Raw genomic sequence first — 110613 nt, forward strand, 5'->3', positions numbered from 1 at the left:
GCTGCACCCGCGCCACCTCGGGCCGCAGGCTGAGCTCCCGCTGCCAGGTCCGCGCAGCTCCGACATCCGCGAAGTAGCCGGTCAGGACGTAGTCGTAGCCGCCAGTCACCAGCGCCGCCGTCGCGACCGCGCCGTCCTCGTGGCAGTAGGCTTCGAAGCGTCGAAGGCCGGCCCGGGACGGATCGGCCAGCTTCACGTAGCTGATCGCTTCGACCGGGCGCCCGACCTTGGCGGGGACGAAGACCGCGCTCCACGTCGCCGTCCCATCGTGGCGCATCACCGACAGCCGCTTGCGAACAGCCCGGGCGTCTAGACCGCTCAGGTCCGGCAGGTCACGGATCCGTCCTTCCCGACGGCCGGCGAGCACCCGCCGCAACGCATCTTCTCCGCTGCCGGAAAGTCGTCGTGAGCCGGACTGTCGCATGGTCGCCTCCAACTCAAAGGCTGCGCGACGCGCTACGGAATTTCAATCCTGCCCAGGACATCAATGGTCCTGGTTAGAGAACGACTTTGCCCCCGGCCGCCGGGGTTCCGCGGCCGCCATTCTCCAGACTCCGGATCTGGCCCCCGCCGGTGTCGAAGGCTTCTGCACTGGCGGCAAACCCCTGCGCCGCTGTGCTGGCTCAGGCCAGTGTGCTGGGGTCAGGCCGCCGCGGTAAGCCGGTCGACTTCGGGATCCAGCCCCAGCGCCTGCATCATCTCGTCCCGCCGGGGTCCTGGCTTCGGCGGATAGGCGGCGGCGTTGCGCGCCTTGCCGCGGACCCAGTACTTGAACACGCGCGCCAGGTTGCCCGGCTTCTTCAGCCAGGCCTCCGGGTGCTCCAGCATGTGGAAGCCGCGCATGGCCTGGCGGAGCAGGTCGACGTCGTGCCGGATGGCGATGGCGACCCCGTCCTCGGCGAAACTCTTCATCAGCCGGCCGCGGAACGACGGACGATAGCCTGGCGTCAGCTCGGCCCGCGCCCGTCTCAGGGCTGCGCGATCCTGCTTCAGCATGAGCGTGAAGAACGGACGCAGCTCGCGCCAGATCGCCTCGTGATAGGCAAGCGCCCTCGCCTTCGGGTCACGCGTCGCATCCAGCACCTCGCGCAGGCTCCAGGCGGCCACTGCCGCGAACGAGCAGCCCCGGCCGTAGAGCGGATTGGTGCGGGCGATGTTGTCGCCGATGGCGAAATAGCCGAGCGCCGCGGGTTCGCCGTCCACGACCAGGTCGCGCCAACGGCAGATCAGGTCGCCCATGCCGAACACCTTGCTGGTGGGCTCGGCCTGCGCCTCGTTCACCCAGGGCCGGAGCCCGGGGAGCATCATGGCGATGCGGTGGAAGACCTCGGGGTTCACGATGGCCTTGCGCATCTCGTACTCGATCTCGGGCGTGCACATGGTGATCGAGAAGCAGCCGTTGTCACCCGGGAAAACCCCGAACTTCAGGAAGCCCAGGTCGCCCGTGGTCGGCGGATTTCCGATCCGCGGGGGCTCGGTCCTGCCGGGCCTCAGGCGGTAGTGGCGGGTGAAGTAGAGGATGCCCGCGGACTCGCTGAACTCGGGCACGTCGGCGCCGGCCGACCGGAGCTGCTCGACGAGATCGCCGCCCTTGCCCGAACCGTCGACGACGACGTCGGCGGTGATTTCCGCCGTCCGGCCGCCTTCGTCGCCCGCTAGGCCGGTGACGCGCAGTCGGCCGCTTGCGTCCCGATCGATCAGCAGCCGGCGCACGAAGAAGCCGGTGCGGATCTCGACGTTGGGCAGCCGCTCGACGTAACGCCGCATGACCAGTTCGAGCGTGGTGCGCCGGCTGGTGAGGATGGTGAGCTCCGCGTCCTCGGGCGTCGCCCGGTACGTTGGCCGCTGCAGCTCGGTGACCATGCCTTCGAACGGCAGCTCGCGGACGCCGTTCCGGGCGAGCTCCTCCAGGAGCCTCGGATGGTGCGCCTTGAGCAGGGTGCGCAGCCGGGCCAGGAAGGCATGGCTCTGCCGCAGATGGCCGACACCGGTTCGCTTCCAGTCGCGGAAGGCCTGGTCCGGGTCCTCCTCGGGCGGCGGGCCGTCCCGCTCCACGAGGATGAGTCGCCGCGCGTCGCCCGCAAGCGCGAGCGCGGCGCAAAGGCCGGCGATGCCGGCCCCGATCACGACGACTGTCTCGCGCATGGCTCTACGCGGCCGCCCCGCAGATGACGCCTGCCCGGGCCTCGGTGCAGGCGACGTCAGCATAGGCCACAACCTTTCAAGGATTCACACCGCAACTTCAGTTCACGCGGCGGTCCCGCCCGGCCCAGTAAGGCTCGCGCAGTTCGCGGCGCAGGATCTTCCCCGACGCATTGCGCGGGATGGCGTCCACCACGTCGACGCTCTTGGGGACCTTGAAGCCGGCGATGCGGGTGCGGGCGAAGGCGATCACGTCCTGCGGGTCGATCACGGCGCCGGGCTTGGCCACCACCACCGCCTTGACCGCCTCGCCCCACCTTTCGTCAGGCACGCCGATCACCGCCACCTCGGCCACCGAGGGATGGCCGTAGATCGCGCTCTCCACCTCGGCCGGATAGATGTTTTCGGCGCCTGAGATGATCATGTCCTTCACCCTGTCGTGGATGAAGAGGTACCCGTCGGCGTCGAGGTAGCCGGCGTCGCCGGTGCGCAGCCAGCCGTCGGCGTCGATGGTGTTGGCGGTGGCGTCGGGCTGTTTCCAGTAGCCGGCCATGTTGGCGATCGAGCGGGTCGCGACCTCCCCCACTTCCCCCGTCGGAACGCTGCGGCCCTCCGCGTCAATCACCTTGATCTCGACGCCGGGCATCGGGACGCCCGCCGCGCGCATGCGCGGATTACCGGCCGGATCGTGATCCTCCGGCGGCAGGTAGACGATCGTTCCGCAGGTCTCCGTCATGCCGTACTGCTGGACGAAGCCGCAGCCGAACACCTCCATGCATTCGCGGAGGAGATCGAGCGGGATCGGCGAGGCGCCGTAGAGGATGTATTTCAGGCGGCTGAAGTCGACGGTTCTGGCCCGCGGCTGGCGCACGACGATCTGCAGCGCCGCCGGCACCATGAACATCTTCGAGACGCGGTCGCGTTCGATGTAGTCGAGCACCTTCATCGGGTCGAACTCGCGGGCGACGACGCCTTTCGCCCCGTTCATCAGCCCGACCAGCCCCCAGCCCGTGCCGCCGATGTGCGCGACCGGCATGGCCACGAGGCTGATGTCATCGGGGCTCCAGGTGTTCCAGTCCATCTGGGCCTCGGCCGCGATGCGCCGCCCGCCCAGGATGTTCTCGTGGGCCAGCATCACGCCCTTCGGCCGTCCCGTCGTCCCGGAGGTGTAGAGCTGCACCGCCACGTCCTTCGGCGACACGGCGATGCCAGGATCGTTGTCGGGCGCGGCGTCGCGCCAGGCTTCGTAGAGTGGGTGCTCGCTGCCGGGCTCCATGGCGATCACCTGAGGCGCCCGCGTCAGCAGGTTCGCCACCTCCGATGCATGGCCCATCACCTCGGGTCCCACGAAGACGATCGGCGCCCCGCTGTCTTCGACGATGTAGGCGACTTCGGGCGGCGCCAGACGCCAGCCGATCGGCGTCATGACCACCCCGGCCTTCGCCGCGCCGACCAGCAGTTCGAAATAGTGGTCGCTGTTCTTGCCGACGTAGGCGATCCGCTGGCCCTTCTCGAGACCCGCTGCGATCAGTGCGTTGGCGACGCGGTTCGTCAGACGATCGAAGTCGGCGAAGGTCGTCTCGCGCCCTTCGAACTCAAGGGCGATCGCAGATCCTCGCAGGCGGCTCTGGTAGCGGGCGACGTCGCCCAGGGTCGGCATCTGTTCGAAGTCGTTCTGGTCCATAGGCGGGAGTTGACTTGCCCGCCGCCACGTCAGGCAAGGGGGCTGGACGCAGACCCACGGCGCGGCGAGCGGCCGCCCTGACCTGGGGGAAAAGCAAAACGCTTTATAACTTCGCCGCGCCGTCCAACCTTCGTTTCCGGAGGCCCCCAGATGCTGTCGCCGAGCGAATTCCAGACCGTCCGCTATGAAGTCCGCGACCACGTGGCGATCGTCACCCTGAGCCGACCCGAACGGCACAACGCCCTGAACCGCCGCGGCTACGAGGAGTTCGAGGCGGCCTTCCGCGCCGCCCAGGCCGATCCGGAGGTCCGCTGCGTGGTGATCACCGGCGCCGACCCCGCCTTCTGCGCCGGCGAGGACGTGAAGGAGATGATGGGCGCGGCGCCGCCGCCGCCGCCGCCGCTGACCACCGTCCGCCAGCCGCCGACGCCGGCCGCCATGGCCGCGCTGAACTGCGACCGGCCGGTGATCGCCGCCGTCAACGGCGCGGCGGTGGGCTGGGGCATGGAGATCATGCTCTTCGCAGACATCCGCATCGCCTCGGAGCGAGCGAAGTTCGCCGAGCTGTTCATCAAGCGCGGCCTGGTCTGCGACGTCGGCGGCTTCTACCGCCTGCCCGCGATCGTCGGCCCTGCCAAGGCCGCCGAGCTCCTGTTCACCGGCGATGTCATCGACGCCGCCGAAGCCCTCCGGATCGGTCTGGTCACGCAGGTCGTGCCGCATGAGCAGCTGATGGACGCCGCTTTGGCCTTGGCCGCCCGCATCGCCGCCAATCCTCCGGTGGCGCTGCGCTACATGAAGCTCGGCCTGAAGCGGGCAGCGTACGGGGATCCGGAGGAGATCGGCAGCTGGGCCATCGACACGATCCGCCGGCTGTTCCAGACCGAGGACCACAAGGAAGGCGTGGCCAGCTTCCTAGAGAAGCGACCCGCCGTGTTCACGGGGCGCTGATGACCACCGAACCGCCCGTCCAGGACGTTCGCCCGCAACATCGCTTCGACGAGGCGGCGCTCTACGCCTTCCTGAAGCCGCACCTCCCGGAGCTCGGCCCCAATCTGGAGGTCCGCCAGTTCCAGGGCGGCGCCTCGAACCCGACGTTCCTGCTCAGCACCGAGGGTCCAGATGGGCTCCGCCGCTTCGTCCTGCGCAAGAAGCCGCCGGGCGAGTTGCTGGCCAGCGCGCACCAGGTCGACCGCGAGCACCGGGTGATGAAGGCGCTGCGAGGTCATGTGCCGGTCCCCGTCATGCGCGTGCTGTGCGAGGACGCCGCGGTCATCGGCTCGGCGTTCTACGTCATGGACTATCTGGAGGGGCGGATCTTCCGGGACGCCACGCTGCCGGGTCTCGAGCCCGCCGAACGCGCAGCGATCTACGACCAGTTGAACGCGACGCTCGCGCGGCTGCACCAGATCGATCCCGGGGCTGTCGGCCTGGGTGACTACGGCCGGCCCGGGAACTACTTCCAGCGCCAGGTCGCCCGCTGGACGCGCCAGTACCGCGACGCGGAGACCGAGCACGTCCCGGCCATGGAGGCGCTGATCGAGCGGCTGCCCGCACGGATCCCCAAGGACGACAAGGTCGCGATCGCCCATGGCGACTACCGCCTGGAGAACGTCATGTTCCACCCCACCGAGCCGCAGCTGATCGCGGTTCTGGACTGGGAACTCTCGACGCTGGGGCATCCGCTGGCCGACCTCGGCTACAACGCCTTCCTGTGGCGGTCGCATGCGCCGGGCTGGGGCAGCCTGGACGGCGTCGACTTCGCCGCGAGCGGCATCCCGACCGAAGCTGAGTACGTCGCCGCCTACTGCGCCCGCACCGGGCGAGCCGAGATCGAGGACTGGAGCTTCTACGTGGCCTTCGCCGTGTTCCGGTTGGCGTCCATCTCGCAGGGCGTCTACCGGCGCGTGCTGGCGGGCAATGTGGCGAGCGACCGCCCGGCGGAAAATGGCGCCCCGGCTCTGGCCGAACAGGCCCTGGACATCCTGGAGACCGGCGCCGCCAGCTAGGGGCGCGGGGTGCGGCAGAGCACGCCCGGCGCCTCGGGCGCGGACGGCCGGGACACCGTCGCAGTCCTGGGATAGCACATCGCCTCGATCAGGCCCTCCTGACCGCCTGTGGAACACCCTGTGTAGAAGGCCCGCCGGGCGGGGGCGCCTTACGTCCGCGCGCTCACGGCGCCTCACGCCGGCTAGGTCGCCGTCCCACGAGACGTCCAGATCCTCGATCACGGCGCTGGCGTCTCTTGCACCCCGCCGCCACGTCGGATGACCTGCAGGTTCAGGCCCAAGACCTGGAGGACAGCTAAGACACGGTCGAGCTGTACGGAGGGTTTCCGCGTTCAAGTTCGACAATGAAGCGTAGCCCCACCCCGGCGGCCGCCGCGAGTTCGGGCTGGCGCAGCCCCATGGCGCGCCTGGCCTCGCGAACCGCAAGCCCAATCTCTGTTGAGGTGATCATGAGAGTTACCCGTTCGGGTAATTCGCGTCACCCCTGGCCCGCCAGTCAAAAGAATATCCCGAACGGGACATTTCGGGCGCACGACCGTCCAGCTGCCGAGACCATCCCGAGCGGGCAATTTCTCGACCAAGCCTGGTGAAAGATCTTACCAGCACACTGCCGCTCGACAGCAAATTCAACCCGGAGCTCGCCGATTTACCGACATCAGGCGCTGCAGCGCGTCTGGGAATGGAGACGACGCATGAAGCCGCCGCTATCACGAAAAAGGACCGGGCGCTTGCCGGGTCCTTTCCAGGTCTCGCGATGGTACCGCCCTCCCGGATCGAACGGGAGACCTCCAGAGCCACAATCTGGCGCTCTAACCAACTGAGCTAGGGCGGCCCGACGCGAGGGCGCTGTTCTAGTCGCGCCGGGCGGCCGGATCAAGGCTTCAGCAACGGCCGCCTGTAGCGGCGTGACCCGGCCAGTTCGCGACCGTCGGCCAGCCGCACCGTGAAGTCGCCCGACGACTTGGACTCCACCTGAGCTATGGCGTCGCGGCGCACGAGGCGTGAGCGGTGGATGCGTACAAAGCCCACGTCGGCGAGCTCCTGTTCGAGATCCGCCAGCGCCGCCCGGTGCAGCACCGCCTCCCCGGCCCTGTGCAACTCCACATAATTCCCCGCCGCCTCGACGAACGTGACCTCGGCAAGAGGCAGGAAGACCCGTTTTGCCCCGTCCCGGACCTCCAGCACCGACATTGGCCCCCCGGGTTGGCTGAGCCGCGGCCGCCAGCCGAAGCCACAGGGCGTAAAGCGCCACCATCGCGACATAGACGAGCACATCCTTGCGGAACTCGTAGAGGAACTCGGCGAGCGGGCCGAAGGGGGGATAAAACCTGCCGACCCCCGCGTAGATCGCCCAACGCAGCAGGCCCATCCCGGTAATGTGGGCAAGCGAGAAGGCCAGCGCCGCCAGCAGGTGGACTGGGACCACCACCTTCCAGGGAGCCCGCAGCGGCTCCGCCCTGCGGGTCAGCGCCTGCAGCGCCGGCGTCAGGGCGAGCAGCATCAAGACGCTGGTGGATTCCCAGACCAGCGGCTCCCAGAGCGGGATCGGACGCCCTGCCTCCGCGAGGTCGTGGGTGACGGAAAACGCGTCCACCACCACGATCGCCGCGCCGACCGCCAGGACGGCGCACAGGAACAGTGCGTCGCGCCGGCGCCCGCTCATCCCCGCCAGCCCACCGTTCGTCCCTGGCCTCTCGCCAGCCGTCACAGCCGCGCCGCCGGACGAACCACGGCGCTGGCGGCGCCCGCCCGCCCTCGCTGCATCAGCTTTCGGGTTCAAACCTGGAGCCCCCAAGATGTCCGCCTCGTCCCGCAGGCATGACCTCGACGCCTTGCGCGTCGGCGCCTTCCTCCTGCTGATCTTCTACCATCTCGGCATGTTCTACGTGCCCTGGGACTGGCACGTGAAGAGCGCCCATATCGTCCCGGCCCTGGAAACGCCGATGGGGCTGCTCAATCCCTGGCGCCTGACGCTGCTGTTCGTCATCTCGGGCGCCGCCACGCGGTTCATGCTCGGGAAGCTCACCGGCGGCCAGCTCGCGGCCCAGCGGTCGCAACGTCTGTTGATCCCGCTCGTCTTTGGCATGCTGGTGGTGGTGGCCCCGCAGAGTTGGGCGGAGGTGGTCGAGAAGAACGGTTACGCCGGCAGCTTCTTCGACTTCTGGCCCCGGTATCTGGCCTTCGATCAGAGCTTCGGGATCATCCTGCCGACCTACAACCACCTGTGGTTTGTAGCCTATCTGTGGGTCTACACCGTCGTTCTGGCCGCGGCGTCGCCGTGGCTGCCGCGCCTCGACCGCATTGCGGAGCGCCTGCTCGGCGGCTGGGGGCTCTTCGTGCTCCCCATCCTCGCGTTTGGCGCCTACCTCGCCTCGGCGGGCCGCACCTGGGGCGAGACGCACATCGTCTTCGCCGACGCCTACGGGCATCTGCAGTACGGGACCGCCTTCGTCCTCGGCGTGTTGCTGGCGCCTCAGCAGAGCGTGTGGGACCGCCTCGCTCGCGCCCGGCTTGGAACGCTCGCCGCGGCGGCGCTATGCGTCGCGATCGGCCTGCCGCTGGCGCGCCTTGGGGTGGAGAGCTCCCCCGGCTGGCCAGGCGCTGCGTTCTCGTTCCTGCGTGAAGCCTACGCCTGGATGGTCATCTGCACACTGTTCGGCTTCGCCCGCCGCTACATCCGCGCGGGATCGCCGACCCTGTCGACGCTCAATGAGGCGGTCTTCCCGTTCTACATCGCCCACCAGACGGCGATCGTGCTGGCGGGCCACCTTCTGAAGCCTCTCGGCCTCCCGCTTCTATCAGAGGCGTCGATCATCCTGGCGATCACCGTCGCCGCCTGCCTCGCCACCTACGGTTTGGCGCGGGCGACGCCTTGGCTACGCCTGCCGCTCGGGCTGAAGCCCCGGGCGACGACGTGGCGCGTGGCCCCCGCCCCGGCCGAATAGCGGGCAAAGAAAAAGCCCCGGTCGCTTTCGCGACCGGGGCTCTTGTCGGTCTTGGCTTCAAGCCTAGTCCGGAAGCGTGAAGCGGATCGGGATCCGCACCGTGCCACCGTCGACCGGCTGACCGTCCCGCGTCTGGGGCCGCATCTTGAAGAGGCGGCTCATACGCATCGCGGCGTCGCCGAAGCCCATGTCGGCCGGCGTTTCCGACACGACAGAGCAGCCTTCCAGCGTACCGCGAGCGTTCACGGTGCAGCTGATGGTCGCGCTGCCGGAGACCTCCATCCGCGAGGCGCGGTCCGGATAGTACCGGGCCAGGTCCTCGGCCGACGGGCGACGTTGCCAGTCGGGGTTGGTGATCACCGACGGACGCGGCGGCTCCGGCGGCGGGGCGCGCGGCGGCTCGGGCGTCTCGATCCGGCGCTCGACCGGCGGAACCGGCAGAGGCGGGATCGAAGGGATGTCCGGCACGGCGACCGGCGGCCTCGGCTGCAGCTTCGGCGGCGGCGGCGGCGGCGTGTTCGGCGGCGGCGGAGGCGGCGGCGGGGGGCGGCGGCGGCGGCACTGGCTTGATCAGCGCCACATCCGTGACCTCGTCCGAGTACTCCTTGTACTTCGGCTCGAAGCGCGTCTTCCAGAGGTAGACGCCCAGAGCCGCGTGCACCGCGACCGAAACCGCGATCGCGACCGTTACACCCTTGCTGCGCTTGGGCTTCGGATCATCGAACGGGTTGTGCCGGATGTGGGTGACTTCATGAGGTGATGTCTCAGCCATGGGTCACCACCTACTGATCTTCGCCGACGAGGGCCACGCTGTAGAACCCGTTGTCCTGCAGCATGTTCATCACGCCCATGAAGTCGCCGTAGAACACATCCTTGTCGGCTCGGATGAAGATCCGTTCCTTCGTCGGATTGCGCGTACCGCCCAGCTGCGTCCGCAGATCGTCGCCCAGGGTGGACAGGTCCGTCCGGAAGTCCTGGATGAAGATCCCGCCGTTGGGCTGGATCGAGATGTAAACCGGCTTCGGCGGGTTCGTGCCCGGCGGTGCGACGGCGGGCGGCAGGGCCACCTTGACCGTCACGGCCGCCATAGGCGCGGCCACCATGAAGATGATCAGAAGAACCAGCATCACATCCACGAAGGGCGTGACATTGATGTCGGCGTTCTGATCTTCCTGATAGCGGTCCGCCCCCGGAACTCGAGAGTTTGGCGGCCATCTAGGTTAGGCTCCCTTGTCGAGCTGACGCGAGATCGCGTTCATCAGTTCCGCGACGAAGCCTTCCGAACGAGCGCCGTAGGCCGAAATCCGCGTCTGGAAGTAGTTGTAGAAGATAACCGACGGGATGGCGGCGAAGAGGCCCAGACCGGTGGCGAGCAGCGCTTCGGCGATGCCGGGCGCCACGACGGCCAGGTTGGTCGTGTTGGTGTTCGCGATGCCGATGAACGAGTTCATGATGCCGTACACCGTACCGAACAGACCGATGAACGGACCGTTCGAACCGACCGAGGCCAGGAACTGCATGCCGCCCGAAAGGCGACGAGCCAGCGAGGCCTGAACGGCGCCGACCGCCGCTTGCGCACGGTAGATGGTGCTGTCGCGGTGCTCGCCCGTGATCTGCAGGCCGGCCTGACGCGACAGTTCGATTTCCTGGGCGGCGGCGGCGGCCATGTCGGCCAGCGGGTTGCCGTCGAATTCTTCCGACATCGCGATGCGGTTCATGTCGTTGATCGACTTCGCGCCGCGGAAGTTTTCGAGGAAGTTGTCGGTCACGCGGTTCAGCGCGCGGAACTCAAGCGACTTGGTCAGCAGCAGGGTCCAGGTGAACACCGAGGCCAGGGCCAGGCCGATCATGATGACCTTAACGACCGGGTCGGCGTCCATGAACATCGTGCCGACGTTCAGCTTGCCAGCGTGCTTCATGGTCGGCGGGTCGGCCGATTCCGGGCCAGCCGCGCCGTCGGCGGGAGCCGCGGCCGGGGCCGCAGTGGATTCGGCGGCGGCAGGCGCGGCCGGGGCGGCGTCCTGGGCGAACGCCGGCGCGCTCGCCATCAGCGCAACGGCGCCGACGAGAGCGATGAAAGGAGTCTTCAGTTTGTTGTCGAGCATCTGTCGCCAGTTCCTGGTTGGTCTAGCACGATTGGCCGGAGGGTCGTCGCGCGAGAGCGTCTCCACCCTAGTTGAACATGCCCGGCGCCCCCCGCCTGCCTTAAGCCGATTGGGACCCCAGAGCCGCTGTCGCTGCGCCCGACCCGAACGCGTACTCCCAACTCACGTGGGACTTGGCGTTTCGAAGGCGGGCGACTTCGAACTCCCCGCGAGGAAACCGAAGTCTTACCGCTTTGTTAGACGTGCGGCTTGGGTCCTTTGACAACCCCTTATCGAGGCGTCAAGGGGCAGAAGCTTGCGCCGGACCGCGAAATTATTGTGTCAGGCGCTACAATTGTGCGCTGCACACTAAGCAATCTCCGTCCGCCTGCGACTTCACCACCAAACAGCGCTCTGCGTTGCTGCAATGCAGCAAGTCGATGAACTAGGGTCTGGGAACGAGGTGCGCGGCGGCTTTCGGAGAAGTGGTGCCTGGGGGCGGATTCGAACCACCGACACGCGGATTTTCAATCCGCTGCTCTACCAACTGAGCTACCCAGGCACAGGGCCGCCGTCGCGGGAGCCGCGTCTATAGAAGAGCAGATCCGGGAAGTCCAGCGAGCCCGCGCAGACATTTCGCACCCGCGTCACTCGTCTCCGGATTCGTCGCCCGACCCGGCTTCATCGCCGTGCGCCGGGACCGCGTAGACGCCCGCCAGCCAGCGCTGCAGGTCGACGTCGGCGCAGCGCCTGGAGCAGAAGGGCCTGTAGGCGGGATCGGCGGGTTTGCCGCAGATCGGGCAACCGGGCCTGCTCATGCCGCCGCCACGTCGATGCGGTCCCTCGCACGGCCACCGTCTTCGGCCAGCGAGAAACGTGCGCCCATCCGCCCCACGAGCTGGCCGAGCAGCGGGGCCGCGGCCGCGGCGACGTCGGGAACACAGGTCGCGACCAGGCGTGCGCCCGGCTGAGCCTCGCCCTCAGCCTGCAGTCGGCGGATGAGGCGCTGAGCGAGCGTGCGATCCGACAACGCCCCGTCCGCTCGGCAAAGCTGCTCAAGCAAAGGGCGCCCGCGACGGGGCAGCGAGATCTCCATGGTGCCGAAACGACCCACTGGTCCGATCGACACCCCCGGATTGTCCGGGCCAAAGGCCGCCCGCGCCGCCGTCAGCAGCGCATTGCCGTCGTGGCCGCGCCCCACCAGATCCAGGACCACGATCCCACCCAGGCCCTTGAGGCGCAGCAGCCGGGCCGATTCCCTCAACGCGGCCATGTTCGCCTGGCGTGTCACGCGCTTGGCGTCGCCGCCCTTTCGCTCGCCCAGGTCGACGTCGATGGCCGTCAAGGCGCGGGTGGGTTCGATGGCGAGCGTGCCGCCGCCCGGAAGCGGATGGAGGATCTCGAGCGCCTCGGCCTCGGCCTCGTCGGCCATCTCACGGGCTTCACGGCCTTCGACAATAGCGGCGTCACGGGCGGCGGCGCGGAGCTGTTCGGGCGCGTCCGGCGCGGATTGCAGGATCCTGGGGGCCCCGTCCGCCTCACCGATCAAACGCGCCACCGCCAGCTTGCCGCGGCGCGGCTCGCTGCGCAGCTCGACCTCCACCAGGCTGCCGCGGATCGGGCGCGCATCGGATTTGAAGGGCAGAATGGCCTCGGCCCCGCCGCCGAGGTCCAGGAAGGCGGTGTTCAGCGCCGGTTCCACGGACTCGACGCGCGCCGCCAGCCGGGCCCCCAGCAAGAGGCGGGGGTCGTCGTCATCGCGGCGGAGGATCAGACGCTCCGGCTGACCGTCCAGGGTGACGACGCCGCGGATCTCGCCGACGCCGCGATCCAGATAAAGTCGACGGACGCTCATGGCAGACGGAATCCCTGGCCGGCGAGCAGGCAGCCGACTTCATAGAGCGGGAGCCCGACGACCCCCGAATAGGAGCCCTGGAGCGTCACCACGAAGGCGCCTGCGCGCCCTTGGATGGCATAGCCGCCCGCCTTGCCCAGGCCTTCACCAGACCGGACGTAGCTGTCGGCGTCGGATGGCGACAGCCGCTTGAAGCGCACGCGGCTTTCCACGAGGCGGGCCGCCAGGCGACCTTGCGGCGAGATCACCGCCACACCCGTCAGGACGCGATGCGCCCGCCCGGAGAGCAGGGTCAGGCAGGCGCGGACCTCTGCTTCGTTCTCGGCCTTAGGCAGCACGCGACGCCCGGACGGCCACGACGGTGTCAGCTGCGAGGACGAAAGCGCCGGAATGGCGGGCGGCGACAGCCGCGCCCTTGGCATGGGCGAGGCGCAGCGCCAGCCGCCGCGGCGTCTCGTCGGATCGGGGGGTTTCGTCGAGCTCGGCGGCGTCGATCGCGTCGGGCTCAAGGCCGATCTGGCGCAGGAGATCGAGCCGCCGGGGGCTCGCAGACGCGAGAACGAGGCGCTGCGGCGCGGGCGGCAAGGCGTCGTCTCCGGCGTTCGTCAGCGGACGCGGAAGGTGATGCGGCCCTTGGAAAGGTCGTAGGGCGTCATTTCCACCAGCACCTTGTCGCCCGCTGAAACACGGATGCGGTTCTTGCGCATCTTGCCGGCCGTGTGTGCAATGATTTCGTGGTCGTTCTCAAGCTTTACGCGGAACATCGCGTTGGGCAGCACCTCACTGACGGTGCCGGGGAACTCCAACAATTCTTCTTTCGCCATGCGGGCTCCTGACCGCGATAAAACGACGGCTCGCGCCTGAGGGCTGCGAGCCGGAATCTCCAAGCGATTATAACGCAGGTCGCCGCGCGAGGTCGATTCTCCGCACGCTCAGCTTCCGAAGCGTTGAGCGATGCGAATGGCGAGCGCGTCCCGGACGTGCCGATAGGCCTCCAGCCGGGCCTCGCGGGAGCCCTCATGCAGGGTGGGATCCTGGACCGGCCAGTACTCGATCTCGGCGGCGCGGCCGCGCGCCATCTCGACAGCGCGGTGCTGGGCTTCCGGCGTGAGTGAGATCACCAGATCGAAGGAATCGTCGTTGAGCGTGTCGAACGTCTTGGCGCTGTGACCCGACAGGTCGCAGCCAAGCTCGGCCATCACCGTCGCCGCGAGAGGGTCGACGCCCGCCCCCGCCTCGTCCGTCGGCGCACGCAGTCCGCAACTGTCGACGAACACCCGGTCTCCGACGAGGCGCTTCAGCAGGGCCTCCGCCATAGGCGATCGGACCCGGTTGAGATTGCAGGCGAAGAGCACGGCGTCCGGCAGCCGGCGGGTCTCGTCCGTCATGTCCGGCTCAACCCCGCCAGTGGAGGGCGCAGATCAGGGTGAAAAGCCGGCGCGCCGTGTCGAGATCGGTGTCGACCTTGCCGGCCAATCGGGTGCGAAGGAGCTCGGAAGCCTCGTTGTGGAGGCCACGCCGTCCCATGTCCAAGGCCTCGATCTGCTGGGGGGTCGAGTTGCGGATGGCCTGGTAGTAGCTCTCACAGATCATGAAATAGTCGCGGATCAGGCCGCGGAACGGCGACAGCGAGAGGATGTGGCGCCGCTCGTACGACGGACCGCGGACGTCCAGCACCAGCCGATTCTCCACCAGCCCCATACGCAGGTCGTAGGGCCCTCCTTCGGCGCCTTCGGGCGCGAAGTAGTTCTCCTCCAGCAGATCGAAGATCGCGATCTGGCGCTCCTGCTCCTGGTCGCGCGAAACCGCCGCGAGCGACTCTTCGTCGAGCTCCACGCTCTGCAGGCGGTGCTTGTTGCGCGCGTCGTCGGCCATGTGGTCCGGGCGGAGGATCGCGCGAGCTTTATTGCAAACCGGGGGGCCGCGTCATCCCCACCTGCACACAACGGCGAACCAGCTACAGAAAACGCCCGGCGCGCGGAGCGCCGGGCGTCGAATCGCTGGCGTGGAGCCCTAGTAGCCGCGAGCGTACCGGCGGCCCTCGGGGCGGACGAAGTCGTCCCGGACGTAGCCGACGCCGACGCCGCCCTGCCCCACCAGGATCCAGTCCGTCCCGCGGACGTGGGCCAGGGCCTCGAACCGCTCGCCGGCCCGCAGGCGGCCCACCCGCGCCGAACTGGTGGTGGGCGCCGCCCGGACGTTCACGCCGTCGGTCGCCACGAAGGTCTGGCCGATGCGGCTGTAGGCGGCCGGCGCGATGTCCGACGACAGGCGATAGCCGCCCCGGGTGTACGTCCCGCGGTTCTCGACGCGGTCCTTCTGCATCTCGCAACCGATGGCCGAGCCCGCGGCCGCCCCGACGCCGGCGCCGACCACGGTTTCCAGGCCGGGCTGGCGGCCGCCCACCTTGTTGCCGACCAGGCCGCCAACGACGGCGCCAAGCACCGCGCCGACCTCCTGCTTGCCGCCGGACGCTGAGCAACCGGTGACGCCGGCGCTCGCGGTCGTGGCGCCGCCCAGGGCCAGGACGCCCGCCAGCAGGGCCGCGGCCGCGCCGCCGCCGATCGAGGTCTTCATCACGTTACGCATAGGTCTTCTCCGTCCTTCGCGTTGATCGATGATGCGAAGTTACGAAGCTCTGCCTGAACGGCCTTCGAGCCGGTTAGACAGCCACTGTTCAGCTTTCCGAACGGCCGTTCAGCTTCGGGACGGGGTCAGGCGGATCGAGGCCGAGCGCGCATGCGCCGGCAGGCCTTCGGCCTCAGCCAAGGCGACGGTCGCGGGGGGCAAGCGCGGCGAACGACCGTGCGTCGCACTTCACGATCGAGGTGCGCTTGAGGAAGTCATAGAGCGAGAGTCCCGACGAGAAGCGGGCCGCGCGGCTGGTCGGCAGCACATGGTTGGAGCCGGCCACATAGTCGCCGATGGCCTCAGGCGCATAACGACCGAGGAAGATCGCGCCGGCGTGACGCACGCGATCGGCCAGGCGCTCGGGGGCCTCGACCGCGAACTCCACGTGCTCGGGGGCGATGAGGTCGACGAGGGCGGGCGCCTCTTCCAGCGGCGCGATCACCACCGCTCCATGGTCACGCCAGCTGGCGCGTGCATCTTCCCCCGTCGCCAGAGAGGCGAGCTGGGTCTCGATCGCCGCCGTCACCGCTTCGGCGAATGTGACATCGTCGGTGATGAGGATGGACTGGGCGGCCGGATCGTGCTCGGCCTGCGACAGCAGGTCAGCGGCGATCCACTGGGGATCGTTGGCGCCGTCGGCGACGACCACGATCTCGGACGGGCCGGCCAAGGCGTCGATGCCGACCACGCCGTAGACCCGACGCTTGGCGGCGGTGACGAAGGCGTTGCCGGGGCCCACGATCTTGTCGACCGGGCGGATCGGACCCGCGCCATAGGCCAGCGCAGCGACGGCCTGGGCGCCGCCGACACGCCAGATCTCGGTGACCCCCGCGGCCTGGGCGGCCGCGAGCACCGCCGGTTGCAGGCGCCCGGGCGGCGTCACCATGGCGATGCGGCCGACCCCCCGCCGCCGAGGCGGGCACGGCGTTCATCAGCACGGTCGAGGGGTAGGCGGCCCGGCCGCCGGGCACGTAAACGCCGACGGCGTCCAGGGGCGTCCAGCGCCAGCCGAGTTCGACGCCGGCGTCGTCGGTGAAGCGCTGGTTCGCCGGGCGTTGGCGCTCATGGTAGCTGCGGATGCGGGCGGCGGCGAAGGCGATGGCCTCGCGCACCTCCGGCGAGCAGGCCGCGGCGCCCTGGGCGATCTCATCGGCGCTGACCCGGAGGGTCGCCTCCGTGAGTTCGACCCGGTCGAAGTCGCGGGCGAAACGCAGCAACGCCGGCAAGCCCTCCGCGCGGACGGCGGCCAGCACATCGCGCACAACCGCATCAACCTCTTCCGGCGTCTCGCGGCGCTCGGCCACGAAGGCTGCGAAGACGGCCTGGAAATCCGGGTCTGTGAAGGTGAAACGGCGCATGGCGCGCTTCTTAGCGGCCTGCGCGCCGCGAGGCTACGGCGTCAGGCCTCGTGGCCGGGGGTGCGCGGCGTTGGCCAGGGCTCGGAGACGTCCGCCAGCACGGCGTCGACGCACTCCACCTCGGCCCGAAGGTCGCCGCCGCCCGCGAAACTCAGGGTCACGGCCCCGCCGGGCGCGTCGCCGGGCTCGAACGTCAGCGCAAGCAGCTCCACGACCGCATCGGGGCGGTCGCGGCGAACGTTGCGCGCCTGCACCTTGAGCACGCAGCCCAGCTGCAAGGCGGCGCGCACGCGCTGACGCGTCCCCGCTTCCCACCGGTAGCGGTTGAAGGCGACCGTCAACAGGCGAGCCTTCGGCTCGAAGCTGATGTCACCGATCTTGGCGACGGCGTCCTGCAGGGCCGCGGAGATGATGGCGAGGTCGTCGGCGTCTTGGGCGAGGAGCCGGAGCGGCGCGGCGTCGGCCATGGGCTACTCCTCCCCTTCCGCCTCGCCGCCGCCCTTCAGGCGTCGGATCTGGGCGCCGCAGGCGCCGAGCTTCTCTTCGAGGCGTTCGAAGCCGCGGTCGAGGTGGTAGACGCGGTTGACGACGGTTTCGCCGCGCGCCGCCAGGCCGGCGATGACGAGGCTGACGGACGCCCGAAGGTCTGTCGCCATGACCTGGGCGCCCTGGAGAGCCTCGACGCCACGCACCCTCGCCTCCCCGCCCTGGACGCTGATGTCGGCGCCGAGGCGACGCAGCTCCGGGACGTGCATGAAGCGGTTCTCGAAGATCGTTTCGCGGATCACGCTCTCGCCGTCCGCCAACGTCATCAGCGCCATGAACTGAGCCTGCAGGTCGGTCGCGAATCCCGGATAGGGATCGGTTTCCACCTCAACGGCCCGGAGGCGAGAGCCGTTGCGCTTGATGGTCATCCCGTCGTTGTGCGCCGTCACGTCGACGCCAGCCTCGACCATCTTGTCGATCAGGGCCTGGATGAAATCGCTCCGGGTGCGGGTCAGCCGGACCTCGCCGCCGGCCATGGCCGCGGCGAGCGCATAAGTCCCGGTCTCGATCCGGTCGGGCAGCACCGCGTGCGTCGCTCCGGACAGGCGGCTGACGCCTTGGATGTGGATCTCCGACGTGCCGGCGCCGGTGATCTTGGCGCCCATCTTGTTCAGGCAGTCGGCGAGATCTTCGATCTCAGGCTCGCAGGCCGCGTTGCGCACGACCGTCTCGCCCTCCGCTAACGCGGCCGCGAGCAGGGTGTGTTCGGTGGCGCCGACGGACACCATGGGAAAGTCGATCTCAGCGCCGCGCAAGCCACGCGGCGCCTGCGCATAGACGTAGCCCTCATGCAGGTCGATCCGCGCGCCGAGGGCCTCCAGCGCCTGCAGATGAAGATCCACGGGGCGGGCCCCGATGGTGCAGCCGCCCGGCAGCGAGACCTTCGCCTGGCCCGAGCGGGCCAGCAGCGGCCCAAGCACGTTGAACGAGGCGCGCATCTGGCGGACCAGGTCGTACGGCGCAAAGCCGCTCACGATCTCGCGCGTGGTGAGCACAGTCTCGGAGCCGTCCGGGCCGTCCCGCTCGACCAGCTCGGCGCCCAGCCGCTGCAGGAGCTTGCCAAGGAAACGGGTGTCCGCGAGACGCGGCATGTTGGTCAGGCGCAGCGGCTCGTCGGTGAGCAGGCTCGCCGCCATCAGCTTGATGGCCGAGTTCTTGGCGCCGCTGATCGGGATTTCGCCCTCCAGCCGCGCGCCGCCGGTGATGGCGATGCGGTCCAATCCAAATCCTTCGCAAGCGCAGGGCCGCGCGAAGCCGCGGTCGCCCTGCGCGATATCTAACGTGCGCGCCGAACCGCGCAATGGCCTCAGTCGGTGGTCGACGGCTTCGCCGGAGGCCCTACGGCCGATCGAGCCTTGGCCTTGCGGCGCCGGAGATTCGCGCGCAGCGCCGCCGCCAGCTTGGTTTCCCGCGCGTCGGGCGTCGCCTTCCCGTTGTGATCCTTGGGCTCCATGCACGAGGGGTGCGGCGCGACGTCAGGCCCGTCAAGCCGCGTGGCCTTCTTTTTTAGGGCTTCACGCGACCCGTTCGGCCCGGTATAGCGCCCGCCTTCGCCGCCGTAGCTCAGTGGTAGAGCGCATCCTTGGTAAGGCTGAGGTCGGCAGTTCAATCCTGCCCGGCGGCACCACGTTCCCCCAAGCCTTGCAAGGGCTTGGGGGAACATCATCATCCCCCGTGCACAATCGAAAATCGTTCGAAATCGCATAGCAAGCGCGCGAGCACGTCGAATCGCGCGCCCGTGCGGAGCACCATCGGACCGATGGTCTTGCGAATTCTTGGCGAATCTTGGGGACCGGCGCCCCCGTCCACGGCGCCGAACGGCGCGGCGCCTGGGGTTTGAAGCTCCGCAACCGCGCCAGCGAACGGGCCCGCCTAGACGCGCCCTCGTCAGGCCGAGGCAGGAACAACGGTCTTCGCCCCGCAAGCCTGAGGCCTGCGCGAACCACCGCGCGCTTACACCGTTCAGCTTGCCGTGAGCTCCACCGCAAAGCCCCGGCGCGCCTTGAAGCGCCCGTCCGCGCCGCGTCCCAGCCGGGGATGGGCGGTCCGAGCCTTAGTCGTGGCGGCGGCGGTCGCCCTCGCCGCCGCCCTCTGGTGGATCGGAGCGCTGGACGCCCTGAGCCTGGAGAAGCTGGCCGAGACCCGCGAGTGGGCGCACCTGCGCTACGAGGCCCACCCCACATGGATCCTCATGGGGTTCGTCGCCGCCTACGGAGTGCTGGCCGGGCTGGGCCTGCCCGTAGCGCTTGCGCTCACGTTGTTGGCGGGCGCCGTCTTCGGCGCGATGCTGGGCGGCGTCGCCGTCGTAGCCGCCTCGACCCTGGCTGCACTCCTGGGCCACGGCCTCGCGCGGTCGGTCCTCCTCGGCTTGGCGCCCAGCAGCGCACGAAAGCACCCGGGCGTGGCCCGGTTTGTCCGGGTCGCCGCCAGGCAGCCGTTCCTCATCGTGCTCAGCGCGCGCTTGACGCCGGTGCTACCGTTCAACGCCGTCAACGTGGCGGCCGGCATGGCGTCGGTCCCGCTTTGGCCCTACGCGGGTGCGACCTTGTTGGGGGCAATCCCGACGTCCCTCATATTCACAACCCTCGGCGCCGGTCTTGGGGAGATACTTGCAGACGAAACGTCAATCGCCGCAGCCGTCCGGAGTCCATCGGTCTGGGGTCCCGTTCTCGTCCTCGCCCTGCTATCGACGACCGCGACCATCGTGCGTCTCAGGCAAAGCCGGGCTTGATCCCGCCGCGCAGCGGGCGGTCGCTGGCCCTGTCGGGAAGGACCGGGACCTAAGGTGCTGCGTCGACGCTTGTCGCGCCTTGGGCAGGCGTCAGGCCGACGGGCGGCGGATATGGCCTTTCCGGCGACCTCGCTCTTGAACAGCAGCTTCGTTCCCCCACTAAACCAGCACCGACTATTCGGACGACCTCACCGCCCCGTCCTTCAGCCGAGGCCTGCTTCTGAACATGCTCGCCAAATTCTGACGGGCGCCGAGACTACCCGATTTGTGGGTCGGGCGGATCGGATGCTGAACAACCAACAAACGTCCCTGTTGCATTGCGCTCCACGAAGCCGCCCCAGGCTGGGTCCAGCCTGGGCTCGCGCCCCGACCCTTCCGAGCGGCCTCGCGCCCCCGGTGCGCGCCACAACCGGCTCAGGTTGCAGCCTCGGGCGTCGTCGCCTCCACCCGCGCCGCTAACGCTTGCAGGGTGAACACCCCGGCTGCGCCGACGATCGTCACCTTGCGCCAGCCGTCGGCCGCCAGTTCGCGGCCGCAGGCGAGGGTCTGGGCGGGAGACGCGCGGTGGGTGGCGAAGGCGATGGGGCCGCGTTGGGCGCTGATCGTGTAGCTCATGGGCGGGAGACATCGACCGTCGTCGCCAACGGAGCCTTACCGGCTCCTCAGATCGGGTAATCGGACCTGGGAGAACCCCGCAAACAGCGGTTCTACGGAGTTCCCCCAGCCGACTCGCCTGCCAGAAAACCCTTGCAGCCGCTGTTGGCCAACGGCGGACGCCTTCCTGCCAGTATGTCGCCGAGCCTGTCAGCCCCGGCGCCGCGCGGCGGGTGCCCCGGTCCCTAGCCCCCGCGCAGGACCGGGCCATCACCGGGTGCGGCCACGCCTCTAAAACCGATGCGACCTAACGGAGCGAAGCCTTGGCGCGTACGCGGGCGAGCACGGTGTTGGCGAGCAGGGTCCAGCCGAAAGCCTGCTCGAGCAGCGCCTCGCGCAGGGGGCCGTGGCCGTGCGCATAGCCCAGCTTCCGCAGGCTGGACGCCATGCCGAAATAGACGTGCGCCGTCTGGCGCGGCTCCCTCGAACCCGTCCTCATACGCGCAATCCGCTCCCCTCAACCCCGATAGCGGCGCCGCGCCTCGAGAGGAAGCGCCGCCCGCGAAGTCGCGGCCCGGAACAGGTGTCGGAAGGTCCAGTTTGTCCTGGCCCTGGCGGGGTGCGGGCGCCGTCTTGCAGACTAGCCACCCGGTCGTGGGGACGACGTGAGCCCGCTGGCGCCGAACTGGCCCCTCGGTCACCGCCGCTAAGTCTTCAAGCCAGGGATCCGACCGGCAAGGCCATCCAGCTTAAGCTCGTCAAAGGTCGCGTGACGGAATAGCGCCGCGGCCTCGCCCCGAGAGGCAGCTGACGCTTACCGTTGCTGTTCGGCGGTCGCCGCAGAGCCGCCCGGGACGCGGGTCGGTCTCCACGTTTGGCCGCCCCGCCCAGAGCCACGGCCGCGACCTTCGCGCCAATTCACTGTCGGCGCTCAAGGTGCTCGGCGGAAACGACATCGCGAGACCGCGAGGTCTCCTGCGAGTGACCATGCGGCCTGGAGGCCGGCTTCCCTCGCCAGCCGCCGTTGGAGCGGTCTGAGCCAGCACTTCGCCAGAGCATCGCTTCGGACGGCGCCCTGCACGCCCGCCGCCGCTGGGAGCCGAGGGCGCGTCCGGCGGACCTTCGAACGCTCCCGCCGAGGCAAACCGCCTCGCCGGCATCAGGATCTGCGGCCCTGCAGCGGGCACGGCGCAGCTCGATCCCCTCTGAGGGGCTGGGGCTGCGCGCCGGGTCGATCCTCGCTCCGCACGGCAGGAACCCTCAAGCGGGCGCCGCATTGGCGTTTGCACTCACCCGGAGCCCTGAATGGACCTGTTCGACCCTGATCTGCTGTGGCCTATCGCGGGCGCCATTCTCGCCGGCGGAATCATCGGCATCGAGCGCGAATACCGGTCGAGCCCGGCGGGTTTCCGGACGCACATCCTGGTCTGCCTGTCTTCGGCGCTACTCATGCTGGCGGCGGTCCACCAGGTGCGCTGGCTCACCGACACGCCGCACGACATCATCCGCATCGATCCGGTCCGGATGGCCCACGGCGTGCTGACCGGCATTGGCTTCCTCTGCGGCGGGGTCATCTTCCGCGAGGGCTTCACGGTGCGGGGCCTCACGACCGCGGCCTCGCTCTGGACCACATCGGCGCTGGGGGTCCTCTTTGGCGTCGGCTTCTACGCCCTGGCGATCGCCGGCGGCGCGGCGACTCTGCTCGTCCTGGCCGCGGTCGCGCTAACGGAGCGGCTGCTGCCGCAGCGCCGCTACGCCGACCTCAAGATCCGATACAGCCGGCAGGCGCCGGTCAGCCGGCGCGCCTTCTGCGATCTGCTGGCCGCGCACCGACTGAAGACGGCCGCCGTGAACCAGGCGATACAGGGCGACACCCTAGAATACAGCGCGACCGTCGAAGGGTTCAGCGACGCCGCCGAAGCGCTGCTCGAGGCGCTGCGCCGGGATCCGGAGGTGATCGGCTTCGAGTGTCAGCCCCACAAGGCATGACGGCGACCGTCGCCGCAGCAGCGCCAGCGCCGAGCCAGCCCGAGCCGCCGCGCCTTCCGCTGCGGCGGCCTGGACATCTGGTCGGCGGCCGAGCCACGGTTCGTCTCGCGGGGTTGCTAAGCGCCGACGTTGAAAGCCGCCAGCACCGCGTCACGGTACTTTCGCCCCACCGGCGTCTGCTGCCCCCCTTCGAGTTCGAGCACGGGCGCCGAGAAGCGCCCTCGCAGGACCGCGCGAACCTTGTCCTTGCGCACGATCACCGACCGGTGCACCCGCAGAAACGCCTCCCGGTCCAGGGCCTTCTCCATTTCGCCGAGCAGCGCGCTGACGAGATGCGTCTGGCTCGTCGTATGAACCCGCACGAAATCGCGTTCCGCCTCCAGCCAGCGGATCTCCGCAAGCGCCAGCCGGCGTTTGTCGCTGCCGATCTTCACCCAGACGCAAGGCTCCGCGGCCGAAAGCGCGCGGCTCTCGAGCCGCGCCAGCCGGGACTGCAGCTCCGCAAGCCGTTCGCCAGCCCGCCGGCCTTCGACGGTCTGGCGCGCCTGGTCCAGCGCGGCCGCGAGCCTCGCTCGAGCGACCGGCTTGACCACGAAGTCGGTCGCCCGCAGCTCGAAAGCCTTCACTGCGTGGTCCTGGAAGGCGGTCACGAAGACGATCGCCGGGGTGACGCCGGGAGGTAGCGCCTTGAGCACCGCGAAACCGTCGACGCCGGGCATCTCGACGTCGAGCAGCAGCACGTCCGGGCGTAACGTCTCCAGCAGACGAAGCGCCTCCCGGCCGCCATCGGCCTCGCCGGCGATCTCCACATCCGAACGACCGCCCAGCATCTGGACGATCCGACGGCGGGCCAGCGGCTCGTCGTCGACGATCAGCAGCCGCAGGGGGGGATTTTTCGGCGCCAGGCATCTAACGTTTGTCGATCAAGGCGCCACGCCTGTCCAATGCCGATCGCTTCGCCGCGCGCGAGCGATCAACTTGCGGCGGCGGGCTTCGCCCGACTTTCAGGGGGCTTCGTTGAACAGCATCGGCCACCGGCGCGGGACCGTCGCGACCGACCGCCTCCATCGGGGCGCGCTCATCCTCATCGTGGTGTTCTGCACGATCCACTTCGTGATCATGGTGGTCCGGGCCCATCTGAACCACGCCTCGGGCGAACCTGGCTTCCACGATCCGATGCAGGCGCTTCCGCGCCGCTTCCTGTTCGCGCTGTTCGGCGCCGCCATGTGCGGGGTGATCTACCTCGGACTGCGGCCGCTGCGGCGCAGCCCGTTCTCGCGTCAGGCGACGGTCGGCGCGACCCTCGCCCTCCTTGTGGCCTGCATCCAGGCGGCGGGGAACGCCATGCTCTTCAATCGGGGGAGCTGAACTGGCTGCCGAACTTCCTCTACGCAGCCATGTACTGGTTTTGGTTCTTCCTCTCCTGGACCACAGCCTACCTCGCGCTCTCGTACAGCATCACCGTCCAGGAGCAGGAACGGCATGCCGCCGCTCTGGCGGTCCAGGCGCAGGAAGCCCAGGTCCGCGCGCTGCGGTACCAGATCAACCCCCACTTCCTGTTCAACACCCTCAACGCCATCGCCGCCCTTGTCCGCGATGCGCCGGATCGCGCCGAGGAGATGGTGATCCAGCTTTCCGACTTCTTCCGGCGCAGCCTGGCGGTCGATCCCAGGGAGGACGTGACCCTCGCGGGAGAGGTCGACCTGCAGCGGCTGTATCTCGAGATCGAGCGCACGCGCTTCCCCGAGCGCCTGCGGTTCGAGGTGGCGCTGACGGACGGGAGCGCCGAGGCGCGCGTGCCCGCCTTGCTGCTCCAGCCGCTGGTGGAGAACGCAGTCAAGCACGGCGTGGCGAGGTCGGAAGCCCCGAGCTGCATCCGCATCCGCGCGCGCCTGGACGGCCCTGACGTTGAGATCGTGGTGGAGGACGACGCTCAGGCGACCGGCGGTCCCGCCAAGGGGGAGTCGGTCGGCCTGCGCAATGTCCGCCACCGGTTGCGTTCACGATCTGGGGACGCCGCCACGCTGGACACCGAGGATCTGCCGCAAGGGGGATTCCGCAACATCCTGCGCATTCCGCTCCGTCGTTGACGCTCGTCGGCCCGTAGAGACGTTCGTCGATCGGTTCGGCGCCTGATCGCGTCTGTCGCCAGTCTGGCGGCAGGAGGCGCGAATGAAGTCAGGACTGTTGATCGGCGCGGGCATAGCGGCGCTGCTGGCGAACCCGGGCGCGGCCTGGGCCCAGCGGGCTGGCGAGAACGCCGTGGCCTCGGCCCAGGACGCCTTCGGCACAAGCGTCGGCAGCGAGAAGGTTGGTCTCTATTCTCCCGGCATGGCGCGGGGCTTCAGCCCGGTCCAGGCCGGGAACGTTCGGATCAACGGCCTGTACTTCGACTACCAGACGAGTCTCAACGAACGTCTGGTGTCCGGCAGCAATGTGCGGGTCGGTCTCACGGCGCAAGGCTACCCTTTCCCCGCGCCGACGGGGGTCGCAGACTTCTCGCTGCGGCTGCCGGGACCAGAGCCGGTCACCAGCGTGGTGGTCGGGGTCGGGCCCTATCTGGGCGCCAATGCGGAGATCGATGCGCAACTGCCGATCCGCGAGGACCTGGGCGTCGCCGGCGGCGTGGGCGTGGCGTCAGAGGAGATCTACCACGGCGGCGATCGCCGCCTGGTCACCGCTGCCCTCACGGCGCGTTGGCGACCCAGCGAGGCGCTCGAACTCGTTCCCTTCTGGAGCGGCCAGGCCACCCGGGGCGAGGAGGCCCAACCGGTCATCTTCACCGCCGGCGCCTATCTGCCGCCGCGCATGGACCGCCGGCGCTACTTCGGCCCCTCGTGGGCGCGTAACGCCAACCAGGGCTTCAACTACGGCATGATCGGCGGCTACCGCTCTGGCGAGTGGACCGTGCGGGCGGGCGCCTTCCGGTCCGTTTCGGAGCAGCTGCGAGCCTACAGCCCGTTCTTTCTCGGCGCGTCTCCGGAAGGCGAGGCCCAGCGCGACGTCCTCCTGGAGACCGACCGGCAGTTCGCCTCCACCTCCGGTGAGCTGCGCGTCACCCGGGAGCTGGTCGACGGCGATCGCCTGCACCTCGTGCACCTGATGGCGCGCGGCCGCCTGCAGGACCGTCGCTACGGAGGCGGTCAGCGCTTCAGGTTCGGCGTCGGCCGGATTGACGCGCCGCTCGACCTTCCTGAGCCAGACTTCACGCCAGGGCCGCAGACGACCGACGAGGTGCGGCAACTGACGGCCGGCGTGGGCTACGAGGGCCGTTGGCGCAACGTCGGCGAGCTCAGCCTAGGCGTCCAGCGCACGACCTATGAGAAGGCGGTCGTCCGTCCGTCAGGCCCTCTGCCGGTCTCGCAGTCCAGCCCATGGTTGTTCAACGCCGCCCTGTCGGTCTACGCGCGGCCCAACGTTGTCGTCTATGCCGGCTACACCAAGGGCCTGGAGGAGAGCCCCGTGGCCCCGGACGTCGCCGTGAACCGGGGCGAGGCCCCGCCGGCCATCCTGACCGAGCAGATGGACGCGGGATTCCGGGCGACCCTCACGCCGTCGCTGCGACTGGTCACAGGGGTGTTCGACGTCCGGAAGTCCTACTTCGCCCTTGATCCGGCGTTCGTCTTCCGGGACCTCGGCGAGCGGCGCCATAGGGGCCTGGAGGTCTCGCTGGCAGGCCAGCTCCACCCACGCGTCAGCCTGGTGCTGGGCGCGGTGCTGATGGACGCGAAGGTGAGCGGGGACGCCGTCGAGCTCGGCCTGATCGGGCCGCGGCCGATCGGGTCGATCAATGTCAATGTGAACGGCGCGTTGAACTGGAACGTCCCCTGGACGGAGGGTCTCTCGCTGGATCTCGCCTACGAAGGCACGTCGGACCGCATCGCCAACGCCGCCAACACCTTCGTGATCCCCGCCCGCTACGCCGCGGCCCTGGGCGCGCGATATCGCTTCGACCTGTCCGGCCGACCGGCCACGTTCCGCGCCCAGCTGGCCTCGTTCAACAACGCCTACGGCTACAACAACATGGGCGAGGGCTTCTTCTACAACCTGCCTCGCCGTTTCCAGATGAGCCTGACGGTCGATCTGTGACCGCCGGCCCCTCCCCCAGCCTGATGGAAGGATCCTCCAGATGAAGATGATGCTCGCCGTGCTGATGGCCGCCGCCATCGTGACCCCGGCCGCCGCCGCCCCCGCTGTGGGCCAGCCCGCGCCCGACTTCCGCCTGACGGATGCGGCCGGCAAGGCCGTCTCCCTCTCCGACTTCCGGGGCAGGACCGTTGTGCTCGAGTGGCACAATCCCGGCTGCCCCTATGTCAAGAAGCACTACGACAGCGGCAACATGCAGAAGACCCAGGCCACCGTCGCCCGCGATGGCGTGGCCTGGCTGACGATCAACTCGGGGGCGCCGGGCAAACAGGGTCATATGAGCGGCGCCGAGGCCCGGGCTCAGGTGGCCCAGAGCGGCGCGCAGCCGGCGGCCTATCTGCTGGATCCGCGCGGCGAGGCCGGTCGGCGCTACGGCGCAAAGACGACGCCCCACATGTACGTCATCAATAAGGCCGGCGTGCTGGTCTACGCCGGCGGGATCGACGACAAGCCGACGGCCAACCCTGCGGACCTCGTGGGCGCCCGCAACCACGTGCTCGCGGCGCTGACGGAACTGAAGGCGGGAAAACCGGTCTCTGTGCCCACGAGCCGGCCCTACGGCTGCGCGGTCAAGTACGCCGATAGCTGATCGCCTGGCGCGCCGGTCCAGCACACAGCCCCGGTGCGGGGCCTCGACCATTCGCGAGGGTCACCCTGTATGCCGTTCCGGCGAAGATCGGACGAGCCTGCCGGGAACGCCCCTCGCGCTGCGGGGCCCGCGCCGCAGCGCCTTCGCCGCCGCGGTCTTGCCCGCCGAAGCGGTCGATGATGCGGTGTTCGAGCGTGGGGTAAGGGCCTTAGTTGCGGCCAGGACCCTCTCCGCCTCCCGCGTCTGTTGAGATCGGCGCTCGCCAACACGAACCGTCCGGGACGGTCCCTGGAGGCGGTCAGCGCTCACGCCCGCGCTCTCGTGTGCGCTGCTGTTCACGCCTCTCGCGCTCCCAGGCCCCTCGGAGTTCGCGCGCCATGGCCAGGCGACGGGACTCTGGCTGAGGCATCTTTCTGACCCAGGCCTTGACCGCATCCCCGAGCTCACGATCGCCCGGCGCATCGGAGGCTCTGAGCACTTCAGCCTGCGCGAGATATAGCGCCCGGATTCGTTGCTGCCGTCGCAGAAGCGAGATCTCCCACGGCCGAGGCACGTGATCGCCTCGGACGGCCGCCAGTCCGGCTTCGAGGTAGGCCGCACGGGTCGTCTCGGCGACAGGACCTCCGCCGGCTTCATACCGATCGCCCATCCGGCGAAGCGGCCCCTGTTCACGCCTGCGGGTGACGCCGCGGGCGCGGCGAGGCGTGGCTTCCGCCTCGATGCCCCGCTCCCGCAGCTGTTCGGCCAGCAACTCGCGCCAGACGGCCACATCGGCCTTGCTTGGGTTCAGCCGCTCGCCGTTGGACCCGAAGGGGCGCACGGTCAGATGAACGTGCGGATGGTCGGTGTCGCGGTGCAGAACGAAGACATACTCGAAGCGGCCTGAGAACGCGTCCGCCGCGAAACCCCGCGCCGCGTCGCGAAAGGCCTCCGGATCGGTTTGCGCGGGCATAGACAGCACGAACGATGTTGCGACGGGGAGTCGTGCCGGTGGCGACCATCGATCAGGGCGAGGTCACCCCACTCCTCGGCGAGGTCCTTGAGATCCTCGCGCGCCAGGACGGCGCCTCGATCATCCTCAACCTCCAGCTCGCCCTTGCGAGAGACATAGTCGAGGTGGGCGCGAAGGTGGGAGGTCGACCGCACCCGTCCCGTGATCTTCACCACGACTTCCGGCGCGCCGTTCACAAGCCGCGCAAGCCGCGCCCTCGTGCTGGCGTTCAGGCGACGCGGCCGCAGCAAGGCCTCAGGCGCGACGCGCCTCTGCCGAGCTGGCGCGCGCCAGACGTCCTCGAAGCCGGGAATGGCCCTCATGTCATCCATCAACGGGATCCCAGTAGTCGAGATTGCCATGGAAGGCTTGGCCAAGCCCCGCCCAGATGTCGTGAAGCTCACGCTGCAGCCGTCCGATGGCCGCGAGCTCGGATTCCAGGGACTGCTGACCCGCCACCGCGGCTTGGACCGAGGCAGTCATCTGCTTCAGAGCGAGGCCCATACGTCGAAGCTCTGAGCGGATCGCCATCAGGGATAAGACGTCGGGCCGGGCGAAGGTCGGTCTGCCGAGCAGCCGCCGGCGCACGAGGGCCGCCACCCAGGCCGATCGCGCGAACCCGATCGAAGCGGCCAGCTGGTCGACGGCTTCGGTCTCCTCGGCCGTCAGGCGGACCATGACGCGCTGCGCGCGACCGCGCGTCTCCGTGAGCGGACGCCGCTCTTCGGCGAGCGTCACGTCCGCAAGGATCAGTCGGCGAAGCCTCGCCTCGCGCTCCGCGCGGTCCCCGCAGAGGGCGGTGAAGCGCCGCGCCACGTCATTCGGGACCTGTATGGTGAAAGTCGCCACGCCAGCAGGATGACGACCCACGCCCGGACTGGGGAGACGTAAGTCTACCCCCCGCCGCCGACGCGCTCCGGCTAAGCCGCGCCGCCGCGATGGGCCAGCCTCAGCCCCCCGGAGGCGCGCCGGCCCACCGCGGCTCAGGGGAAATTGAACTCACTCTTGGATCGTGTCGTCGGCCGCCAGTCTCGGCTCGCAAGCCCTTCGGACACGATACTGCAGGTCCGCGCTCACTCAGCCACGCGAGCTCTTCCGCAGTGATTTTGTAGTGGGGCGAGTAGCGGGGATCCACATAGGCGCGCCGGAGCAGCTCGGATCACCTCTGCTCGAACTTGCTCGTCCGAGGCCAGATGTCAATCAGTCGGGCGCCAGGCGCTCGGCCTGGGCCCGCAAGAAGCTGAGCGTGTGCGACTTCAGGCTGTAGAGCGTCAGTGTCAGCAGCAGGCAGTGGTGGAGCCGCTCCGTGGCTTGGTGAAGATCGAAGGCAGCCACCTCTGGCACCCCATCAGCGACGGCGCGCTCGAACTGGCGGTAGAACTGCCCAGCCGTCTCGAACCCGTCTTCATAGTAGCCCCGCGCTACCTCGCCTCCTCCGGCGACAGCCAACACGGCTTCGAGAACGGCTCGTCCTGCGACTGGTAGAGGAGCACCCTGTCTCGGACGATGTCCACGTAGAAAGGTCTGCCGGTGCCGAGGTGCCGGTTCACATCGGCGGGGGAATGGACGATGAAGTTGACCGGTGCCGACAGCGTCTTGGTAGTCTCGTGCTCTCGCAGGAGGTGCTCGTCGCCGCCGGCCCAATACTCGACGACGTCTGTCCGCTCCTCGTGGTTGATCACCACGAGCAGGTCGTAGTCGGAGCGGTAGCCGCTCGCCCATTCCTCCCAGTCGCCGCGGGCGCAGGAACCGAACCGCACCACCTTCACGATGCGGCCCGTGTTGCGGGTGGCGATGTGCCGTCTCCCGACGACGTCATCGGATTCGAAGGAGAGGATGGACCAAGCGCGATAGTCCGCGACGTTACTCGCCGGAGGGTAATCCAATCGGTCACAGGGCGAGGCCTCCCCCTGTTCGCGCAAGCGTTGCAAGACTGCGGGCCTGTCCGGTGTCGCGGCCAATTCGATTCCGGGCTTGCGCGTTCCTAAACGTGCAGCCGTTCAGACGAAATCCAGGTGCCCGCAAATCACGAGCCGCTGGCGGGACGCCGGCCCATAGCAGGAGCACACGTCCCAGTGACGCGCCTGGAAGAAGCGTTCCGCAACTCGGATCGTGTCGCCAGGTGCCGCAGGCGTCTTGCTGTTGAGCGGGAAGCCCTGCTCAGCATTGCTATCCGCTCGCTTGATGAACACCCGCCGTGTGTTCGCACGTTACCTGAAACCCTCGGCCGTCGCCACCGCGTTCATGACGGTCAGCCCGGTTTTGTAGGGGGCACTCGCCCGGCTTGTTAACTTCGCCTAGGATCAGAAGCGACAATGACTGAGGACATCCACTGAGACCCGAGGATCGCGCAGATAGCCGACCAAAAGAGCGGTCCCGAACTCTTTCGGGAACTCGCGAATAGTCATTCTGGCGGCTTGCAGATCGCCGATGAGCGGCAACGAAACCTTGCCCAGCCGCCCATCTTCAACTCACCGGTCAGGGCGTCCTCTCCGACGGTGATCGAACGGATCTTGTCGCCCGAGCCCAGCTCGTAGGCGACGATCTCGCAGACCGTGGTCGCCTTGAGGGTCTCAGCTGAAGCCGCGACCGCGAAACCGAAGAGACTCACGGAGGCGACCACAATTGCGGCCAACCAGTTTATCCGACGCACCCTAAAGAGCTCTAACGCGCATCGGCTCGCAGCCCACTATACCTTTGGGGCGGGGCAGCGCTCGGAATAGCGACCGGCGATCGGTCGCACCAGCAGTTGTGCGCCGCACGGCGCCTAGACTTGGGATAGAACGACCTCGCGCCCCGTCGCCCGGGCCTCTCGGAAACTGACGAGCCGTTGGCGCGCCTCGTCCCAGAGGCCCAGCCGCAGGGACAGGATCGCGTCGCGGAGGCTGAGCTCGGGGGGCCTCGGACGGCTGGCTCCCGCCGCACGACCTCCGGCAGCCGGTAGAAGGGAATCCGGGGGGCGGCGTGGTGAACGTGATGCGCCCCGATGTGGGCGGTCCACCAGGCTAGCGGCTGCGGCAGTCTTAGATGCGAGCTGCCGGCCAGCGCGGCCTTCTCGCGATCCCACGCGACGTTCGGCGCCCAATAGGTCGTCTCGTACTGGTGCTGCACATAGAAGAGCCAGACACCGATCGTAGCCGCCAGGATGACCACCGAAAGGTGCGCCACCAGGAAGGCGCGGACGCCGAAGGTCGCGATCAGGCCTGCCGCCAGCACAGCGATCCCGAGGCTGTTGCCGAGAACGCTCGCCCAGGCCCACCGCTCGCGCATCAGACCGATCGGCAGCCGGTGCTGCAGGACGAACATGTAGGCGGGCCCAAGGCCAAGCAGGGTCAGCGGGTGCCGGTAGGCGCGATACGCCACGCGCCGCCACCAGGGCAGCGCCCGGTATTCGGCGACGGTGAGGAGTTCGATCGCGCCGAGGCCTCGGCGATCCAGATCCCCCGACGTGGCGTGGTGCACCGCATGGGTCCGCCGCCAGTACTCATAGGGCGTCATAGTCAGCACGCCAGCCAATCGGCCAATCCAGGTATTGATGCAAGGGCTACGGAATAGCGCGCGATGACCGCAATCGTGCTGGATCATGAACAGACGCAAGAGGAACAGCGCCGTCGGCAGCGCCAGCGGCAACCCCCACCACCAGCCGCGAGCCACGCACAGGTAAAGCGCAGCCCAGAGAAGAACGAGCGGCGCCCCCGTCGCGGCGACCTCCGCCACACTCCGCCGCGTATCGGGCGCTTGATAGGGTGCGAGGCTGGCCGAGAAGCTTCGGCGGTCGTCTGGAGGCATGGTGGTCCTGGCAGATAAGCAGGGTCGGGTAACGCACTCGCGCGCGGTGTGTTCAGTACGGCCGAGCTGAAGATAGCGTCGACACGGCTAATCCCCGGAAGTCAGCCTTACCCTGAATAAACGAAGAGCCCCAGCAATGAACTATTTAGATAGATACAACAGCAGTTGCCTGGCCGATGGTGTCATATTTTCGGGGCATGCTCAGGGTGTGCGCGAGTCCATGCACGGTGCAACAGTGCAGATGTGCTTTTTTCGGCAGCTCGCGCCGAAGGCCTGCCAAACAGCATGATCGAGGCTCTTGCGAGAGGCCTGCCTTGTTCCCTTCCGGACATCCGGCCACGCATGAGGATGCGCGTCAAACGATCACCTACGCGGGCCCTCTCGCTCATCCCACGGCTTGCTTCCGCCGGGATGCACGGAGAGCTTACGCGGTTACCTGGCGCGCCCTGGGAGGAACTCGACCTTTGGTTAGAGGCTCTCCATCACAAGATCGGGATCAGCAGCCTGCCTGACCTAGGGACCGATTTACTGCCGACGAGGGCTTTCCCGAAGAGTAGGAGCGTGCAGAACCGCAGGAGTCAGGGTCTTTGCAGAGGCCGTACCCGCATACACGCGAGTGAGCTGGCGGAACCTGGCTCCGCTTGCTCGCCTCAGCACCCGGCTTCTCCCATCCGGTTGACACACCTCATATACCGATCAGGCCTTCGAGCGCGGTTCTGAACACACGAGCAAGTTCACACGGTCGGTGATATCGTTCTATCGCATGTTGCCCGGGCTTCAGGGGCGGGGGCTTGGTACGAGCCGCATGGCAACGCCTTCACGAAGGTGACAGTCGGTAAGATGCCCGTGGCTGCCGACCCCATCATCTATTCTATGGCTCAGTGATCGTGGCCGGCACGTGAGTCGAGACAGCGCCTCCCTCGCACCACCTCGGGCCGCTGTTCCGCCGCCACCGGAGCTGGCTCCTCGCCTTTCTCCGGCTCCGGTACGGTCGGCATCTCACCGAGCGCCTGCCGCAGGTGACCTTCCTCAAGACCGCCCAGCAGAACCCCGACCCGCGGCCCCGCCATCCCAGGGGCTGCTGGCCACCATTCCCCGCAACGCCGCCCTTGATCTCCACCTCGGCAGCGTGGTCCGCGACGACCTCCCGGCCATCGACCCGACCTTCAACTTGAAAGGCGGCGCGGCCGCGGACCAGGAGGAAACCCTCACCCTCAAGCAGATCGTTCCTGCCCTGCGGTCGCACCTACGCTGGGTCGCAGTCCTCTGCCGCTTCGCGGGCCTCACCTTTTTCCGAGACCGCCGAGCGGCTCGGGATCGCCCAGGACATGGCTGATGGCGCGGCCCTGTCCGCGATCACCCACCAGCTAGCGGTTAGCGCTGATTAACAGCCGCCTTAGACGTATCGGAGGTTCCCCGCGCCCAGATCCCCGCCCCTTATCTAGCCGATCCGTCGGAACATGCGCAAAGCTTGAGCGTTGGAGCGGAACGCGCGCGCGGGGGCCGGCCGATCCTTAGTCGCCGGATCGCTGCTGAGCCGCGCCGCGCCGGGGGAAGAGTTCAGATCGCGCCGATGCATTCCGCGCACCATTCAATCCTCATGGTCCTGTCGCTGGTCGTGGCCGTACTCGGCTCCTGGACGGCCCTCGACCTCTTCCGGCGGGTCCACGCCCACGTCGGCGCGAGCCGTCGCGTCTGGCTGGCGGCGGCGGCGATCGCCATGGGCGCCAGCATCTGGTCGATGCACTTCATCGCCATGCTGGGTTTCGATCCCGGCAGCCCAGTCAGCTACGACGTCCCGCTGACGGTCCTCTCCCTGGCCCTGGCGGTGGGCGCCACCTGCGCCGCCTTCTTCGCCGCCGCCCGCGCCGGCGCCCCGCACGAGCCGCCTGCTGTTGGCCGGGGCGCTGATGGGGCTCGGCATCTGCCTGATGCATTACGTCGGCATGGCGGCGCTGCGCACCGCCGTCTCGCTCGGCTACCGGCCGGGCTATGTGGCCGCATCGCTCGTGATCGCCGTGACGGCCGCCACCGCCGCGCTCTTCGCCGTCCGCCGCGAGCGGTCGCTCCCCTGGCGGACAGCCGCCTCGGTGATCCTCGGCCTGGCGATCGTCGGCATGCACTACACCGCCATGGCCGGTCTCACCCTCACCGTCCTGCCGGACAGCGGCCAGCCCCTCCCCGGCGCCCCCGCCCGTCGTCCTCGGCGTCGGCGTCGCCGGCGCCACCATCCTGATCCTCGCCCTGGCCCTCCTCGCCTCGCTCTATGACCAGCGCCTCAATGTGATGAGCGCCCTCGACGCCGGCGGCGTCGGCTATTGGGAGCTGACGCTGCCGGAGATGTCGCTGCAGACCTCGCCACGGGCGCGGGCGATCTTCGGGCGCAGACCCGACGCGACGTTCAGCTATGCCGACCTGCTGGCGAGCCTGTCGGAGGAGGACCGCCTTCGCCGACCGGAGCTCCTGGCCGCGGCCGCCGCCCCCGGCGCCATCCACGACGTCGAGCACGCCATCCGCCTGCCCGACGGCCTGACGCGCTGGGTGAACATCCGGGGCCGCGTGGTGCAGCGTCGCGGCGAGGCGCCCCGCCGCATGGTGGGGGTGGTGCTCGACATCACGGACCGGCGCCGGGCCTTCGAAGGTCTGGCCGACGCCGAACGCCGCCAGCGCCTGCTCATCGACGAGCTGAACCACCGGGTGAAGAACACGCTCGCCGCCGTGCAATCGATCGCCCGCCAGTCGGCGCGCGGCGCCGTATCGGTGCCGGACTTCCGCGCCGCCTTCGAAAGCCGGCTGATGGCGCTGTCTCAGACCCACAACGCCCTGACCCGGAGCAGCTGGGAGCATGCCGGCCTGCAAGAGCTCCTGCAGGAAGAGCTCAGCCCCTATGCGGCGGGGCAGTGCCATCTCGACGGGCCGCAAGTGCTGCTGCGGCCCCGGGAGGCTCTGGCGCTCGGTATGACATTCCACGAGCTGGCCACCAATGCCGCCAAGTACGGGGCCCTGAGCACGCCTGAGGGTCGTCTGGAGGTCGTGTGGGGGGTCAACGCGGCGGGGCGGCTGGCTTTGCTCTGGCGCGAGCGGGGCGGCCCGCCTGCGAAGTCCCCGGCGCGCGAAGGCTTCGGGACGCGCCTGCTGCGGGCGGCGGTGGACGGCGAACTCGGCGGCCGGTCACAGATGTCCTACGCGCCCGAGGGACTGACCGTGACCCTCACGGTGCAGCTGATAGAGCCGATCGCAGCCGCGGCGGCGAGCTCGGCGACCCACCCCGCCCACGCGCCAGCAGCGACCGGCTAGGCCGAAGGCGGGGCGACGGCCCCGGCGAGACAACGCCGCCCGCCGCCGCTAGCCTGGGAAGCTCACGCGCCGCGCCAGCGTCGCCTCCCGTTCGTGGCCATCCCCAGGAGCCCGCATGACCCGCCTTATCCTCAGCGTCACTGGCAGCGACCGGCCGGGACTTACCGAGGCCCTCGCGAGCGCGGTCCTGAGCGCCGGCGGCAACTGGCTCGAGAGCCACCTCAGCCGACTGGGCGGGCTCTATGTCGGCTCGGTGCTCGTGGATCTGGCGGCGGATCGGGAGGATGCGCTGCGTTCGGCGGTGCAGGCGGTGGACGACCAGGGCCTGGAGGTGCGGATCGCGCCAGCGCCGTCCGCCCCCTACGTCACCGGAGAGATGCTGGACCTCGAACTGGTCGGCCAGGACCAGCCGGGGATCGTGCACCACGTCACCAAGGTGCTGAGCGGGCTCGGGGTCAACATCGAGAGCTTCGACACCCGGCTCAGCCTCGAGGCCCATTCCGGCGCCCAGCTGTTCCACCTGGAGGCCCGGGTGCGGCTGCCCGCCGGCCGCGCGCTGGGCGACGTGCAGGCTGCGCTGGAAGCCATCTCTGCCGAGATCATGGTTGACCTCGCCCTGACGCCGACCCGCGCCGACTGACCGCGCGAGAGGCGGCCGGCGCGGGTGCCTGCGAGGGCGACCGCGCCGGCCCCGGCGCCCCGCTCGGTCGCGGCCGGTTGATCACAGCCCCTCGCCGCCACCTGAAGGTCTATCGGCGTCGTCCACCCCGCGACATCAGCGCCCGACGGGCTCAACATTGACCCCCATCGCCCAAGCCCCAGGTGCTCGCTTGGCGGACAACCGGGCCCGGCCCCGTTGTTAGGACGGCGCCTTGGCCGAACCAGCGCAATCGATCGGCTTAGGCGATCCCCCACGTGCGCAGATACGGTTGGGTCTTGCCGGCGTAGAGCGCGTGCGGTCGCGCTCGAGGATCAGGACGGCCTCACGGCCGGACACGCCGTCTCAGGAGTCGCCGGCTGAGGGTCGGCCTGGCGACGCTGAGTCCATCGCAACGGTCCGGCGCCGCGGAAAGGATGGCCGGGGGCGCCCGAAGGCGTCCCGGCAAGTTGCACGTCCGGATCTCGCCGGCGTGGGGGAAGAACTACCAGCGCTTGCGCACGCCGAAACGGATTGTGCGGCCCAGCGGGCTGGCCACGCCGGCGTCGTAGCCCAGCACATCGCGCGTGAAGTTCGGGTCTTCGCCGAGCAGGTTCTGGACGGTGACGGTGACCGTCGTGTCCTCGCGCACGGCTAGCTGGTAGCTGACGTCGGTGACGAACGCGGCGGGGATCTTCCTGCCGGTCAGCACGGCGACGTTCTGGCCGGCGCAGTAGCCCACGACGGCGCCCGAGTTGGCCCCGTGCGAGCCGCTGCCGGCGCCGGACGGGACCGGCGGACTGTTCGGCAGGTCGACACAGGCCGCCCCCGAGGGCACGACACCGTTGGCGGCGCCGACGTTGGCGTTGGTGGCGCCGCTCTCGAGATAGTCCGCCGTATCGTCGTTGGTCAGCGACGAGGCGAACCGCGTCGTGATGTTGAGGTTGTGGATGCCGCGGCGGTAGTTCAGGCCCAACGAGGCGCGGTCCTCGAACACGCGCTGGCTGTTGCGGCCCGTCAGCTCGTTCACGGTTCCAAGGCCGGAATAACCCTCCGCCACCACAACGCCGCCCACGACGTAGTCGCTGGCGTCGTAGGTGAGGATGTGGGTCCAGTCGAAGTTGACGGTCAGGTCGCCGCCCCACACGTCTTCCAGCCGATACGACGCGCTGACGTCGATGCCTGAGGTCTTCAGCTCACCCCCCGTTCACCAGGAACGTCTGGGTGCCCTGCTGGCCGAAGAAGTTCACCGTGCCGCCGGCCAGGCCGCCGCCGCCGGCGGGGCTGTTCAGCGCCGAAGCCGCCGTGCAGGGCCCATTGAGCTGCACGAACGGGCGGCCGCCCAGCAGCGCCTGCGGCTCGGTCAGAAGCGGGCTCGCGCAGTTGATCAGCGCCCCCGGTCCGGTCTGGCCCGGCTGCACGATCGCATTGACGAGCTGGGCGGCGGTCTGCGCCCGGCTGATGTCCCTGATCTTGATGCTGTAGTAGTCGACGTTCGCCCGGAAGCCGCCCAGCCTGACGATCGCGCCGACGTTGTAGTTGAAGCCCCGCTCGGGCTTGACCTCGAGGTTCGGGAAGTTGGCGGTGCCGAAGGTCACCGCGGTCCCGCCAAACTGGGCCGGAGCCGCCGTATTGCCGGTCGTGGTGGGCGCGCGCGGCGCCGGCGGGTTCACCTGGCTGAACGACTCGCTGGCAGTGCCGCGGAGCGCCAGCCAGTCATTGACCTGCCAGCGGATGGATCCGGACGGCACGAAGACCGAGGTGTCGACGGGGCTGACGTCCGAGAAGAACTTCTCGTAACGGCCGGCGAAGTTCGCCACGAGGGAATCGAAGATCGGCGCCCGAACCTCGAAGAACGCCGAGGCGACCGGGTAACGGCGGTCGTAGTCGAAGCCCAGGCCGCTGACGCCAGAGCCCCGGCTGAACAGGCCCGGACCCGACGCGCTGGCGCAGGTCATGACGCCCGGCGTGGCGCAGGGGTTGAGCGCCCGGTCCGCCAGGTCGCTGAGGTCGGATTCCTCACGGTAGTAGCGGTACTGGCCACCGACGGCGAAGGCGACGCCGTCCTGCGCCCAGAGACGGATCGGCGTCACCCCGCTCAGAAGCGCGTCGTAGATGGAGTATTCGCCGGTCCGGTGCATCCACATCGGCGCGTAGAGCCAGCGGACCAGCTCCTCGCTGTTCTGCAGGCCCTGCCCCGGCGCATAGCCGGCGAAGCTGCCGCTGCCGACGAAGCCGGGATTGGCCTGTCCGGTATAGACGTTGCCGGCGATCGCGGAGGCGAAGGGGTTGTAATAGAGGCAGCCGTTGGCTCCCGGCGTGGTCCCGGAGCAGTTGGGGCCGCCCAGCCCGTTCAGCGCCGCCTGCATCCGTGTGGCGAGGATATCGTTGAAGTCGAGATCGTAGGCGATGCGGTTGTAGGTGCCGGCCGCCGACCACTTCAGCTCCGTGCCCCAGATTTCCGGCAGGTCGCCTGAGAACTGGACTGTCCCCCCGCATCACGACGCTGGTGTTGTGCTGCTGTTCCAGTTCCGGAATCGGAGCTCCGCCGACGCCGAAGGGCCGCCAGGTGGCGCTGGGCAGGCCCACGCGGCCGCCGTTGACGATCTGGTAGGCCTGCGTTCCCGGCGTGTCGGGGTCGCCGAACGCCAGCGTTCCGTTCGAGTTGCGTGTGCTGAGCAGCAGGTGGCGGACCGCCGGGTTGCTACCCGCCACGGCATAGGCCGCGCTGCCGCCGATCGTCTGGGAGCTGCCCGTCGACGTCAGCGGGAAGACCAGCGGCACCGCCACGAAGGTGTCCAGCGGGATGTGTGGAACGTCGAGCTGGTAGTAGAGGCCCTCGAGGTGGACCCTGAAGTACCTGTTCACCTCGTAGTTGGCCTCGGCATAGGCCTGCCAGGTGTCCTGCTGCTCGACCAGGTTCGTGATCTGTCCGGACTGGAAGTAGCAGACCGGCGACGGCGTGGCGCTGAAGCCGGCGAAGCCGCCGAGGTCCGCGCAGAACGGATCGCGCAGGATGCCCGTCGGTCCCATCTGGACATCGCCCGCGAAGCGATTGCCGCTCGCCGCCGTCGCGCTGGGGGTGATCGCGGCCAGCTGTCCGGCCCGCTGGAAGAGATAGGAGCCGGGCTGACCGTAGGTCGTCCAGCCGGACGGGTTCATCAGGTAGGGCTGGAGCGCGAAATCCCGGTCTGTCGTGTCGAGTTCGCTGCGGTGCTGGTAGCCGACCACGAGCATGGCGTTCCAACGCTCGCCCACCTTGCCGAAGCTGATGTCGGCGTCCCAGTCCCCGTCGGAATCGTCGATGTAGCGGTAGTTGGCGTTCGTCTCGACGCCATCGAGGTTTCGCCGGGTGATGTAGTTCACGACCCCGCCGACCGCGTCCGCACCGTAGGTGACGCCGCCGCCATCCTTCAGTGTCTCGATCCGGCCGATGGCGGCGTTGGGGATGATGGCGACGTTGTTGAAGCGTCCGACAGAGCTGGAGAACTGCTCGGGGATCCGGCGGCCGTTGAACACCACCACCGTGCGCGAGGCGCTGACCGACCGCAGATTGATCGACTGGGCGCCGACGGCGAAGAGGTTCGAGCGGTTGGCCTCGCCGGCGACGCTGCCCACCTCGCTGAGGCTCTTCACCAGGTCGAGGTTCGAGGGCGAGCCGGTCTGGCGCAGCTCTTCCAGGGTCAGCGCCTCCACCGGAATGGCGGCGTCCTCGGAAGTGCCCGCGATGAAGGTGCCGGTGACGACCACCTCATCGACGGTGTTTGCAGGCCCGGCGGCGGACCGCCCCGCGTCCTGGGCGTTGGCGGCGCCGGCCGCAAGGAGCGCGAGCGCGGAGACGGCGCAGAAGTGGCGTGAGCTGACCATGGTTCCCCCCTGGGATGCGCGGGCCGTCTCACGCGGCTCCGTCGCGTTTGCAGTCAAAGAGGACTGCTAAACGACCATGTTCGTCAACCCGTGTTCGCACATGATCATTCCGAGCTTTCGAAAAATCTTGCGGGGAGGACTTGATCAGGCCCGTGAGTGGGGGAACACTTCGGGGCGCTGGAGACAAATCCAGCGCGCTCGTACCGCCGACAGGTGCGGACGGCACGAACGCCGTTTGCCGTCGGGTCGGACTGCAACGCGCACAACAACGGCTGTACGGCCGAACGAGGGGTGGAGACATGAGGGCCGCGTCCATCGCGCTGGCGTTGCTGGCGATCGCTTCGACCGCGTCGGCCGAGCCGGTGCGTCTGAAGACCGACTCGGGCGCGCTCGTCGGCGCCTCCGAAGGCGGCGTGAACAGCTTCAAGGGCTTCCCGTATGCGAAGCCCCCCATCGGTGAGCTCCGCTGGCGTCCGCCGCAACGCACCTCCTGGGATGGCGAGCGTCAGGCGACCCAGTTCGCCCTGCCCTGCCCGCAGCCGACGAACGAAGACGGCCGCCCCAACGGCGGCGGGGTCAGCGGCCCGACCAGCGAGGACTGCCTCTACATGAACGTCTGGGCGCCAAAGGACGCCCGCAATGCCCCGGTGATGGTCTGGCTGTACGGCGGCGCAGGCTACCTCGGGGCGGGCCACCTGGGGTCATATGACGGCAGCGCCTTCGCCAAACAGGGCGTGATCGTCGTGACCCTCAACTATCGGCTCGGCATGCTGGGCAACTATGCCCATCCGGCCCTGACCAAGGCGGCCGGAAGCGAGCCGGTCGCCAACTATGCGCTGATGGACGCCATCGCCGGACTGGAGTGGGTCCAGCGCAACGGCCGGGCGCTGGGCGCCGACACGAACAACGTGACCCTCTTCGGCCAGTCGGCCGGCGGCCTGATGGTCTCATCTCTGCTGGCTTCGCCGCCCGCCAGGGGCCTCTTCCACAAGGCGATCATCCACTCCGGGGCGTTCTTGGGCGGCGGCCGCAGCCTGCCGGAAGCCGAAGCAGCCGGGGTGAAGATCGCCTCCGCCCTCGGCCTTCCGGGCGAGGCCGCGACGCTCGAACAGCTCCGCGCCCTTTCGCCTGAGGCGATGACCTCGAACGCCGCGTCGCGCAGCGGGGTCTACATGGTCATTGACGGCAAGATCCGCACGATGGCCGCCCGCGACGGCTTCGCCAGCGGCGCGACCGTGGACGTGCCGCTGATCGTGGGGAGCAACAACGGCGAGCGCGGAGCCGGGGCCGCCCAGGAGGCCGTCCAGCTCGCCTCGACGCATGGCAAGGCGGCTGCCTGGCAATACTACTTCACCTATGTGCCGGACTGGCGCACGGCCGAGCAGCCCAAGGGCGCGCCGCACTCGGCCGAACTGCCCTATGCATTCGACGCGCTCTCGACCTCGACCACCGGGGGCGGGGCTCGGGTGACCGACGCCGACCGCGCCATGGCCCGCCGGATGAACGCCTGTTGGGTGGCCTTCGCCAAGGCTCCGGTGACGGCGACGTCCCTGACCTGCGCCGACGGTTTCGTGTGGCCGGCGCGAACGGCGCAGAACGACGCCATCGCGGTGTTCGGCGAGACGTCGCGCGTGGCGACGGCGACGCCGATCGTGGCCGAGAACGCGGCGGCCTTCCCGCCGACGGCCCCGCGCTGACGTCCCTCAGTCGATCGCCGTCACGAGTTCGCCGGTGAGCATCCGCTTGTAGCGCTCGAGCAGGCGCATGCTGGCCTCGGCCGCCGCGCGGTCGCCGGTCAGGCTGAGCTCGATGGCCAGGCCGCGCATGGCCGCCCGGTGCAGGCGGACCATGGTGTCCACCTGCTCGCGATCCCGTATGCCTATGCGCTGGGCCAGCCGCCAGACGTCCTCCCGCTGGCGGGCCTCGAACGCGGTCACCACTGCGGGAAGCCGCTCGGCCAGGGCGGCGTCCGCACGCGTCGCCATCATCACCTCGATCAGCGCCATGGCCGGAGGCTGGATGACGATTTCCCACGTAGCGTACGTCAGCGCCAGGTAGAGCGACATGCCGGCGGGCGTGTCCGCGAGACGCTCGCGAATGACGCGGTTCTGGTACAGGGCCGCGTACTCGGCCACCGCCACCATCAGATCCACCTTGGTCGGGAAGTGATGGAGGATGGCCCCCCGGCTCACCTCGGCCCGGTCCGTGACGACCTGGAAGGTCGTCGCCGCGTAGCCCAATTCGTAAAGGCAGGCGATCGCCGCCTCGATCAGCCGCTGGCGCATGGCCGCGGTGCGCTCGGCGTGCGGACCGCGCACGCCTCTGGTGCTCGGTTTGCTCTGCTTGGCCGCCATCGTCATGACCCAGGACTGACAGAGCGGAAGGCGGAAATCGACGGGAAAAATTCGAGGCCCCGTGTATCGGCCGGCGGTTCTATTCCTCGTCGCGGCTGGTGGGGCCGGGCGGCGCGCCGTTTGGCGGCGACCGCAATTCTGCCGCTCGCCCCAGCCGCGGCCTCTCTGCGAAGATCGCCACGGCCCGGCCGTTGGCTTCGGTTCGCGCCGGCCAGTGGAAGCCCTCGGCGCAGGTCAGGCCGGTGGCGTCCTTCGCCGCCTTGGCGAAGGCGACCCAGCAGGAATGCACCCGGGCGGCGACGGCGTGGTCCGCGGGCGTCATTCGCGCGCCGGCCCGGTCGGCGGCCAGGGTGTCGAAGACATAGGGAATCTCACCGGCGTGCGGGACGCCGTTGGGCTGGTCGGGGCGGCGCCAATCCGGGACGTAGTCGAAGAAGTACTGCCAGACAGGCGCACCGGTCATGGCGTGGGTGGCGACGCGCTGGGTGCCCGACAACCGACCCTCGTCGCTGGTCGTGCCGATGATGAGCGGAACGTCGATCGCCGCGCCTCCGGCGAAGCTGTCCATGATCGACTGGGTCTTCACACGCCCGTCCAGGACTGTGCGCAGCCCTGCGCCCAGCACACGGTCCTTGAGGACGACGTCGGCGGCGCTCGCGCCCCGGAGCTGCTCGAGACTTGCGCTCGCGCCGGGCAGACCCATCGCCGTCGCCAGCTGGGCGCCGCGCGCCTCCGCCCGTTCCATGGGCGTGGCGGGAGTCGGCAGGGACCCCGTGCTCTGGATGATCGCCTTGTCGAACAGGCCCTTGGCCATAGGCGAGGTCACCAGGTTGGCGACCATGGTCGCGCCCGCCGACTGGCCGAACAGGGTGACGTTGCGGGGATCGCCGCCGAAGGCCTCCGCATTGTCGCGCACCCACCTCAGCGCCGCCATGGCGTCGAGCAGGTGATAGTTGCCCAGGCCCTCTTCCGGGCCGGCGGCCGCGCTGAGCGCCGGATGGGCGAAGCCGCCCAGGGCGCCCAGGCGATAGTTGATCGTCACCAGGACCACGCCGTCGCGGGCGAAGGCGTCGCCGTGGTAGGCGCGCACATGGCCCGACCCCATCGTGCCGCCGCCGCCGTAAAGCCAGACCATCACCGGCGCCTTGCGCGCCTTGGCCGGCGCCCAGACGTTCAGATAGAGGCAGTCCTCACTGGACGGGCCGCTGACCCCGCCGCCGTTCGGGGCTCCGCCAGGATCGGTGCGCTGGAGGCACGGCATGCCGAAGGCCTCGGCCCGCCGCTCGCCGGTCCAGGACATGGGCTGTGGCGGCGCCCAGCGCAGCCGTCCCAGCGGCGGCTGCGCATAGGGCACGCCCTTGAAGACCTGGGCGGCGGGCGTCGAGGTCCCGACCAGATCACCGGAGGTCGTGCGGACGCGGACATCGGCAGCGTGGGCGGTCGCGGCCGAGAGCCACGCCGCGGCCATCAGGGCGAGCCTCACGCCGTCCTCGCGCGGTGGCGCGGCCACAGTTCGCGAACGACCGCGCGGCGGCCGGCGTTGAAGGTCGTCATCCGAACGCTCCTAGGTGGCGATCAGCCGGGCGAGCTCGCCGGCGTTGGGCAGGGTGTCGAGGGTCCAGACCCGGGCGATCAGCCTGTCCGCACGGGCCCGCCCGAGCACGGGCTCGAGCAGGCCCCCTGGCCTTGGCTTCGACTTCAGCCTTGGACATGGGGTGCGAGGGGAAGCCCACGACGTAGGGGATGTAGGTCTCGCGGCGCCGACCGGACGTCTCGGTGACGATCACCCGGGCGCTCTCTGTGCGCGGCTGCCCCGGCCCGGCTTCCTGCGCTGGGTCATGGACCACGTCGACCTTTTCCATCAACGCCTTGACCGCAGGATCTCCGTGCATGCGCGGCAGCGACTGAGCCGACACGAAGTCGAGGCGGCCGTCGATCAGGATGATTGCGCTCAGGTAGCGGAGGTTCAGGGCCGGCATGGCGGCGTCGCGGAAGGCGTCCCAGCGGCCCGGCATCTCGATGCGCACGGCGGCGACCTTGGTCCGGTCGATCTGCGGCAGGAGCTGCAACAGGCCTTCGACCGCGGGCTGGGTCGGGCCGCCCGTGGGATACTTCTTATAGGCGGTGAGCGGCATCTCCCACCGCGTTCCCAGGTCCTCGATGAGGTAACGGCGGTTCAGGTCGCCGCCGGCCGCCGAGAACATCCCCTGGTTCAGGAAGCCGGTCGGCTGATCGAGGTTCTCGCGAACGCCGCGAAAGCCGTGCTCGACCATCAGCGCCGCCTGCAGCCCGGCGCGCGCGCCCATGCCGGCGAAGACGAACGACTTCTCGACGTGCTCGACGTCCAGCATCCACTGCCAAGAGCCCGACGCCTGTTGCGAGCAATAGGTCAGGACGTCGCCGATGCGCGCCTCTTCGATGCCCATGAGCGAGGCCGCCGCGGCGGCGACGCCGAACGTTGGGCCCACGCCGTGGTTCGCCATTCCGCTCCGGCTGAGGTTGCGCAGCCCGAGCGCCTTGGGCATGCGGCCCGCCATCTCGTAGCCCACGATGACGGCCTTCAGGACCTGCAGGCCGGAGAGCTTCCGCTGTTCGGCGAGCGCGATGGCCGCACTGACGATCGCCGGCCCGGGCTGGACCAGCGCCGAGGGGATGAAGTCATTGATCTCGGCGCCATGCGCGGTCATGGCCGAGGCGAACACGGCGTCGATCAGGGCCGCACGCTCGCGGGTGGCGAGAATGATGACCGCACTCTTCCGCGCGTCACCCGACTGGGCCAGGGCGAAGCGGCGCGCCAGCACTGACGGCTCCAGATCGCGGCACGCCACCGCAGAGGCCAGGGTGTCGAGGATGTGCCGCCGGCCAAGGTCGAGGGTTTCCTCGTCGATGGCAAGGTCCTGGCTGCCGGCGATGAAGCGGCTGAGCGGGCCGGTGACCGCGGGTTCCGGCCGCGTGACCGGGGTCGTCTGGGCGACGACAGACGTGCCGGCGAGCGGGGCGGCGACGGCGAAGATCCCGGCGCCAAGCGCCTGTCTGCGGCTGGCTCGCATGGCTAACCCTCCCTGCTGGCGGTGGCGCGGACGGGCGAGTAGCGCTCCATGAACAGGCGCTCGTTCCGGTATGGATCGTTGGCGAGCCGCGGCGGCGCGTCGAACTGCATGACCGGCCGGTCCTTCAGGTCGTAGGCCGGCCAGGGTGGGATGCCGGGATGGTTCGGATCCCCTCGGTGCGCGAAGGCCAGCCAGGCGCCGGCCATGCTGTCGGCCATCACCTGCGTCGCCGGGCTTGGCGGCCCCGTGAAGCGCGAACCGCGCGCCACATTGTCGAACATGAAGGGCAGGTCCGACGAGTGTTGGGCAAAGCGCCGGCCGCCTTCCACGGGAGAGCGCCAAGTCACCTGGTACATCCAGGTCGGATTGTCCGGTCCGTTCAGCTGCGCGCGCTTCTCCGCCATGAGCGTGGCGTTGCGGATGTAGGACCGCCAGGAGGTGATCTTGAAGAACATCTCCGGCGCCGAGCCCGAAGGCGTCGAGGCCTTGAACACCCGGATCGCCTCATCGACGTCGGAGGCCGGCATGGAGGCGGCGAGCCGCCGCCGCAGGCCGGCCTCGTCCATCTCATGGACGCCGGGCGTCGAGCCGAGTTGGGCGGCAAGCTCGTGCTGCGCCGTGCCGACCACCATCGGGACCTTGGCGGTATGAGCCGGCGCATTCGGGATAAACGGGTGGGCGGTGAAGGACACGCCGTCGAGGTTCGGCTCGAACCGGTATCCGGCGGCGCCGATCACCTCGCGCTGGGCGGCTGAGAGCTGCTCCTGCGGGACCTGCTGCAGCGCCCGCGCGTTTCGCGGGTCGATGGAGAGGCGTCGGAGCAGCGCCTCGGTCAACGCCCGCGACTGTTCCTTGGTCTGGACGATGAGGTGCGATCCGGACTGGACGACGCCCTTGTGAAAGAGGCCGTTGGCCTCTCTGCCCGCGAAGCAGACGGTCACCTTCCGACCGCCGCCAGACTGGCCGTAGATCATGATGTTGTTGGGATCCCCGCCGAACCCCGCGATGTTCTCGCGCACCCATTGCATGGCGCGCACCAGATCGAGGTAGCCGACGTTGCCGGACTGGGCGAATTCGGGTCCGAGGAAGCCCGAAAGGTCGCAGAAGCCGAACACGTTGAGGCGGCTGTTGATGGTGCAGAGCACGACGTCGCCGCGCTTGACCATGTTGGTTCCGTCGTACAGCGGGCTGGCGCCCGAACCCGCTTCGAAGCCGCCGCCGTGGAACCACAACATCACGGGCCGTCGGCGCCCGTCGCCCGAACTCGGCGTCCACACGTTGATGCGAAGGCAGTCCTCGCTCATCGGCTGGGGACCAGCCAGCCCGCCGCGCGCCTGGGGCGTCTGATCGCCGAACTCGAACGCGTCGCGGACGCCGGCGAAGGGCTCGGGCGGCTTCGGCGGCATGAACCGGCCGGCCCCGGCCGTGGAGGCGCCGTAGCGCATGCCCTTGAAGACCTGGACCCCGTCGATCACCTGGCCGCGGTAGCGTCCGTGGGCCGTCTCAACGACCGGACCCGCGGCACCCTGCGCCCGCGCCGCTCCGGCCGCCAGCATCGCCGCCGCCGCGCCGAGCACGGCGCGCCGGGGCATTCCCCTCTCCAGCATTTCCTCGCTCCGCCTTCACCGCTGCATGGCGGTGTCATCCGGGATCATTTGCCGTTTGCTCGTACCGTATATTCGAAGATCTGCAAAGGTGAGGCAGGCGATTGTTCCGGTCTAGGGCCGCCTTAGCCATCTCATTGGACTGCCGATCCGGGCCGCACGGTCGCTGCCTGAGGGCTTGCGACTGCACGACCATCTCCGCCCGGTCCTGGGGCCGGTCACCGCCCTGCCCCCTGCAGGCGCCCAAGTCCGGCCTGGCGAACTCGCGACGGTTCGCCCGCAGCTTCACACCGGCATGACGGCGGAGGCGGCTGGGGCCAGTACGCGCGAGCCCCGCCACAGAGGTCCTCGGGCGGCAGACGCATACCCTGCAGCGCCTCTCCGGTGGGGGGCCGCGCAAAGCCGGGCCTGAAAGGTGGGGTGAACCTGGCGTCCCCAGGCCGCCAGCATAGGGCTGGGCCAACGCCGTCCGTAAGCGACACGGCGCCCAACCGGTTGAAGGCGTTCATGGCCGCACTTGAGATCGTCAGGTCCACCAGGTCTCTCGGTTCGGACGCCTCCGACACCGCGGCCTAGGCTCCGTCTGATGCTGGCGCAAAGCTGCCAGCACCTGGGATCTTCCGATGGGACTTGCGGACAGCAAACGAACCGCCGCAGCGGCGCCGAGGAGCACGATCAGCAATGCCCCGAGCTCCTACTAAGGCCACGCCGCGAGCTTTCGAATGCGCTGAGGCGCAGGCCGTGACACGCTGGAATAGGCCAGGGAGAGAGACATGGTTGGGAACCTGATCGGAGGCATGATCGCGGCCGCGTGCGCGACTGGCGCGGCGCTGGCGCAGGACACTTGGCATCCATCGAAGTACGGCGCGGCCGACACCCTGGGCGCGGTCAACAACCTTTCACCCGAAGGCGTGAAGCGGGCTGCCGCCCTAGTGAGGACCGGAAAGGTCTATGCCTTGGGCATCCCCACCGGGCCCGACGCACCGGTGTACGGCGAGCGCAAGTACAACGCCGAGGCGCTCTGGACTCCGCCCGCCGGCCAGCCGCCGCTGGGCGAGAATAAGGTCACCGCGTTCGACGAGAAGGTCACCACCAGCATGGGCATCGGCACCCAGATGGACGGGCTGGCGCACCTGGGCATCGACCGTCGCCACTATAACGGCCTCACGGCCGATGACCTGGCGAAGGAGAACTTCAAGCAGCTGGACATCGCGGCCATTCCGCCGATCGTCACCCGTGGTGTGCTGATCGACATGAGGAAGCACTTCGGCAAGCCGTTAGCAGCCGGTCACGCCTTCACGAAGGGCGACATCCAAGCGGCGCTGAAGGCCCGGAAGCTCACCGTCGGCAAAGGCGACGTGGTGCTGCTTCACACAGGCTGGATGGCCGACAAGCTCGCGAGTGACAAGAAAACCTTCCAGGAATCCGAGCCAGGCCTGGGCCTGGAGGCGGCGATCTGGCTCGCCGACCAGGGCGTTGTGGCCATCGGCGCCGACACCATCGCGCTGGAAGCCATACCGTTCGAGAACCCCAACCGCCCCTTCGTGGTCCATCAGACCCTGCTGGCGAAGAAGGGCGTGTACATACTGGAGAACATCAATGTCGGTCCGCTTGCCGCCGACGGCGTCACCGAGTTCCTGTTCGTGCTGGGCCAGCCGCGCTTCCAAGGGACGGTCCAGGTGGTGATCAACCCGGTCGCGATCCGCTAGTGGACAAGAGCTCATCGAGCAGCGCGGACCCGCCCGCGAGGTATCGGTCTCTCGGCGACGGCGCTCTTGGGAGAAAGGGACGCCCGTGATCGCGCCGAATCGGCGGTGGCGTTCGGCCTCTGAGCAGACGTCCAGACGGCCCGGCGCGGGCATGTCTGGTTCAGGGACCGGAGCTGTTTGACGTCTCCCCTGACGCCGCCCCCGCACCCTGACGGCCGCTGGCGCCGCCCTTGGAGAGGCGAAATTGCGCCAGCAGCTTGCTCAGGACGAGGAGCCGAGGCCAGGCGACGAAGACCGGCAAAGACCGGGGTGCTCGGGAGCGCAGGCCCTGGGCCCGGACCCGCGTAGAGAACGCCTGCTCAGGTACGACGTCCTGATCCCCGGGGGCTGTCGGGGTCAGGGCGCGTAGCCGCCAACCAGACGCGGCGCGCGTTCGCGGCGGCTGGTTCAGTGCATCTGGTGCTTGAGCCGGCTGACTTCATCGTGATCGGCCTTGATGGCGTTGTAGGCCTCCTGGACCAAGGCGCGGGCGCTCGGGGGAAGATCGTCGTCGCGCAGGGCCTGCTCGTACTTGGCCTTGATGACGTCCTCTCCGCGCTCGACCTCGTCCACGACCGCCTTGTCGCTACCGCCCGTGACCGCGTTCTTCAGCTCTACGAACTTGTTGTGGGCCTTGCCGGCGAATGACTGATCCGTCTCAGGCTCCTCGCCGAAGGCGCGAACCTCGTCCTGCAACCGACGCACGAGACCTTGCCGCTGAGCGGCGCGCTCGGCGAACAGCGTCTTGCAGTCGCTCCGATCCACGTTCTCCGCGGCGTCGCGGTAGCCGTTGGCGCTGTCGAGGGTGGTTTCGATGAGGCTGTTGAGAACGTTCGCCGCAGGGTTTTGCGATGGCATGGGACCTCCGTTGCATCTGTGATGGCGCCGGCGCCCGCGGGCGGCACCCCGCGGGGGCTCCGCCCTGCCGGCCAGCGACCTCGCAACCGCCCGAGGGGGGCTATCGTTCCGCGCTTTCCGACTCTGCACGGCCTGTCCCGCGGTCATCGCCAGCGCGGGTGCAGAGCTCAGCGGGCGCCGGCGCGGGGTCGGAACCCGCCGCCCGCAGGTAGAGCATCGGGCGCGCGACATCGATGACGGCGCGGTGCTCGCGCATGACGTCCTGGCCGAGGATGCCGTGGATCGGCTGCCGGGAGAGTCGGCCGAGGACGTTCTCCACCTGAGAGAGGTCCGCGATCATGACATGTGACTGGCGGATCTCCTGGTCGTCGACCCGGAGGCTCTCGACCGAGGCCCGCGACGCCTGCAGCGTGCCGCCAAGTCCGGCCGCAGTCCCGAACACGCCGCGCTGGGGCACAAGCCCGAACGTCTCGGCGTGGCCCCGATGTATCACCGTCGCGTTCGCGCCGGTGTCGAGGAGGAAGGTCGCTCGCTTCCCGTTCACCTGGCCCTCCACGAGCTGGTGTCCGGTGACCAGGCGTTGCAGCGGCGTCGCGCTGAACCCGAGCAGGCAAAGGGCGTGGTCGACTGTCCCCGACTGTTCCGGACGGTAATCGACCTGATCGCCGGAACCGGCCGGCGGCGCGAAGCCGTCGCAGCCGGCCAGGCCGATCGCCCCCGCCACGAGGGCCGCAATCGAGACGGGGTTCATGCGAAGGCAATCCGATGCGGAGACGCCGGTTCCATCGCCGCTCGAGCGTGAGGCGCTTTCTCTTCATAGGCTGATGGTCGCGACCTCCCGGCCGGAGGGCCGGGGGCCAGTGAGGATCAGTTCGCCAGAACCTGTCGGCTCCCTCGGGGTTCTCCTGCGGGACAACCCAAGAGAGTGGAGAGGATGATGCACCAGATGGCGACCTTTGCGGCCCTTGCGGCGGGCGGCCTCGTCCTGGCGTCTTGCGGCACGACGATGACCGAGCGCGCCGCGACCGGCGGCCTGGCGGGCGCGGCCGTTGGCGCGGCGGTGGACAGCTCCGTGACCGGCGCGATCGTCGGCGGCGCGGCAGGCGCAGCGCTGGGCGCGGCCACGACGCCCCGCGACGGGGATGCGAACCGGCGCCAGTACTACGACGAGCGCGCCGGCCGGTACTACTTCTATGACGCGCGGAACGGCCGCTACTACTGGGAAGATGGTCGGCCGCGCTACTGATCGGAAATAGCCGCCGGCCCGGCGCGGGGCGGGGCCCCTCGCCGCCTCATCTGCCGGCCGATGCGCCTGGCTGCGCACCGCGACACGACGGCGAGCCAGGACCTTGGCCGTCGCTCGGCATCTTCGCCGCCGGTCGGGCGTTCACGTCCTAGGGACGGGAGGTTCTTGCATGGCGGAGACGTCCATTCCGCGAGTGCGGCGGTTCGTCGTGCTCGCCATCGCTGTCATCGTCGCTTTGCTGGGCGCCCTTCTCGCCGCCGGCGGCCTATCTCCTCGTGCTCGGGGGCTCGGCCTACTACGTGCTGGCGGGCCTCGGCCTGCTCGCCTCCGGCGTTCTGCTGATGCGGCGGCGGCTGCTCGGCGTCTGGCTCTACGTCGCCGTCTACATCCTCACCCTCGCCTGGGCGGCATGGGAGGTCGGCCTCGACGGCTGGGGCCTCGTCCCCTGGGTCGTGGCGCCGGGCGTCCTTCTCGTCGCCCTGGCGTTCTGCGTCCCGGCGCTGCGGAGCGGCGGCCGGGCGCGCGTGGCGCCGCTGGCCGCCGGCGGCGTCTTCATCGCCTCGCTCGCTCTTCTTGGGCTCCTCATCACCGCGCAGGGCGCGCCCGTAGGACCGGGCGCGCGCGAGGTCTCCCGACCCCTGACCGGCGCCGGCGAGCCCGCCGCGGATTGGCCGGCCTACGGCGGGGGCTATGACGCCCGCCGCTTCTCGACGCTCGCCCAGATCACGCCGGAGAACGTTGCGCGACTGGAACGCGTATGGACCTACCGCACCCGCGATCTGCCGAGCGATGCGGCCGAGGGGAAGTACGCCGCCGAGACCACGCCGCTGAAGGTGGGCGACAGCCTCTACCTCTGCTCGGCGAAGAATGTCCTCATCGCCCTGGACGCGGCGAACGGCCGAGAGCGCTGGCGTTACGACCCCAAGGTGCCGGACGACGCAATCCCCTACAGCGCCTCGTGCCGGGGGGTCAGCTACTACCGCGCCCCCGCCCTCGACTGGAGCGCCGCCTGCGCCGCCCGCATCATCCAAGGGACCCTCGACGCACGGCTGATCGCCGTCGACGCCCGAACCGGCCAGCCTTGCCCCGACTTCGGGACAAACGGTCAGGTGAGCCTTCTGACAGGCATCGGGCGCACCACGCCCGGCTACGTGGCCGTGACCTCGCCGCCGACGATCGTCCGCGGCGTGGCGGTCATCGGTCATCAGGTGCTGGACGGACAACGTCGCGACGCGCCGTCCGGCGTGGTCCGGGGGTACGACGCCGTCACGGGCGAGTTGCTGTGGGCCTGGGACCTCGCCCGCCCGGACCGGAAGGGCCTCCCGCCAGAGGGCGAGAGCTACACGCGCGGAACGCCCAACATGTGGACCATCGCCTCCGGCGACGAAGCGCTCGGTCTCGTCTACCTGCCGATGGGCAATTCCGCGGTCGACTACTACGGCGGGACCCGCAGCGCCGCCGAGAATGCGTACGCCACCTCGCTGGTGGCCCTCGACGTCACCACGGGCTCCGTCGCGTGGCGGTTCCAGACCGTCCGCTACGACGTCTGGGATTATGATCTCGGCTCCCAGGCGACGCTGGTCGATTTCCCGACGGCGGCTGGGGTCACGCCAGCCCTGGTGCTGCCGAGCAAGCAGGGCGACATCTACATCCTGGACCGCCGGACCGGACGTCCGCTGACGCCGGTCGAGGAGCGTCCTGTCCCGCGCGGGGGCGTCGAGCCGCAGCGCCTGTCGCCGACGCAACCGTTCTCGAGGTTCCACACCCTCCGCCAGCCCGACCTGACGGAACGGGACATGTGGGGCATGTCTCCCCTCGATCAGCTCTGGTGCCGCATCCAGTTCCGGCGCGCGGCCTATGAGGGGATCTACACGCCGCCGACCCTGGACCGCCGCTGGATCCAGTATCCGGGCTACAACGGCGGATCCGACTGGGGAGGCGTGGCGGTCGACCCCAGCCGCGGGATCATCGTGGCCAACTACAACGACACCCCGAACTACAACCGGCTCATCACCCGCCAGGAGGCGGAGAAGCGGAAGCTCCAGCCCCTGGACGTGCCCGGCGCCGAGGGCGGCGAGGCCAGCTCGAGCGTTCCGCAGGCAGGCGTCCCCTACGCCATCGACCTGAACGCCGGCTGGCGCGTGCCTTTCACCAAGCTGCTCTGCAAGCGGCCGCCCTATGGCGGGATCCGTGCGATCGAGCTGGCCACCGGCCGCACCCTTTGGGACCGGCCGCTCGGCACAGCGCGCAAGAACGGGCCTTTCGGCCTGCCGAGCTGGTTGCCCCTGGCGATCGGCACGCCGAACAACGGGGGGCGGTGGTCACCGCCTCGGGGCTGACCTTCATCGCCGCGGCGACGGACGATCTCATCCGCGCGATCGACACCCGCACCGGTCGGACGCTTTGGCAGGCCCCGCTTCCCGCGGGCGGCCAGGCCAACCCCATGACCTATGAGATCGAGGGTCGTCAGTTCCTCGTCATCATGGCGGGCGGCCACCATTTCATGGAGACGCCCATCGGCGATCATGTCGTTGCTTTCGCCCTGCCCGATAAGGTGAGCGGCGGGGGAAACACGAGCCGAACGCAGTAGCGCCGGCCATCGAAGCTGAAGGTTCGAACCGCAAGGCGGACGTCGTGTCAGCGATCGGCCTAGCGTGTCGGCCCACGGAAAGCAGGGGAGCGCCACGACCGCTTGGGCGCCCTACAGCGGCGCGGCGCCCTCTCCCGCAGAGCTGTTCGCCCGGTGGACTTGGACCCCCATCCTGCAGATCGCTCTCATCGCGCTGGGCCCAGTCTTCGTTCGAGCATCGGCGCCTAGCGCTCGGCGCTCTTCACCGCGCGCCAGCCACCAGTTGCTCGCCTTCACGGCCGCCACGCCGTTCCTTGCCGGGGGCCTCCCCAGATGTGGCGGTCGCAGGCTCGCCCTCGCCGGCGGAGCGCAGGCGGTCGTGATCTGGCTCTGGCACGCCGGCCAGCCTATTCCCCGCACCATTGCCAAGCGCTTATGGCCACGTGGCAGCGGGCGCGGGCGTGAGATCGCGCCGCCGTTTGAATTCTGAGGCGCTGAAGGGACTGCTTAGCCGTGCACGAGGCGCAGGTCGGGCGGTCCGTTGGGCTGCGGAGACGGAGACGCCGACGGCGGGGCCTCACGCAGGTCCCAGCGGCAGATGCGATTTCGACCTGACGTCTTGGCCTCGTAGGCGGCCGCATCGGCCCGCCGCAATAAGCCGGCAAGGCCCTCCCCGCGCGACAACTGGGCTACGCCACCGCTGGTCGTCATTGGCGGCAAGCCGCGCCCAAGGCCCGCCGCAGTCGCTGTCCGCACCGCCTCGGCCACGAGGGCTGCGCCCGGCAGATCGCCGCCCTCCAGAAGCAGCACGAACTCTTCGCCGCCCGTGCGGGCGACGACGCCGTTGGCGGGACAGGCCTGACGCAGCACCCGAGCGAACGCGCAGATCACCTCGTCCCCGGCGGCGTGCCCCAGGGTGTCGTTCACCCGCTTGAAGTGGTCGAGGTCGAACACCGCCGCGGACACCGGAAGCCCTTGGCGGACGGCGCGGGCGATCGCCGCCTCGGCGGCGCGCTCGAAGCCGCGCCGATTGGCGAGGCCCGAGAGGGGGGTCGGTTTCGGACGCGGCCACTGAGAGCCCGATGGCCTCCTCGGTTACAATCAGCAGGAGGATGAGGCCTGCGGCCAGAAGCAGGACGCCCGAGCTTGCCTGGGAGACCAGCGCATAGGCCGTGTCGGTATAGTCGCGCAGCGACTTGCCCACACCGAACGCCAGCGCCCAGAAGGGCTTGGTCAGGAAGTTCAACGCCAGCGCGCCGAACACGGCGGCCAGCGCCAGATGCATAGGGCTGCGCCGATTGATGATCATCACCGTGCGCATCGCCAGAACGGCGGCCAGGGCGAAGGGCGCCTGGTAAATCGCGCCGTAGGCCAGCGTGTCACGCGGCCAGTTCCAGATCGCAGCGCGCCCGGCGAGACCGACCGCCAGCACCAGCGCCAGAAGGACCCACGGGGGCCGCCGGCCGCGATAGAGGTTGAGGGCGCCCGAGATCGACAGCGTCGCCACAAGGAAGCTGGAGTAGCTGAGCCATTCCAAGGCTTCCGACGCCTCGGACATGCCCAGCAGCAGGTCGCTGGCGGGGGCGAGCATGCCGATCATGTAGCTGACGGTGAAGGCGAGCGCGACGCGCTGCGATGGGTTCGTCAACGCGATGACGGCGTAGGCCGCCGCGAACAGGCTGGCGACCGCGATGTTCAGCACCAGGACGCCTTCTGCGCCGCTCATCTCGCGCCCCGTTCCTGGGAACCAAGTTCGCTAGGCTAGGCCCGACGGGTGAAGGAGCCGGAAAGCGACGTGGTTAGCGCAGTTTCAGCTCCCGCGTACTGGCCGGCGCCAGCACGCGCGCCGAGGAATTGCTGGTCCAACGACCGCACCGCGCGAGTGGAGGACATCCGGCGCCGAAGCCGCAGCTCACGCGGGCCGACGGACCCTAGGGGGACCTTCGTCAGTCCTCCTCTGCGGCCTCTGCGTTGAGCACGCGTTCAGAACCGCCCGCTGAACCTCAGCGTCGTGAACACCCCGCGCGCGCTCTCCCGCTCGTCCGTCCCCACCACCTGGCCCGCGCGATCCGGCGCATAGAAGGTCCGGAGGCGGTAGTGCCGCTCGGTGGCGGCGTTGCGGATGGTCAGCCGCGTGCGCACGCCAGGGAGCGCCGTCGTCTCGACGAAGCCGCCGAGGGTTGGGCGGTACCGGGCGAAGTCGATCTGATCGACCAGGTAGAGCGCGCCTTCCACACCGTCGTAGCTGGCGAAATTGACGCCCCAGCTCCAGGCGCTGCCAAGCGGCGCATGGAGGAGCTCCAGCTTGAACTTGGGGCTTCGAAGATTGCTCAGGTCGCGGGCGCGGCCAATCAACGGATCGTCGAAACTCGACTCGCGCACCTCGCCTTCTGCCTTGACGCTCAAGCCGGAGAGCAGCGCATCCATCGGGATCGAAGCATTGCCCTTCAGACCCGAGACGCGCGCGTCGCCGGCGTTGGCGAGGCCTGGCGCGCCGCTGGGTAGGCGGACCAGCTCCAGCACATCCTGGCGCCACTCGTGATAGGCCTCCACGTAGAGGGCGAGCCCTCCGCCCCCGCGAAAGTCGATGGACGTGGACAGGCGGGTGGTCTTGTCGGGCTGCAGGTCCGGGTTGCCGGCGACAGTTTCATCGTCCTGCAGCTCGGCGGAGGCCGCGAAGTCTGAGAAGTCCAGTTGGCCGACGGTGCGCGCGGCGCCGAGGCGGAACTGCGCCTGAGGGGATAGCCGCCACACGACGGCCGCGGCGGGCTTGGCATAGAGGAAGCTCTGCTCGTTGTCGGCATCGCCCGAGACGGTGATCCGGGAGGCCTCGCCGGCCATCGAGCCTTCAAGCGTCAGGCGTTCGGACAGCTGCCAGGTGACGTTCGCGAAGGCCTCGCCCCGCCACTCCTCCACCAGCACATCTGCGGCCGGCAGCGGCACGGGCCTGGGCCCCGATCCGTCGTCGGCCGTCAGGGTGAATTGGCTCTCGAGCCGATTGTACGCGATTTCCGCTCCGAACTCCGGCCGTATCCCCCCGGTCGTCGACCGCACGACGGTGCTGCGCACGAGCGCCTCGACCGGCATCTGGTTCAGCCGGGCGTCAGAGCGTGAAACGAGGCGACGATCGGCGCTGCGACGCACGTCCGCCTGCTCCTGGCCGTAGGTCTTGGCGTTGGCGAGCGCGAGGGTCTTCCAGGTCCAGCCACGGACCTCGCGGGCGTAGTCGCCGCCGAGTTCCAGCGTCCAGTCCTCCCGGTCGTATTCGAAGAGGTTCGCCTGGTCCGGCGAGCCATCCGGCTCGCGGCCCAGGAAGATGTCGCTCTCCTGGTCGTAGTAGAACCGCTGCCAGCCGAAGCGGCCATTGAGCCGCAGGACGCCACCGCCAAGCGTGCGGCTGGCGTCACCCGACAAAAAGCCCTCGGTCAGCGTCGTCGGCCGATCATCGATCCAGCTGGAGGTGAGCCGGCCCGCCGCGTCGCGGTTGAAGCGCAGAGTGCGGTACGGATACTGCTCCCAGAAGGTGTTCGCCTTCACGGTCGCATCCCAGTCCCCCAGCTGGCGGGTCATGGCGGCCTCGAGCCGGGGATAGATGAGACCCGAGCCGTTCCGCTCCACCTCCGCTGACCAGGTTCCGCCGGACCGGTCAGGCCTGCGCACGATGTTGAGCACGGTCGCCTGGCCCTGCGCCTCGGACATCTGGGCGCCGCGGATCACCTCCACCCGCTCCACATGGGTTGCGGGAATGCGGCGCAGCGCATCCTCGAGCCCGCCCGACTTCGACGAGGGTCGCGCGCCATCGATCAGGACGTTCCCGGCCGCGCCGCCAAAACCGCGCAGCTGCTGTCCCTCGTCCAGCACGAACCCGGGCGTGCGCAGCACGATGTCGAGCGCCGTCTGAGGATTGAACGGTGCGTAGAACGTCGCCGGGTAGGAGGCCGCATCCGAAGGGGGCTGGGATGCGGCCTCCTCCGCCAGCGCCTGGCCGGAGGTCAGGGCCAGGGCGGCGGTGGCGAACAGCAGGCGGAGCAAGGGCTCACCAGCGCCGGGTGAAGGTCACCCGCGCGGTGCGCGGCGCCTGCGGGTAGATCTGGGAGAAGCCACCCGTGATGTAGATCTTCTCGTCCGTGACGTTATCGACGTTGACCCGGATCTCGTAGCCTTCGCCGAAGGCGTAGGCGGCGTTGAGGTCAAGGCGCGTGTAGCCGGGCAGGAAGAAGTTGTTCGCGGTCGTCGCCGCCTGCTTGGAGGCGTGGAACACCCCGCCGCCGACCGTGAGACCATCCAACGGCCCGGCGTCGAAGCGCCAGGACGTCCAGAGGCTCGCCTGGCGCCGCGGCACGCCGGCCAGCCAGTTGCCCAGGATCGAGGTGTTGCTGTGCTCCTCGATCTCGGTCTTGGTGAAGGCGTAGGAGGCGACGAGGGTCCAGGGTTCGAGCGGACGGGCGGAGACCTCCGCTTCCACGCCCTGCGCTGTCAGTTCGCCGATCTGGATCACCCGGTTGAAGTCCACCGGGTCGCTCACGACGACGTTGGTCTTCGACAGATCGAAAACCGCGACCGTGGCTTCCGCCCGCCCGTCCAGGAGGATCGCCTTGGCTCCGACCTCGAACTGTTCGCCGCGGGTGGGCTTTGGCGTCACCCCCTCGCGGATCAGGCCGCCGTCGGCCTCGTTGCGGAAGGACCTCGCCCAACTGGCGTAGAACGACAGATCAGGCGTCGCCAGGAACGTGAGGCCGGCCCGCGGAGAGAACGGCGCGTCGTCGCGCGTGACCCCTGGCTCCACGTAGCCCGCCGAGAAGGCGTACGTCTCCACCCACTCCTGCCGTCCCCCCCAGAAGCAGGCGCCAGCGGTCCCAGGCGATCTCGTCCTGCACGTAAAGCGCCGTGCTCTCGTAGTCGTAGTGGCTGTCGCCTTCATAGATGTAGGCGGCGGGCCTCCCGGTTCGGACCGGGTTCAGGAGGTCGATGCGCTGGCCGAAGGCGACCTGGCCGTCGAGATAGGCCAGGGCGTCCCGGCTCCACTCGGCGCCGAAAAGCACACGGTGACGCAACGGGCCCGTGTCGAAGCGCCCATAAAGCTCCGCCTGGACGGTGCTGTCCTCCTGGCGTTCTCGGTAGCTGGAGAAGCTGCGGTTCACGGTCGTGCCGCTCAGCGCCGGGAAACCGTAGTTGAAGAACTCCTCCTCCGGAACCTTCACGTCCGAGGCATAGGCCCCCAGGCGCAGGCGCCAGGCGTCGTTGAGCTCCCGATTGACCTCGACGGCGCCGGACCACTGCTCCTTGCGGATCCGCATGAAGGCCTCGCCGTAGTTCCGACTCATCGGGACCGTCAGGAAGATCGGATGGTTGCCGAGGCCGCGGTCGAAGGCGGCGTCCCGCTCCAGGTACTCGGCCCGGACCAGCACGCTGGTGCGATCGTCAGGCCGGAACTCCAGCACCGGCGAGACGAACAGCTGCTCGTTGTCGATCAGCTCCCGGAAGCTGTTGGCGTTCTCGTAGCCGATGTTCAGGCGGCCCAGGACCGTGCCAGAGCCGGACAGCGGTCCGCCGACGTCGACGCCAGCCCGCAGGTAGTCGTACGATCCCCCGGTCACGCTGACCTCGGCCTGGAACCCAGGCGTCGGTCGCTTGCTGACGAAGTTGATCACGCCGCCCGGCTCGAAGCGGCCGTAGAGGGCCGATGCGGGGCCTTTCAGCACCTCGATGCTGTCAATGCCCTGGAGGTCGATATCGGGCTGCGACGTGCTCTGGCGGAAGCCGTCGCGAAGCGTGCTGACGACGGAGAACCCCCGTATGCGGAAGCGCTGGTTACCAGCGAACCCGATGGTGCGGGTGACGCCGCTGACCGTCTCGGCGGCCTCCCCGATGTTCGACACGCCGCGGAGATCGAGCAGCTCCCGCGGCACGACGTTGACGGTCGCCGGGATCTCGATCAGCGGCGCCCCAGTCTTGGTGGCCGTCTCGCCCGGAACCCGACCGAGCGGCCGGCCGTAGACCGTCACCGCCTCCACCTCCCCGGCAGCTTCGGCAAAGGCGTCCTCGGCCTGCGCGGCGGCCGCCGAGAAGAGCGCCGTCGAAGCCACGGCGGCGAACAACAGATAGCGCATATGAATATCCCCTTGGGCGGCGCGTCAGGCGCGCAGCCGGAAGCGCCCGAGGTCGGGCGCGAACATGATCTCGGACGTGTCGAAGGCGGCGCCGACGTGGCCGGCGGCGATCAGCTCGCTGGGCGGCCCGACGTGGAGCGCGCCCTTCCCGTCCAGCAGCCACACCGCATCAGCCAGCTGCAGCGACAGGTCGAGGTCGTGGCTGGAGAGCAGGACAATGGCTCCGCTCTCGCGGGCGTGGCGGCGCAACAGCGACATCACCTCGACCCGCCCCGGCAAGTCGAGGAAGGCGGTGATCTCGTCGAGCACCATCAGCCTCGGCGTCTGGGCGATGGCGCGGGCGATCATCACCCGCTGCCGCTCTCCGTCGCTGAGATGGTCGAAGTAGCGGCCGCGAAAGGCGAGCGCGCCCGAGCGCCGCAAAGCGTCCTCCGCGAGCTGGAGATCTTCGACCGATAGGCGCCCGGCCCAGCCCGTGAACGGTTGGCGGCCGAGGGTGACGACGTCATCGACCCGAAGCGCAGGGCTGGTCGGCCGCTCGGTGAGCACCACAGCGATCCGCCGGGCGCGCGCCGCGGGCCGCATGCTTGCGATGTCCTCGCCATCGAGGCTCGCTTCTCCCGCGAGTGGCGGCTGCAGGCCGGCGATCGTGCGCATGAGCGTCGACTTGCCGGCGCCGTTCCGGCCCAGGATGCACACGAACGCTCCCGGCGCTGTCTCCAGTGTCACGCCCCGCAGCACCGACCCGCGTGCGTTGGCGTAGCCCACGTCGAGATCTCTTTAGGCTCAGCATCAGCGCCACCCCCGCAGAGCTGGCGAGAACACCAGCAGTAGGATCACCACGGGCGCGCCGACGATCGCGAGGATCGCGTTGAGATGCAGGAAGTGCTGCTCCCACGGCGCATGGACGATGGCGTCGCCGGCCAAGGCCAGCAGCGCCCCACCGAGCGCGGCGATGGGGATCAGCGGCAGGATGCGTGCGCTGCCCGCCAGCGCCCGGGCGAAGTGCGGCACGATCAAGCCGATGAACGACACAGGCCCGCAGAACGCCACCACAGGGGCGACCAGCAGGACCGTGGCCGTGAGCGCCAGCCGCCGAAGCGCGCCGACGCGCACGCCTAGGCTCTGGGCGTAGTTCTCGCCCAGTAGCAGAGAGGACAGCGGCTTGGCGGTCGCAACCGCCAGGACAAGGCCGAGCACGATGGGGACCGCCAGCCACGGCAGGTTCTGCGGCTGGACGCCTGCGAAGCTGGCATCGCTCCAGCCCCCGTAGATCCGGCCGCCGGCCCGCGCCGCGAAGTGCAGCAGCACACTGGTGAGGCCCTGAGCGGTGAAGCCCAGCATGAGGCCCACGACCAGCAGGGTGATGGCGCCCAGCCTGCGGCCGAGCATCAGCATGGTCGCCGCCGCCAGAGCGACGCCGCCGGCCGCCGCAAGGGTTATGCTGGGGCCGGCGAAGACAGTCAGGAACGACACGGCGGCGGGTCCAGCGAAAGCGGCGGCGGTGACGGTGAGCGCCACGCCCAACTGGCCGCCCGCGAGCAGTCCCAGAGACCAGCCGTCGGCCACCGGGTTGCGGAACAGCGCCTGCATCAGCACGCCGCCCACGCCGAGCGCGCCGCCCGCCAGCACGGCGGCCATAACCCGCGGCAGGCGGATTTCGCGAACGATCTGGGCGGAGAGCGCGTCCGAGCCGGAGCCTGTCAGGGCCGCGACCGCTTCCCCCAGGGGGATGGCGATCTGCCCGTAGGCCAGGACGTAGAGCGACAGCGCCGCAAGTGCGGCGAACAGCAGGAGACTGCTAGTGGTGACCCGCACCGGCATGGCCGCCCTCCCAGGTCTCGAGGGCGTGGTAGCGCATCGTCCCGTCGCGGAGCGGGGGTGGACCATCTTGGCCACGTCGGCCAGCACCCAATCCGGGCGTATCGAGCCCATTTCCCAGATCTCCCAGCAGTCGGCGTTGGGGTTCTTGAGCCCGTGCTGCCAGTAGACGGCGCCCTCGCGGTACGCCTTGAAGCGCTCCAGCACGGTGCGGTTCGTGAAGGGGTTGGAGAGCGGATCGCGGATCATCCAACAGTCCGCGTCCGTGCCGCCCTGAAGCAGCTGCTCGGTGGACAACCGCGAGAAGGCGTCGAGTTCCGGGTCGTCGGGCGCGCCCATCACCACCTCGGCGTTCGCGTCCCGGATCAGTGCCGCGTCGCCGTTGCGCTGGGTGACCGACCAGCGGTCGCCGGCGCTCAGGTACCAGGCCCAGAGCATCGAGCGCTTCGGCTGGGCCGCGGCGAGCGCCTTCCAGCGGTCGACTTCCCGGGTCACCTCCGCGACGAAGGCGTCGGCTTCCCGCTCGCGGCCCGTCATCAGGCCGACGAGCCGCACCCAGTCGACGCGACCCATGTAGTGCGGCTCGGCGTCGATGAAGGTCGGCACGACCGGGATGCCGAGCGCCTTCACCCGCTCCATGTGCTGGGTGTGCGTGAGGTCGGCCATGCGAGCGATGAAGACGTCGGGCCGGGCGGCGACCAGCGCATCCAGGGTGGGCGGCTGATGCCAGCCGTAGCCCACCTGCTGGAGCTGGCCCGACTTCACCCTGGCGCGGATGCCGTCGTCGTAGCTGTTGTGGCCGCCGACCGCGACCAGCTGGCTCGTCACGCCGAGGGCGCGGATGATCGCCTCCTGCGGCTGGTCGTTGACGGCGATGCGCGCGACCGGCGTCCGGATCAGCGTGGCGCCGGCCAGATCGCCGGTGAGCGGCGGCGCCGTCATCGTTTTCGGCACGAGGACGAGACGGGCGCGCTGCGGTGGGCCACCCGCTGAGCCGCCCCAGGCCACGACCGAGGCCTCGACATCCACGATGCGATAGCCGTCACGCTCGCGGACCTTGAAGGTCTTGGCGTGCGCCATCGGGATCTCGCGGCCGCCTGCAACCTCGGCTGGCGCCCCGGCTGTCCGGCCGCAGGCGGCCAACGCCAGCGTGCCGGCGAGGACGGAGCGTCTGTGGAGGCCCAACATCAGAACGTCGCCCGCAGGGTGGCGCGGACCTGGCGGGGCGTTCCTGGCGTTGCGTAGGTCGGGTTCGTGCGACCGCCGAAGTAGAAGTGGTAGTCTTCGTCCAGGGCGTTGTTGACCGTCAGGTCGAGGGTCAGGTTCGGCGTCTGCGGCGGCGAGATCCGAACGTTGAGCGTGAGCAGTTCGTAGGCGCCGGCTTCGATCCGGTTGTCCTCGGTCACGGCGTAGTCGTCGTAGACCTCAAGCGTCGCCTGGCCCCTGATCCAGTCGCTGAACTGTTGCTCGGCCGCCAGATAGACGACGTTCTTCGCGACGCCCCGCGGGGTCCTCCCGGAAAGATCGACCGGGCCGGCGAAGGTCTCGACGACGTAGTCCTTCCACTCCGGATCGAGCCAGCTGTACTGCGCCGTCAGTCGCGTTGCGTCCGTCGGCCGCCAGGTGAGCGCCAGCTCGGCGCCGCGGCTGCGGTACTTCGAGCCGAAGACGATCAGCGTGCCCGGCGCGGTGAAGTCGACTTCCGCCGCCGGGTTGGGCATGCCGGCGCGGCGGTTCGTCTGCTCGGTGTAGAAGGCGGCCGCCTCGTATTGCAGAGCGCCGTCGAGCAGCCGGCCCTTAAGGCCGATCTCATAGCTGTCGAGCTTGGACGGCTTGTTGTCGGGCCGGGCGTATTGCACCGCGTCCCACTCGAACGTGGGACCGAAGTTGGAGCTGAAGCCCCGGCCGTAGGCGATGTAGGCTTGGCCGCCGTCATACCGGTAGGACAGCGACGCCTTTGGTGAAAAAGCGTCGGCGTCGCCTTCCAGCGGAGCCTCGACGGCCGTCGGCGGAGAAGCCACGACGGCCCGGCGCTTGAAGGAGTCGTAGCGAAGGCCGAGCGTCAGCCGCCAGCGCTCGCCGAGGGCGATCTCGTCCTGGACGAAGGCGCCGACGAAGGTGTCCTCGAAGCGGTCGCGCGTGAGCGGGTCGTCTGTCACGAAGCACGGATGGTCGGCGTTGAGGACGGCGCCCGTCGTGTAGTCCACCTCGACGAGATAGAAGGCGAAGCCGCATTCCGGCGTGAAGCCGTTCTGGCCGGACCAGGAATCAAGGCTGCGCGACTTCGAGCGCTCGGCGCTGACGCCGGCGATCAACGTATGGGCGCCGCCGCGCCATTCCGCCGTCGCCTCGCCGAACAGCACCTTGTGTACGCTTTGGCCGCGGAAGCCGTTGAAGCCGGCCACGTTGCGCGTGAGGTCCGTGCCGAACGGATCGAAGAAGTTCAGGCGCAGATCCTGCTCAAACCGGCGGCCCTGTACGGTCGCCGCCAGGGTCAGCGCCTCAGTGGCCTTGTGGGTGAGGCGTAGCTGGCCGATCAGGCCTTCAGTCTGGTTCCTTGGCTCGCCGAACCCGATGAAGGTTTCTTCGCCGCCGATCACGTCGACGACGCGGCCATTTCGGTCGACTGGAATAGCGTTGGGGACCTCGGAGTCGCGGTCGCTGTAGTTCAGCGAGGCGGTCAGCGCGGTCCTCGGCGAGAGATCGACATCCGCCCTGCCGAACAGGTTTAGAAGCTGCTTGCGGCTGTTCTCGCGCCAGCCGCCGTAGTCCTCGTACGACAGGGCGGCCAGCACGCCGCCGTCGCCGGAGCGGCGCGAAAGCTGCGCCTCCCCCGATAGTAGTCATCGCTGCCGACCGAAGCCGCGACCGTCGTGTTGTCTGCCCGCGGCGAGCGGGTGATGTAGTTGACCGTCCCGTAGAGGCCCCCACGCCCGTAGAGCGCCGAAGTCGGGCCCTTGACGATCTCGACCCGGTCGAGCGCGGCGTAGGGGACTTGGGCGAGCAGCGGCTCCTCGTCGGGCCCCATGAACGGTGCGCCATCGAGCATGGCGAGATAGCCTTCGACGCCGCTGGAGCCGCGGATCGAGACGAACGGGAATTCGTCGCCGTCGCCCTCTCCTCGTCGGAAGAAGATCCCGGGCACACCGCGGAACTCGTCCGTCCCGTAGGTGAAGCCGAGCGCCTGAAGCTCCTCAAGGCTCTGCGACGCGACGGCCGCTGGGACGTCGAGCAGCGGGCGCTCCGATCGCGTCGCCGTGACGACCACCTCCTCCAGGTTCGCCGGAGCAACTTCCGCGTGGGCGGCGCCGCCCAGGATCGTGCCCGCAAGAAGGCCAGCCTTCGCCCAGCGGTATGTCCTCACCCCAAGCCCCCCAAGATGTTATTGTGTAACAGCTGAGGAGCGTTATGATATAACATCACAGCGATTGGCAAGGCGGAGGTTCGAATGAGGCAAGCAGCTTCGGTTCTGGATGGAGCCGCCCTGGGCCTCTCGAGCCTTTGCCTCGCCCACTGTCTCGCGTTGCCCGTGTTGGCGACCGCGCTGCCGCTCCTTGGCGCTTGGGCGGAAGCAGAGTGGGTGCACGCGCTATTCGTGATGATCGCCGCTCCGCTTGCGGCGACCGCCCTGTTACGGCCGGGGCACGGCCTGAAGCCATCAGCCGGCTTGCTGGCGATGGGCTTCCTCGGGCTGGCGCTGCTCGCATTCGGCGCGCTTGGGCCCGCCGCTCATGAGCGGACCGCGACGTTGCTCGGCGCCCTGCTGGTCGCCGCTGCGCACGTGCTGAATTGGCGCCGTCGGCTGCTGCATGCCGCTAGCCAGCCCACTTGCGCTGCGGACTAAACTCGGATGTTATATCATTACACCCACGAGGATGTCCACGATGCGCGCTCTGCTGATTGGCCTGGGCTTGAGCTCCGTGATCGCCGCGCCCTCGCTCGCTTGCGACTTCCACGGCGGCGGCTACTACCGGGAGTATTCCGGCTACGAGAACTACGCGACTTACGAGGAAATGAAGGCCCGCGAGGCTGCGATGCTCGCCGAACGCGAGCGGGCGATGGCCGAAGCGCGGCAGTCCTTCCTCGCGCGGTTCGACATCAAGGCCGAGGACGCTCCACAACAGTTCGCGGCGGCGTCCGTCAGCCCGCCTGCGCCGGTCCCGACCGATGCTGATCGAAGCGCGCAACCTGACGCACAGGATCGCTGACCGGCAGATCCTCGACCTGCCGCTGCTGCAGGTCGCCGCCGGCGATCACCACCTGCTGCTCGGGCCGTCCGGCAGCGGGAAGACGACCTTGATCAACATCCTTGCTGGACTGCTCACGCCGACAACGGGCGACGTCCTGATCGACGGCGCGTCCATGGCGCGCATTTCGCCGACGGCGCGGGACGCCCTTCGGCGTGAGAAGATCGGTTTGGTCTTCCAGACCCTGCGGCTGATTTCGTCCCTCACGGTGCGCCAGAACCTCGCCTTGGCCCAACGGCTGGGTCCAGGCCCGGTCCATCGCGAACTCATCGACAGGCTGATCTCGCAGGTCGGGCTGGCGCATCGGGCCGATGCTAGACCGCGTGAGCTCAGCCAAGGGGAAACCCAGCGCGCGGCGATCGCCAGAGCGCTTTGCACCCAGCCGCCGATCCTGATCGCCGACGAACCGACGTCCGCGCTGGATGACGTCAATGCCCAGGCCATGGTCGACTTGATGCTGTCGGCGGCGCGGACCACCGGGGCGACCCTGATCATCGCCACCCATGATCGGCGCATCCGCGGCCGCTTCCCGCAGGCCATCGAACTGAAGCCGACGGCGCTGGCGGCATGACCCTGACTGGTCTGACCTTCGCTTATCTCCGGGACCGCGCGCTGAACACCGCGCTCAATGTCCTGATCCTCAGCCTGGCCGTTGCGACGTTGGTGGTGCTGGTCCTGTTCTCGGCCCAGCTCGGCGAGCGTTTCACCCGGGATGCGCAGGGGGTGGACCTGGTAGTCGGCGCGAAGGGATCGCCGCTGCAGCTCATCCTCTCGAGCGTCTACCACGTGGATGTTCCGACCGGTAACATCCCGCTGGAGACGGTTGAGACCCTCCGCGCCGATCCCACCGTCGCCAAGGCGATTCCTCTGGCGCTCGGCGACAACTTTCGCAGCTTCCGGATCGTCGGCACGGAGCCTGCCTATCTCGACCACTACGGCGCGGCCGTGGCGCAGGGCCGTCTCTGGAGCGGGCCCGGCGAGGCCGTAATGGGGGCGGAGGTCGCCCGGCGAACCGGCGCCGGTCTGGGTCAGCAGTTCGTGGGCTCTCACGGCCTCGGCGGCGACGATGGCCAGGGTCACGATGAGCGTCCGTTCGTCGTCGTTGGCGTCATGGCGCCTACCGGAAGCGTTTTGGACCGCCTGATCCTGACCTCCGTCGAGAGCGTCTGGGCTGTGCACGGGATCGCGCACGCGGCGGAGGCGGCGCACGAGGACCACGCCGGGGAAGCCCACGACGAGCACGCGGGGCATGCCGGGGAGGACGCTGCCCACGCGCACGAAGAGCCCGCGCCGGCGAACGCGAGTCAGGCGGCGCACGCCGGGGAGCCGGAGGTGACAGCGGTGCTCGTCAGCTACCGCTCCGCTCTGGCGGCCGTGCGGCTGCCAGCCTTCATCAATCGCCAGACCGCGCTGCAGGCCGCCGTCCCAGCGGTCGAGACGACCCGGCTTCTGTCCCTCGTCGGCGTCGGCGTGGACGCCGCGCGGGCGCTCGCCGGCCTTCTGATGCTGACCGGCGGCCTTTCTATCTTTGTGGCGCTCTACACGGCGCTACGGCAGCGCGAAGCCGACATGGCGATGCTTCGGGTCATGGGCGCCAAGCCCCCCAGATCTTCATCCAGGTGATCTCCGAGGGCCTGATCCTGGCGGCCGCCGGCGCCATTCTCGGGGTCGCGCTCGGGCACGGAGTCGTCGCAGCCGCCGTCGCAAGCTTCGACAGGCTGCAGGAGATCGGGCTTACCGCGTGGCGCTTCGAGCCGGCCGAGGCCTGGATCGTGCTCGCCGCCCTGATCGCTGGAGCCCTCGCCGCCCTCATTCCCGCTCTTCGGGTGTTCGGCGTCGACATCAGTCGCACCCTCGCCCGCGCTGCCTGAGGACTCTCGATGCTCGACCGACGCGCTCTCCTCGTCTCCTCGCTTGGCCTGGTCGCCGCACCGGCGCATGCGCTGCAGCGGCAGCAGCGACCCGCAGCGCCCACGGAAGCCGTCTGGAAGCCCGCAGACACCCCGCCCGGCGGCATCGCCTGGTCGCTCCTGGAGTCGACAAAGGAGATCACCCGTACCGACGCCAAGGGCTACATCCGCTCGAAGCCGGTGTTCCCGCCGAAGGTGAAGGCGCTGGACGGAAAGCCGGTGAAGGTCGCGGGCTATATGATGCCCCTGCAGAATGGGACGCTGCAGAAGCATTTCGTGCTGCTGGCCTATCCGCCGGACTGCCCGTTCCACCTCAACCCGAACCCGATGCAGTTCATCGAGATCAAGTCGACAGTCGGCTTCGGCTTCGACTACCGCGTAAAGGTGCTCAAGGGCACGCTGAAGCTCGGCGGGCACAACGAAGAGGGCATCTTCTACCGCATCTGGGACGCGCAGCCCGCATGACGTCCGGCGTCTCCATCGAGGCGGATCAGGGAGCTCAGCATTTCCTGAACACCTTCACCGATCCCGCTGCTGTGGCGCGCTATCTGGAGGGGCCCCGCCGGTTCACGCCCGGGCTCGACGCGCTGCACCGCATGACAGGCCTGCTCCTCGCGGAACACGCGCCTGAAGACGCGCGGGTGCTGGTGCTGGGGGCCGGGGGGCGGTTTGGAGCTGCGGTCGCTTTCGGAGTCGCACCCCGGCTGGACTTTCGTCGGGGTTGATCCGTCGGCGGAGATGTTGCGCCTCGCCCGCCAAACCGCCGCAGCGGCTGCAGATCGCATCGAACTCGTGCAAGGCTACATCGACGCCGCGCCGGACGGCCCATTCGACGCCGCCACATGTCTGCTGACGCTGCATTTCCTCGATCGCAGCGCCCGCGTGGACACGGCTCGCGAACTGCGCCGCCGCATGCGTCCGGGCGGTGCTTGCGTCGTCGCCCATAGCAGCTTCCCGCAGGAACCGGCGGTGCGGGATCGGTGGCTGTCGCGCTACGCCGCATTCGCGGTTTCGTCCGGGGTGGAGCCGGAGCAGGCGGAGACCGCGCGCGCCGCCGTCGCAGCAAACCTCGAGCTTCTGACTCCGGAGGACGATGCGGCCGTTCTTCGCGAGGCCGGCTTCCATGATGTCGAACTGTTCTACGCGGCGTTCACCTGGCGTGGCTGGGCCTGCAGGGCTTGACCTAGCTCCGCGCCCTTGAGCCGAGCGGAGCTAGGGCGCGCCGCCCTGCCGATCGGCCACGATGACGTAGTCGAAACCGTGGCGGAGACCGTCTTCGGCATCTGCAAGGTTCAGTGCACGCGCCCTCAGCGCTTCACCATGGTCGACGAGCGAGGCGGCAAGCTTCGTGTTGGGAAGACGCGCCACCCGCATGAGCGCCATGTCGATCTGAGCGTTCACGAACCGAGCCTTGTAGCGGATGGGGAAGCGTCGCGCTTCAGATACGGTGAAGCCTGCGTGCTGAAGCTGCCCGACAACCCATTCCGCGGGATATTCCCGATAGGGCTGCTCTCCGGCCAGCAACAGACAAGCATCCCGATAGCGCCCGATCTCCCACACCAGCCGGCCGCTCTCGACCTCCGGCTCCTGGACCACGTAAGGGTCCAGGCCAACGAGGTAGAGCCGGCCTGCTGTCAGCTTCGCCAACCGGTCGAAGAGCGCCTCTTGGAAGTAGGGCGCAAAACCCTCGATGGCGCCGACCAGATAGTCCGCCACCACGGTGTCGAACCGCTCGCCGACCAGGAACCCCCCATCCGCCCAGTTCCCCACAAGCAACCGATCTGACGGCCGGAGCTTCACACGCTCGAGCACCTGGCGCGCGTGCCGCTCCGAGCCGGTGACGAGCGTGAGGCTCTCGGTCGGCAGCCCCGCCAGCCAGGTGGCCGAGTTGACCCCGGTGCCCGCGTCGAGAACGCGCCCCCATGGCCCTTGGTGCTGGCGGGTGAGGAAGTCGAACAACTGCGACGGCAAGGCGAGATCTCCCTCTAGGGCGCCAGAGCGGTCCCACGGCAGCGGGCGCAAACCCCGACCACTTCGCAGATCCAGCCCTCGACGCCGAAGGCGTGCCGGCGGGCCGCCGCACGGGCCGCGCCTTCGATGCGGATGTGAACAGGGGTGACGTCTTCACAGGCCCGGCAGACGAGGACCGCGGGGCCCGCCTCGCCCGGAGCGCGAGCGACGAAGGCGTTCAGGGTCTCGATCCGGCCAACGAGCCCCGCCGCCTGCAGCGCCCGCAGCGCCTGATAGGCGGACGCAGGGTTGCTCGGGCGGCCCGCGGCTTGCAGGCGCGGCAGCAACTCGTAGGCCTTCATCGGCCGTCCGGCTTCCAACAGCTGCTGCAGCATGAACCGGCGGTTTGGGGTCAGCGCCACCTGCTGGCCCCGACAATGCTCTTCAGCCGCCGCCAGAGCCGCTGCGACGTCCAGGTTGGGGGCCACCACCGGTGCGACCTCTTCAGGCCCGCGCCGGTTGCACCTCCTGAGGCGCAGCCGGCGCGGTGCGCCCTAGAAGGCGGCTCGCAGCCCCAGCACCACGGTGCGCCCCGGCAGGGGCGCCGAGCTCCGCAGGAAGGACGCGTGGTTCAGCGCCAGTTCGTCGAGGAGGTTCGTACCGCGCAAATAGACCTGAAGGTCGGCCCCGGCCGTTGGCAGCTTGTAGGCGATGGTGGCGTTGACCATGTCGTAGCCAGGCGTCTCCTCCTCGAAAGCGGCGATCTTGCCCTGCTCAAAGACGTGGTAGTACTCGAGCTCTCCGCTAAAGGCGCCCCAGTCGCCGCTGGCGCGGGCCCCGAGCCGGCCGCCCGGGATGCGTGGCAGGTTCCCACCGGCGTCCGTCAGCTTGGCCCGCACGTAGTCGCCGAACACCGAAGCGGATAGCTCCGGTGTGAAGCGATGGGTTATCTCCCCGTCCAGGCCCGTGAAGCGGGCATCCTGTTGCGCATAGCGGATCAGACGGAACTCCTCGAACTGGTCGAGGGTCTCGGCGAAGATGTAGTCCTCCATGCGATGGTGGAAGGCGCCCACCGTGAAGGTCGTGGCTCCCGTGGTCTTGCGGAAGGTCAGGTCGAGCGTGTTGGCGGTCTCCTCGTCGAGGGTCCGGTCACCGATCTCGTAGGTGTTCGTCGCCAGGTGCACGCCGCGCGCGTAGAGCTCCTGGGCCGTCGGCGCACGCTGGGGAGCGCGAAACCGCCAGCGCCACCGAATAGCCCGGCGTGAAGGTCCATAGGGCCGAGGCGGACAGCGAAAGCGGCTTGTGCTCGGTGGAGACGACCGTCGCGCCTTCAATTTCCTGCCAGTCCTGACGAGCCGCGACTTCGAAGTGCCAGTCGTTCCAGTCGAGCTCCTCAAACAGGAACACGCCCGTCGTCTTGGTGTCGGTGCCCGGAAGGAAGGCTTCCGAGCCCAACGCGCTGAAGTCGCTCTTGGCGGTCTGCACGCCGAACACGCCGCGGAACCCGCCGATCGGCTTGTGCTCCAGCTCGACACGGACATCGTGGCCCTTGTTGCGGAAGGTGGTGGCGACAGCCCCCTCGTCCACTTCATCGTGACGGTAGTTGGTGACGCCGGCCCTCAGCCGGACGCGCTCCACGCCGGCGATCGGTTCACGGTACTCGCCGCGGATATCCCAGCGGTCGCTGCGAAGGCGCACGAAGGGCGCTTCTTCTTCGTGCTCGTGGTCATGGTCATGATCGTGATCATCCTCGTCGTGATCATGACCGCCGCAATGCAGCGAGCTGCCATGCGGGTGGCAGGACTCGTATTCGTGGCTGTGGCCCGGCAGCCCGTACTCGCTCTTCTGGCGGGTGAACGCCGCCCCCAGGAAGCCGCGTTCCCCGATCCAGGACCCGCCGAAAGAAGCTGTGGACGTTTCATTCCAGGTCCCGTGGACCCGATCCTCGGACCAGTCCGGGACCTCGTAGTCGTCAGATTTGCGCATGACGCCTTCGGCATGCAGCGCAAGGCCATGGCCGCCGACCGTCAAGCCGAAGACGCCTGCCCGCTCCTTGGCGTTCGTCCCGCCGCGCAGTTCTGCAACGCCCTCGACGCCTCGCTCAGGGATTTCCGAGGGCACCTTCATGTCGATCAGGTTCACCGCGCCGGAGATGGCGCCGCCGCCGTAGAGGAGCGCGCTGGGGCCGCGCAGAACCTCAATCTCGCGGAGCAGCAGCGGCTCGGTGGTGATAGCATGATCGGGCGACACCGCTGAGGCGTCCATCAACTCCGAGCTGTCCGACAGCACCTTCACCCGAGGGGCCGTATGGCCGCGGATCACCGGCCGGCTCGCGCCGCCGCCGAATGTGTCGGAGTTCACGCCAGGCAGCCCCATAAGCGTCTCGCCGAGCGTCGCCTGGCGGCGGCGCACCAGCTCGTCGCCCGCAAGCTGAGCCACGGGCGTCGCGACTTCCTCCAGCGCGTGGCCGAGCGGCGTCGCTTGGACGACCACCTCCGCAACAACGTTGCCTTCGGCGCGCGGCTGCGCGGCCGCGGATCCCGCAAAAAGCGCAGCGGCGCTGGCCGCGGCCATCATCATTTTGCGAGACGTCATGACTGTACTCCCCAGAAAGCTGCGGCGGACAGTTATGTTATAATGTATCGCGTCCGCAAGGGGGTTGTTGGACAGCTCGCCGCGGGCCAGGCGGAACCGGCCGCGTAGGCAGAGCCGGCCCGGCGGACTACATTGGGCCGATGAGCGACAAGCATGAGGCCGCCGCGTGCCGCCACGCTGCAAAGGCGCCGATCACAGACGCCGCATTGCGATCCGCCGCTGGCGAGGCTCGAGAACGGGCTGCAAAGGCGGGCATGCGCTGGACGCCGCAGCGCGAACGGGCGCTAGAACTGCTGCTAAGAGCCGGCGGCCCGGTGAAGGCGTACGACCTGGTCGCCACATTCCAGCCCGGTGGCCAAACGGCGCCACCCACGGTCTACCGAGCTCTGGATGCGCTCGTCGAGCTAGGCCTCGCGCATCGCATCGCCAGCCGGAACGCCTATGTCGCTTGCCATCGTCATGACGGCGAGGCCCACGCAGCGTCTTTCCTCTTCTGTGACTGCTGCGACGCGGTGGAAGAGTTCGAGGCGCCAGTCGGGGAGGTTATGGCGGCGATCAAGGCGCGTGGCGGCTTTCAGCTCCGCGCCATGACCTTGGAGGCTCACGGGCGGTGCAGCCGCTGCCAGGACTGAGGCTCTCTCCTTCGAAGTTCAGCCTCTGAGGTCGAGAGGGTCTGGTCGAGATGGCCTACTTCAGAACTTCCGCTTTCCGGTGGGAAGCCAACGTCCGCAATCGACCGAGGCCGTGTAAAAACTCGCTGCCGGCGCTGAGCCGCTGATGGCAGGCGGGCTAGACGCGCCGCTCCCTCAGGTCCGGATCGCCGCGATCAGCGGCCCCGTTCCGAGCATCTGCATCACCCGCTTCATGTTGTAGGCGAGGATGTGGAGACTGATCTCCGTCTTCACGTTCGGGAGCCGCTTCATTAGGAAGTGGGTGTGGCCCATCCAGGCTTTGATCGTCCCGAAGGGGTGTTCGACGATCCGCCGGCGGGCCCGCATGGCGTAGGGCGCGAGATCCATCCGCCGCTGCAGCGCCTCGATCGTGGCTTCATGCTCCCAGCGGGTGATCCGGCGCTCGACGCTGGGCGTGCACTGGGGCTTCAGCGCGCAGGCCTGGCAGCTCGCCCGATCCCAGTAGCGATGCAGGGTGAGCCCCTTCTCGACGGTCGTCATGCGCCGCCGGAGCAGGCTCCCGCCGGGACAGCGATAGGCGTCCTGCTCGGGCACGTAAGCAAAGTCCTGCTTGCCGAAGCGTCCATCGGCCTTGGCACCTGAGGTGAGCGGCTTGGGCACGTACGGCGTCACGCCGATCTGCTCGCAGGCCAGGATCTCCTCGCCGGAGAAGTAGCCTCGGTCGGCCAGCATCTCGAGCCGCTCCACGCCCATGGCGTCCTTGGCCTTGCCGCTCATCTCGGCGAGCTGCTGGCGATCGCTGCCCGTGGTGATCACGTCATGGGCGACGATCAGGTGGTGCTCGGCGTCGACGACGCTCTGGACGTTGTAGCCGACGATGCCGCTGCCGCGGCCGCTCGTGGCCATGGATCGCGCGTCCGGATCGGTCAGCGATACCTGGCCGTCAGGGGACGCCTCCACCTGCGCCTCCATCGCCTTCAGCGCCTGCATCTGCGCCCGCAGCGTGGCGATCTTGTCCTTGAGCTTCACGGTGCGGGCTTCGACCGCCTCGCCCTCGAGACGGTCGGCGGTGTCCAGCTCCTGGAGATAGCCGGCGATGTGCTCCGCGACCTGCTCGATCCGCTTCTTCAGCTTGGCCGGCGTGAAGTTCTTGTCGCGGGTGTTCACCGCCTTGAATTTGCTGCCGTCCACCGCAGCCACCGCCTGAGTGAACAGGCCGATCTGACGGCACAGCACAATGAAGTGGGCGCAGGCCGCCTGGATCGCTGCGCCGTTGTCCTTCCGGAAGTTGGCGATGGTCTTGTGGTCCGGCGCGAGCTTCCCCGTCAGCCACATCAGCTCGACGTTGCGCTGTGCTTCGCGCTCCAGCCGCCGGCTCGACTGCACCCGGTTGAGGTAGCCATAGATGTATAGCTTCAGCAGCATCGCCGGGTGATACGCCGGCCGGCCCGTCGCAGCCGGGACGATCTCGAAACCCAGGCCGCCGAGATCCAGCTCATCAACGAAGACGTCGATCAGCCGAGCCGGGTTCTCGTCGCTGACGTAGTCGTCCAGACAGCTGGGAAGCAGCACCGGCTGACGGCGATCTTCACCCTCGACGAAGCGGCTCATCAGCGCCTCCCGACCCGTGTGTCAGGAGTCTGCCCTGCTTCGCGTTTTTACACAGCCTCGACCCTTAGCGGAACCTGGAAAGCCCGCTTGCCCGATGAGCCTTCCAGGAGGAACCTTCGCCGGTGGATGCGCGCACAGAGCTCATCGGAGTGTTGGAATTAGCGAGGAGCGCGCTGGCGCATCCTGAGAATGACTTTGCTTGGTCCAGCTGGTCTGACGCAAACGCAGCTTTGGCAGAGCTCGACGGTCACATCGCGGCTATCAAAGGTGGCGGAAGCGCTTCCCGCGTGGATCTCGACGTCTTGTTCGCTGCGACCGGGCCCATCTGCGAAGTGGCGTTAAGTAGCGGATGGTCTGAGAGCTATTTGCGTCTAGCGGACAGGTTCGATGCGGCTCACAGCCGGTTTCAGACGGCGTCGACGTAGGTCCGCTAACCATCTGTGGACGCCCCCTTCAGCGCAAGTCTGACGTGATGGGGTTCTGACGCTTCGTCGGATGCTGCTGCCATCTGTCCGGCCTGTGATGCGCCGCCATGACGGCGCTGGCCCGTATGGGAGTTCGCGGACCGGGTCCAAATTCCCCGTAGCGTGCTCGTGAAGCACGGTGGAAAGCCCTGGTTTTCCCGATCCCGTCTCGCCGACTGTGCGCCATACCCTCCATCGTCCGACTTACGCCTCGACGCCTCTGGAGCTGACGGCGGTCAGACCGCCAGCGCCGGAGCTCTGTAAATTCCGCCTCTCGCCAGCAGCGCCCACACGATCCGGGCGGTCTTGTTGGCCAGGGCGACCGCCACCAGCATCCGCGGCTTGCGAGCCAGCATCTGCGCCAGCCATGAGCCCGCCGGCGCGCCTCGGATCAGCGCCTGCTTGATCACCGCGCTGGCGCCGATCACCAGGAGTCGCCGCAACGTTCGCTCGCCGGCCTTAGTGATCGAGCCGAGCTTCTGCTTGCCGCCGGTAGATCGTTGCACGGGCGTGAGGCCGACCCAGGCGGCGAAATCGCGGCCACACCGGAAGGTCTCTGGCGCCGGGGCCAGCGCGACCAAGGCTGCAGCCGTGACCGGGCCGATGCCGGGGATCGTCATCAGCCGGCGGGCGACGACGTCCTCCTTCGCCCGCTGCGCGATCTGCGCATCGAGGACCGAGATCTCGGCGGCCAACTGATCGAGCATGCGGACCATGGCCTTCAGGCTCGTCCGAGCCGCCTCGGGAATCTCGCTATCCGGGTTCTCGATCTGCGCCACCAGCCGCTCGATGTGCATCACGCCCTTCGGCGCGACGTGGCCGTACTCGGCCAGGTGACCCCGCAAGGCGTTCATCAGCTGCGTGCGCTGATGCACCAAGAGGTCCCTGGCACGGAAGACCACGCCCGAAGCCTGCTGCTCGACGCTCTTCACTGCAACGAACCGCATCGTCGGCCGCTGGGCCGCCTCGCAGATCGCCTCGGCATCCGCCTGGTCGTTCTTCTGCCGCTTCACGAAGGGCTTCACGTAGGCCGGCGGGATCAGTCGGACGGTGTGCCCCAACTTGGCGAGCTCGCGGCCCCAGTGATGGGCACCGGCGCGGGCCTCCATCGCCACCACGCACGGCGGCTGGCTGCCGAAGAAGCTCAGCAGGCGGCTGCGCGGCAGCTTCTTGCGGAAGATGACGGAGCCGGATGCATCAGCTCCGTGCGCCTGGAAAACCGACTTCGCGATGTCAAGGCCAATGGTGGTAATCTCGCCCACGGGCGCCTCCCTCCAGTGAAGCTTAACACCTCACTCTGGCACGCAGATGCCGTCGGGGGGCGTCCACCCCATCACCCCTAGCAGACGTCCGGCATGTCTGCTGTCGGGGCGGTCCGCGCGAATGTCTGCTTCCAGCCTTGGAGCGAAGTTCTGCTCGCGACCCAACGCGGACCTTGGCGCATGGCGATGAGCGGCGAAGCTCTCAAGCGAAGCACGATCCGTCCAGCACCATCCGCGGCCGGTAAAATGGTCCGTCTCCACGGCAAGCCCTAGACGGTTCATATCGTTGTTGTTGTCCGGGACATGCCCAAGCGTCAGCTGGCTCATGGACACAGCTAAGCCGTGAAGCTCAAGGGCCGCAACGGTGGAGAGCGGGCCTAGTTCAGCGCCCACGCTGCGAGTGCGGCGATGACGATCACACCGACGACCATGAGCCAGGGCGTACCCTTTCCCAGCCACATGGTGTCTCGACGAGCGTCGTGCCGAAGAGAGTCAAACGGGCGCATGTGTGCTTCTCCAGGTACAGCGAACCTGTTCAGCGAGAGTTGGTCACGAGCACGCGAATTCTGCAACGGGCGGGAAGCAGAAGCTAGATCCACGCCTTGAAGCGGAACTCCGAAATCTCCAAGGAAATCCATCTCGTGGTCGTCAGACGCACGGGTTCGTCACTGGTTTCCGGGGAGTAGACAGCATGTCCTGCGTCGCGCGACGCAGGTCGCCGGGCGAGCCTTTCATGTCCCGGTATAGTTCGACCGCGTCAGAGCGGCAGAGTTCGTCACGTCCCATACGCTCAATGTCAGCGACGCCATAAGTCTTCTGCGAGAGCAGTTCTTGGGCCGCTGGTCGCCCCCACTGGTTCTTCCGTATGAAGCCCTCGATCCGACCGATCGACGTTGCCAGTTCGCGCTGAAAGGCCGCGTCTTGCCCGGGGAAACAGCGAGCACCGACTTCCTGGACCGTTACATAGAGGCGCCAGGCGCAGAGAACCGGCGTCTTGCCGCTGTGGTCGGACTCTACAACCGACCCATCCGGCAAGGTCATGCTGCGAATACCACCGGGGTAGGTACGAACGACCGAGCCATCGGCTTGTGTCGTCACGTCTGTTGCGTCTGGGCCGACGGTACTCACAGATGTCGCACACGCCGCTGCCGTAAACGCAAGGAGAGCCAGCGCGATTTTGATCATCTTGGCTCCTGAGTCAGAAATTCGGCGAACGCTCGCATACATTCGCCTGTGCCGGGAGCATGATCGTGCGGCCAGAGCCCGCCCGACGAGCCTCCTTTGCTGAGCTGAATGTAGTCTTCTGGCGTTTGGCCGACCTCCCTATCCCACGGATCCAGGCAGGGATGTCCACAAAAGGGAAAAGCAAAGGCGGCCTTTCGGCACTTGAGCGGACCTTCGGAACGTCGGCTAACGACCCAACGCGGACTTTGGCGCGCAACGTCGCACTATGGCGTAGGCGCCGCGGCACGACCTCGAATTTCTGCGACGGCTACGTGGTCTGACGGCGGCGATCTTCCCTATCGTGGAGAGGCTGGACTCACTGAGACTTGAGTGCAGCGCCGATTAGGCCGCCAATGCACTGGGGCTCGCGCGGCGCCCCAGGAGCGTGCTCATCGCTCCACGGATCATGGCAAGCGGGGAAGCTTGCCGTCGCGAGGAAGTGGAACCTTGCTTCGGCCGATTGCCCTCACCTCTGCGGCGGTCAGCGACGTCTCTGCCGCAAGCCCCTCGTAGTAGGCACGCAAATCGCCAGCGAACGGCCAGTCCGACGCCGTAACGAACCGCTCCGGACCTATTCTCCGGAGCAGCGCCGAGAAGGCCGCCCGGTCGGCCGGCGTCGCCTCGGGACGATACACCTGCGCCAGATCAAACCAGAGATTCTTGGCGATCATCGGATCGTGCGCGATCACGTCGGCGAAAGCGCCCAGCGCGGCCAGCGTCGGGGCGTCGATCCCGCCCCACCCCGCCGAATGGGCGATGATCAGCGGCACGCCGCGCGCCTCGGGCAGAACCTCCCGGATGAAGGTCTGGGCGTCCTCGCGCCCGTAGTCCGGCGAGCTGGTGCGCATGTGGATCATGATGGCGAACCGCGCCTCCGCGGCGGCGCGCACGACCGCCTTCAATCGCGCCACGTCGGCCGGGGAGCGCAGATCCACACCCGAGTTGGTCAGGTGCAGCTTGATCCCCGAGGCGGTGCGGTCCGCCCGCCAAGCGGCGATCTCTGCGAGCGCCGTCTCCGTCAGCGGATTGAGCCCGATGAAAGCGACAAGCCGGTCAGGATGGGCCCGCGCCTGCCCGACCGTGAAGGCGTTGGCGGCATGGAGGCGCTGCGGGGCGTCGGCCGGAACCGGCCCCATCAGCGCGCTCTCCGCCAGGTAGCCGGTGGACATCAACCAGCCCCGTCGAACGCCGGCCGCATCCAGGGCCGCAAGGGCGTCGGCCACGGACAGGGGATTCACGAACGCCGGGTCGCAGGGCCGCTTCCGCAGCGGGCTCTCGCAATAGGCCGGAAGCATCGCCAGGATCTCGGGCGAATGCACATGCATGTGGTGGTCGGTCGCCACATCCATCGGCTGGGCGGCGACAACCTTGGCCGAAGCGAACAGGACCAGGGCGGCGGCGACGCTCGTGAGCCGGCGCATCAGCGGCTTCCTTCCCGGGGGCGGCCGGCTATTCGACCGCCTCCCCCAGCAGGTTCTTTCGCCAGAACTGGAGGACCGTCCAGAAGTGGTAGTCGGCGTTTTCCTTCTTCTGGAAGATGTGCCCCTCGTTCTTCGCAAGCAGGTGCCCGACCGACCCGCCGCGAGCGCGGATCGCCGCGATCACCTGGTCCGCCTCCGACGGCGGCACGCGGGGGTCGTTGCCTCCCGTCGCGACAATCATGGGGATCTTGATCTTGTCGACGGAGCTAAGCGGCGAGATTTCCTGCAGCTTGGCGCGCTGCCTGGGATCGCGCTCGTCGCCGTATTCCACCCGGCGAAGGTCGCGCCGGTAGGACTGGGTGTTCTCCAGGAACGTGACGAAGTTGGAGATCGCGACCGTGCAGCTCGCGCCTTTCAGGCGGTCGCCGTAGCGGATCGCGACCGCGTAGCACATGTAGCCGCCGTACGAGAGGCCCGAGACGCCGAACCGACTGGCGTCGAGCGCCGGGTCCTGGGCGAGCGCGTCGTAGAACGGGCCGATGTCCTTGACCGAGTCCTCGCGCTTGAACGGGCCGTTGTCGAGGTTGACGAAGCGTTTTCCGAAGCCCGACGAACCGCGGACGTTCGGCATGAAGACCGCGACGCCCAGCTCGTTGATCAGGTAGTTCCACGAGCCGATGAAGTCGGGGCGGACCTGGCCTTCAGGCCCTCCGTGAATGTCCATCACCAGCGGCCGCTTCCCGGGAAATTTCGCCGGGTCGGGACTGTAGAGGAAGCCGGAGACCGGCTCGCCGTCGAAGCTCTTGACCTCGATCAGCTTGGGCTCGACGTTGGCTTCGGGGTCGAGGCCGCCGCTTTCGCTCCGGGTCCAGCGGGTCACCGCCAGGGTCTTGGGATCGATCGAGAAGGCGTCGCCCGGCACGCGCGCCGACGAGAGGCTCAGGCCGATGTCGCCCCAGGGCGCAATATGGATAGGGTCGCCGATGCTCCAGTTGAGGACCCCCGCCGGCAGCCCGTCGACGTTGCGGGTCACCCCGGTGGCGATGTCCATTACGCGGAGCCGCGTGACGCCGGCGTCGTTGATCGCATAGGCCAGGAAGCTGCCGTCAGGCGAGATCGCGAAATCGCTCACATCCCACTTCGGCTCCCGGCTCACGGGCGTGAACCGGCCGCTTTTCCGATCGAGCTTGCCCAGCCGGAGGAAGTCGGAATCCTTGTCCGAAGTCGTCCAGATCGTGCCGTCCGGCGCGTAGCGGGCCCCGGGATAGGAGACCTGAGCCTTGGGGTCGGTGACGCGGGTGAGCTTCCCGCTGGCGAGATCCAGCTCGTAGATGACGGTCTGGTTGATGGATGTGCGGTTGGCGACCAGGGCGGTGCGGCCGTCCTCGGAGAAGTCGGCGATGTTCCAGCCGCCGCCGGTCACCTGCGCGACGAGGCGCTCGCTGCCCGGTGTCGTGGGATCGGCGACGTAGAGGTCCATGTCCGCGCCGTTCCGGCGGCTGGAGGCGTAGCCGATCAGCTTGCCGTCCGGACCCAGGCGCCGAACCAATTGCGGCTTTCGCCGTCGGTGATCCGCGACAGGCGGCCGTCCTTCAGGGTGTAGAGCTGGTAGAACTCGCCGCCGCCCACGTCCTTCTGCACCACGGTCGTCGCACCGTCGGGCGACAAGGCCGCGAACATGATGGGTTCGTCCTCGAAGCTCACCTGGCGGCGGTCGCCATAGGGCGTTTGCACGACGTGGAGCTGCTCCGTTGCGCCGAACCGGGTCTTGATCAGCATCGAGCGGTCGGCGGGGTTCCAGCCCAGGAAGGCGGCGCGACGCGACTGCAGGTAAGGCCGGGTGGCGTCCACCAGCGTTTCCGGCACCGCCGGGAGCTCGTCGGCGACGACGGCGGCGGGCGGCGGGACGGCGGCCACGGCGGGCGCGGCGATGGCGAGGGTCATGCCCATCGCCGCGGAAAGGCGGGTCAGCATTGGGATACTCTCGTAGGCAAGGGCGGCGGGCCGGGCGCAGGGGCGCGGCCCGCCCATGCGCATCAGAAGGCGACGCGGGCGCCGACCGTGAAGTAGCGGCCGATCACGTCGTAGTAGGGCGAGTAGAGCGAGCCGGGCGGCGGATCCTTGTCGAACAGATTGGTCACCGCGCCGTAGAGCTCGACATTGTGGTCATCGACCGACAGTCGAGCGTTCAAACCCACATCGAAGTAGGTGTAGGCGTCGATCTTGTTGTTCACGATGTTGATGGTCGAGTTGTACTTGCCCTTCGAGATGTAGCGGGCGCGGGCGAAGCCGCCGAAGACGTCGCCCTTCCAGTCGGCGCTGGCCATCACGCGTAGCTTGGGCACGCCCAGGCCGAACGAGTACCCTTGCGACCGCACGTATTCGATCACGCTGATGCCGTCGTCGGTGGTCAGGCTGTTCACCCAGGTGCCGACCAGGCGCAGGGTCAGCTTGCCCGACGCGCTGGCGAACAGGTCTTCCATTGCGGCGCGGTAGGACACTTCAGCGTCGACCCCGTCCGTCTCGTACTTCGAGAGGTTCACGAACGTCGAGCGGGTGCGGACGAGATTGCCATCGGCGTCCCGGTCCACCTTGGCGCAGAGGTCGGTGTTCCCGTTGAAGCAGCGGGTGACCAGGTCCTGCGGGGCGATGGTGGTGATGACGTCGTCGATCTTGATCTTGAAGTAGTCGATAGAGAGGTTGAGGCCCGGGATCGACGGTGGCTGGTAGGTGACGCCGGCCGTGAACGTGTCCGCTGTCTCAGGCGTCAGCTCCGGGTTCCCGCCGCCGTTGTTCAGCACATAAACCGTCTGGCCTTTCACCGGGTCGTTGATGTTGTTGTACCCGGTGGTCGTCGTGGTGAAGAGCTCGGAGAGATTGGCCGAGCGGATGTCGCGCGACAGGGTGACCCGGCCGCGGAAGCCGCCGAAGAACTCGTTCGTGGCGCCGACCTTCCACGACCAGATCGAGCCGGTCGTGTCGTAGTCCGAGATGCGGGCGGCGGCGTTCAGGTCCAGCTTCTTGAAGCCGGGGACATCGGCCAGCACCGGGATCAGGATCTCTCCGAAGGCTTCCTTCACCGTGAACTCGCCGGCCATGGCCGAGAAGCTGAACGACGTGAAGGCCTTCGCCGCGTCCAGCTCGCCGACGGTCTGCTTGATCTGCTCCTTGCGGGCCTCGATGCCGACGGCGATCGAGACGTCGCCGGCCGGCAGTGCGAAGGGCTCGCCGCGCAGGCTGACGCCGCCGACGTCCAGCTTGGTCGTCGCGCGCTGCCGCGGCGTACCGGTGACGTAGTCGATGGCCGCCTGCGACGGCGCGCCGAGGCCGAATAGATTCAGCGGCACGCAGTTGGTCGAGGGGTTGGTGAGCGCGATCCGGCAGATCGGCTGGCCGGTCGTCGGGCTGATCACCGAGTCCACCGCCCAAGCGAACTCCTGGCGAAGCTGGAAGCCGGGCGTATCGATGTTGTTCTGGTACTCGCCGTGGCTGTAGAAGGCGCTCCAGCGCCACGCGTCGTCGGCGAAGGAGCCGTCCAGGGCGACCGACACCTGCGTGTTGACCCGCTCGAAGTCGATCGTGCCGTACGACAGGTCGGAGTTGAACCGGCCCATGGTGAAGGTCGTCTGGCCCGCCGCCAGCATGGCGTTGCGGACCTCCGGCGAGAGGAAGGCGTTGTCGCGGCTGATCGTCAGGTTGCCGCGGTTATGGTCGCCGAACCAGATGTAGTTGTTCCACATCCGCGACCGCAGGACGTCGGCGGTCAGTTTGAGGTTGTCCGTCAGATCGTAGGTCGCGCCGAACATCAGGGCGTAGCGGCGTTGCGGCGTGACCAGCGGGCTGAGGTCGTCGTTCGAGGGGCCCTCGCCGCCGATCATCGACGTGCCGACCACCGTGCCCCCGCGCGAAGTCGCGCAGCGAGCCGTCGGGGTTGAAGGCCTTGCCGGCGAGCACGCCCGACAGGATCAGGCCGCCATAGGCCGCGTTCGAGAAGCCGACATCGCCCACGTTGATGAAGGTGCCAGGGATGGCGCTGTTGGCCACCTGCGACCAGCGGCCGACGTTCTTGCGAGAGATCTTCGGGACCACGCCGTCGTTGTCGAGGTACTCGCCACCCACCACGAAGTGGCCGCGCCCGCCGGCGAACTCGGCCCCATAGGCCCCTTCCACGCGGATCTCGGCGGCGTCGTCACGGGAGGAGATACCGTACTGAGCGCCAAACTTGGCGCCGTCCAGCTCGCGGTCGATGCTGATGTTCACGACGCCCGCCACGGCGCCGGAGCCCCAGGCGGCCGAAGCGCCACCGGTGACGATATCCACCCCGCCAATCAGGACGGTGGGGATCGTGTTGAGATCGTTCTCGCTGGTGAAGCGACGGCCGCCGAGCAGCACCAGCGTGCGGCTGATCCCGAGCCCGCGCAGGTCGAGCGGCGCGTTGCCGGCGCCCGTGTTGGTGCCGGTGGTCTGTGGCGACGTCGTCGCCCGGAACTGCGGCATGTCGTTCAGCGCGGCGGCGACATTGGGCCGGGCGCCGACCAGCAGCTCCTCCGGAGTCACGTGCACAGTGGGCGTCGGGGCTTCGAATCCGGCCACGTCGATCCGCGAGGCGGTGACCACGACGGCCTCGACCTCGCCGGACGCGGCCGGAGCCTGGGCGAATGCGCCCGAAGCGTAGGCGGCGGCAAAAAGCGCGGGCGCAAGGCTGCAGCCCATCAGCAGGCGCGAGCGCCTACGGCGAGAATTCGACATTGGTAGATCCCCTTTTTCGTCGCGAGCGACAGCTGTTGTGGCCGGGCTCCGCAGGCGCGGTCTGCGCCGCGCTCCCCAGAGACGACGCGTCCGGCACGCGGGTCCCCGCGCCTGTCCACGCCTCCGGCCTTGCTTGCCCCCGCTGTCCCCGTGCCTGAGAGATTCAGGCGCCAAGCGCCCTTGCTCCTTCGGCGAGGTTGGCGCGCCAACCTGCTTTCCAGCGTCAGTCCGTGCCCTGCGGTCCTTTTGCCTGAGCGTTTCCGGGGCGGTTGCGCCTTCGGCGTCGGGGGAGGTCCGATCTCTCCCGCAAGAGCAGGAATGAGTAGATTGAGCCTCGATCAACCTGTCAAAAGGCTGTTTCCTGCAATCAAATTCCACCCACCGTCATTTGACTGCACATTTTTGCCGGCGAACATCTCGCAGCAGGTCGTCCTGGTTGCATTGCCGATGGCCGAGGTCTGCGGCTGACAGGTCGGTGACAGCTTTCGGCCCGCACCCCCACCCGGGGATTTTTGAACCGAGCCGTCGCTTGCCTGCAGTCTGTGCTTACGGCGCCACAGTTTTAGGCAGGCTGGAACACCAGCTGCACCGCCAACCCTCGTCGCGGGCGGTTCCGGACGGTGAGTTCGGCGCCGAAGGCGTCAGCCAGGGTCTGTACGACCGCCATCCCAAGCCCCGCGCCCAACGTGCCTTCGGCCCCGGCGCCGCGATAGAAGCGCTCGGCGAGGCGCTCGAGTTCGGCCGGCGGCATGCCGGGGCCGCGGTCCCAGATGGTCACCGCCACGCGCCCGTCCGGCATCGGACGCAGCCAGGCGAAGATCATCCCGCCGCCGTAGACGGCGGCGTTCGACAGCAGGTTGCGGAACATTTCCGCCACCAGCACGGGATCCCCACGCACCCGAGCGGCGGCCGCGTCGTCTCGCACGCGGACCTCCGACCGCGGATGGGCGCCCATGACCTCCACAGCCGCCTGCCGCACCGCCGGCGCTACGTCGGCCGAGCCGGCGACGGCGGTCGATTCCGCCCGGGCCAAGGCCAACAGCTGACTGAGCACCACATGCAGCCGGGCAGAGGCGTCGCGGGAGTCCCGGACCAGGGCGGCGGCCTCGCCTTGCCTGAGACGTCCTCCGGAGAGCAGCGCGAGGTTGGCGGTGATCACCGACAGGGGCGTGCGGAGTTGGTGAGATGCGTCGGCCGCGAACCGCGCCAGACCCGTGGCGGAACGTTCCAGGGTGGCCAGCAGGCCATTGTAGGCGCCGACGACCGGCGCGACCTCGACGGGGACGCCGACCACGGACGCAGGCGCATAGTTGGCGCGCAGCTCCTGAGACCTGCGGGTAAGCTCGGCCGCCAGCTGCTGTAGGGGGCGAAGGCTCCACACCGTCGCTGGCCAGATCAGCAGGGCCGCCCCGCCGACGAGACATACCGGAAGGGCGATCAGGCCGAGCAGGAGTTCCCGCACGCTGGCGCGGCGGGAATCGAGGCTTTGCGCCACGACCACGGAGACCGGAGCCTGGAGGCCGGGCACTTCGACCATCGTCTCGGCGAGCCGCACCGGCATGCCGAACATCCGGCCGTTGCCGAACACCACGGCGTCGACACGCGCCTTCGGCAACTGCGGCAGCTCGCCGTAACCCGTGACGAGTCGCCCCTCCTGGCGGACGCCGTAGAAGACCGCGTCCCGCTCCGGACCGTCAAGCAGGCCGAGCGACCAGGGCGAGAGCCGCACCGTCGCGCGCCCGTCGCGGGCGCTGACCTGCTCGGCGATGGCCATCACGGAGGCGGCCAGCAGGCGGTCCGATGTCCGCTCCACCACCCGCTGCGCCAGCATCGCTCCGCCCCCGGCCAGGGCCGCGGCGAGAAGCGCGAGGGGGGAGCACTTGGGCGAGCAGCAGCCGAACCGCCAGGCTGGAGGGCAACCTCAAGGGTCGAGCCTGTAGCCGACGCCGCGCAGCGTTCGGATGCCTGGCCCGTCCGGCTTCAGCTTTCGACGGAGGCGTCCGACATGGACGTCCAGGACGTTCGGCGACACCGCCGCCTCGTCGGGGAACATCTCCGCGACCAGTTGCTCCCGGCTCACCACGCGCGCTGGTCGGCTGGCGAGAACCTTCAGCGCGGTCCACTCCCTCGGGCGCAGGTCGAGCGGCCGACCGCCAACCGCCGCAGCGCCTGACTCAAGGTCGCAGGTCAGGGCGCCGACCACCAGGAGATTGGCCGCCGCCCCGCGCTTGCGCCGGACGACTGCGCGGACGCGCGCCGCGAGTTCCTCTGGCTCGAACGGCTTCAACACGTAGTCATCGGCCCCCATGTCGAGGCCCGCCACGCGGTCCGGAACGGCGTCGCGGGCCGTCAGCACGACGATCGGCAAGTCAGAGCCCGCCCGCCGAAGCCGGGCGAGAATCTCGAAACCGTCGATGTCGGGCAGGCCGATGTCGAGGACCATGGCGTCGAAAGCACGCGCCTCCAGCTCCCCGAGCGCAGCGGCGCCGCTGGCGACAGTGTGGGGCTCGTGGCCCGCGGCGGCGAAGGACGCGGCGAGGGATCGCGACAGCGGCGCGTCATCCTCGACAACTAGGATCTTCATGGCGATGCTTGGACGAGACGCAGAACGGCGGGAGGATCTTGATTATCGGAGCGCAGCCGCCCTCGGGGGTCAAGCCGAGCCGCCGCGCCATGCTGGCGGCTGCCCCGGCGCTCTGCCTCGGCGGCTGCCGCCTTCCAGGCGAAGCCCAGGACCCATGGGTCGCGCGGGCCGCGAAGCGCGAGGGCGAGGTCGTCATCTACGCCAATAACGACGTGGCGGGCGCGGTCGCGGAGGGCTTCGAACGCCGCAACCCCGGGCTGAAGGTCCGCTTCCGCGAACTCAGTTCGGTCGGCATCCGCGATGCCATCGTCTCGGAGGACCGCGGGAGCCGCCCGATCGCGGACATCGCCTGGAGCACGGCGATGGACCTGCAGGTGAAGCTGGTCAACGACGGCTACGCCCAGCGCCTGCGCCTCCGCGAGGCGCAGGACCTTCCGCCCTGGGCCGTCTGGCGCGATCGCGGCTTCGCCGTCACTGCCGAGCCGGTGGGCTTCGCCTACAACGCCCGTGTCCTGGCGGAGGCCCCGCAGAGCCACGCCGCCCTCCTCCGCGCCCTGCACGAGGACCCCAAGGCCTGGCGCGGCCAGATCGCGCTCTACGATCCGGAGAAAAGCGCTGTCGGCTTCATGTACCTTTCGGCAGACACGCAAATCTATCCCCAGGCGTGGGAGCTCCTGGAGGCTATCGCGCGCTCAGGCCCTGGCCTCTATGTTCCTGGCGGAGCGATCATGCGGCGGCTGTCCAGCGGCGAGCACCGCCTGGCCTACAATATGACGCTGACCTACGCCGACTGGTGGGCGCGCAACCGAGATCCGAACATCCGGTTCCTAGAGCCCAACGACTACCACTTCGCGATTTCGAGCGTCGCGTTCGTCACGCGGGCGGCCCCGCATCCGAACGCCGCGCGCCTGTTCCTGGGCTACCTGCTTTCCGACGAAGGGCAGCGGCTGCTCACGGCTGGGCGCCTTCGCCCGCTTCGCAACCATACCGAGGATGGCTCACCCGGGGCGCGACACATACGTGTGGGTCCCGCCCTCCTCGCCAACCTCGACCAAGCCAGACGCGCCGACATGCTGGCGCGCTGGCGCCACGCCCTCGCCGCGGGCCCGGCCTGACAGAGGTTGAACCGCTCGCCGCGCCGGTTCAGCCCCACCACACTGGGCACGGGCTGTCCTGTGGGCGATGAAGAGTTGGCGGGCCCCACAGCGCCGCGGGGCGACGGCGCCGCCGCGGGGGGCGCGGCCTATCAGGTCCGGGCGGGTATTGGAGGGGATCTCGACCAGAGATCATGGTCGACGTCACCTTGCGGCTCCGAGGGCCGAAGTCCCCGACGGCTAAGCCTCGGCCGCGCAGCTGCGCAGCATGCGCTCGAGACGCTGCTGGAGCACGTCCGGCTCGAACGGCTTCATGAGGTAGTCCCGCGCGCCGAGGCCGACCGCGCGGGCGACATCGGCCGGATGGCGGCGCCCGGAAAGCATGAGGGTCGGCAGGCGGGCGAGTTTCGCAGGTCCGAGGCGCTGGAGGACGGCGAAGCCATCGAGGTACGGCATGTCGATGTCCAGGATCATGGCGTCCGGCCGGAAGGCCAGCACCTTCTCCAGCGCCTGGATCCCATGCCGCGCGAAGTCCGCGTCATGGCCCATCATCATCATGCGGAGCATCAAGATCTCGACGATCAGCGGGTCGTCGTCGACCACGAGGACGCGCCGGCCGCTCATGGGGCGCGCCGCCGGGCCAGGGCCTCGCGGTCTTCCGGGCGCCGGCGCCATGCCAGGCGGTGTGGGGCCGGCGTGCGGGGCGACGGCCGCGGTTCGCGGGGGTATGCGATCTTCGGGCCGCAGAGGCTCGTCATCGGTGGCGGCGATGGCATGTCCGCGCTCTCCGAGCCGCGTATCGCCCGACATGGGTTCGCGGCGGCTCGGCAGCCGTTATCGACCGGTGCGGCCGGTCCGCTGAATACTGTAAAACTCCTAAGGGGCGCGGCGGGACTAACCCGCCGCCCGCGTCTCCCCCGCCTCGTCCCCAGCGGCTGCTTCCGCCTGGAGCACCTCCACCAGGGCCTGGTACAAAGCCGCGACCCACCGGCTTGGCCACGAAGCCGTCCATGCCGGCGGCGCGGTAGGCCTCGACCTGATGGGCCATGGCGTTGGCGGTGAGCGCGATGATCGGGGTTCGCGGCCGGCCTTCCGCCGCTTCGGCCGCCCGGATCGCTGCCGTCGCGGCGAGGCCGTCCATTTCCGGCATCTGCACGTCCATCAGGATGGCGTCCCAATGCCCGGTGCGCCACGCGTCAAGGGCCGCGCGACCGTCCTCGACAATGTGCGGGTCGATGCCCAGCTGGTGCAGCAGGGTCCTCAGCACCAACTGGTTCACGGCGTTGTCCTCAGCCGCCAGGATGCGCAGCGCCATGGCCGCGGGCTCGGGGGTTGGCGGCGGCGCCGGGGTCGGGGCCTGTTCATCCCCCAGTCGCTCCAGCGGGATGCGCAGGGTGAAGCGGGAACCCCGGCCGAGCTCGCTTTCGACCGTGACCATGCCGCCCATCAGCTGGGCGAGCTCCCGGCAGATGGCCAGGCCCAGGCCCGTTCCGCCGAACCGGCGCGTGGTGGAACTGTCCAGCTGGTCGAACTTGGAGAACAGCTTGGGAAGCGCCTCGGGAGCGATGCCCTGGCCGGTGTCCGTCACCGTCAGCGTCAGCGTGCCGTACTTGTGCTCAGCGACGACGCGGACCTCGCCCTGGTCGGTGAACTTCAGGGCGTTGGAGATCAGGTTGTAGAGCACCTGGCGAATCCGGCTCGGATCGCCGCGGTAGCGCCCGGCCGCGGCCCGAGTATCCAGGGCGAAGGACAGGCCCTTCTTGTTGGCGACGGCCGTAAAGGCGGAATAGGCGCCTCGCGCCAGGTCCGTGAGATCGAAGTCGACGATCTCCAACTCGAGCTTGCCCGCCTCGATCTTCGAGAGGTCGAGGATGTCGTTGAGGATGGCCAGCAGGGACTCGCCCGACTGGCGGATCACCTGCAGCCGATCGCGCTGACGCGGCTCCAGGGTCTCCACCGCCATGGCCTGGGCCATGCCCAACACCCCGTTCAGCGGCGTGCGAATCTCATGGCTCATGGTGGCCAGGAAGGCGCTCTTGGCGGCGTTGGCGGCCTCGGCCTGGGCCTGGGCGACCCGCAGCCGGCGGGTGGTCCGAACCTGCAGGGCCAGGGCGATCCCGCCGCCCACCGCGAGCAGGAGACCCAGCAGGATCACCCATCGCTGGGCGCGGACCGCCCGGGCGCGCAGGTCGGCCTCCTTGCGCGCATTGGCGAGTTCGCCCTGGAGGGCTCCGGTGATCTGCCGCACGGCGCCATAGGTGTCGCGGGCCTGGGTGACGCGGCGCTCGTGCTCATAGGCGCGCAGCTGGGCGAAGGCCTCCCGGTGACGGCCCTCCCCGGCCAGGATCTCCGCCTCCACCTCCGGCACCCGCACGAAGGCGGTGTCCTTGAACCGGCCAGCGGCGCGCAGCGCCACCAGCCGTTTCAGGTCAACCTTGGCCAGGGCCGGGTTGCCGGTGCGGGCCTGGGCGATGGCGCGCATCGGCAGCAGCCGCGGCGCCAAGTGCTCGGCGCCCCTGAGCTCCGCGGTCAAGGGCGCGAGGCAGTCCAGCACCTCGCCCGCCCCCTGGAACGCCTCGGCGTAGAGGCCGCAGAAATAGGCGTCCCACCCCCGCAGGCTGGGCAGGTCCGGCCGCATCGAAAGCTTGTGGTGGGTCGCCAGGAAGCGACGGGCGGTGACCTCGTCGCCCAGCCGGATCGCAAGGACGCCCAGATTGTAGACTGCGTCGAAATCCGGCTTCGGATAGGCGGGATCGCCGTACTCGAACTGGGCTCTCCGGAACGCCCGGGCGCTGCCGTCGAGGTCGTTGAGGCTCATCAGCGAAAGCCCGATGGCTTCCCAGATGGACGCCGCAGCGTGATGACTGTCCGGGTCGCCCCAGTCGATCAGGTCTTCGGCGGCGTAGAGATGCTTCAGGGCCTGGCCGGTCTCGCGCCGGTCGCGGAGGACGCGGGTCCAGATGGACTGGGCATGGATCCGCGCAAACCAGTCCGTCTCGGTCTTCAATTGAGCCTCAAGCTGGCTCACGGCGGCGTTGTCGCCCTCGTCGATGCGCCGCGCGAGCTGGTTGAGGCGGGCGACCTCCGCATAGCGCTCATCGCCCAGCTTGCGGGCGTTTTCCGCCAGCATCTCGTTGTAGTGCTCGAAGCGGGCAAGCTCGAGCTGGTTGCGATAGACGGTGGCGACATAGTTCAGGGCGCCGCAGCCCTTCCCGGTCATGCCGGGCGGCCGCCGCGTCGCCGAAGCGGCGCAGGGCGTCGAACGAGGTGGCCATGGCGCGATCCTCGATCGCCTTGGCCAGGCTTGCGGCAGGCGCAGACTGGGGCTGCCCCTGGGCCGGCGGCGCGGCGACGACGCAGACGCTCGCCAGAAGGACCACCCAACGCCGCACGACGCCTCCACTCAACACACGCACACGGAACTCGGCGCGAAGCCGCCGCAGCTTCGCCTCCCGAGAGGTTACCGGAGGCTTACACACAGGCGCCGACTGCGGCGGATACGGTGACGCAGGCGTGGATGTGCAAGCACTGCGCACGACGCGCTCAACGACGCGTCAGCCAAGGCGCGCCGCCGGGAGCGATGGCTCACCCGGAGGCGACCGGCGCCATCAACCCGTCCCAGTCGAGGTCCGCCGCCGCGCGCCTCAGCGCCGCAATATCGACCTGACGGGTCTCCTCGAGCTGCGCGGTGAGGCCATCGAGACCGAAGTGCGCCGTCAGGCCGCGCAGGCGGTGAAGCCGAGCCTCGACGCTGGCGGGATCGCCGCTCGACATCGCCGCCTCCAGGGCCTCGAACTCAGCCTCGAGCGATGGTCGCAGGGCCGCGAGCAACGGCTCAGCCGCCGCCCCGAGATGTCGCCGGAGCTCGTCGACGCGGCGTTGGTCCGGCGGCGCCTGCCCCGGCCGCCCGAGCGGAGCCGCCGCACGCCGGAGATCTTCCAGGAGAACGGGCTTGGAAAGCACTTCGTCGACCCCAAGCGCCTCGGCGCGCCGCCGCAGGTCCGGGTCTAGGCCGGCGGACATCAGCACGATGCGGCCGCGGCCGTTGGCGCCGCCTTGGCGGCCCGCGAGCCCTTCCACCACCTCAAGGCCCGTGAGCTGCGGCATCCTTTGGTCGAGGAGCAGCAGGTCGAACGCCTGGGCGCCGGCGAGGTCTAGCGCGGCGCGGCCGTCGACGACCTCGACCACGTCGCAGCCCTCGCCTCTAAGCAGGGCCGCCAGGACGCGCCGGCTGAGGTCGGTGTCCTCGGCGAGGAGCACCTTCAGCCCGGCGAGGTCGGGGGCGGGCTCGACCGCGGCGGCGGCGGCGGCGGCAGGCGGCGCCGATGGAGCGGCGATCTCCAGCTCGAAGGCCTTGCCGAGCGGCTTCGCCACGACGCGCAGGTCGCCGCCCATAGCCAGGGCGAGATGCCGGCCGAGGAACAGGCCCACGCCGAGGCCGCCGTCGTTGCGCTCGACTCCCCGCTCGAAAGGCTCGAAGATCCGTCGGAGGACGCCGGGATCGAGCTCGGGCCCTTCGTCGGCGACCCAGAACCGCAGGCGCGGTCCTGCTGCGTCCACCCCAAGTTCGACCGCGCCCTGGCCGTGGCGCAAGGCGTTGGCGACCAGGTTGCCGAGCACCTGGCGGACGCGAACTTCGTCGGCCGTCACCCACAGGGGCGCCCCGTCCGCTATGGCCACCTGCAACGTTCGCCCCGCGCCCGCCGCCTGCGCCTGATGCAAGGCCGCGATCGATCGGACAACCGCGCGAACATCCATGGGCGCCTTGCGGATGGCGATCAGTCCGCCGTCCAGGGCGCCAAGGTCGGTCAGGTCCTCCACCACCCCCGCGAGCCCCCGGATCGCCTGCTGAAGATCCTGCAGGTCGACGTGCTCCCCGGGCCGCTGCGCCAGCTCAAGCAGCCCCAAAGGCGCCCTGCAGCGGCGTCCGCAGCTCGTGCCCCACCGTGGCGAGGAGCCGGGACTTGGCGCGGCTGGCGCGCTCGGCGGCGTCCGCGGCGTCGGCCCTCGCCTCGAGGGACGCCGGCTGCGCCAGCCCATATCGGGCGACGAGCAGCGCGTCCGCGCCCAGGCGGCGCCAGGCGGCGATCGCAGCCTCCCGCCACAATCGGGCCTCGCCCGCTTCGCCGAGCGCCTCGGCGCCTTCGGCCGCGGCGGCGGCCACCAGGCCATGTTCCACCAGGCAGCGGGATCGCGCTGACGCATCCACCGCCTCACGGTAGGCGGCCATCGCTGCGCGGCGGCGCCCCCGCACCCGCGCCCGCTCGGCCTCCAGGAGGCGGATCCGGTGCCGGAAGTCGTTCGGGTTCAGCCGACCCAGCCGGCGGAGATTCCAGAGGGCGAGCTTCGACGGAGCCCCGCCGGTGCGGTAGAGCGCAAGCCCGGTGGCGAAGGCCCAGATCTGGGTCTGCGCCTGGAAGGGCGCCGCGCCGAACGTCGGCCACCGCCGCCGGCTGAGCTCGGCGACCTCCCCGTAACGGCCGAACAGCACGCCCAGCAGCGCCTCCAGGGCGGCGATCCCGCGTCCGGTGTTGGCGAGCCCCTCCGCCTCGAGGCTGCGACGCTGCGCGGCATGGTCGAAATAGCCGCCGTCGAGGCGCCAGCCGTCGGGGCCGGCCCGCCGCAGTTGCTCGAGAAACTGCCTCAGCGCCCGCACATGGGGGATGGTCGCGGCGTCGCCGAGACGTTCGGCCACCCGGATGGCCTCGTCGGCGACAGCTTCCGTCGCCTCCAGCGGATCGTCGCTGAACAGGGCGTCCAGCACCTTGTCCCGGTTGCCGTAGGCGGCGACCGCCAGGTCGCCGCCGGCATAGGCGAGCGCCGCCATCTCGTCGCCCCGGCTCCGCGTCTCTGGACGCGGCCGGACGAAGACGTGCCCGAAGTTGGTCGAGTACTGCTTGGCGACCGCCCGCAAAGGCTGATCCGGGCGCTGCAGCCGATCAGCCGCCTCGGCCCAGGCCGCCGCCCTCCGGTAGTCGCCGAAGGCGCAGGAAATCAGGCTGTACGTCGCGGCTCCCGCGGCGGTGCCATAGACCAGCTCGCGCCGCAGGGTCCGGGTCACCCAGACCACCACGAGCGGCGGATTGCGCTCGAAGATCAGCGACCCGATGCCGTTGATGGCGCGGATCATCGGCCCCTCGGTCGCCAGGGTGGCCTCGTCCAAGGGGCGCACCGCCCGGCGGGGATCCAGGGTGAAGCAGCGGACAACCGCATAGGCCAGGTCCCAGGGCGTCAGCCGTCGCGGCAGCTTGACCCCGTTGCGGGCGACGACCTCGCTGGCGACGTCGAGGGCGCCGTCGAGATCGCCCGAGGCGCGCCGGGCGAACACCCGCAGCTCCTGGGCGGCGGCGAGTTCCTGCGGCGTGGCGGCATAGGCCTCCATGCGATCCACGTGCCGCCGGGCCTCGGCGTCATCGCCGCGGGTGATCGCGGCGAAAGCCGCCTCGCCGAGCAGCCGATAGCTGAAGCCCGCCCCGGCTCCAGCCAGCTGCAGCGCCGAGGCCACGAAGCGCTCCGCGGCGCCGCGGTCGCCGATCTCCCGTGCGCGGACGGCGCCTTCGGTGAAAGCGTCGCGCCACCACCGGGGCTCTACGTCGGCGAGACCCGCCTCCTGACGCAGCCACAAGAGGCCCATGCCGCGCTCGCCGTCTCCGGCCGCCGCCCCGCCTCGCACCAGCGCATCGGCGTAGCGGCCCGCAAGCTCGCGGCGCGCCTCTGGCGCAATGCGCTGCAGCACCTCGGCGCGAAGCCGGTCGTGGGCGAACGCCACGCCGGCGCCTGTCCAGCGGACGAGGCCCCGGTCGGCGAGCGCCGTCAGGGTTCGCCGGACCTCGCCGTCGGCCAGCTCCGCCGCCCGGGCGAGGTCCTCGGGTTCGGCGCCGTCGCCATGCACCGCAAGAAGTCGGGCCACAAGCGGCGCGGCCGGAGCGGCCTCAAGAGCGCGCTCCACCACCGATGCGGCCGCGGCCCCCGCCAGGGCGCGGCCGCCGCGGACGCGGTCCAGGCGCCAGCTGCCGGGTCCGCGGGCCACGATGGCCCCGTCGGCGGTGAGCACGCGAACAGACCTCGATCAGATCAAAGGGCCGCTCCGCGGCCGGACCAAGGAAATCCACGACATCCACCGCCGCCGCGGCCTGGGCGCCCAACACCGCCTGCGCGAGTTCGAGCCGCGCGGGCGCCGAAAGGCCCGGGACCTCGATGATCTCCATCTTCGCGCTCAGGGCCGACGAGAATGGCTCCTCCGTCCGCTGGGTCGCCAGCAGCCGCGTTCGCTTGAGGCCGGCATCCGCCGTCACCCGCCGCAGGACCCGCTGCGCCTGGGGCCCAGCGCGTCCCCAGTCGTCGATCACCAAGAGGACCGGCGCGCCGAAGCCTTCCAGCCAGCGCAGCACGCCCACCACCGCCTCGGCCAGTTGCGCGTCAGCGCCCTGCGCCGTCAGGGGGCGTTGGGAGCCGCGCCGGCGAGAGTCCGCAGCACGCTGCCGGCGACGCTCGTAAAGACGTGCGTGTTCTCGCCCAGCGCCGCGGCCAGATCGCGGAGGCCGGCGTCGGGATCGTAGAGCTGCTCCAGGCCCGCGGTCACGGCGCCCTCGACCGCAGCGATCAGCGGGTCGAGGTCCCGGCCCGCGTAGCCCTCGGCATACTTCCCCAGGCCTGACAGAGCTCCCGAAGAGACGGCCTCCTCGACCGCGACCCGCAGCAACGCGGTCTTGCCCGCCCCCGCAGGCCCTGCCGCGACGATGACCCGCGTCGCCGGATCGGCCAGGGCGGCGCGGACCGCAGCCAGCTGCTCGTCCCGTCCGACCAGCCGGGCCGGGGCTGTCACGCGCGCGTTCGCGGCGGGGGGTCGAGCGCGGTCATGCTGCAAGCGCTACCGGTCGCGGCCCTCGCGCCGCATCCTCCGAATGAGGGACGCCGCGCCTCAAGCGCGTGTCACCGGCGGTCGAAGTCGGTAACCGAAGCCGGGGGCGGTGACGATCAGGCCGTCCTCGTCGGCCGAGGCCAGCTTGCGGCGGAGGCGGCTGACCAGGGCGTCGACGGACCGGAGGTCGCCCTCGCCCCGGGAGACCACCTCGCTGAGGGCTTCCCGGGACACGATTTTTCCTTCAGCCACGGCGAGGGCCCACAGGAGGTCGAACTCACCGCGGGTGAGCGCCGCCGGCACGCCCGCCGCAACGGCGCTCCGCGCCGCCTGGTCGAGCACCACCGGCCCGAAGCTCAGTCGCGCCCCCTGTGGAGCGCGGCGGCGGGCGACGCTCCGGACCCGGGCGGCGAGCTCCTCCAGGTGGACAGGCTTGGTCAGATAGTCGTCGGCCCCGTCGTCCAGGGCCGCGATCCGGGTCTCGATCTCGCCCCGCTCGCTGACGATGATCACCCCGGTTGCGCCGGCGCTCCGAAGCTCCCGGGCGTAGCTCAGGCCGTCCTCGCCGGGCAGGCCAATATCGAGCAGCACCACGTCGGCGGCCTTGTCGCGCAGCGCCGCGCGGCAGGCGGCGACGCAGCTCGCCGGGCGCACGGCGTGACCCTCACGCTCCAGGAAGGCGACGAGGGTGGCGCGGGTCAGCGGCTCATCCTCGACCACGACGATGCTCAAGCTACGCGACAACGCCCACTCGCCCCCACGAGACCGGCCACCGCGCGACCAGCGACCGAAATCCAAATACCGGGATATCCGAGATCGCTGTCAACATCCCATCCATGGAGCCCGCCGCGCGCAATCGCCACGCTGCCTGCCTCGGATGGGGAGGAACGGTCATGTCGGTGCAGCGCGCCATCACCATTGCCGAGGCGGCATCGTCGCCGGCGGAGCCCGACTGGCGCAGGACCCTCGCCGCCTTCCTCGTCGAGACGGGCCTCGCCGGCGCTGCGCTCGAGTGGCGCGAAGGTGGCGGCGAGCGCCTTGCCCTCGCGACCGCTGGCGCCTGCCATGACCGACCCTCCCAGGTCCTTCCGGTGCTGTCCGACGCCACGGGCCGCCTGAGCCTGGCGCTCCATGGCCGCCTCTTCGATCCACGCGCCGCCGACGCCGCGCTGGGGCGGCTCGAAGCGGCCTGCCGCGCCCAGTTCGGCTTCGAGGACCGGGTCGTCGAGGTCGTCCGCGAGGTCCTGGCCTCCGGCCGGCGGCGGGTCCTGCTCTGCCGGCCGAGCGGCGCCCTGCTGGCGCCCGCCTCCGCCGCGGCCTTGGCGCTCGAGGCCTCCGGCCTCGCATCGCGCGGCGGCCAGCTCTCGGCGAACGACACGCAGGACCAGTTCCTGCTGCGCCAGGCCCTGCGCGCCGCTGGCCTCGACGGTCATAGGCGTCGTCTTGCGCTGACGGGGGACGGCCGGCGGGTCTTCGTGGAGGTCCGTCCGGTGCTGCGACCGCCGGAGGCCCTGCGCCCGGTGGCGGTCGTTCTCCTGCCGTCGCCGAAGCCGTCACACGAAGAGCGTTGCGAGGTGCTGCAACGGCTGTTCGGCCTCACCGCCGCGGAAGCGGCGATCGGCGCGGCCATCGCGGACGGCGCAAGGGTCGAGGACATTGCGCGATCGCGGGACGTGGCGGTGTCCACCGTGCGCAGCCAGGTGAAGGCGGTGCTGCAGAAGGCGGGCGTCGGCCGCCAGGTGGAACTGGTTCAGCGCCTCGCCGAAGCGGGCTGAATCGCGCACCGCTGGAGTTCGCGGGGGAAGATCGCGCCGACCACCAACCCACCCTGGCCGTCCGGCGCGCCGACCGAAACGCTCCACAGGCGCGGCGCGGACGAGGCCGCAGGTTTGCGGCCCGACTGGTAGGCCAGCGTGCGCCGGCCGTCCGGCGAGACCCGCTCGACCCGGCCAGGCGAGGGATGACGCGGGTCCGTCGCGTGGCGGAGGAAGTCGAGCCCGTTGTTGTGGCCGCCGATCCAGAGGTCGCCCTGCGGGTCGACGACGATGTTGTCGGGCCCCGGGCCGGGCTTCAGCCGGGCCGTCTCCCGAAGCCTCGCGCCAGACAGTCCTTCGAACACCCGGATCCGGCCCCGCGTGCTCTCGGCCACATAGAGCCGAGCCCCGTCCGGCGAGAGGGCGACGCCGTTGGGCAGCGACAGCCGCTCCGCCACCACCGTGGGAGACCCGTCGGCGACCCGGACCACGTAGCCGTTCCTCTCGCCGGTGACGTCCGAGAGCGTCTCGCGCAGGCTGGGGTCGAACCAACGGGTCCTCGGAATGGCGTGGTCGTTGGTGGCGAAGAAGCTCCGCGGACCGAAAGCGGCCACGTCGTTCGGACGATGCAGCAGGTCCCAGCGGCCGCCCTCGCCGGTATCCACGAGGCCCTGGGCCGTCACCGCGTAGATCTCGACGCGCGACGCGCCCAGCTGCGGATGGTTGACCACGAAGAGCCGCTGGCTTCCGTCGGGACCCGTCCACAGATCGATGCCATGGGGCTGGAAGTCGTCGGGCCCGGCGGGCGTGACGTCCGTCAGGCGCGCCGCGTCGGTGGCCGGATCGATCTCGAGCCGGAAGATGCGTCCGCGCGCGGGCGGCGGATCGTCGGCGCGTCGCCGCCAGTCGGACACGGAAACATAAAGGCCGCCGCCTGGGTCCAGCGCGAGATCTTCCGGACCGCCGGGCAGTGCGAGGGTCTGGCAAGGTCCGCCAACCGGCGTCGAGCTGTCGAAGAGTCCCCCCGAAGGGAAGACCGCACAGCCGCTCGCCAGCAGAGCCGCCGTCGCCGCCAGCAACCCGCGCGTCCTGTTTCGCATGTTCATCGCCCCCGCTCCGAGGCACAGTAGCGGCGGCCGCGCCTTGCGCCAGACGTCCGCGGGGCAGGACGGCGCCTTCGCCGCCCTGGCCCGCGCCGCCAGACCGGCGGGGCACCGTTCGGCCTGGTGTGCTCTCCCTTCGGATCTGGCGGGGCCTAGCCGGTGATGATCCAGCCCGAGCCCAGCGCATTCAGGTCGACGCCTACGAGCACCGCCTGGGCGCCGCCGCTCAAGGTGACGACGACATCAGCGCCCACCTGGGCGGTCGTGTAGGTGTAGCCCGCCTCGATCCGCAGGCGGTCGCCCTCGGCGACGCTGAAGTCCAGGATGCGATCGATCCCCGCCTCGCCGAAGATGGAGAAGATGTCCGCACCGGCCCCGCCGCTGATGGTGTCGTTCCCGCGATCGCCCCAGATGAGGTCGGCTCCCCCGCCGCCCGATAGGCTGTCGTCGCCCTGGCCGCCGCGCACCCAGTCGATGCCGTCGCCCCCGAAGCAGGTGTCGTCGCCCAGGTTGCCGTAGACGACATCGTCTGAGGCGTCGTCGCCGCCCCTCAGGAGGTCATTGCCCTGGCCGCCGACCACCCAGTCGCTGCCGAGGCCGCCGTCGACGGTGTCGTTGCCGATGTTGCCGTGCAGGTCGTCGAAGGCCGCCCCGCCCGAGAGGCTGTCGTCGCCGTCGCCGCCACGTAGATAGTCCGAGCCGCCGGCGCCGATCAGGGTGTCGTTGCCGGCATAGCCGTACATGCGGTCGGCGGCGTCCGAGCCGTTGAACGTGTCCGACCCGCCGAAGATCGTCTGGCGCGCCGTCTCGTTGTTGTTGGTCGCCGCCCAGGTGATGAAGGTGGTGGCCGGGACCGAGAAGCCCTGCACATTGAACACCGTCTGACCGTTCAAAAGCTCGCGCCAGCCGGTGACCGTACCGCCGCTGATCTCGTTGTTGCTGTAAGTGAACTGGCCGGAGAACTCCTCGCGCCACGGGCCGTCCACCAGGACGAAGCTCGTCGGCGTGGCGCTCACCACCGCGCCCAGCAGCAGGTCGCCGACCTGCAGATCGTCGAAATTGACGCCGGCGACGCCGGCCGTGAAGATCGCCATGGAAGTCGCTCCAGAGAAAAGGACGCCGCCGTCCGCAGACGGCGGCAGTCTGCAGGGAAGGTCAGAACCGGCGGGTGATCCCGAGCTGGACGACCGGGAAGTAGCGGAAGTCCTTCGCGTCCTCGCGGACCTCGGCTTCTTCCTCGGCCAGCTCGGCCAGGAACGCCGCGTTGGTGCTGAGCGTGCCGCCCGAGGCGGTCAGCTCCACGTCGGGCTTCTTGCTGAAGGCCACGCCCACGAGCGCCCGGAACCCCCAGCTCCGGTCGCCGGTGAAGGTGTTGTCGTAGCCGACGCCCAGGAAGGGCTGCACCTTGGAGAGCTTGGCCTCGCCGTTCAGCTGACCGACCTGAGCCGGCGTGTAGGTCACGTCGCCGATCTCGACATTGCCAGTGGGCCGGCCGACCAGCTCCAGCTTCCGCTTCCCGAAGTAGGCTCCGCCGGACAGGAGGAACGCGCCGCCGCCCGGATGCAGGTCCGCGAACAGGCCGCCGGTCAGCAGCTTGGCGTCGCCTTCGTAGCGGACGTCGGAATAGGTCTCGTTGCGACCGAAGCTCAGGCCGTCGACGGCGCCGCGGATCACCAGCATCTCGTTGGCCTGCGCCGAGACCTGAACGCCGACCCCCGGCGTGCCGATGTTGGCCCCCCCGGCGAAGGTCTGCGCCTGGGCCGTCGCCAGCGGCGAAAGCAGGACGGCGCCGAACGCGCAGCCCCCGATAATCTTGTTCAACAACGTCGTTGTCCCCTCTCCAGCCCCTGTCCGCCAGAGGGCGACGAGGCGCGCCGAACGTGAACCGGTATGGGGCTCCGCCGGTATGGATGGGATGTGAACGCGCGCGCCTTGTCGCGCGCCGGAGGGCTTTCCTGCTGCGCCTATGCTTCAGCGCCGCAATCATCCATCAGACGCAGCTCCAGGCCCAGGGCCGCCGCATTGGCCAGGGCCAGCTGGAGCGACGCCGGATCGATGTCGCCGCCCACCACGGCCGTGGCCGGACGGCTGGCCTTTAGGGCGCATGCCTTCCCGCGCAAGTGCGGCGTGCGATCGAGGAATGTGACCCCCATCACCGCACCAGGTCCTGGGCCATGACAGCATGGCCTCGGTCGCCCTCGCGGCCCTCCGACGGCGGCGGATCGGCCGCGGCCGCAACGTAATGACCTTGATCATGAGACCCGCTCTGCTCGCCCCCCTCGCCGCGGCCGCCGCCACCGCCGCCCTGCTCGCCGCCGGCGCCGCGTCCGCCGGCGAAGTCACCGGCAAGGGCAAGTCGACGGCCGCGCCCGACCACGCCCGGTCGATCTGCGCCTTCTCGGGCCTCAACGACAATCCGGAAGGCGCCCCGGGCAATCCGCCCGGCAACGTCCAGAACTGGGGGCACACGATGCAGATGTTCGGGCTCGACCCCCGTGATTTCAATCCGGGCGACGCCTGCAACCCGCACGCCGAGCACGAATAGGCGCCGCCACACCGGGGTTGGCGTCGCGCCAACCCGGCCTTGGCCTCAAGGCGGAGTTCGCCCATGCGCGGCGCTTTCCTGAACATGATGGCCGGAGCCGTGCTCTTCGTCGGAATGGCCAGCGGCAGTCTGGACGCAGTCTCGCCGGCTTCATCCGACGCGGGGACGCGGACGCCGGCGCACGGTACGGCCTGTCGCGAAATCGCGAGGCCGGAGCTGACGGCCTTGGGATATGCGCCCGCTCGGCGGCGGGCTTCGCGCCGCGCGCGCCGCCTGACATCCGGCTGATCCACATATGCCCGCCGTCGCCCTCCCTGGGCGAGGCCCCGCCCACCCTCTAGCGGGCGATCTCCGCACGTCCTCCGGCGCCTACCCGCCGGGCCGGGCGCGGGGGCCTTCGGCGCCGCTCCAGCCGATCGGCGTCACCTCGAGCGTCTTCGGGCTGCGGGCGTCCGCCAGCCGCATACCGGCGCTGTCCCAGCCGTGTAGACGGGCCACCTTCGTCCCGTGCCGCTTGCTGGTGAAGGCGCCAATGGTGGCCATGTCTCGTCTCCTGTTCCGCAAGGCCGCCCGATGCGGCCTCGACGGGATCGGCCGACCGGAGCCCTCAGGGGCGGGCCGCAGACCGCAGGTCCCGCAGCGCAGCGAAGGAGGCGGGCCGCGGCTTTCTTGCCTCGCGAGGAAGGGGCGCTAAGCCCCGGGGAGTGAAAGCCGCAGGCCCGCTTTGTCGGACCGGCCGGCTCCGGTCAGATCCCCCCGGCGAGGCCCCAGAAGGGCCGGACTCTGTGGGGGGAGACGTCATGGCCTCGGAGGCGGCGGCATGCAGGGTGGACAACGCGGCGCCGCGCGTGGCACGCCCGCAGCGTCAGGAGCCCGAACCATGATCGAGACAGGCGAGCATCTTCGGCAGGCCAGGGAGGCCATGGGCTGGTCGCCGGCCGATCTGGCGCAAGCCCTGCGTTTCGCCGAGAACCATGGGGCCAGCCGTATCCTCGAGATGGAATCTGGGAAGCGTCAGCTCACCGGCCCGGTCACGGTCGCGGTCGAGGCGCTGCTGCGCGGCTTCCTGCCCGATGGGTTCACGCCGCCGCCGGCCTGAGGCCCACCGGCGCGGCGCCGGCGTCGTTCGGATCGCCCAGCTTCTGTCGGGTTTCCATGCCAATCTAGGCGGATGGCGCCCTCCGCCCCACGCGACCCCTTCTCGGTGACCCGGCGCAGGTTCGCCGGCCTCGCGCTCGCCGCGGCCGCCCCCATCCCGAGCGCGTGTTCGTCGGAGCCGACCGCGGTATCTGGCCGGGCGGCCGCCTTCCCCGGCGGCTCGGAAACCCGTGGACTGGAGCCGGCGCGGCTGGATGAGGTCTTGCGCGAGGCGGGGCGGCTGCCCCGCCTGCGCGCGCTTCTGGTTCTGCGCGACGGGGAGACCGTCGCCGGCCGCCGCTTCAACGACGGTCCGCCGCTGGACCGGCCGGTCAACATCAAGTCGGCCTCGAAATCGATCCTGTCGGCCTTGGCGGGTGTGGCCATCTCGCGGCGCGTGTTCACCGGCGCCGACCAAACCGTGCTCTCGGTGCTCGGGAGCGAGGCGCCTGCGGCCCCTGACCCGCGGCTGCGCCAGGTGCTATGGCGGCCAGATGCTCTACATCGTTCCGGACCTGCGGCTCACCGTGGTGATGACCTCGGACGCCACGGCCGCCCGGGAACGCCGGCGCGCTCGAGCGAGGACGGCGCAGCGGCTGGTCGGAGGTGGAGCGCGCCGCCGAACGGGCGGCCGTCGCCAACCGCTGGCAGGCCGCGGAGGGGGACCTTCGGGTGGAGGCCGCCGCCGGGGCCGGGCTGCCGTCCGGCCAGGCGGTCGAGGTCCAGGTGGAGCGCCGCCTGGAGCGCTACTTCACCAGCCTGTTCGATGCCGAGCCGATCCTTGCCCGAGCCCGCAGCGTGGCGGTCTATGAGAACGTCAGCCAGGCCTGCGTGCTGGCGCTGAGCCGGTCGGCGAGCCGCGCGGTGAACGTCTCGGGTTCCGCGTCGGTCACCCTCAATGGCTGTGACGTGGCGTCCAACTCCGTGGCCGGGAACGGGATCTCGGTTTGGGGCTCGGCGACGCTGAAGGCCGACTGCGCCATCAGCGCCGGCGGAGTCGCCGGCAAGGCGGGGCTCGAGCTGCAGGGCTGCCGCACCCCCGTCACCCTGGCGCCGCCGGTGCAGGACCCCTTCGCCGACCTCGCGCTCACCCGCCCCGCCGGCGCGTCGCGCGAGGCGCCGCGCGCCAGAAGCAACGAGACGGTCGGCCTCGAGCCCGGCGTCTATCTCAGCGGTCTGCGGCTCGACGGCCGCTACGCCCTGGCGCCGGGCGTCTATTATGTCGGCGGCGGCGGCATCAACCTCGGCGCGAACGCCCGAGTCTCCGGACATGGCGTCACCTTCCTGCTCACGGACGGCGCGACCGTGCGGATGAACGGCTCGGCCGAACTCGACCTGACGGCGCCCACCACCGGACCCTATGCAGGCATGCTGTTTTTCGGCGACCGGAACGCCTCCGGCGGCGTCAACGTCCTGAACGGCAATTCGTCGAGCCGGCTCACGGGTCACATCTACTTCCCAGCCCAGGCGGTGGAGTACCGAGGCAACTTCTCCGGCGCCAACGGCTGCACCCACATCGTCGCCGACACCGTGGAGTTCATCGGCAGCGTGAGCCTGTCCGCGGACTGCCGCGCCGCCGGCATGGATCCCGTCGACGCCCGCCAGGTGGTGCGCCTTGTGGCCTGACGTCCGCCGCCGGCTTGCCCGCTTCCGGCGCCACGAGGGCGGCGTCGCCGCCCTGGAGTTCGCGCTGATCCTGCCGATCCTCGTCCTACTGCTGGTCGTGGGCGTCGACGTCTGGCTGCTAGCTCGGCAGCAGGCGGTGATGCAGTCGGCCGCCCACGCAGGCGCGCGCTACTACCAGGCCGGGGGCGGCGATCTTGACCTCGCCCGGGAAACCGCCCGTCAGGCCTGGCGGCCGCAGCCGTCCGGCGCGCGGATCGACGCGGCGCTGGGCTGCCGCTGCGGCGACGCCGCCGCGCCCTGCGAGCAGCTCTGCCCGACAGGGTCGCCGCCGGCGGCCGAGATCCGCTTCACGGCGAGCAGCGCCTTCAACGGCGCCGTGCTGCAACGAGCGCTGACCGCGGAGGAGACCGTGCGTGTGCGCTAAACGTGTCAGCTTCCGGCGCGACGACCGCGGCGCCACCGTCGTTGAGTTCGCCCTGCTGCTGCCGGTGCTGGCGGCGTTCCTCGTCGGCGTCCTGCAGGTGGGCTGGGCCCTCCATTGCGCCGCGTCGGTGCGCTGGGCGCTGGAGGACGCCGGCCGCCGGCTGCTGATCAGCCCCCAGACCTCCGACACGGAGACCGCCCGCCATCTCCAGATCGCGATGGCCAGCCTGGGCCCCCGGAACAACCAGGTGGAGATCCTCGTCAGCCGTGAGCCTGGGGCGGTGCAGACGGTCGCGATCGTCACCGCCGTCTACCAGCACGCCTTCGACATCCCGCTGCTCCCGCGGGTGACCACGCCGTTCCGCGCCAGCATCACCATTCCCCTCCGCCCCTAGCCGAAGGCGGCGTCGGCCGCCCTGAACGCGGCGGGCGATCCGTTTGAGCCCTCGCCCTCCAGCGGAGCACGGACGCGCCGATCGGAGCGCAGCGACGACGCATGGTCAGCACGGGACGCCCCCGGAACCACGAGACTGTCGGCTGGCTGGACGCGAGACGCCGAGCCGGGAGGGCGCCTCCGCGCGATTCCCTGCGAAGCGCTTCAGAGCTGGCCTTTTACCCGGATGGATATTAAGCGAACGGCTTCACGCGGAGCCGCTCATGCCCTGCACCGCCTTCCTCGGCCCCGACCGCCTCGCCGCCGGCGACCTCGACGCCCTGCGCACCATGATCGGGCCCCGCCTGCAAGCTGGCGACCCCATCCTGATCCTCGACGACGAAACCGGCCGGACCGTCGACCTCGACCTTCGCCGACGGCCCGGCGCGCCGTCCGCCACGCCAGAGCCACCAGAACCGCCGGAGCCACGGGAGCCGCCGGCCCTCGCCCCCCAAGCCCGCGCGCGGCCGCCCGAAGCTCGGCGTGGTCGCCCGCGAGGTCACCCTGCTGCCGCGGCACTGGGACTGGCTGGCCGCCCAGCCCGGCGGGGCCTCGGCCGCCCTGCGTCGGCTTGTGGAGGGCGCGCGCCGCGACGGCGCCGTCGCCGCTGACGCCCGCCAGGCGCAGGAGGCCCTGCACCGGGCCATGACCGCCCTGGCCGGCGACCTTCCCGGTTACGAGGACGCCCTGCGCGCCCTCTACGCCCGAGACGACAGCGCCTTCGACGCGGCGATCGCCGGCTGGCCTGCCGACATCCGCCGCTACCTCGCCGCCTTCGCTGGCGCCGAGCGCCGCCTCAGGCCTTGAACGGGGCGTCGGCGATCGCCTCGCCCGCCGTCCGCGCCTCGATCCAGGCCATGAGCTCAGGCTCCGGATAGACCACCCGATTGTGCAGGTTCCGGTAGGGCGGCCCCACGCCCTGCCAACGGTAGTTGGACAGGGTCGCGACGCTGAGGCCGGTCCGGGACGCCGCACCGCGCGTGTCCAGCCACCGGGTGCGCCCCACCCGGCCGAGCAGCACGCTCATCTCATCCGGCCCGCTGTCCATCGGGCTGGTCGCGGGGGCCGCAGCGTCCGGCGCGGCCGTGGCGGCGCACAGCAGGCGGGCGATCTCCCCGGAAATCCGTTCGGCGGCGCCCCGCACCGGGCCGTCGGCCAGGTGCGCATAGCGTTCGGTCGACTTGGCGGTCCGGTGCCCGAGCAAGGCTCCGATGACCAGCAGGCTGTCGCCGCTCGCCGCGCCCATGCTGGCGAAGGAATGGCGCAGATCGTGCAGCCGCACGTCGCCAAGCCCCGCCGCCTGCCGCACCCGCTCCCAGGCGGAGTGCAGATAGACCAGCGGCCCGACCCCGCTACGCCCCACGAACACATAGGGATTGCCCTCGATCCGCGGCAGGCCATCGATCACCGCCAGCACCTCGGAGCCGACGTGCACCACCTTGGGACCGGTCTTGGAGTCCGGCAGCCGGAACAGCTTCTGCCGGCGGTCCACATGGGCGTGCTGCAGGGTGAGCACCTCCCGCACCCGGCAGCCGGTGAGCAGGATCGTCCGGATGGCGGCGAGCGCATACGGGCTCTGGACGCCCAGCGCCTCCGCCGCGGAGAGCACCTCGCCCAGGCGCCTCAGTTCCTCGGGGCTCAGGTAGCGCTCCATCTTGCGCCCCCTGTACTTGCGCACGCCGTAGGCGGGGTTGCTGGGCGCGAGCTCGCGGCGGACCGCGAAGCTGTAGACGGCCGACAGCACCGCCACGCTGGCGCTCGCGGTCCCCTGCCCGCCGCGCACGGTGATCGTCTCGCCGCGCCTCGGCCCCGCGATGCGCCTCCGCGTGGCGCCCTCGGCGATGGCCACCATCATCCGCTCGACATCGGCCCGGGACACCCCTGAGGCCGGCTTGGTCCCTAGCAGCGGCTTGATATGGTTCTTGATCCTGGACCTGGCGGGGGCGATGGAGGTCTTCTTGGCGGTGGCGAGCCCCTCCAGCAGATAGAGGTCGCAGAGCGCCGCCACGGTGAGCGCCTTTCGCTCCGGCGGACCCTCCTGCGGGTCCGAGCCGCTGGCGATCTCGGCCAGTAGGATCCGGGCGCGGGCGCGGGCCGTCTCCAGCCGCCAGGGCGAGCCGTGACGCCCGATCGTGTAGCGGCGACTGCGCCCTTCGAACCGGTATTGCAGCACATAGATGCGTCGCCCGGCGGGGGTGATCTTGACCCCGAACCCGGCAACCGTCGGATCCCACAGCCAGATGTCCCGATGGCCAGGCCCGGCCTCATCGACCATCTGATGGGTCAACGCCTGTCTAGCCTTAGCCATGGCGGGCATGCCCGCAGATTACATCTGCGAGATTCAGGCTTTTAGTAAGCATCCAGTAAACCTTCGAAGCGTGAAACGTCGCATCAGGCATCATGAACGACGGAACAGCGTCAACATCTCCATTCACAGATCGTGATTTTGGATAGTATTTCGGGGGGATGCGCGAGTTCGGATAGTACAATCTTCGGAAATAATTGACTCTCCAGCTCTCGTCCGCTCGTCTGGCGACGGGGACGTGGGGGGCGAGATGCGACGGGCATGGCTCGGACTGGGCGTTGGCATGGCCATGCTGGCCGGGACCGTCCAGGCTGCGAACGCGGAGGGCGACGCCGCGTCGACGCGGAGCCACCTCATGTGGTTTCCGCCGGACCGGCTCTGGAACGCCGCACTGCCCGTCCAGGCCTGCAGCGCCCGCGCCGGTGCGCCGAATGGCGATCTCGCCGTCTCTACGCCGGTCCGCCGCGGGGTCTGGCTGCGCCGCGGCGAGCTTGTCGCCGAAGTGCGCGGATCGGGTCCCGCCCGCCGGGCGACCCTGGACGCGGCGCGCGCCTGTGCGGTGCGAGCCGCCGATCCCGTGGTGACGCCGGCCCTGCTCACCGGCGCGGTCGGCCCCTGGTCCGCCTTTCAGCGGGCGCTCGCGGCTTGCATGATGGAGAAGGGGCGCCGCCGGCGGGCTGGGATCCATGACCCTCTGGATCGACACCAGCTGCAACTGGTGACCGGCCAAGCCCTGGGGGCGGCGGCGCCAGGGGGCGGCGGCGATCGTATGTCCGCGCGCCGCTTGCCGGGCCTCCCAGGCCGCGTCACGCCCATAGACGTCGGGCCGGAAGACGAATCCTTCGTCCGTTGGCATGGCGGTGAAATAGGTGATGAAGACCGGCACCGGCTCTCCCAGATCCACCCGCCGCTCCTCACCGCCCTCGGAAACCGCCGTCTCCGCCACCTCTTCGCCCACCAGCTCCCGGGCCAGCTTCATCGCGTCCTCAAGCCTGACACAGCCTGAGCTCGCCAGCCGCTGCGACTTGGCGAAGTCGCCCTTGTGCGGCGTGTCGTGCAGGTAAATCCCGAGCGGATTCGGCAACATCAGCTTGACCTTGCCCATCATGTTCTTCGGGCCCGGCCGCTGCCGGACCCTCACGCTGACAGAACCTGCCCGCACGGCCTTCCAGTCCACCTGTGCCGGGTCCAGCACCACGGCATCCTCGGAGTAGTCCGACAACACCTCCAGCCCCTCGGCTTCGATGTAGCCAAGCCCCTGCGCCAGCACCTTCGGCGCGATGGAGGTCTGCACCAGATCCTCCGGGACGTTCCAGTACGGATTGAAGATGAGGTGCCGCGCCATGCCGGCCATGATCGGCGTCGGCTGCTCGGGCTTGCCGGTTACGACCTTCATCGTCGTCACCTCCCGGCCGGCGTCGTAGAACCAGAGCTGACCTGCCGCGACGTCGACCACGATGAACCGGTCGCCGAAGTCTGCCGGCAGAGCCTGCGCCCGCACCAGGTTCGCCTCGATCATCCGCTCGTAGTGCGGCGCGCCAACGTTCAGGGCGCGGATGGTGGCGGCATCGGCGCGTCCCGTCGGCGTCAGCCCGTGCGCCGCCTGGAAGGCGCTGATGGCGGCGTCCAGCGTTGGATCGAAAGGCCCCCGGTTTCGGGCAGGCCGAGCCGGGTCCGCAGTTGCTCCACCCGGCGCCCGCGGTCGCCCAGGCCGAGTTCCGGACCGGCTGCGATCTTGATGTCCGGCAGGCCGGCCCACTGCACGCGGTAGCGCTCGAGCCCGCGCATCATGTCGTCGTAGAGCCTGTTGTGCGTTGCGCCGCCCATGCCCCTCGGTTCGAGCAGGTCTGCGACTGTCGGCGCCGCGGCGGCGAACTCCAGGGCGGCGCGGCCGCTCTCGGCAGCGTTCGCGCTGACCTTGATCAGCGGATCGACGTAGGCCAGCACCTCGTCGTTCCCGGAGAAGGCGGCGCCGCGTTCGCGCGCCACGTAGGCGGTCGAGATCGCCAGCTCCACCTCGGCCATGCGCCAGGGGTCGTCGCGGGCCGCGCTCGCGTCAACGCCGAGCCGCTCGGCCAACCGATCGACATCCAGCCGAAGACGGCCAGGCGCCCACACCGGGCGATAGCCGCGCTCTCGGTAGAAGGCCGCGACCGCGGGGTCGATCTCGCCGCCTTGGATCTGCACGCGCAGGGCCTCGGTGACGGCCGAGCGGCTGGCCGACCGTATAGGGCTTTCGAGCCACGGCTGGGCGGTCGCCGCCGGCGCAGCGAGCCCGCCAAGGCTCAGCGTCAGCGCGGCCGCCAGCGCCATGGGCAGCCGCACGCGGCCGGACCGACGGGGTCCGGCCGCGCACGTGTTCGCCGTTCGCGTCAGCCGCGTTCCCCCGCGCGCGTCGTGGCGGTGGTGTCGGCCGCCGAGCCGGTGTCCGCGGGAGCGGGCGTGGCCGCGGGCGCCGGAGCCGGAGCCGGGTCATAGGCAGGGGCGGCCGCCGATGTGTTCATCGACGTGCCCACGTCGGCTTCAGCCATGCGGTCGTTGTTGGACGCACAGGCGGCGAGGCCCAGCATCCCGGCCAGCGCGACGGCGCTTACTGCAGCACGCATTCGTCAGTCTCCATCTGAGTTTCGACGTGCGGTTCAAGTCCTAGCGCGCAGCCAAGGTTCCCCCGTTCCGCTGCCCCCCTTGGTCGTTCACGAGAATGTTGGACGCCGGACGTGCAAAGGCCGGCGGCGATGTCCGCCGCCGGCCCCGCGATGTCGGCTTCGAAGCGCTTAGGCGCGCCGACGCTGGAACAGGCCCAGCAGGAACAGCAGCAGGATCGCGCCGACGGTCGCGACCAGCAGGCTCGGGATGATCCCCTCGCCGGTGTCGAAACCCAGCATCGTCGCGACGAAGCTGCCGAGGAACGCACCCACCACGCCGACGATCAGGTTGGTGAGCAGGCCGTGGTTCCGCCGCATCACCTTTTCAGCGATCCAGCCGGCCAAGATACCGATGATGATTGCGCCGATAATGCCAACGCCATCCATGAGCGAGTCTCCTCTGTGTGCGCCGGCCGTAATGCGAAGCCTCGGCCAAGGTTTCATCAGCAGCGCGTGAGCGGAGCCGCAGCCAACGCCAGGGTGTGGCGCGCAACCTTTGCGGCGTAGCGTAGAATCACGGCGCTCATGAGCTTCCCGCCATGCGGTGGCGGCCCCTGGGTTTTCTGGAGTATTTGGCCAGCGTCCTGGGCGGCCTCGCCTTGGGCGCCGCCCTGTCGTCCCTCGCCATCCTCGCCGCATCGCTGACGATCTGAGGGTCAGGCGCCGCCGGTGCGCCGCTCCGGTCCGGCGTACTCGAGATCGTCACGCCGCCTCCGGTCCGGCCCGAAATACTCTTTCGACCGTACGAACGGGCGCGGCCGCAGGATCGCCGACTGCAGCTTGTCGTAAAGTCCGCGCGCCGTGAACGGCTTCACCAGGAAGGCGTTGGCGCCGGCGTCGCGGGCTTCGGCGACCTTCACGGGTCTTCCGTCGGCCGAGAGGACGATGACCGGGAGATAGGGATCCGCCCCCTCGTGGCGGATGAAGCGCAGCAGCGACAGGCCGTCGTCGAGCCCCAGCCGCTGGTCGAGAATGGCGAGATCGGGACGCGTCGTGGTCAGCATGTCGAGCGCGCGCTCGACGGTGCTCGCCTCATGCACCACCGCCGCGCCCCACGCGCCCAGCACCGAACGGACCAGCAACACCGTTGGGTGGCTGTCTTCGATGACAAGGAAGTGGACTTTGCGCAGATCCATTCGCGACCTGGGGTGAGGTCCCGCGCCTACGCTCGCCGCAAACGAACGGGAACAAACCCCGGGTTGCCTCGATGCACGTCCCGGTTGCGTCGGGAACTCGACGAAACCATCAGGGATTATCAGGAGGCGGCGCGGACGAGCCCCCTATTCGCGCCGCGTGTCACATCGAAGGCGCCCCGGCCGGGTCTGGCCGGGGCGTTTTTGCGGTAAGTTGGCTGCGCGGGGCATCCGGAATGGGTCCCGCGGAGCTTCGCCCTAGGTCACTTGGCGTTCAGCCGGCATCGTGCAGTCCGCCAGCGCGCGGCGGCCTTCACGAGCCCATCGACCATCCTGCTCCTCACCCCGAGGGATGGTGGCCGCCGCCGCACCGCCCGCCGCGGCCCGCGGCGCCGCCGTCCTCGTCGATTCACGAGAGCGGTTCTCCCGGCACGGTCCCAACCCGCCTGCACTCGCTGGGGGCTGCGCCGGCGCGCAACCTTCGGACACGTTTCGCCGCCCACGGCGCGTGCGAGCCTGTCTCCGTTCGCCCTTGCCGCAACGGCAGTTGATGCGGCGGCCTGCGGCGCTCGGTTTGTCGGATTTCGACAGCGGGCGCCGTCTCGCGGTGCTAGGGTCTCTTCCCGTTAGGTGACGATCCAGGCGTCGACCGGCCGGCTCA

At 69.4% G+C, this 110613-nt stretch carries 106 protein-coding genes, 3 tRNA genes, 7 pseudogenes and 1 riboswitch (1 of these 117 only partly in view); of the genes and pseudogenes, 37 read left to right on the forward strand and 79 right to left on the reverse strand.

Features of this window, described 5'->3' with window-relative positions; translation table 11 throughout:
- From LRS10_RS19950 to LRS10_RS19960, 3 genes are all read right to left on the reverse strand, one after another.
- A protein-coding gene (locus tag LRS10_RS19950; protein ID WP_257838765.1) for an Lrp/AsnC family transcriptional regulator crosses the window boundary here: on the reverse strand, positions 1–424 show its 5' portion. Its footprint begins 56 nt before the window's first position; 424 of the gene's 480 nt are visible here — the first part of the coding sequence; the start codon lies at positions 422–424; its stop codon lies beyond the left edge, outside the window.
- 218 nt (positions 425–642) lie between these two features.
- Complete coding sequence (locus tag LRS10_RS19955) at positions 643–2145, reverse strand: NAD(P)/FAD-dependent oxidoreductase (protein WP_257838766.1); 1503 nt, start codon at positions 2143–2145, stop codon at positions 643–645.
- A gap of 97 nt (positions 2146–2242) precedes the next feature.
- Positions 2243–3826: a fatty acid--CoA ligase gene (locus LRS10_RS19960; protein ID WP_257838767.1), complete on the reverse strand. Its 1584-nt coding sequence runs from the start codon at positions 3824–3826 to the stop codon at positions 2243–2245.
- A gap of 150 nt (positions 3827–3976) precedes the next feature.
- Here LRS10_RS19960 and LRS10_RS19965 point away from each other — a divergent pair, with 150 nt between their 5' ends.
- The gene (locus LRS10_RS19965) at positions 3977–4777 is read left to right on the forward strand and encodes an enoyl-CoA hydratase/isomerase family protein (RefSeq protein WP_257838768.1); all 801 of its coding nucleotides are present in this window, start codon (positions 3977–3979) and stop codon (positions 4775–4777) included.
- Complete coding sequence (locus tag LRS10_RS19970; protein WP_257838769.1) at positions 4777–5835, forward strand: phosphotransferase; 1059 nt, start codon at positions 4777–4779, stop codon at positions 5833–5835. The genes LRS10_RS19965 and LRS10_RS19970 overlap by 1 nt, the downstream gene beginning before the upstream one ends.
- 755 nt (positions 5836–6590) lie before the next feature.
- Here the strand turns inward: LRS10_RS19970 and LRS10_RS19975 are convergent.
- Positions 6591–6667, reverse strand: a tRNA-His gene (locus LRS10_RS19975).
- 41 nt (positions 6668–6708) lie between these two features.
- Positions 6709–7026, reverse strand: a complete 318-nt coding sequence (locus tag LRS10_RS19980; protein ID WP_257838770.1) for a LytTR family DNA-binding domain-containing protein — start codon at positions 7024–7026, stop codon at positions 6709–6711.
- A 605-nt stretch (positions 7027–7631) separates the two neighbouring features.
- On the opposite strand from LRS10_RS19980, the gene LRS10_RS19985 reads away from it, so the two are divergent.
- A complete protein-coding gene (locus LRS10_RS19985) occupies positions 7632–8780 on the forward strand; it encodes an acyltransferase family protein (protein WP_257838771.1) in 1149 nt (382 codons plus the stop codon).
- A 63-nt stretch (positions 8781–8843) separates the two neighbouring features.
- On the opposite strand, the gene LRS10_RS24600 is transcribed toward LRS10_RS19985, so the two are convergent.
- Positions 8844–9248 carry an energy transducer TonB gene (locus LRS10_RS24600; protein WP_308237989.1) on the reverse strand — a complete coding sequence of 135 codons (405 nt, stop codon included), beginning with the start codon at positions 9246–9248 and terminating at the stop codon, positions 8844–8846.
- On the opposite strand from LRS10_RS24600, the gene LRS10_RS24605 reads away from it, so the two are divergent.
- On the forward strand, positions 9238–9540 hold the full coding sequence (locus tag LRS10_RS24605; RefSeq protein ID WP_308237990.1) for a hypothetical protein: 303 nt from the start codon (positions 9238–9240) through the stop codon (positions 9538–9540). The two genes, LRS10_RS24600 and LRS10_RS24605, sit on opposite strands and share 11 nt — an antisense overlap.
- A 22-nt stretch (positions 9541–9562) precedes the next feature.
- Here the strand turns inward: LRS10_RS24605 and LRS10_RS19995 are convergent.
- From LRS10_RS19995 to murA, 13 genes and pseudogenes are all read right to left on the reverse strand, one after another.
- A pseudogene (locus tag LRS10_RS19995) lies at positions 9563–9995 on the reverse strand (ExbD/TolR family protein).
- 5 nt (positions 9996–10000) lie between these two features.
- On the reverse strand, positions 10001–10885 hold the full coding sequence (exbB, locus tag LRS10_RS20000; RefSeq protein WP_257838772.1) for a tonB-system energizer ExbB: 885 nt from the start codon (positions 10883–10885) through the stop codon (positions 10001–10003).
- Positions 10886–11350: 465 nt separating this feature from the next.
- A tRNA-Phe gene (locus LRS10_RS20005) sits at positions 11351–11426 on the reverse strand.
- Positions 11427–11511: 85 nt separating this feature from the next.
- A complete protein-coding gene (locus LRS10_RS20010; protein WP_257838773.1) occupies positions 11512–11682 on the reverse strand; it encodes a DNA gyrase inhibitor YacG in 171 nt (56 codons plus the stop codon).
- On the reverse strand, positions 11679–12719 hold the full coding sequence (locus LRS10_RS20015) for a ribonuclease E/G (protein ID WP_257838774.1): 1041 nt from the start codon (positions 12717–12719) through the stop codon (positions 11679–11681). The genes LRS10_RS20010 and LRS10_RS20015 overlap by 4 nt, the downstream gene beginning before the upstream one ends.
- A pseudogene (locus LRS10_RS20020) lies at positions 12716–13304 on the reverse strand (nucleoside triphosphate pyrophosphatase). Before LRS10_RS20020 ends, LRS10_RS20015 begins: the two are co-directional and overlap by 4 nt.
- Positions 13305–13324: 20 nt before the next feature.
- Positions 13325–13543 (reverse strand): translation initiation factor IF-1, encoded by a 219-nt coding sequence (infA, locus tag LRS10_RS20025; RefSeq protein WP_257838775.1) that lies wholly within the window; start codon positions 13541–13543, stop codon positions 13325–13327.
- Positions 13544–13651: 108 nt separating this feature from the next.
- Positions 13652–14107 (reverse strand): low molecular weight phosphatase family protein, encoded by a 456-nt coding sequence (locus tag LRS10_RS20030; RefSeq protein ID WP_257838776.1) that lies wholly within the window; start codon positions 14105–14107, stop codon positions 13652–13654.
- A 7-nt stretch (positions 14108–14114) separates the two neighbouring features.
- Positions 14115–14594: a UPF0262 family protein gene (locus tag LRS10_RS20035; RefSeq protein WP_257838777.1), complete on the reverse strand. Its 480-nt coding sequence runs from the start codon at positions 14592–14594 to the stop codon at positions 14115–14117.
- Between the two features lie 138 nt (positions 14595–14732).
- Positions 14733–15308, reverse strand: coding sequence for an SH3 domain-containing protein (locus LRS10_RS20040; protein ID WP_257838778.1), 576 nt, complete (start codon positions 15306–15308; stop codon positions 14733–14735).
- A gap of 108 nt (positions 15309–15416) precedes the next feature.
- Positions 15417–16708 (reverse strand): annotated as a pseudogene (gene hisD, locus LRS10_RS20045) (histidinol dehydrogenase).
- Between the two features lie 41 nt (positions 16709–16749).
- Positions 16750–17175, reverse strand: a complete 426-nt coding sequence (locus LRS10_RS20050; RefSeq protein ID WP_257838779.1) for a DUF2948 family protein — start codon at positions 17173–17175, stop codon at positions 16750–16752.
- 3 nt (positions 17176–17178) lie between these two features.
- Positions 17179–18474: a UDP-N-acetylglucosamine 1-carboxyvinyltransferase gene (murA, locus tag LRS10_RS20055; RefSeq protein ID WP_257838780.1), complete on the reverse strand. Its 1296-nt coding sequence runs from the start codon at positions 18472–18474 to the stop codon at positions 17179–17181.
- 332 nt (positions 18475–18806) lie between these two features.
- Here murA and LRS10_RS20060 point away from each other — a divergent pair.
- Together LRS10_RS20060 and LRS10_RS20065 are read left to right on the forward strand one after the other, a co-directional pair.
- Positions 18807–18881 (forward strand) — tRNA-Thr (locus LRS10_RS20060).
- 432 nt (positions 18882–19313) lie between these two features.
- A complete protein-coding gene (locus LRS10_RS20065; protein WP_257838781.1) occupies positions 19314–19985 on the forward strand; it encodes a TVP38/TMEM64 family protein in 672 nt (223 codons plus the stop codon).
- 414 nt (positions 19986–20399) lie between these two features.
- On the opposite strand, the gene LRS10_RS20070 is transcribed toward LRS10_RS20065, so the two are convergent.
- Positions 20400–20600 carry a hypothetical protein gene (locus LRS10_RS20070; RefSeq protein ID WP_257838782.1) on the reverse strand — a complete coding sequence of 67 codons (201 nt, stop codon included), beginning with the start codon at positions 20598–20600 and terminating at the stop codon, positions 20400–20402.
- A gap of 286 nt (positions 20601–20886) precedes the next feature.
- Entirely contained in the window at positions 20887–21078 is a 192-nt protein-coding gene (locus LRS10_RS20075; RefSeq protein WP_257838783.1) for a hypothetical protein, read from the reverse strand.
- Between the two features lie 806 nt (positions 21079–21884).
- Here LRS10_RS20075 and LRS10_RS20080 point away from each other — a divergent pair.
- Positions 21885–22568, forward strand: coding sequence for an MgtC/SapB family protein (locus LRS10_RS20080; RefSeq protein WP_257838784.1), 684 nt, complete (start codon positions 21885–21887; stop codon positions 22566–22568).
- Between the two features lie 116 nt (positions 22569–22684).
- Here the strand turns inward: LRS10_RS20080 and LRS10_RS20085 are convergent, their stop codons facing one another.
- Entirely contained in the window at positions 22685–23473 is a 789-nt protein-coding gene (locus LRS10_RS20085; RefSeq protein WP_308238030.1) for a LytTR family DNA-binding domain-containing protein, read from the reverse strand.
- Between the two features lie 112 nt (positions 23474–23585).
- Between LRS10_RS20085 and LRS10_RS20090 the strand changes: the two genes are divergently transcribed.
- The 4 genes from LRS10_RS20090 (at position 23586) to LRS10_RS20105 (ending at position 27303) form a co-directional block, all read left to right on the forward strand.
- Positions 23586–23936 carry a hypothetical protein gene (locus LRS10_RS20090; protein ID WP_257838785.1) on the forward strand — a complete coding sequence of 117 codons (351 nt, stop codon included), beginning with the start codon at positions 23586–23588 and terminating at the stop codon, positions 23934–23936.
- A 29-nt stretch (positions 23937–23965) separates the two neighbouring features.
- Positions 23966–24658: a sensor histidine kinase gene (locus tag LRS10_RS20095; RefSeq protein WP_257838786.1), complete on the forward strand. Its 693-nt coding sequence runs from the start codon at positions 23966–23968 to the stop codon at positions 24656–24658.
- Positions 24659–24740: 82 nt separating this feature from the next.
- The gene (locus LRS10_RS20100; RefSeq protein WP_257838787.1) at positions 24741–26657 is read left to right on the forward strand and encodes a TonB-dependent receptor; all 1917 of its coding nucleotides are present in this window, start codon (positions 24741–24743) and stop codon (positions 26655–26657) included.
- Positions 26658–26697: 40 nt separating this feature from the next.
- Complete coding sequence (locus tag LRS10_RS20105) at positions 26698–27303, forward strand: redoxin domain-containing protein (RefSeq protein WP_257838788.1); 606 nt, start codon at positions 26698–26700, stop codon at positions 27301–27303.
- Between the two features lie 298 nt (positions 27304–27601).
- Here LRS10_RS20105 and LRS10_RS20110 read toward each other — a convergent pair whose 3' ends face one another.
- From LRS10_RS20110 to LRS10_RS20135, 7 genes are all read right to left on the reverse strand, one after another.
- Positions 27602–28264, reverse strand: a complete 663-nt coding sequence (locus LRS10_RS20110) for a relaxase/mobilization nuclease domain-containing protein (RefSeq protein ID WP_374570636.1) — start codon at positions 28262–28264, stop codon at positions 27602–27604.
- A 354-nt stretch (positions 28265–28618) separates the two neighbouring features.
- Positions 28619–29143, reverse strand: coding sequence for a hypothetical protein (locus LRS10_RS20115; protein WP_257838790.1), 525 nt, complete (start codon positions 29141–29143; stop codon positions 28619–28621).
- A 351-nt stretch (positions 29144–29494) separates the two neighbouring features.
- Positions 29495–29743: a hypothetical protein gene (locus LRS10_RS20120; RefSeq protein ID WP_257838791.1), complete on the reverse strand. Its 249-nt coding sequence runs from the start codon at positions 29741–29743 to the stop codon at positions 29495–29497.
- A complete protein-coding gene (locus LRS10_RS20125) occupies positions 29716–30180 on the reverse strand; it encodes a nucleotidyltransferase domain-containing protein (RefSeq protein ID WP_257838792.1) in 465 nt (154 codons plus the stop codon). Before LRS10_RS20125 ends, LRS10_RS20120 begins: the two co-directional genes overlap by 28 nt.
- 417 nt (positions 30181–30597) lie before the next feature.
- Positions 30598–30702, reverse strand: coding sequence for a hypothetical protein (locus tag LRS10_RS25360; protein ID WP_374570641.1), 105 nt, complete (start codon positions 30700–30702; stop codon positions 30598–30600).
- Positions 30699–30905 (reverse strand): hypothetical protein, encoded by a 207-nt coding sequence (locus LRS10_RS20130; protein WP_257838793.1) that lies wholly within the window; start codon positions 30903–30905, stop codon positions 30699–30701. The genes LRS10_RS25360 and LRS10_RS20130 overlap by 4 nt, the downstream gene beginning before the upstream one ends.
- A gap of 53 nt (positions 30906–30958) precedes the next feature.
- The gene (locus LRS10_RS20135; RefSeq protein WP_257838794.1) at positions 30959–32083 is read right to left on the reverse strand and encodes a fatty acid desaturase; all 1125 of its coding nucleotides are present in this window, start codon (positions 32081–32083) and stop codon (positions 30959–30961) included.
- 1756 nt (positions 32084–33839) lie between these two features.
- On the opposite strand from LRS10_RS20135, the pseudogene LRS10_RS25365 reads away from it, so the two are divergent.
- The 4 genes and pseudogenes from LRS10_RS25365 to LRS10_RS20155 all read left to right on the forward strand — a co-directional run.
- Positions 33840–33896 (forward strand): annotated as a pseudogene (locus tag LRS10_RS25365) (hypothetical protein); the annotation flags it as partial.
- A gap of 82 nt (positions 33897–33978) precedes the next feature.
- Complete coding sequence (locus LRS10_RS20145) at positions 33979–34353, forward strand: MHYT domain-containing protein (protein ID WP_257838796.1); 375 nt, start codon at positions 33979–33981, stop codon at positions 34351–34353.
- A gap of 16 nt (positions 34354–34369) precedes the next feature.
- Positions 34370–35380: a sensor histidine kinase gene (locus LRS10_RS20150; RefSeq protein WP_257838797.1), complete on the forward strand. Its 1011-nt coding sequence runs from the start codon at positions 34370–34372 to the stop codon at positions 35378–35380.
- A gap of 115 nt (positions 35381–35495) precedes the next feature.
- Positions 35496–36020 carry a glycine cleavage system protein R gene (locus tag LRS10_RS20155; RefSeq protein WP_257838798.1) on the forward strand — a complete coding sequence of 175 codons (525 nt, stop codon included), beginning with the start codon at positions 35496–35498 and terminating at the stop codon, positions 36018–36020.
- Between the two features lie 502 nt (positions 36021–36522).
- Here the strand turns inward: LRS10_RS20155 and LRS10_RS20160 are convergent.
- The 3 genes and pseudogenes from LRS10_RS20160 to LRS10_RS25370 all read right to left on the reverse strand — a co-directional run.
- A complete protein-coding gene (locus LRS10_RS20160) occupies positions 36523–37164 on the reverse strand; it encodes a TonB-dependent receptor (RefSeq protein ID WP_257838799.1) in 642 nt (213 codons plus the stop codon).
- A gap of 49 nt (positions 37165–37213) precedes the next feature.
- Positions 37214–38158 carry a TonB-dependent receptor gene (locus tag LRS10_RS20165; RefSeq protein WP_374570649.1) on the reverse strand — a complete coding sequence of 315 codons (945 nt, stop codon included), beginning with the start codon at positions 38156–38158 and terminating at the stop codon, positions 37214–37216.
- 1237 nt (positions 38159–39395) lie between these two features.
- Positions 39396–39884, reverse strand: a pseudogene (locus tag LRS10_RS25370) (TonB-dependent receptor plug domain-containing protein); the annotation flags it as partial.
- Positions 39885–40183: 299 nt separating this feature from the next.
- Between LRS10_RS25370 and LRS10_RS20175 the strand changes: the two are divergent.
- Complete coding sequence (locus LRS10_RS20175; protein ID WP_257838801.1) at positions 40184–41581, forward strand: carboxylesterase/lipase family protein; 1398 nt, start codon at positions 40184–40186, stop codon at positions 41579–41581.
- Between the two features lie 6 nt (positions 41582–41587).
- Here LRS10_RS20175 and LRS10_RS20180 read toward each other — a convergent pair whose 3' ends face one another.
- The 4 genes from LRS10_RS20180 to LRS10_RS20195 all read right to left on the reverse strand — a co-directional run bounded on the left by LRS10_RS20180 (position 41588) and on the right by LRS10_RS20195 (position 46880).
- Positions 41588–42202 (reverse strand): TetR/AcrR family transcriptional regulator, encoded by a 615-nt coding sequence (locus LRS10_RS20180; RefSeq protein ID WP_257838802.1) that lies wholly within the window; start codon positions 42200–42202, stop codon positions 41588–41590.
- 115 nt (positions 42203–42317) lie between these two features.
- Positions 42318–43721, reverse strand: coding sequence for a carboxylesterase/lipase family protein (locus tag LRS10_RS20185; protein WP_257838803.1), 1404 nt, complete (start codon positions 43719–43721; stop codon positions 42318–42320).
- 67 nt (positions 43722–43788) lie between these two features.
- Positions 43789–45288: an MmgE/PrpD family protein gene (locus LRS10_RS20190; protein ID WP_257838804.1), complete on the reverse strand. Its 1500-nt coding sequence runs from the start codon at positions 45286–45288 to the stop codon at positions 43789–43791.
- A 2-nt stretch (positions 45289–45290) separates the two neighbouring features.
- On the reverse strand, positions 45291–46880 hold the full coding sequence (locus LRS10_RS20195) for a carboxylesterase/lipase family protein (protein ID WP_257838805.1): 1590 nt from the start codon (positions 46878–46880) through the stop codon (positions 45291–45293).
- A 785-nt stretch (positions 46881–47665) separates the two neighbouring features.
- On the opposite strand from LRS10_RS20195, the gene LRS10_RS20200 reads away from it, so the two are divergent.
- Positions 47666–48601: a cyclase family protein gene (locus tag LRS10_RS20200; protein ID WP_257838806.1), complete on the forward strand. Its 936-nt coding sequence runs from the start codon at positions 47666–47668 to the stop codon at positions 48599–48601.
- A 447-nt stretch (positions 48602–49048) separates the two neighbouring features.
- Here LRS10_RS20200 and LRS10_RS20205 read toward each other — a convergent pair whose 3' ends face one another.
- Positions 49049–49498 (reverse strand): PA2169 family four-helix-bundle protein, encoded by a 450-nt coding sequence (locus LRS10_RS20205; protein WP_257838807.1) that lies wholly within the window; start codon positions 49496–49498, stop codon positions 49049–49051.
- A 100-nt stretch (positions 49499–49598) separates the two neighbouring features.
- Positions 49599–50249, reverse strand: a complete 651-nt coding sequence (locus tag LRS10_RS20210; protein WP_257838808.1) for a TIGR02281 family clan AA aspartic protease — start codon at positions 50247–50249, stop codon at positions 49599–49601.
- 186 nt (positions 50250–50435) lie between these two features.
- Between LRS10_RS20210 and LRS10_RS20215 the strand changes: the two genes are divergently transcribed.
- From LRS10_RS20215 to LRS10_RS20225, 3 genes are all read left to right on the forward strand, one after another.
- Complete coding sequence (locus LRS10_RS20215) at positions 50436–50744, forward strand: hypothetical protein (protein WP_257838809.1); 309 nt, start codon at positions 50436–50438, stop codon at positions 50742–50744.
- Positions 50745–51019: 275 nt separating this feature from the next.
- Positions 51020–53083 (forward strand): PQQ-binding-like beta-propeller repeat protein, encoded by a 2064-nt coding sequence (locus LRS10_RS20220; protein WP_257838810.1) that lies wholly within the window; start codon positions 51020–51022, stop codon positions 53081–53083.
- Positions 53062–53334 (forward strand): hypothetical protein, encoded by a 273-nt coding sequence (locus LRS10_RS20225; RefSeq protein WP_257838811.1) that lies wholly within the window; start codon positions 53062–53064, stop codon positions 53332–53334. Before LRS10_RS20220 ends, LRS10_RS20225 begins: the two co-directional genes overlap by 22 nt.
- Before the next feature lie 486 nt (positions 53335–53820).
- Here LRS10_RS20225 and LRS10_RS25375 read toward each other — a convergent pair whose 3' ends face one another.
- The 8 genes from LRS10_RS25375 to LRS10_RS20265 form a co-directional block, all read right to left on the reverse strand.
- Entirely contained in the window at positions 53821–54309 is a 489-nt protein-coding gene (locus tag LRS10_RS25375; protein WP_374571049.1) for a GGDEF domain-containing protein, read from the reverse strand.
- A 987-nt stretch (positions 54310–55296) separates the two neighbouring features.
- Complete coding sequence (locus tag LRS10_RS20235; protein ID WP_257838813.1) at positions 55297–57345, reverse strand: TonB-dependent receptor domain-containing protein; 2049 nt, start codon at positions 57343–57345, stop codon at positions 55297–55299.
- Positions 57346–57349: 4 nt separating this feature from the next.
- Positions 57350–58129 (reverse strand): TonB-dependent siderophore receptor, encoded by a 780-nt coding sequence (locus LRS10_RS20240; RefSeq protein WP_257838814.1) that lies wholly within the window; start codon positions 58127–58129, stop codon positions 57350–57352.
- Positions 58026–59423 carry a TonB-dependent siderophore receptor gene (locus tag LRS10_RS20245; RefSeq protein WP_257838815.1) on the reverse strand — a complete coding sequence of 466 codons (1398 nt, stop codon included), beginning with the start codon at positions 59421–59423 and terminating at the stop codon, positions 58026–58028. The genes LRS10_RS20240 and LRS10_RS20245 overlap by 104 nt, the downstream gene beginning before the upstream one ends.
- Positions 59424–59447: 24 nt before the next feature.
- A complete protein-coding gene (locus LRS10_RS20250) occupies positions 59448–60191 on the reverse strand; it encodes an ABC transporter ATP-binding protein (protein ID WP_257838816.1) in 744 nt (247 codons plus the stop codon).
- A 24-nt stretch (positions 60192–60215) separates the two neighbouring features.
- A complete protein-coding gene (locus LRS10_RS20255; protein WP_257838817.1) occupies positions 60216–62432 on the reverse strand; it encodes an iron chelate uptake ABC transporter family permease subunit in 2217 nt (738 codons plus the stop codon).
- The gene (locus LRS10_RS20260) at positions 62432–64039 is read right to left on the reverse strand and encodes a TonB-dependent siderophore receptor (RefSeq protein WP_257838818.1); all 1608 of its coding nucleotides are present in this window, start codon (positions 64037–64039) and stop codon (positions 62432–62434) included. The genes LRS10_RS20255 and LRS10_RS20260 overlap by 1 nt, the downstream gene beginning before the upstream one ends.
- The gene (locus LRS10_RS20265; protein ID WP_257838819.1) at positions 63973–64608 is read right to left on the reverse strand and encodes a TonB-dependent receptor; all 636 of its coding nucleotides are present in this window, start codon (positions 64606–64608) and stop codon (positions 63973–63975) included. Before LRS10_RS20265 ends, LRS10_RS20260 begins: the two co-directional genes overlap by 67 nt.
- A gap of 84 nt (positions 64609–64692) precedes the next feature.
- Between LRS10_RS20265 and LRS10_RS20270 the strand changes: the two genes are divergently transcribed.
- From LRS10_RS20270 to LRS10_RS20305, 8 genes are read left to right on the forward strand one after another with little or no spacing between them, the layout of a single operon-like run.
- Positions 64693–65088 (forward strand): MerC domain-containing protein, encoded by a 396-nt coding sequence (locus tag LRS10_RS20270; RefSeq protein ID WP_257838820.1) that lies wholly within the window; start codon positions 64693–64695, stop codon positions 65086–65088.
- Positions 65089–65128: 40 nt separating this feature from the next.
- Positions 65129–65452, forward strand: a complete 324-nt coding sequence (locus LRS10_RS20275) for a hypothetical protein (protein ID WP_257838821.1) — start codon at positions 65129–65131, stop codon at positions 65450–65452.
- Positions 65412–66062: an ABC transporter ATP-binding protein gene (locus tag LRS10_RS20280; RefSeq protein ID WP_257838822.1), complete on the forward strand. Its 651-nt coding sequence runs from the start codon at positions 65412–65414 to the stop codon at positions 66060–66062. The genes LRS10_RS20275 and LRS10_RS20280 overlap by 41 nt, the downstream gene beginning before the upstream one ends.
- Complete coding sequence (locus tag LRS10_RS20285; protein ID WP_257838823.1) at positions 66059–67114, forward strand: ABC transporter permease; 1056 nt, start codon at positions 66059–66061, stop codon at positions 67112–67114. Before LRS10_RS20280 ends, LRS10_RS20285 begins: the two co-directional genes overlap by 4 nt.
- Complete coding sequence (locus LRS10_RS20290) at positions 67111–67362, forward strand: hypothetical protein (protein ID WP_257838824.1); 252 nt, start codon at positions 67111–67113, stop codon at positions 67360–67362. Before LRS10_RS20285 ends, LRS10_RS20290 begins: the two co-directional genes overlap by 4 nt.
- Positions 67363–67371: 9 nt before the next feature.
- Positions 67372–67866, forward strand: a complete 495-nt coding sequence (locus LRS10_RS20295; RefSeq protein WP_257838825.1) for a DUF3299 domain-containing protein — start codon at positions 67372–67374, stop codon at positions 67864–67866.
- Positions 67863–68126 (forward strand): hypothetical protein, encoded by a 264-nt coding sequence (locus LRS10_RS20300; RefSeq protein WP_257838826.1) that lies wholly within the window; start codon positions 67863–67865, stop codon positions 68124–68126. The genes LRS10_RS20295 and LRS10_RS20300 overlap by 4 nt, the downstream gene beginning before the upstream one ends.
- The gene (locus LRS10_RS20305) at positions 68071–68583 is read left to right on the forward strand and encodes a class I SAM-dependent methyltransferase (RefSeq protein WP_257838827.1); all 513 of its coding nucleotides are present in this window, start codon (positions 68071–68073) and stop codon (positions 68581–68583) included. Before LRS10_RS20300 ends, LRS10_RS20305 begins: the two co-directional genes overlap by 56 nt.
- A 30-nt stretch (positions 68584–68613) precedes the next feature.
- On the opposite strand, the gene LRS10_RS20310 is transcribed toward LRS10_RS20305, so the two are convergent.
- From LRS10_RS20310 to LRS10_RS20325, 4 genes are all read right to left on the reverse strand, one after another.
- Positions 68614–69372 (reverse strand): class I SAM-dependent methyltransferase, encoded by a 759-nt coding sequence (locus tag LRS10_RS20310; RefSeq protein WP_257838828.1) that lies wholly within the window; start codon positions 69370–69372, stop codon positions 68614–68616.
- Positions 69373–69386: 14 nt separating this feature from the next.
- Positions 69387–69842: a Fur family transcriptional regulator gene (locus tag LRS10_RS20315; protein ID WP_257838829.1), complete on the reverse strand. Its 456-nt coding sequence runs from the start codon at positions 69840–69842 to the stop codon at positions 69387–69389.
- A gap of 63 nt (positions 69843–69905) precedes the next feature.
- Positions 69906–70535: a TonB-dependent receptor gene (locus LRS10_RS20320; protein WP_257838830.1), complete on the reverse strand. Its 630-nt coding sequence runs from the start codon at positions 70533–70535 to the stop codon at positions 69906–69908.
- A complete protein-coding gene (locus LRS10_RS20325; RefSeq protein ID WP_257838831.1) occupies positions 70501–71946 on the reverse strand; it encodes a TonB-dependent receptor in 1446 nt (481 codons plus the stop codon). The genes LRS10_RS20320 and LRS10_RS20325 overlap by 35 nt, the downstream gene beginning before the upstream one ends.
- 140 nt (positions 71947–72086) lie before the next feature.
- Between LRS10_RS20325 and LRS10_RS20330 the strand changes: the two genes are divergently transcribed.
- Entirely contained in the window at positions 72087–72578 is a 492-nt protein-coding gene (locus LRS10_RS20330) for a Fur family transcriptional regulator (RefSeq protein WP_257838832.1), read from the forward strand.
- A 174-nt stretch (positions 72579–72752) separates the two neighbouring features.
- On the opposite strand, the gene LRS10_RS20335 is transcribed toward LRS10_RS20330, so the two are convergent.
- The 12 genes and pseudogenes from LRS10_RS20335 to LRS10_RS20390 form a co-directional block, all read right to left on the reverse strand.
- The gene (locus LRS10_RS20335; RefSeq protein ID WP_257835611.1) at positions 72753–74189 is read right to left on the reverse strand and encodes an IS1182 family transposase; all 1437 of its coding nucleotides are present in this window, start codon (positions 74187–74189) and stop codon (positions 72753–72755) included.
- Between the two features lie 700 nt (positions 74190–74889).
- Positions 74890–75915 (reverse strand): IS110 family transposase, encoded by a 1026-nt coding sequence (locus tag LRS10_RS20340; protein ID WP_257838833.1) that lies wholly within the window; start codon positions 75913–75915, stop codon positions 74890–74892.
- A 377-nt stretch (positions 75916–76292) separates the two neighbouring features.
- On the reverse strand, positions 76293–76421 hold the full coding sequence (locus tag LRS10_RS20345; protein WP_257838834.1) for a hypothetical protein: 129 nt from the start codon (positions 76419–76421) through the stop codon (positions 76293–76295).
- Between the two features lie 142 nt (positions 76422–76563).
- Entirely contained in the window at positions 76564–77100 is a 537-nt protein-coding gene (locus LRS10_RS20350) for a T-complex 10 C-terminal domain-containing protein (RefSeq protein WP_257838835.1), read from the reverse strand.
- 443 nt (positions 77101–77543) lie between these two features.
- Positions 77544–78560, reverse strand: a complete 1017-nt coding sequence (locus tag LRS10_RS20355; RefSeq protein WP_257838836.1) for an amidohydrolase family protein — start codon at positions 78558–78560, stop codon at positions 77544–77546.
- 28 nt (positions 78561–78588) lie between these two features.
- Entirely contained in the window at positions 78589–80109 is a 1521-nt protein-coding gene (locus tag LRS10_RS20360; protein ID WP_257838837.1) for a prolyl oligopeptidase family serine peptidase, read from the reverse strand.
- A complete protein-coding gene (locus LRS10_RS20365; protein ID WP_257838838.1) occupies positions 80076–80534 on the reverse strand; it encodes a hypothetical protein in 459 nt (152 codons plus the stop codon). Before LRS10_RS20365 ends, LRS10_RS20360 begins: the two co-directional genes overlap by 34 nt.
- A 62-nt stretch (positions 80535–80596) precedes the next feature.
- On the reverse strand, positions 80597–82366 hold the full coding sequence (locus tag LRS10_RS20370) for a TonB-dependent receptor domain-containing protein (protein ID WP_308238031.1): 1770 nt from the start codon (positions 82364–82366) through the stop codon (positions 80597–80599).
- Positions 82266–83309, reverse strand: coding sequence for a TonB-dependent siderophore receptor (locus LRS10_RS20375; protein WP_257838839.1), 1044 nt, complete (start codon positions 83307–83309; stop codon positions 82266–82268). Before LRS10_RS20375 ends, LRS10_RS20370 begins: the two co-directional genes overlap by 101 nt.
- A gap of 228 nt (positions 83310–83537) precedes the next feature.
- Positions 83538–83626, reverse strand: a riboswitch (glycine riboswitch).
- Positions 83627–83871: 245 nt separating this feature from the next.
- Positions 83872–84264, reverse strand: a complete 393-nt coding sequence (locus tag LRS10_RS20380; protein WP_257839221.1) for a sensor histidine kinase KdpD — start codon at positions 84262–84264, stop codon at positions 83872–83874.
- 72 nt (positions 84265–84336) lie between these two features.
- Positions 84337–85167 (reverse strand): annotated as a pseudogene (locus LRS10_RS20385) (sensor histidine kinase N-terminal domain-containing protein); the annotation flags it as partial.
- A gap of 63 nt (positions 85168–85230) precedes the next feature.
- Positions 85231–85893, reverse strand: a complete 663-nt coding sequence (locus LRS10_RS20390) for a response regulator transcription factor (RefSeq protein WP_257838840.1) — start codon at positions 85891–85893, stop codon at positions 85231–85233.
- Positions 85894–85982: 89 nt separating this feature from the next.
- Here LRS10_RS20390 and LRS10_RS20395 point away from each other — a divergent pair, with 89 nt between their 5' ends.
- On the forward strand, positions 85983–87008 hold the full coding sequence (locus tag LRS10_RS20395) for an ABC transporter substrate-binding protein (protein WP_257838841.1): 1026 nt from the start codon (positions 85983–85985) through the stop codon (positions 87006–87008).
- Positions 87009–87227: 219 nt separating this feature from the next.
- On the opposite strand, the gene LRS10_RS20400 is transcribed toward LRS10_RS20395, so the two are convergent.
- The 6 genes from LRS10_RS20400 to LRS10_RS20425 form a co-directional block, all read right to left on the reverse strand.
- A complete protein-coding gene (locus tag LRS10_RS20400; RefSeq protein WP_257838842.1) occupies positions 87228–87611 on the reverse strand; it encodes a response regulator transcription factor in 384 nt (127 codons plus the stop codon).
- Positions 87612–87741: 130 nt separating this feature from the next.
- Positions 87742–90207, reverse strand: coding sequence for an ATP-binding protein (locus tag LRS10_RS20405; RefSeq protein WP_257838843.1), 2466 nt, complete (start codon positions 90205–90207; stop codon positions 87742–87744).
- Between the two features lie 365 nt (positions 90208–90572).
- Positions 90573–91895, reverse strand: coding sequence for a hybrid sensor histidine kinase/response regulator (locus tag LRS10_RS20410; RefSeq protein WP_257838844.1), 1323 nt, complete (start codon positions 91893–91895; stop codon positions 90573–90575).
- A complete protein-coding gene (locus LRS10_RS20415) occupies positions 91882–94041 on the reverse strand; it encodes a hypothetical protein (RefSeq protein WP_257838845.1) in 2160 nt (719 codons plus the stop codon). The genes LRS10_RS20410 and LRS10_RS20415 overlap by 14 nt, the downstream gene beginning before the upstream one ends.
- Before the next feature lie 381 nt (positions 94042–94422).
- Complete coding sequence (locus LRS10_RS20420) at positions 94423–94812, reverse strand: ATP-binding protein (RefSeq protein WP_257838846.1); 390 nt, start codon at positions 94810–94812, stop codon at positions 94423–94425.
- A 96-nt stretch (positions 94813–94908) separates the two neighbouring features.
- Positions 94909–95592 carry a response regulator transcription factor gene (locus LRS10_RS20425; protein WP_257838848.1) on the reverse strand — a complete coding sequence of 228 codons (684 nt, stop codon included), beginning with the start codon at positions 95590–95592 and terminating at the stop codon, positions 94909–94911.
- 149 nt (positions 95593–95741) lie between these two features.
- Between LRS10_RS20425 and LRS10_RS20430 the strand changes: the two genes are divergently transcribed.
- Positions 95742–96623, forward strand: coding sequence for a hypothetical protein (locus LRS10_RS20430; RefSeq protein ID WP_257838849.1), 882 nt, complete (start codon positions 95742–95744; stop codon positions 96621–96623).
- Here LRS10_RS20430 and LRS10_RS20435 read toward each other — a convergent pair.
- The 4 genes from LRS10_RS20435 to LRS10_RS20450 all read right to left on the reverse strand — a co-directional run bounded on the left by LRS10_RS20435 (position 96599) and on the right by LRS10_RS20450 (position 99858).
- Complete coding sequence (locus tag LRS10_RS20435; protein ID WP_257838850.1) at positions 96599–97708, reverse strand: SMP-30/gluconolactonase/LRE family protein; 1110 nt, start codon at positions 97706–97708, stop codon at positions 96599–96601. The two genes, LRS10_RS20430 and LRS10_RS20435, sit on opposite strands and share 25 nt — an antisense overlap.
- Positions 97709–97857: 149 nt before the next feature.
- Positions 97858–98799, reverse strand: a complete 942-nt coding sequence (locus LRS10_RS20440; RefSeq protein ID WP_257838851.1) for a calcium-binding protein — start codon at positions 98797–98799, stop codon at positions 97858–97860.
- Between the two features lie 61 nt (positions 98800–98860).
- Complete coding sequence (locus LRS10_RS20445; RefSeq protein WP_257838852.1) at positions 98861–99526, reverse strand: hypothetical protein; 666 nt, start codon at positions 99524–99526, stop codon at positions 98861–98863.
- Positions 99527–99669: 143 nt separating this feature from the next.
- Positions 99670–99858 carry a hypothetical protein gene (locus tag LRS10_RS20450; RefSeq protein ID WP_257838853.1) on the reverse strand — a complete coding sequence of 63 codons (189 nt, stop codon included), beginning with the start codon at positions 99856–99858 and terminating at the stop codon, positions 99670–99672.
- A 101-nt stretch (positions 99859–99959) separates the two neighbouring features.
- Between LRS10_RS20450 and LRS10_RS20455 the strand changes: the two genes are divergently transcribed.
- Positions 99960–100250, forward strand: coding sequence for a hypothetical protein (locus LRS10_RS20455; protein ID WP_257838854.1), 291 nt, complete (start codon positions 99960–99962; stop codon positions 100248–100250).
- A 369-nt stretch (positions 100251–100619) separates the two neighbouring features.
- Here the strand turns inward: LRS10_RS20455 and LRS10_RS20460 are convergent, their stop codons facing one another.
- Positions 100620–100793, reverse strand: a complete 174-nt coding sequence (locus tag LRS10_RS20460) for a hypothetical protein (RefSeq protein ID WP_257838855.1) — start codon at positions 100791–100793, stop codon at positions 100620–100622.
- 337 nt (positions 100794–101130) lie between these two features.
- Between LRS10_RS20460 and LRS10_RS20465 the strand changes: the two genes are divergently transcribed.
- The 5 genes and pseudogenes from LRS10_RS20465 (at position 101131) to LRS10_RS20485 (ending at position 104676) form a co-directional block, all read left to right on the forward strand.
- Positions 101131–101349 carry a helix-turn-helix transcriptional regulator gene (locus LRS10_RS20465; RefSeq protein WP_257838856.1) on the forward strand — a complete coding sequence of 73 codons (219 nt, stop codon included), beginning with the start codon at positions 101131–101133 and terminating at the stop codon, positions 101347–101349.
- 644 nt (positions 101350–101993) lie between these two features.
- Positions 101994–103013 carry a hypothetical protein gene (locus LRS10_RS20470; RefSeq protein WP_257838857.1) on the forward strand — a complete coding sequence of 340 codons (1020 nt, stop codon included), beginning with the start codon at positions 101994–101996 and terminating at the stop codon, positions 103011–103013.
- Complete coding sequence (locus LRS10_RS20475) at positions 103003–103437, forward strand: TadE/TadG family type IV pilus assembly protein (RefSeq protein ID WP_257838858.1); 435 nt, start codon at positions 103003–103005, stop codon at positions 103435–103437. Before LRS10_RS20470 ends, LRS10_RS20475 begins: the two co-directional genes overlap by 11 nt.
- Positions 103427–103831, forward strand: a complete 405-nt coding sequence (locus LRS10_RS20480; RefSeq protein ID WP_257838859.1) for a TadE/TadG family type IV pilus assembly protein — start codon at positions 103427–103429, stop codon at positions 103829–103831. The genes LRS10_RS20475 and LRS10_RS20480 overlap by 11 nt, the downstream gene beginning before the upstream one ends.
- A gap of 328 nt (positions 103832–104159) precedes the next feature.
- Positions 104160–104676, forward strand: a pseudogene (locus tag LRS10_RS20485) (DUF2239 family protein).
- Here the strand turns inward: LRS10_RS20485 and LRS10_RS20490 are convergent.
- From LRS10_RS20490 to LRS10_RS20515, 6 genes are all read right to left on the reverse strand, one after another.
- Complete coding sequence (locus LRS10_RS20490; RefSeq protein ID WP_257838860.1) at positions 104666–106177, reverse strand: tyrosine-type recombinase/integrase; 1512 nt, start codon at positions 106175–106177, stop codon at positions 104666–104668. The pseudogene LRS10_RS20485 and the gene LRS10_RS20490 overlap by 11 nt on opposite strands.
- Positions 106170–107804, reverse strand: a complete 1635-nt coding sequence (locus tag LRS10_RS20495) for a L,D-transpeptidase family protein (protein ID WP_374571054.1) — start codon at positions 107802–107804, stop codon at positions 106170–106172. The genes LRS10_RS20490 and LRS10_RS20495 overlap by 8 nt, the downstream gene beginning before the upstream one ends.
- Positions 107762–108487: a hypothetical protein gene (locus tag LRS10_RS20500; protein WP_257838862.1), complete on the reverse strand. Its 726-nt coding sequence runs from the start codon at positions 108485–108487 to the stop codon at positions 107762–107764. The genes LRS10_RS20495 and LRS10_RS20500 overlap by 43 nt, the downstream gene beginning before the upstream one ends.
- A 59-nt stretch (positions 108488–108546) precedes the next feature.
- Positions 108547–108780: a hypothetical protein gene (locus LRS10_RS20505; protein WP_257838863.1), complete on the reverse strand. Its 234-nt coding sequence runs from the start codon at positions 108778–108780 to the stop codon at positions 108547–108549.
- A 168-nt stretch (positions 108781–108948) separates the two neighbouring features.
- Entirely contained in the window at positions 108949–109206 is a 258-nt protein-coding gene (locus tag LRS10_RS20510; RefSeq protein WP_257838864.1) for a GlsB/YeaQ/YmgE family stress response membrane protein, read from the reverse strand.
- Between the two features lie 269 nt (positions 109207–109475).
- Entirely contained in the window at positions 109476–109955 is a 480-nt protein-coding gene (locus LRS10_RS20515) for a response regulator (protein WP_257838865.1), read from the reverse strand.
- Positions 109956–110613 lie beyond the last annotated feature (658 nt).

The sequence above is a fragment of the Phenylobacterium sp. J426 genome, assembly GCF_024699945.1.
Classification (GTDB): Bacteria; Pseudomonadota; Alphaproteobacteria; order Caulobacterales; family Caulobacteraceae; genus Phenylobacterium.

Excerpts from the sequence above, each read along its gene's own strand:
- LRS10_RS19955 (WP_257838766.1), bottom strand. The coding sequence starts at position 2,145 with ATGCGCGAGACAGTCGTCGTGATCGGGGCCGGCATCGCCGGCCTTTGC.
- LRS10_RS19960 (WP_257838767.1), bottom strand. The coding sequence starts at position 3,826 with ATGGACCAGAACGACTTCGAACAGATGCCGACCCTGGGCGACGTCGCC.
- LRS10_RS19965 (WP_257838768.1), top strand. The coding sequence starts at position 3,977 with ATGCTGTCGCCGAGCGAATTCCAGACCGTCCGCTATGAAGTCCGCGAC.
- LRS10_RS19970 (WP_257838769.1), top strand. The coding sequence starts at position 4,777 with ATGACCACCGAACCGCCCGTCCAGGACGTTCGCCCGCAACATCGCTTC.
- LRS10_RS19980 (WP_257838770.1), bottom strand. The coding sequence starts at position 7,026 with ATGTCGGTGCTGGAGGTCCGGGACGGGGCAAAACGGGTCTTCCTGCCT.
- LRS10_RS19985 (WP_257838771.1), top strand. The coding sequence starts at position 7,632 with ATGTCCGCCTCGTCCCGCAGGCATGACCTCGACGCCTTGCGCGTCGGC.
- LRS10_RS24605 (WP_308237990.1), top strand. The coding sequence starts at position 9,238 with ATGTCCGGCACGGCGACCGGCGGCCTCGGCTGCAGCTTCGGCGGCGGC.
- exbB (WP_257838772.1), bottom strand. The coding sequence starts at position 10,885 with ATGCTCGACAACAAACTGAAGACTCCTTTCATCGCTCTCGTCGGCGCC.
- LRS10_RS20010 (WP_257838773.1), bottom strand. The coding sequence starts at position 11,682 with ATGAGCAGGCCCGGTTGCCCGATCTGCGGCAAACCCGCCGATCCCGCC.
- LRS10_RS20015 (WP_257838774.1), bottom strand. The coding sequence starts at position 12,719 with ATGAGCGTCCGTCGACTTTATCTGGATCGCGGCGTCGGCGAGATCCGC.
- infA (WP_257838775.1), bottom strand. The coding sequence starts at position 13,543 with ATGGCGAAAGAAGAATTGTTGGAGTTCCCCGGCACCGTCAGTGAGGTG.
- LRS10_RS20030 (WP_257838776.1), bottom strand. The coding sequence starts at position 14,107 with ATGACGGACGAGACCCGCCGGCTGCCGGACGCCGTGCTCTTCGCCTGC.
- LRS10_RS20035 (WP_257838777.1), bottom strand. The coding sequence starts at position 14,594 with ATGGCCGACGACGCGCGCAACAAGCACCGCCTGCAGAGCGTGGAGCTC.
- LRS10_RS20040 (WP_257838778.1), bottom strand. The coding sequence starts at position 15,308 with ATGCGTAACGTGATGAAGACCTCGATCGGCGGCGGCGCGGCCGCGGCC.
- LRS10_RS20050 (WP_257838779.1), bottom strand. The coding sequence starts at position 17,175 with ATGGCCGACGCCGCGCCGCTCCGGCTCCTCGCCCAAGACGCCGACGAC.
- LRS10_RS20070 (WP_257838782.1), bottom strand. The coding sequence starts at position 20,600 with ATGAGCTACACGATCAGCGCCCAACGCGGCCCCATCGCCTTCGCCACC.
- LRS10_RS20075 (WP_257838783.1), bottom strand. The coding sequence starts at position 21,078 with ATGAGGACGGGTTCGAGGGAGCCGCGCCAGACGGCGCACGTCTATTTC.
- LRS10_RS20080 (WP_257838784.1), top strand. The coding sequence starts at position 21,885 with ATGGACCTGTTCGACCCTGATCTGCTGTGGCCTATCGCGGGCGCCATT.
- LRS10_RS20095 (WP_257838786.1), top strand. The coding sequence starts at position 23,966 with ATGTACTGGTTTTGGTTCTTCCTCTCCTGGACCACAGCCTACCTCGCG.
- LRS10_RS20100 (WP_257838787.1), top strand. The coding sequence starts at position 24,741 with ATGAAGTCAGGACTGTTGATCGGCGCGGGCATAGCGGCGCTGCTGGCG.
- LRS10_RS20105 (WP_257838788.1), top strand. The coding sequence starts at position 26,698 with ATGAAGATGATGCTCGCCGTGCTGATGGCCGCCGCCATCGTGACCCCG.
- LRS10_RS25360 (WP_374570641.1), bottom strand. The coding sequence starts at position 30,702 with ATGACTATTCGCGAGTTCCCGAAAGAGTTCGGGACCGCTCTTTTGGTC.
- LRS10_RS20135 (WP_257838794.1), bottom strand. The coding sequence starts at position 32,083 with ATGCCTCCAGACGACCGCCGAAGCTTCTCGGCCAGCCTCGCACCCTAT.
- LRS10_RS20150 (WP_257838797.1), top strand. The coding sequence starts at position 34,370 with ATGAGCGCCCTCGACGCCGGCGGCGTCGGCTATTGGGAGCTGACGCTG.
- LRS10_RS20155 (WP_257838798.1), top strand. The coding sequence starts at position 35,496 with ATGACCCGCCTTATCCTCAGCGTCACTGGCAGCGACCGGCCGGGACTT.
- LRS10_RS20165 (WP_374570649.1), bottom strand. The coding sequence starts at position 38,158 with ATGCACCGGACCGGCGAATACTCCATCTACGACGCGCTTCTGAGCGGG.
- LRS10_RS20175 (WP_257838801.1), top strand. The coding sequence starts at position 40,184 with ATGAGGGCCGCGTCCATCGCGCTGGCGTTGCTGGCGATCGCTTCGACC.
- LRS10_RS20190 (WP_257838804.1), bottom strand. The coding sequence starts at position 45,288 with ATGCGAGCCAGCCGCAGACAGGCGCTTGGCGCCGGGATCTTCGCCGTC.
- LRS10_RS20195 (WP_257838805.1), bottom strand. The coding sequence starts at position 46,880 with ATGCCCCGGCGCGCCGTGCTCGGCGCGGCGGCGGCGATGCTGGCGGCC.
- LRS10_RS20200 (WP_257838806.1), top strand. The coding sequence starts at position 47,666 with ATGGTTGGGAACCTGATCGGAGGCATGATCGCGGCCGCGTGCGCGACT.
- LRS10_RS20205 (WP_257838807.1), bottom strand. The coding sequence starts at position 49,498 with ATGCCATCGCAAAACCCTGCGGCGAACGTTCTCAACAGCCTCATCGAA.
- LRS10_RS20210 (WP_257838808.1), bottom strand. The coding sequence starts at position 50,249 with ATGAACCCCGTCTCGATTGCGGCCCTCGTGGCGGGGGCGATCGGCCTG.
- LRS10_RS20215 (WP_257838809.1), top strand. The coding sequence starts at position 50,436 with ATGCACCAGATGGCGACCTTTGCGGCCCTTGCGGCGGGCGGCCTCGTC.
- LRS10_RS20245 (WP_257838815.1), bottom strand. The coding sequence starts at position 59,423 with ATGCGCTATCTGTTGTTCGCCGCCGTGGCTTCGACGGCGCTCTTCTCG.
- LRS10_RS20255 (WP_257838817.1), bottom strand. The coding sequence starts at position 62,432 with ATGTTGGGCCTCCACAGACGCTCCGTCCTCGCCGGCACGCTGGCGTTG.
- LRS10_RS20270 (WP_257838820.1), top strand. The coding sequence starts at position 64,693 with ATGAGGCAAGCAGCTTCGGTTCTGGATGGAGCCGCCCTGGGCCTCTCG.
- LRS10_RS20275 (WP_257838821.1), top strand. The coding sequence starts at position 65,129 with ATGCGCGCTCTGCTGATTGGCCTGGGCTTGAGCTCCGTGATCGCCGCG.
- LRS10_RS20280 (WP_257838822.1), top strand. The coding sequence starts at position 65,412 with ATGCTGATCGAAGCGCGCAACCTGACGCACAGGATCGCTGACCGGCAG.
- LRS10_RS20285 (WP_257838823.1), top strand. The coding sequence starts at position 66,059 with ATGACCCTGACTGGTCTGACCTTCGCTTATCTCCGGGACCGCGCGCTG.
- LRS10_RS20295 (WP_257838825.1), top strand. The coding sequence starts at position 67,372 with ATGCTCGACCGACGCGCTCTCCTCGTCTCCTCGCTTGGCCTGGTCGCC.
- LRS10_RS20300 (WP_257838826.1), top strand. The coding sequence starts at position 67,863 with ATGACGTCCGGCGTCTCCATCGAGGCGGATCAGGGAGCTCAGCATTTC.
- LRS10_RS20325 (WP_257838831.1), bottom strand. The coding sequence starts at position 71,946 with ATGACGTCTCGCAAAATGATGATGGCCGCGGCCAGCGCCGCTGCGCTT.
- LRS10_RS20330 (WP_257838832.1), top strand. The coding sequence starts at position 72,087 with ATGAGCGACAAGCATGAGGCCGCCGCGTGCCGCCACGCTGCAAAGGCG.
- LRS10_RS20335 (WP_257835611.1), bottom strand. The coding sequence starts at position 74,189 with ATGAGCCGCTTCGTCGAGGGTGAAGATCGCCGTCAGCCGGTGCTGCTT.
- LRS10_RS20345 (WP_257838834.1), bottom strand. The coding sequence starts at position 76,421 with ATGCGCCCGTTTGACTCTCTTCGGCACGACGCTCGTCGAGACACCATG.
- LRS10_RS20350 (WP_257838835.1), bottom strand. The coding sequence starts at position 77,100 with ATGATCAAAATCGCGCTGGCTCTCCTTGCGTTTACGGCAGCGGCGTGT.
- LRS10_RS20355 (WP_257838836.1), bottom strand. The coding sequence starts at position 78,560 with ATGCGCCGGCTCACGAGCGTCGCCGCCGCCCTGGTCCTGTTCGCTTCG.
- LRS10_RS20365 (WP_257838838.1), bottom strand. The coding sequence starts at position 80,534 with ATGCTGACCCGCCTTTCCGCGGCGATGGGCATGACCCTCGCCATCGCC.
- LRS10_RS20370 (WP_308238031.1), bottom strand. The coding sequence starts at position 82,366 with ATGTTCGGCGCGACCTACGATCTGACGGACAACCTCAAACTGACCGCC.
- LRS10_RS20375 (WP_257838839.1), bottom strand. The coding sequence starts at position 83,309 with ATGTCGAATTCTCGCCGTAGGCGCTCGCGCCTGCTGATGGGCTGCAGC.
- LRS10_RS20380 (WP_257839221.1), bottom strand. The coding sequence starts at position 84,264 with ATGGGCGCCCATCCGCGGTCGGAGGTCCGCGTGCGAGACGACGCGGCC.
- LRS10_RS20390 (WP_257838840.1), bottom strand. The coding sequence starts at position 85,893 with ATGAAGATCCTAGTTGTCGAGGATGACGCGCCGCTGTCGCGATCCCTC.
- LRS10_RS20395 (WP_257838841.1), top strand. The coding sequence starts at position 85,983 with ATGCTGGCGGCTGCCCCGGCGCTCTGCCTCGGCGGCTGCCGCCTTCCA.
- LRS10_RS20400 (WP_257838842.1), bottom strand. The coding sequence starts at position 87,611 with ATGAGCGGCCGGCGCGTCCTCGTGGTCGACGACGACCCGCTGATCGTC.
- LRS10_RS20405 (WP_257838843.1), bottom strand. The coding sequence starts at position 90,207 with ATGACCGGGAAGGGCTGCGGCGCCCTGAACTATGTCGCCACCGTCTAT.
- LRS10_RS20430 (WP_257838849.1), top strand. The coding sequence starts at position 95,742 with ATGTCGGTGCAGCGCGCCATCACCATTGCCGAGGCGGCATCGTCGCCG.
- LRS10_RS20435 (WP_257838850.1), bottom strand. The coding sequence starts at position 97,708 with ATGAACATGCGAAACAGGACGCGCGGGTTGCTGGCGGCGACGGCGGCT.
- LRS10_RS20440 (WP_257838851.1), bottom strand. The coding sequence starts at position 98,799 with ATGGCGATCTTCACGGCCGGCGTCGCCGGCGTCAATTTCGACGATCTG.
- LRS10_RS20450 (WP_257838853.1), bottom strand. The coding sequence starts at position 99,858 with ATGGGGGTCACATTCCTCGATCGCACGCCGCACTTGCGCGGGAAGGCA.
- LRS10_RS20455 (WP_257838854.1), top strand. The coding sequence starts at position 99,960 with ATGAGACCCGCTCTGCTCGCCCCCCTCGCCGCGGCCGCCGCCACCGCC.
- LRS10_RS20460 (WP_257838855.1), bottom strand. The coding sequence starts at position 100,793 with ATGGCCACCATTGGCGCCTTCACCAGCAAGCGGCACGGGACGAAGGTG.
- LRS10_RS20465 (WP_257838856.1), top strand. The coding sequence starts at position 101,131 with ATGATCGAGACAGGCGAGCATCTTCGGCAGGCCAGGGAGGCCATGGGC.
- LRS10_RS20490 (WP_257838860.1), bottom strand. The coding sequence starts at position 106,177 with ATGGCTAAGGCTAGACAGGCGTTGACCCATCAGATGGTCGATGAGGCC.
- LRS10_RS20500 (WP_257838862.1), bottom strand. The coding sequence starts at position 108,487 with ATGGCGCTGGCGGCCGCGCTGACGCTGAGCCTTGGCGGGCTCGCTGCG.
- LRS10_RS20505 (WP_257838863.1), bottom strand. The coding sequence starts at position 108,780 with ATGCGTGCTGCAGTAAGCGCCGTCGCGCTGGCCGGGATGCTGGGCCTC.
- LRS10_RS20510 (WP_257838864.1), bottom strand. The coding sequence starts at position 109,206 with ATGGATGGCGTTGGCATTATCGGCGCAATCATCATCGGTATCTTGGCC.
- LRS10_RS20515 (WP_257838865.1), bottom strand. The coding sequence starts at position 109,955 with ATGGATCTGCGCAAAGTCCACTTCCTTGTCATCGAAGACAGCCACCCA.